Origin of the sequence: Salinimicrobium maris, assembly GCF_049680855.1 — a bacterium.
Taxonomy (GTDB): Bacteria; Bacteroidota; Bacteroidia; order Flavobacteriales; family Flavobacteriaceae; genus Salinimicrobium.
This window is the reverse complement of sequence record NZ_JBMPGS010000004.1, coordinates 172,713-288,055: the sequence shown is the minus strand read 5'-3', so window position 1 is coordinate 288,055 and position 115,343 is coordinate 172,713. Positions and strand designations below refer to the sequence as shown.

The 115,343-nt window shown below is 40.1% G+C and carries 91 protein-coding genes and 2 tRNA genes (1 of these 93 only partly in view); 43 read left to right on the top strand and 50 right to left on the bottom strand.

The window, feature by feature from the left end; translation table 11 throughout:
- Positions 1-45: 45 nt before the first annotated feature.
- Entirely contained in the window at positions 46-1,596 is a 1,551-nt protein-coding gene (locus ACOV1Q_RS13555) for a protein adenylyltransferase SelO (protein WP_424494941.1), read from the bottom strand.
- A gap of 316 nt (positions 1,597-1,912) precedes the next feature.
- On the opposite strand from ACOV1Q_RS13555, the gene ACOV1Q_RS13550 reads away from it, so the two are divergent.
- Both ACOV1Q_RS13550 and ACOV1Q_RS13545 read left to right on the top strand, forming a co-directional pair.
- Positions 1,913-2,275 (top strand): hypothetical protein, encoded by a 363-nt coding sequence (locus ACOV1Q_RS13550; RefSeq protein ID WP_424494940.1) that lies wholly within the window; start codon positions 1,913-1,915, stop codon positions 2,273-2,275.
- Positions 2,276-2,418: 143 nt separating this feature from the next.
- Positions 2,419-4,551: a Tex family protein gene (locus tag ACOV1Q_RS13545; RefSeq protein WP_424494939.1), complete on the top strand. Its 2,133-nt coding sequence runs from the start codon at positions 2,419-2,421 to the stop codon at positions 4,549-4,551.
- A gap of 113 nt (positions 4,552-4,664) precedes the next feature.
- Here ACOV1Q_RS13545 and ACOV1Q_RS13540 read toward each other — a convergent pair whose 3' ends face one another.
- The 9 genes from ACOV1Q_RS13540 to tamL form a co-directional block, all read right to left on the bottom strand.
- The gene (locus ACOV1Q_RS13540) at positions 4,665-5,645 is read right to left on the bottom strand and encodes a YpdA family putative bacillithiol disulfide reductase (protein ID WP_424494938.1); all 981 of its coding nucleotides are present in this window, start codon (positions 5,643-5,645) and stop codon (positions 4,665-4,667) included.
- Complete coding sequence (rpe, locus tag ACOV1Q_RS13535) at positions 5,632-6,294, bottom strand: ribulose-phosphate 3-epimerase (protein ID WP_424494937.1); 663 nt, start codon at positions 6,292-6,294, stop codon at positions 5,632-5,634. Before rpe ends, ACOV1Q_RS13540 begins: the two co-directional genes overlap by 14 nt.
- A gap of 392 nt (positions 6,295-6,686) precedes the next feature.
- A complete protein-coding gene (locus ACOV1Q_RS13530; protein ID WP_424494936.1) occupies positions 6,687-7,091 on the bottom strand; it encodes a BLUF domain-containing protein in 405 nt (134 codons plus the stop codon).
- 212 nt (positions 7,092-7,303) lie between these two features.
- Positions 7,304-8,167, bottom strand: coding sequence for a sigma-70 family RNA polymerase sigma factor (locus tag ACOV1Q_RS13525; RefSeq protein WP_011708302.1), 864 nt, complete (start codon positions 8,165-8,167; stop codon positions 7,304-7,306).
- Between the two features lie 221 nt (positions 8,168-8,388).
- Positions 8,389-10,623 carry a polyribonucleotide nucleotidyltransferase gene (locus tag ACOV1Q_RS13520; protein ID WP_424494935.1) on the bottom strand — a complete coding sequence of 745 codons (2,235 nt, stop codon included), beginning with the start codon at positions 10,621-10,623 and terminating at the stop codon, positions 8,389-8,391.
- Between the two features lie 424 nt (positions 10,624-11,047).
- A complete protein-coding gene (gene rpsO / locus ACOV1Q_RS13515; protein WP_424494934.1) occupies positions 11,048-11,317 on the bottom strand; it encodes a 30S ribosomal protein S15 in 270 nt (89 codons plus the stop codon).
- A 124-nt stretch (positions 11,318-11,441) separates the two neighbouring features.
- Positions 11,442-12,299, bottom strand: a complete 858-nt coding sequence (accD, locus tag ACOV1Q_RS13510) for an acetyl-CoA carboxylase, carboxyltransferase subunit beta (RefSeq protein ID WP_424494933.1) — start codon at positions 12,297-12,299, stop codon at positions 11,442-11,444.
- Between the two features lie 111 nt (positions 12,300-12,410).
- Positions 12,411-13,478, bottom strand: coding sequence for a class II fructose-bisphosphate aldolase (gene fbaA, locus ACOV1Q_RS13505; RefSeq protein ID WP_424494932.1), 1,068 nt, complete (start codon positions 13,476-13,478; stop codon positions 12,411-12,413).
- A 41-nt stretch (positions 13,479-13,519) separates the two neighbouring features.
- Entirely contained in the window at positions 13,520-16,084 is a 2,565-nt protein-coding gene (gene tamL / locus ACOV1Q_RS13500; RefSeq protein WP_424494931.1) for a translocation and assembly module lipoprotein TamL, read from the bottom strand.
- 37 nt (positions 16,085-16,121) lie between these two features.
- Between tamL and ACOV1Q_RS13495 the strand changes: the two genes are divergently transcribed.
- Positions 16,122-16,868: a TrmH family RNA methyltransferase gene (locus ACOV1Q_RS13495; protein WP_424494930.1), complete on the top strand. Its 747-nt coding sequence runs from the start codon at positions 16,122-16,124 to the stop codon at positions 16,866-16,868.
- On the opposite strand, the gene porT is transcribed toward ACOV1Q_RS13495, so the two are convergent.
- Entirely contained in the window at positions 16,855-17,562 is a 708-nt protein-coding gene (gene porT, locus ACOV1Q_RS13490; RefSeq protein ID WP_424494929.1) for a type IX secretion/gliding motility protein PorT/SprT, read from the bottom strand. The two genes, ACOV1Q_RS13495 and porT, sit on opposite strands and share 14 nt — an antisense overlap.
- Positions 17,563-17,566: 4 nt before the next feature.
- Positions 17,567-18,295 carry a bifunctional demethylmenaquinone methyltransferase/2-methoxy-6-polyprenyl-1,4-benzoquinol methylase UbiE gene (ubiE, locus tag ACOV1Q_RS13485; RefSeq protein ID WP_424494928.1) on the bottom strand — a complete coding sequence of 243 codons (729 nt, stop codon included), beginning with the start codon at positions 18,293-18,295 and terminating at the stop codon, positions 17,567-17,569.
- 129 nt (positions 18,296-18,424) lie between these two features.
- Here ubiE and trkA point away from each other — a divergent pair, with 129 nt between their 5' ends.
- Together trkA and ACOV1Q_RS13475 are read left to right on the top strand one after the other, a co-directional pair.
- Positions 18,425-19,774: a Trk system potassium transporter TrkA gene (gene trkA / locus ACOV1Q_RS13480; protein ID WP_424494927.1), complete on the top strand. Its 1,350-nt coding sequence runs from the start codon at positions 18,425-18,427 to the stop codon at positions 19,772-19,774.
- A complete protein-coding gene (locus ACOV1Q_RS13475; RefSeq protein ID WP_424494926.1) occupies positions 19,774-21,270 on the top strand; it encodes a TrkH family potassium uptake protein in 1,497 nt (498 codons plus the stop codon). Before trkA ends, ACOV1Q_RS13475 begins: the two co-directional genes overlap by 1 nt.
- A 351-nt stretch (positions 21,271-21,621) precedes the next feature.
- Here ACOV1Q_RS13475 and ACOV1Q_RS13470 read toward each other — a convergent pair whose 3' ends face one another.
- The gene (locus ACOV1Q_RS13470; protein ID WP_424494925.1) at positions 21,622-22,776 is read right to left on the bottom strand and encodes a pyridoxal phosphate-dependent aminotransferase; all 1,155 of its coding nucleotides are present in this window, start codon (positions 22,774-22,776) and stop codon (positions 21,622-21,624) included.
- Between the two features lie 48 nt (positions 22,777-22,824).
- Positions 22,825-23,925 (bottom strand): fatty acid desaturase family protein, encoded by a 1,101-nt coding sequence (locus ACOV1Q_RS13465; protein ID WP_424494924.1) that lies wholly within the window; start codon positions 23,923-23,925, stop codon positions 22,825-22,827.
- A 112-nt stretch (positions 23,926-24,037) separates the two neighbouring features.
- On the opposite strand from ACOV1Q_RS13465, the gene rsmG reads away from it, so the two are divergent.
- Positions 24,038-24,667: a 16S rRNA (guanine(527)-N(7))-methyltransferase RsmG gene (gene rsmG, locus ACOV1Q_RS13460; RefSeq protein WP_424494923.1), complete on the top strand. Its 630-nt coding sequence runs from the start codon at positions 24,038-24,040 to the stop codon at positions 24,665-24,667.
- Between the two features lie 28 nt (positions 24,668-24,695).
- On the opposite strand, the gene ACOV1Q_RS13455 is transcribed toward rsmG, so the two are convergent.
- From ACOV1Q_RS13455 to pruA, 4 genes are all read right to left on the bottom strand, one after another.
- Positions 24,696-31,928 (bottom strand): DUF8693 domain-containing protein, encoded by a 7,233-nt coding sequence (locus ACOV1Q_RS13455; RefSeq protein WP_424494922.1) that lies wholly within the window; start codon positions 31,926-31,928, stop codon positions 24,696-24,698.
- 353 nt (positions 31,929-32,281) lie between these two features.
- The gene (locus tag ACOV1Q_RS13450; protein WP_424494921.1) at positions 32,282-41,737 is read right to left on the bottom strand and encodes a DUF8693 domain-containing protein; all 9,456 of its coding nucleotides are present in this window, start codon (positions 41,735-41,737) and stop codon (positions 32,282-32,284) included.
- 272 nt (positions 41,738-42,009) lie between these two features.
- Positions 42,010-44,445, bottom strand: a complete 2,436-nt coding sequence (locus tag ACOV1Q_RS13445) for a hypothetical protein (RefSeq protein ID WP_424494920.1) — start codon at positions 44,443-44,445, stop codon at positions 42,010-42,012.
- Positions 44,446-44,744: 299 nt separating this feature from the next.
- Positions 44,745-46,373 carry an L-glutamate gamma-semialdehyde dehydrogenase gene (gene pruA / locus ACOV1Q_RS13440; RefSeq protein WP_424494919.1) on the bottom strand — a complete coding sequence of 543 codons (1,629 nt, stop codon included), beginning with the start codon at positions 46,371-46,373 and terminating at the stop codon, positions 44,745-44,747.
- Between the two features lie 139 nt (positions 46,374-46,512).
- Here pruA and ACOV1Q_RS13435 point away from each other — a divergent pair, with 139 nt between their 5' ends.
- Positions 46,513-47,226, top strand: coding sequence for an NRDE family protein (locus ACOV1Q_RS13435; RefSeq protein WP_424494918.1), 714 nt, complete (start codon positions 46,513-46,515; stop codon positions 47,224-47,226).
- Between the two features lie 172 nt (positions 47,227-47,398).
- On the opposite strand, the gene ACOV1Q_RS13430 is transcribed toward ACOV1Q_RS13435, so the two are convergent.
- The 4 genes from ACOV1Q_RS13430 to ACOV1Q_RS13415 form a co-directional block, all read right to left on the bottom strand.
- Positions 47,399-49,279, bottom strand: coding sequence for a ScyD/ScyE family protein (locus ACOV1Q_RS13430; protein ID WP_424494917.1), 1,881 nt, complete (start codon positions 49,277-49,279; stop codon positions 47,399-47,401).
- A 426-nt stretch (positions 49,280-49,705) separates the two neighbouring features.
- Positions 49,706-50,092, bottom strand: coding sequence for a Co2+/Mg2+ efflux protein ApaG (gene apaG, locus ACOV1Q_RS13425; protein WP_424494916.1), 387 nt, complete (start codon positions 50,090-50,092; stop codon positions 49,706-49,708).
- A 2-nt stretch (positions 50,093-50,094) separates the two neighbouring features.
- Complete coding sequence (locus ACOV1Q_RS13420; protein WP_424494915.1) at positions 50,095-51,153, bottom strand: DUF3667 domain-containing protein; 1,059 nt, start codon at positions 51,151-51,153, stop codon at positions 50,095-50,097.
- 31 nt (positions 51,154-51,184) lie between these two features.
- Complete coding sequence (locus ACOV1Q_RS13415; protein ID WP_424494914.1) at positions 51,185-52,441, bottom strand: type IX secretion system plug protein; 1,257 nt, start codon at positions 52,439-52,441, stop codon at positions 51,185-51,187.
- A 162-nt stretch (positions 52,442-52,603) separates the two neighbouring features.
- On the opposite strand from ACOV1Q_RS13415, the gene ACOV1Q_RS13410 reads away from it, so the two are divergent.
- The 8 genes from ACOV1Q_RS13410 to ACOV1Q_RS13375 all read left to right on the top strand — a co-directional run bounded on the left by ACOV1Q_RS13410 (position 52,604) and on the right by ACOV1Q_RS13375 (position 60,110).
- Positions 52,604-53,947, top strand: coding sequence for a Na(+)-translocating NADH-quinone reductase subunit A (locus tag ACOV1Q_RS13410; RefSeq protein ID WP_424494913.1), 1,344 nt, complete (start codon positions 52,604-52,606; stop codon positions 53,945-53,947).
- A 10-nt stretch (positions 53,948-53,957) separates the two neighbouring features.
- Positions 53,958-55,139, top strand: a complete 1,182-nt coding sequence (locus tag ACOV1Q_RS13405) for an NADH:ubiquinone reductase (Na(+)-transporting) subunit B (protein ID WP_424494912.1) — start codon at positions 53,958-53,960, stop codon at positions 55,137-55,139.
- 2 nt (positions 55,140-55,141) lie between these two features.
- The gene (locus ACOV1Q_RS13400; protein WP_424494911.1) at positions 55,142-55,882 is read left to right on the top strand and encodes a Na(+)-translocating NADH-quinone reductase subunit C; all 741 of its coding nucleotides are present in this window, start codon (positions 55,142-55,144) and stop codon (positions 55,880-55,882) included.
- Between the two features lie 4 nt (positions 55,883-55,886).
- A complete protein-coding gene (locus ACOV1Q_RS13395) occupies positions 55,887-56,654 on the top strand; it encodes an NADH:ubiquinone reductase (Na(+)-transporting) subunit D (protein ID WP_424494910.1) in 768 nt (255 codons plus the stop codon).
- A gap of 24 nt (positions 56,655-56,678) precedes the next feature.
- Complete coding sequence (gene nqrE, locus ACOV1Q_RS13390; RefSeq protein WP_424494909.1) at positions 56,679-57,293, top strand: NADH:ubiquinone reductase (Na(+)-transporting) subunit E; 615 nt, start codon at positions 56,679-56,681, stop codon at positions 57,291-57,293.
- A gap of 9 nt (positions 57,294-57,302) precedes the next feature.
- Entirely contained in the window at positions 57,303-58,592 is a 1,290-nt protein-coding gene (gene nqrF / locus ACOV1Q_RS13385; RefSeq protein WP_424494908.1) for an NADH:ubiquinone reductase (Na(+)-transporting) subunit F, read from the top strand.
- A gap of 144 nt (positions 58,593-58,736) precedes the next feature.
- Complete coding sequence (locus ACOV1Q_RS13380) at positions 58,737-59,096, top strand: DUF8840 domain-containing protein (RefSeq protein WP_424494907.1); 360 nt, start codon at positions 58,737-58,739, stop codon at positions 59,094-59,096.
- Between the two features lie 3 nt (positions 59,097-59,099).
- Positions 59,100-60,110, top strand: coding sequence for an FAD:protein FMN transferase (locus ACOV1Q_RS13375; protein WP_424494906.1), 1,011 nt, complete (start codon positions 59,100-59,102; stop codon positions 60,108-60,110).
- Here the strand turns inward: ACOV1Q_RS13375 and ACOV1Q_RS13370 are convergent, their stop codons facing one another.
- The 6 genes from ACOV1Q_RS13370 to gpmI all read right to left on the bottom strand — a co-directional run bounded on the left by ACOV1Q_RS13370 (position 60,111) and on the right by gpmI (position 64,829).
- Positions 60,111-60,875, bottom strand: coding sequence for a class I SAM-dependent methyltransferase (locus ACOV1Q_RS13370; protein WP_424494952.1), 765 nt, complete (start codon positions 60,873-60,875; stop codon positions 60,111-60,113).
- Positions 60,875-61,438 carry an HNH endonuclease signature motif containing protein gene (locus tag ACOV1Q_RS13365; RefSeq protein ID WP_424494905.1) on the bottom strand — a complete coding sequence of 188 codons (564 nt, stop codon included), beginning with the start codon at positions 61,436-61,438 and terminating at the stop codon, positions 60,875-60,877. The genes ACOV1Q_RS13370 and ACOV1Q_RS13365 overlap by 1 nt, the downstream gene beginning before the upstream one ends.
- Complete coding sequence (gene map / locus ACOV1Q_RS13360; RefSeq protein WP_424494904.1) at positions 61,431-62,255, bottom strand: type I methionyl aminopeptidase; 825 nt, start codon at positions 62,253-62,255, stop codon at positions 61,431-61,433. Before map ends, ACOV1Q_RS13365 begins: the two co-directional genes overlap by 8 nt.
- A 1-nt stretch (position 62,256) precedes the next feature.
- The gene (locus ACOV1Q_RS13355) at positions 62,257-62,667 is read right to left on the bottom strand and encodes a BT0820 family HAD-type phosphatase (protein WP_424494903.1); all 411 of its coding nucleotides are present in this window, start codon (positions 62,665-62,667) and stop codon (positions 62,257-62,259) included.
- Between the two features lie 75 nt (positions 62,668-62,742).
- A complete protein-coding gene (locus ACOV1Q_RS13350; RefSeq protein WP_424494902.1) occupies positions 62,743-63,309 on the bottom strand; it encodes a YbbN family protein in 567 nt (188 codons plus the stop codon).
- A gap of 2 nt (positions 63,310-63,311) precedes the next feature.
- A complete protein-coding gene (gene gpmI, locus ACOV1Q_RS13345; RefSeq protein WP_424494901.1) occupies positions 63,312-64,829 on the bottom strand; it encodes a 2,3-bisphosphoglycerate-independent phosphoglycerate mutase in 1,518 nt (505 codons plus the stop codon).
- Positions 64,830-65,104: 275 nt separating this feature from the next.
- Here gpmI and ACOV1Q_RS13340 point away from each other — a divergent pair, with 275 nt between their 5' ends.
- Positions 65,105-65,860, top strand: a complete 756-nt coding sequence (locus ACOV1Q_RS13340) for a murein L,D-transpeptidase catalytic domain family protein (protein ID WP_424494900.1) — start codon at positions 65,105-65,107, stop codon at positions 65,858-65,860.
- Here ACOV1Q_RS13340 and ACOV1Q_RS13335 read toward each other — a convergent pair.
- The 3 genes from ACOV1Q_RS13335 to ACOV1Q_RS13325 all read right to left on the bottom strand — a co-directional run bounded on the left by ACOV1Q_RS13335 (position 65,857) and on the right by ACOV1Q_RS13325 (position 68,790).
- The gene (locus ACOV1Q_RS13335) at positions 65,857-67,533 is read right to left on the bottom strand and encodes a L,D-transpeptidase family protein (protein ID WP_424494899.1); all 1,677 of its coding nucleotides are present in this window, start codon (positions 67,531-67,533) and stop codon (positions 65,857-65,859) included. The genes ACOV1Q_RS13340 and ACOV1Q_RS13335 overlap by 4 nt on opposite strands.
- 401 nt (positions 67,534-67,934) lie before the next feature.
- Positions 67,935-68,234 (bottom strand): GNAT family N-acetyltransferase, encoded by a 300-nt coding sequence (locus ACOV1Q_RS13330; RefSeq protein ID WP_424494898.1) that lies wholly within the window; start codon positions 68,232-68,234, stop codon positions 67,935-67,937.
- Positions 68,227-68,790 carry a ClpP family protease gene (locus ACOV1Q_RS13325; RefSeq protein ID WP_424494897.1) on the bottom strand — a complete coding sequence of 188 codons (564 nt, stop codon included), beginning with the start codon at positions 68,788-68,790 and terminating at the stop codon, positions 68,227-68,229. The genes ACOV1Q_RS13330 and ACOV1Q_RS13325 overlap by 8 nt, the downstream gene beginning before the upstream one ends.
- Before the next feature lie 40 nt (positions 68,791-68,830).
- On the opposite strand from ACOV1Q_RS13325, the gene ACOV1Q_RS13320 reads away from it, so the two are divergent.
- Both ACOV1Q_RS13320 and ACOV1Q_RS13315 read left to right on the top strand, forming a co-directional pair.
- The gene (locus tag ACOV1Q_RS13320; RefSeq protein WP_424494896.1) at positions 68,831-69,283 is read left to right on the top strand and encodes a GNAT family N-acetyltransferase; all 453 of its coding nucleotides are present in this window, start codon (positions 68,831-68,833) and stop codon (positions 69,281-69,283) included.
- Between the two features lie 48 nt (positions 69,284-69,331).
- Positions 69,332-69,404 (top strand) — tRNA-Gly (locus ACOV1Q_RS13315).
- A gap of 186 nt (positions 69,405-69,590) precedes the next feature.
- On the opposite strand, the gene rho is transcribed toward ACOV1Q_RS13315, so the two are convergent.
- Positions 69,591-71,306, bottom strand: a complete 1,716-nt coding sequence (rho, locus tag ACOV1Q_RS13310; protein ID WP_424494895.1) for a transcription termination factor Rho — start codon at positions 71,304-71,306, stop codon at positions 69,591-69,593.
- Positions 71,307-71,499: 193 nt separating this feature from the next.
- On the opposite strand from rho, the gene ACOV1Q_RS13305 reads away from it, so the two are divergent.
- Positions 71,500-71,910 carry a DUF4293 domain-containing protein gene (locus ACOV1Q_RS13305; RefSeq protein WP_424494894.1) on the top strand — a complete coding sequence of 137 codons (411 nt, stop codon included), beginning with the start codon at positions 71,500-71,502 and terminating at the stop codon, positions 71,908-71,910.
- A 160-nt stretch (positions 71,911-72,070) separates the two neighbouring features.
- Here ACOV1Q_RS13305 and ACOV1Q_RS13300 read toward each other — a convergent pair whose 3' ends face one another.
- Positions 72,071-72,565: a metallophosphoesterase family protein gene (locus tag ACOV1Q_RS13300; RefSeq protein WP_424494893.1), complete on the bottom strand. Its 495-nt coding sequence runs from the start codon at positions 72,563-72,565 to the stop codon at positions 72,071-72,073.
- Between the two features lie 105 nt (positions 72,566-72,670).
- Between ACOV1Q_RS13300 and truA the strand changes: the two genes are divergently transcribed.
- A complete protein-coding gene (gene truA / locus ACOV1Q_RS13295; RefSeq protein ID WP_424494892.1) occupies positions 72,671-73,411 on the top strand; it encodes a tRNA pseudouridine(38-40) synthase TruA in 741 nt (246 codons plus the stop codon).
- Positions 73,411-75,180 (top strand): ABC transporter ATP-binding protein, encoded by a 1,770-nt coding sequence (locus ACOV1Q_RS13290; RefSeq protein WP_424494891.1) that lies wholly within the window; start codon positions 73,411-73,413, stop codon positions 75,178-75,180. The genes truA and ACOV1Q_RS13290 overlap by 1 nt, the downstream gene beginning before the upstream one ends.
- A gap of 3 nt (positions 75,181-75,183) precedes the next feature.
- On the opposite strand, the gene cdaA is transcribed toward ACOV1Q_RS13290, so the two are convergent.
- Both cdaA and folP read right to left on the bottom strand, forming a co-directional pair.
- On the bottom strand, positions 75,184-75,957 hold the full coding sequence (gene cdaA / locus ACOV1Q_RS13285; RefSeq protein ID WP_424494890.1) for a diadenylate cyclase CdaA: 774 nt from the start codon (positions 75,955-75,957) through the stop codon (positions 75,184-75,186).
- A 36-nt stretch (positions 75,958-75,993) separates the two neighbouring features.
- A complete protein-coding gene (gene folP, locus ACOV1Q_RS13280; RefSeq protein ID WP_424494889.1) occupies positions 75,994-76,818 on the bottom strand; it encodes a dihydropteroate synthase in 825 nt (274 codons plus the stop codon).
- An 84-nt stretch (positions 76,819-76,902) separates the two neighbouring features.
- Between folP and ACOV1Q_RS13275 the strand changes: the two genes are divergently transcribed.
- The 5 genes from ACOV1Q_RS13275 (at position 76,903) to ACOV1Q_RS13255 (ending at position 80,670) form a co-directional block, all read left to right on the top strand.
- Entirely contained in the window at positions 76,903-77,463 is a 561-nt protein-coding gene (locus ACOV1Q_RS13275; RefSeq protein ID WP_424494888.1) for a DUF1599 domain-containing protein, read from the top strand.
- Positions 77,464-77,472: 9 nt separating this feature from the next.
- Positions 77,473-78,567 carry a BT_3928 family protein gene (locus tag ACOV1Q_RS13270; RefSeq protein ID WP_424494887.1) on the top strand — a complete coding sequence of 365 codons (1,095 nt, stop codon included), beginning with the start codon at positions 77,473-77,475 and terminating at the stop codon, positions 78,565-78,567.
- Between the two features lie 185 nt (positions 78,568-78,752).
- On the top strand, positions 78,753-79,505 hold the full coding sequence (gene tpiA / locus ACOV1Q_RS13265; RefSeq protein ID WP_424494886.1) for a triose-phosphate isomerase: 753 nt from the start codon (positions 78,753-78,755) through the stop codon (positions 79,503-79,505).
- A gap of 9 nt (positions 79,506-79,514) precedes the next feature.
- Positions 79,515-80,345, top strand: coding sequence for a 50S ribosomal protein L11 methyltransferase (prmA, locus tag ACOV1Q_RS13260; RefSeq protein ID WP_424494885.1), 831 nt, complete (start codon positions 79,515-79,517; stop codon positions 80,343-80,345).
- Between the two features lie 49 nt (positions 80,346-80,394).
- A complete protein-coding gene (locus ACOV1Q_RS13255; RefSeq protein ID WP_424494884.1) occupies positions 80,395-80,670 on the top strand; it encodes an ATP-dependent Clp protease adaptor ClpS in 276 nt (91 codons plus the stop codon).
- 96 nt (positions 80,671-80,766) lie between these two features.
- Here the strand turns inward: ACOV1Q_RS13255 and ACOV1Q_RS13250 are convergent, their stop codons facing one another.
- Positions 80,767-81,210 (bottom strand): hypothetical protein, encoded by a 444-nt coding sequence (locus ACOV1Q_RS13250; protein ID WP_424494883.1) that lies wholly within the window; start codon positions 81,208-81,210, stop codon positions 80,767-80,769.
- Positions 81,211-81,227: 17 nt separating this feature from the next.
- A complete protein-coding gene (locus tag ACOV1Q_RS13245; protein WP_424494882.1) occupies positions 81,228-81,377 on the bottom strand; it encodes a hypothetical protein in 150 nt (49 codons plus the stop codon).
- A gap of 109 nt (positions 81,378-81,486) precedes the next feature.
- Here ACOV1Q_RS13245 and ACOV1Q_RS13240 point away from each other — a divergent pair, with 109 nt between their 5' ends.
- Entirely contained in the window at positions 81,487-81,861 is a 375-nt protein-coding gene (locus tag ACOV1Q_RS13240; RefSeq protein ID WP_424494881.1) for a YegP family protein, read from the top strand.
- Between the two features lie 114 nt (positions 81,862-81,975).
- Here ACOV1Q_RS13240 and ACOV1Q_RS13235 read toward each other — a convergent pair whose 3' ends face one another.
- Positions 81,976-82,851, bottom strand: coding sequence for an RluA family pseudouridine synthase (locus tag ACOV1Q_RS13235; RefSeq protein WP_424494880.1), 876 nt, complete (start codon positions 82,849-82,851; stop codon positions 81,976-81,978).
- Between the two features lie 297 nt (positions 82,852-83,148).
- On the opposite strand from ACOV1Q_RS13235, the gene ACOV1Q_RS13230 reads away from it, so the two are divergent.
- The 9 genes from ACOV1Q_RS13230 to ACOV1Q_RS13190 all read left to right on the top strand — a co-directional run bounded on the left by ACOV1Q_RS13230 (position 83,149) and on the right by ACOV1Q_RS13190 (position 94,875).
- Positions 83,149-86,721 carry a PAS domain-containing hybrid sensor histidine kinase/response regulator gene (locus ACOV1Q_RS13230; protein WP_424494879.1) on the top strand — a complete coding sequence of 1,191 codons (3,573 nt, stop codon included), beginning with the start codon at positions 83,149-83,151 and terminating at the stop codon, positions 86,719-86,721.
- A gap of 139 nt (positions 86,722-86,860) precedes the next feature.
- Entirely contained in the window at positions 86,861-87,592 is a 732-nt protein-coding gene (locus tag ACOV1Q_RS13225; protein WP_424494878.1) for a hypothetical protein, read from the top strand.
- Complete coding sequence (locus ACOV1Q_RS13220; RefSeq protein ID WP_424494877.1) at positions 87,564-87,929, top strand: response regulator transcription factor; 366 nt, start codon at positions 87,564-87,566, stop codon at positions 87,927-87,929. Before ACOV1Q_RS13225 ends, ACOV1Q_RS13220 begins: the two co-directional genes overlap by 29 nt.
- Before the next feature lie 28 nt (positions 87,930-87,957).
- Entirely contained in the window at positions 87,958-88,968 is a 1,011-nt protein-coding gene (locus tag ACOV1Q_RS13215) for a hypothetical protein (protein WP_424494876.1), read from the top strand.
- A gap of 53 nt (positions 88,969-89,021) precedes the next feature.
- Entirely contained in the window at positions 89,022-90,419 is a 1,398-nt protein-coding gene (locus ACOV1Q_RS13210; protein ID WP_424494875.1) for a glycosyltransferase family 2 protein, read from the top strand.
- A 146-nt stretch (positions 90,420-90,565) separates the two neighbouring features.
- Positions 90,566-91,288: a LytR/AlgR family response regulator transcription factor gene (locus ACOV1Q_RS13205; protein WP_424494874.1), complete on the top strand. Its 723-nt coding sequence runs from the start codon at positions 90,566-90,568 to the stop codon at positions 91,286-91,288.
- 185 nt (positions 91,289-91,473) lie between these two features.
- Positions 91,474-91,761 carry an STAS domain-containing protein gene (locus ACOV1Q_RS13200; protein WP_424494873.1) on the top strand — a complete coding sequence of 96 codons (288 nt, stop codon included), beginning with the start codon at positions 91,474-91,476 and terminating at the stop codon, positions 91,759-91,761.
- A gap of 423 nt (positions 91,762-92,184) precedes the next feature.
- Positions 92,185-92,982: a sulfite exporter TauE/SafE family protein gene (locus ACOV1Q_RS13195; protein ID WP_424494872.1), complete on the top strand. Its 798-nt coding sequence runs from the start codon at positions 92,185-92,187 to the stop codon at positions 92,980-92,982.
- Between the two features lie 555 nt (positions 92,983-93,537).
- A complete protein-coding gene (locus ACOV1Q_RS13190) occupies positions 93,538-94,875 on the top strand; it encodes an MBL fold metallo-hydrolase (protein WP_424494871.1) in 1,338 nt (445 codons plus the stop codon).
- A 229-nt stretch (positions 94,876-95,104) separates the two neighbouring features.
- Here the strand turns inward: ACOV1Q_RS13190 and ACOV1Q_RS13185 are convergent, their stop codons facing one another.
- Positions 95,105-95,482, bottom strand: coding sequence for a hypothetical protein (locus ACOV1Q_RS13185; protein WP_424494870.1), 378 nt, complete (start codon positions 95,480-95,482; stop codon positions 95,105-95,107).
- 224 nt (positions 95,483-95,706) lie between these two features.
- Between ACOV1Q_RS13185 and ACOV1Q_RS13180 the strand changes: the two genes are divergently transcribed.
- A complete protein-coding gene (locus ACOV1Q_RS13180; protein ID WP_424494869.1) occupies positions 95,707-96,471 on the top strand; it encodes an OBAP family protein in 765 nt (254 codons plus the stop codon).
- Positions 96,472-96,774: 303 nt separating this feature from the next.
- Here ACOV1Q_RS13180 and ACOV1Q_RS13175 read toward each other — a convergent pair whose 3' ends face one another.
- Both ACOV1Q_RS13175 and ACOV1Q_RS13170 read right to left on the bottom strand, forming a co-directional pair.
- Entirely contained in the window at positions 96,775-97,059 is a 285-nt protein-coding gene (locus ACOV1Q_RS13175) for a rhodanese-like domain-containing protein (protein ID WP_424494868.1), read from the bottom strand.
- 303 nt (positions 97,060-97,362) lie between these two features.
- On the bottom strand, positions 97,363-98,052 hold the full coding sequence (locus ACOV1Q_RS13170; protein ID WP_424494867.1) for an aspartate/glutamate racemase family protein: 690 nt from the start codon (positions 98,050-98,052) through the stop codon (positions 97,363-97,365).
- A gap of 207 nt (positions 98,053-98,259) precedes the next feature.
- Between ACOV1Q_RS13170 and ACOV1Q_RS13165 the strand changes: the two genes are divergently transcribed.
- The gene (locus ACOV1Q_RS13165) at positions 98,260-98,820 is read left to right on the top strand and encodes a YeeE/YedE family protein (RefSeq protein ID WP_424494866.1); all 561 of its coding nucleotides are present in this window, start codon (positions 98,260-98,262) and stop codon (positions 98,818-98,820) included.
- Between the two features lie 3 nt (positions 98,821-98,823).
- The gene (locus tag ACOV1Q_RS13160; RefSeq protein WP_424494865.1) at positions 98,824-99,237 is read left to right on the top strand and encodes a DUF6691 family protein; all 414 of its coding nucleotides are present in this window, start codon (positions 98,824-98,826) and stop codon (positions 99,235-99,237) included.
- Between the two features lie 114 nt (positions 99,238-99,351).
- Here the strand turns inward: ACOV1Q_RS13160 and ACOV1Q_RS13155 are convergent.
- The 6 genes from ACOV1Q_RS13155 to ACOV1Q_RS13130 form a co-directional block, all read right to left on the bottom strand.
- Positions 99,352-99,425, bottom strand: a tRNA-Arg gene (locus tag ACOV1Q_RS13155).
- Positions 99,426-99,548: 123 nt separating this feature from the next.
- Positions 99,549-100,010 (bottom strand): hypothetical protein, encoded by a 462-nt coding sequence (locus ACOV1Q_RS13150; RefSeq protein WP_424494864.1) that lies wholly within the window; start codon positions 100,008-100,010, stop codon positions 99,549-99,551.
- A gap of 83 nt (positions 100,011-100,093) precedes the next feature.
- A complete protein-coding gene (locus ACOV1Q_RS13145) occupies positions 100,094-101,164 on the bottom strand; it encodes a PorP/SprF family type IX secretion system membrane protein (protein WP_424494863.1) in 1,071 nt (356 codons plus the stop codon).
- A 44-nt stretch (positions 101,165-101,208) separates the two neighbouring features.
- Positions 101,209-105,264: a T9SS type B sorting domain-containing protein gene (locus ACOV1Q_RS13140; protein ID WP_424494862.1), complete on the bottom strand. Its 4,056-nt coding sequence runs from the start codon at positions 105,262-105,264 to the stop codon at positions 101,209-101,211.
- Between the two features lie 458 nt (positions 105,265-105,722).
- Positions 105,723-108,278: an ABC transporter permease gene (locus tag ACOV1Q_RS13135; protein ID WP_424494861.1), complete on the bottom strand. Its 2,556-nt coding sequence runs from the start codon at positions 108,276-108,278 to the stop codon at positions 105,723-105,725.
- Entirely contained in the window at positions 108,275-108,961 is a 687-nt protein-coding gene (locus ACOV1Q_RS13130) for an ABC transporter ATP-binding protein (RefSeq protein WP_424494860.1), read from the bottom strand. Before ACOV1Q_RS13130 ends, ACOV1Q_RS13135 begins: the two co-directional genes overlap by 4 nt.
- 69 nt (positions 108,962-109,030) lie before the next feature.
- Here ACOV1Q_RS13130 and ACOV1Q_RS13125 point away from each other — a divergent pair, with 69 nt between their 5' ends.
- Positions 109,031-109,720: an arylesterase gene (locus tag ACOV1Q_RS13125; RefSeq protein WP_424494859.1), complete on the top strand. Its 690-nt coding sequence runs from the start codon at positions 109,031-109,033 to the stop codon at positions 109,718-109,720.
- Between the two features lie 176 nt (positions 109,721-109,896).
- Positions 109,897-111,381: an aminopeptidase P N-terminal domain-containing protein gene (locus tag ACOV1Q_RS13120; RefSeq protein WP_424494858.1), complete on the top strand. Its 1,485-nt coding sequence runs from the start codon at positions 109,897-109,899 to the stop codon at positions 111,379-111,381.
- A gap of 183 nt (positions 111,382-111,564) precedes the next feature.
- On the opposite strand, the gene ACOV1Q_RS13115 is transcribed toward ACOV1Q_RS13120, so the two are convergent.
- Positions 111,565-111,708: a hypothetical protein gene (locus ACOV1Q_RS13115; protein ID WP_424494857.1), complete on the bottom strand. Its 144-nt coding sequence runs from the start codon at positions 111,706-111,708 to the stop codon at positions 111,565-111,567.
- A 209-nt stretch (positions 111,709-111,917) separates the two neighbouring features.
- Here ACOV1Q_RS13115 and ACOV1Q_RS13110 point away from each other — a divergent pair, with 209 nt between their 5' ends.
- Positions 111,918-112,103, top strand: a complete 186-nt coding sequence (locus tag ACOV1Q_RS13110; protein ID WP_424494856.1) for a hypothetical protein — start codon at positions 111,918-111,920, stop codon at positions 112,101-112,103.
- 404 nt (positions 112,104-112,507) lie between these two features.
- Here ACOV1Q_RS13110 and ACOV1Q_RS13105 read toward each other — a convergent pair whose 3' ends face one another.
- On the bottom strand, positions 112,508-112,642 hold the full coding sequence (locus tag ACOV1Q_RS13105) for a hypothetical protein (RefSeq protein WP_424494855.1): 135 nt from the start codon (positions 112,640-112,642) through the stop codon (positions 112,508-112,510).
- 192 nt (positions 112,643-112,834) lie between these two features.
- Positions 112,835-114,133 carry a Kelch repeat-containing protein gene (locus ACOV1Q_RS13100; protein WP_424494854.1) on the bottom strand — a complete coding sequence of 433 codons (1,299 nt, stop codon included), beginning with the start codon at positions 114,131-114,133 and terminating at the stop codon, positions 112,835-112,837.
- Positions 114,134-114,258: 125 nt separating this feature from the next.
- On the opposite strand from ACOV1Q_RS13100, the gene ACOV1Q_RS13095 reads away from it, so the two are divergent.
- Positions 114,259-115,343 carry the 5' portion of an alanine/glycine:cation symporter family protein gene (locus ACOV1Q_RS13095; protein WP_424494853.1) on the top strand. The gene runs 295 nt beyond the window's last position, so the window shows 1,085 of its 1,380 coding nt (coding positions 1-1,085); the start codon lies at positions 114,259-114,261; its stop codon lies beyond the right edge, outside the window.

Genomic DNA, 115,343 nt, shown 5'->3' with positions numbered 1-115,343 from the left:
GTAAGAGTAGGAGGACGGTTTTTTTATTGACTGAATATGGCATTTCTAAGAACTGCAGGATAGCATAGAGCAGCCTGCTTTTTGGGTCGCCCAGTCTGGCCTCTTTTTGAAGAATTCCTGATGCGCATCTGCATAAGGATTTTTCATTGCTGCCTGCAACTTTTCGAATAATTGATTATCTCCTTTTTCAAGTTCTTCAATGGCCTGGTGGAGCATATAATTCCTTATAATGAACTTTGGGTTTGCTTTTTCCATTAATTCCTTTCTTTCAGCTTGTGAAATTTGATTGCTCCTTATTCTTTCCGCATATTCCTGAATAAGGTCCAAAAATGCCATTTTTGAATTGCCTTCAGGCTTTGTATAAAAGGAAGGTGCAAAGAGATTCAGTATTTCCTCTTTCTGCATTTCCGGAGTTACCTTTATAAGTAGGCGATAAAAAATGGTCATATCTGGCTTGACAGTACCCAGCACTTCTTCAAAGCGACCAATCATTTTTTTATCGGTTTCCGTCACTTTATCCAGCCCAAGTTTACGGCCCATCATTGCATAGTAGTGTTGCCAAAAAATGTTTTCATAACTGCTAAGTGCTTCTTCCAACTCGTCTGTTTCGTCAAAGAAGTGTAATAGTGCACTGGCGAGTCTTCCCAGGTTCCAGTAACCTATGGACGGTTGGTTACCAAATGCGTAGCGCCTTCCGGGGAGATCTGTAGTGTTTGGAGTGAAATTTGGATCGTAGTCATCCAGGAAAGAAAATGGCCCGTAATCAATCGTTAGGCCAAGGATAGACATGTTATCGGTATTCATTACTCCGTGAACGAATCCTACACGCTGCCATTCGGTCATAAGAAAAGCTGTTTTTTCCACCACTTCCTTAAACCACTCCAGAACTTTATTTTCTCCCGAAATATGTGGATAATAGTTGTCGATAGTCCAGTGAACCAGTTTCTCCAGATTATCAATTTCTTTACCTGCAGCAAGAATTTCAAAACTGCCGAATCTCAAAAAACTGGGGGCGGTCCTTAGAACGATGGCGCCAGGTTCAAAAGCTGCATTTCCATCATAGAACATGTCACGCAAAATATCCTCTCCGGTTGAAACAAGACTTAGTGCACGTGTTGTAGGAATTCCCAGGTGATGCATTGCTTCGCTCATAAGATATTCCCGCACTGAAGATCGTAAAACCGCACGCCCATCGGCACGACGGGAATAGGCTGTAGGACCTGCTCCCTTTAATTGTAATTCCCATTTCTGCTTTTCACTTTCCCATTCTCCTAAAGTAATTGCACGGCCGTCACCAAGTTGTCCTGCCCAGTTTCCAAATTGATGTCCGGCATAACGTGCTGCATAGGGATACATTGATGCGGTGATCTTGTTTCCCGAGAGTACTTCAATGTCTTCTTTTGTAGGCATAGCTATTTTTAATTGGGCTGCAAGATCCTGTGACCAGGCCAGCAGTTTTGGCTGCTTGACTGGCGTGGGAATTGCTTTGCTGTATAAAACGCCGGGAGTTTGTCTGGGCGAAAGATCACCGCTTTCATCACCTTTAAAATTGTTGACAAAGCTATTTCGAAAATCTTTATGAACCAGGTTTTGCATCTTTTTCCATTTTAAAGAATAATATACCAATTAGTTTTTGGGGAAGAAATTTTTATTCCAATTTTCATATGCATGTGCTTATTGGCAAATTTCTTTTAGCACATTTTTAAAAAGAATGAATTTAAGGTGTTTATAATTAGTATTTTACACTATAAATGGAAGAGATTGAATGGTATAGGAACTAAAAAAGAGGAAATTTTTAGGTTTTTTAACTTCGGTTTAAATGATTGAGACTTTTATAGTTAAAGCTGAATTAAATTGTTTCTCCCTTTGTAGAAGAACACTAATTTTATTCCAAACAAAAAACAAAACTGTTATGACTTCATATCAAAGCCGAAATCAAATCCAGACAAAACTAGCGGAAATGGTGCCAGACCAGGTGGCGGAATGTAAGCAATGCGATGAACTGCCCCCGCAACTCGAAGAATTAATTCTTCACAATTTTCAGGCAAAATTCGTTTGCTACAATAAAGAAAAGAATGCCGTTGAGGTAGGAATAGAAGAAAACGAATCGCCTACAAGCTATCCGAGAATTAAAACCCGTACTTTTCCATTAGAGGAAACGGTTTCCTGGATCACTAAAACCTTTAAATCTGACGAGCAGGATCTAAAATTTTATGGAAGAATGATTGCTGCCCATGGTCACGTAAATCACGTAGATGAGGTAGTGCTGGTGTAAGACTTATAAACTTCAGGCTTTTTATAAAAAAACCTTCTGAAAATGTCATTTTCAGAAGGTTTTTCTTTTATAACCTAAAGGAGAAAGGATACAGCGTACCAGAAGTTTTATCTTTGGGTTTTAAAATAGAAAACTTAGCTAAATTGGATAAAGTTGAATATATAGTAAGGGAAACAGGCTTAAGTAAAAAGAATATTGCCAGTACGTTGACACTCTTGGAAGAAGATGCGACCATTCCCTTTATTTCGAGATATCGTAAAGAAGTTACGGGTAATCTGGATGAGGTGGAAATCGCTAATATTTTGAAGTTTAAAACAGCTTTTGAAGAACTTGAAAAGCGAAAAGAGGCAATTCTCAAAGCCATTTCGGCCCAGGAACAGTTAAACCCTGAACTTGAGCAGAAAATAAAATCCACTTATGAAATGGCCCGGCTTGAAGATCTTTACCTTCCGTTTAAGAAAAAGCGAAAAACGAAGGCAGATGTTGCGCGGGAATTAGGTTTGGAGCCACTTGCAAAGATGCTTATGGCACAAAATTCGAATAATATAGAAGCTGCGGCAGTGCGTTTCAAAGGAAAAGAGGTGCCTTCTGTTTCTGAAGCGCTGGCAGGAGCAAAAGATATCGTGGCCGAATGGATCAATGAAAATGAATTTATAAGAAAAAAACTTCGGAATATATTTCGGCATTCCGCAGAAATTTTCACAAAGAAAATCCGGAAGAAGAAGCCCGAAGAGGAACAGGCTGCTCAGAAGTTTAAACAATATTTTGAATGGTCAGAACCTCTAAAGAGTATTCCTTCTCACCGGCTGTTGGCCATCTTAAGGGCAGAAAATGAAAAATTTATTAGAGTAAAAGTAGGAGTAGACGAGGAGGAGGCGCTAGAGGCTGTAAGAGATGTGGTACTCAAAAAGGCTGAAAATTCCTGTACACCATATATCGATGCTGCTTTACAAGATTCTTACAAGCGCCTGCTTGAACCGGCACTCTCAAATGAAGCGCTTTCCCTGGCCAAAGAAAGAGCAGATGACGCCGCGATCAATGTTTTTGCAGATAATTTAAAGCAGCTTTTGCTGGCGCCGCCGTTGGGTGGAAAGCGAATCCTGGCGATTGATCCTGGTTTCAGGTCGGGCTGCAAATTAGTATGCCTGGACGAAAAAGGTGATTTGCTGCACAATGAGAACATTTATCCGCATGCACCACAGAAGGAGACGACCATGGCGATGAAAAAGGTGAAATCCCTGGTTAATGCCTACCAGATTGAAGCAATTTCAATAGGTAACGGAACAGCTTCGCGTGAAACAGAATTCTTTGTCAAAAAGATACAGTTTGATCGTAATGTGCAGGTCTTTGTGGTAAATGAAGCAGGCGCTTCCGTTTACTCGGCATCAAAGATTGCGCGTAGTGAGTTTCCTGAGTATGATGTGACGGTGCGTGGTGCTGTTTCCATAGGTCGTCGCCTTGCAGATCCCCTGGCAGAACTGGTGAAAATTGATCCTAAGGCGATTGGAGTGGGACAATACCAACACGACGTTGATGAAACGAAACTTAAAAATGAACTCGATAGGGTAGTGGAGAGTTGTGTAAATGGCATTGGCGTCAATGTAAATACCGCCAGCGCGCCACTTTTGTCCTATGTTTCAGGGATTGGACCTTCCCTGGCAGACAATATTGTTACCTATAGAAGCAAGACCGGAAAGCTTCATTCCAGAAAGGAGTTATTGAAAGTTCCAAGACTGGGTGAAAAAGCTTTTGAACAAGCTGCTGCTTTTCTTAGAATAAGCGATCCTGAGCATCCTTTAGATAACTCCTCTGTCCATCCTGAAAGTTATAAGATCGTAGAAAAAATGGCTTCAGATCTCAATGTGAGTTTGAAGCAGTTAATCGGAAATAAAGAATTACTTCAAAGAATAAAACCTCAGGATTATGTCAATGAGAAAGCAGGTTTGTCTACCATTGAAGATATTTTATCTGAACTTGAAAAGCCAGGTGTTGATCCTCGTAAGGCTGCTAAAGTTTTTGAATTTGATCCAAATGTGCGTAGCATTAAAGACCTTAAAACCGGAATGAACCTTCCGGGAATTGTTAACAATATTACGAACTTTGGGTGTTTTGTAGATGTTGGAATCAAAGAAAGCGGACTAGTTCATATATCTAAGCTGGCAAGCGAATTTGTGAGTGATGTGAACAGCGTTGTAAAACTGCATCAACATGTACAGGTCAAGGTCTTGGAGATAGATGAAGAAAGGAAAAGGATCCAGCTTTCTATGATAGATTAAAAAAGAAGAGAATTTTGCTTTAAGGGTAATTCCAGGGCGAATTTCAAAACCTGAATAAGAAACAGGAAAAAGACATAAACCAGAAGCACTTTTTACTTCGTGCTTCTGATTTTTTATGATGTAATATCTTTCATGATCATACCAGCGTGCACACGGGAATTCTCGATGAACCATTTATGTGTTTCTGTGCCGCCGCAAATTACCCCGGCAAGATATATTCCCTTCACATTGGTCTCCATAGTTTCAGGATCGTACTCTGGAATTTTTCTGCCGTCTTCAGATAATTTGATGCCTATATTTTTAAGGAATTCAAAATTAGGACGGTAGCCTGTTAGAAGTAATACAAAATCATTTTCTAAAACCTGTTCTCCTTCTTCGGAAGTAATAATAATTTCATCTTCCCTTATTTCCTTAAGACGAGCATTAAAAACCGCCTTTATGCTGCCTTCGTCAATACGGTTATCAATATCTGGTTTTACCCAATATTTTACTCTTTCCCCAATTGCAGGTTTCCGAACGATCATTGTCACGTCCCCCCCTTTACGGTAAATCTCAAGCGCTGCATCTACCGCGGAATTACTTGCGCCTACCACAACCGTCTTTTGTGTGGCATAAAAATGAGGATCTCCATAATAATGAGAAACCTTAGGAAGATTTTCCCCTGGAATATTCAAATAATTCGGAATATCGTAAAAACCAGTGGCTATAACCACATTATTGGAGGTGTAGCGGCCCTTGGTCGTCTTAACCTCGTGAAGATCTTCTTTGGAAGGACTAACTTTTTCGACTTTTTCAAATAACCTGATATTAAGATGGTTTGAGGTCGTAATCCTGCGATAATACTCCAATGCTTCTGCTTTTCGCGGCTTCGGATTATTGCTAATGAAGGGAATATTATCCAGTTCCAGTTTTTCTGAAGTAGAAAAAAAGGTCATATTCACCGGATAGTTGTACAAGGAATTTACAAGACAACCTTTTTCCAGAATCACATAAGAAAGTCCCTTTTTTGAGGCTTCCAGTCCGGAAGCAATGCCAATGGGACCGCCGCCTATTATTACAACATCGTATATTTCTTCAGTCTTAGGAATTTGCAATGGATCTTAGGTTTTTAATGGTTTCTGTTGGGTTTTCAGCTTTAAAGACAAAACTTCCTGCGACCAGCACGTCGGCCCCGGCATCAATAAGTTTTTTTGCATTTTCTGAAGTCACACCGCCATCAACTTCAATCAAAGTTTTAGCATTGTTTCTCTCAATCATTTCCTTTAGCTGTTTCACCTTTTTATAAGTATTTTGAATGAAACTTTGACCGCCAAAGCCAGGGTTCACACTCATCATACATACGAGATCAATGTCATCAATTACATCTTCAAGCAGGTTCACAGAAGTGTGAGGGTTCAAGGCAACACCGGATTTCATACCGGCTGCTTTAATGGCCTGCAGCGTCCTGTGGAGATGTGTGCAGGCTTCGTAATGAACGGTAAGATTAGTTGCGCCCAATGCAGCGAATTCTTTAATATACCTATCCGGGTCCACGATCATTAAGTGAACATCTATTGTTTTCTTAGCGTGTTTAGAAATGGCTTGTAAAACCGGCATTCCGTAGGAAATGTTGGGAACAAAAACGCCGTCCATAATGTCAATATGAAACCAGTCGGCTTCACTGTGGTTGATCATTTCTACGTCGCGTTGAAGATTTCCGAAGTCTGCGGCCAGTATCGAAGGGGCTATAAGTTTAGTCGTCATAAAAATTGTGTCGTGAAAGTTTCCCAAAAATAACAAGAATTAATGGAAACCTTATGCTTAGAAAGACAGACTTTGTAAGTATTCTCAAATCATAAGTTTGTGTAAAACCGGTTGATTTAGCTTGTTGAAAATGCTATATTTAATGCAATGCATTCAAAATTGAGAATTAAAAACTCTAAATTAACCAGTAGAATCTAAAAAATGGAGGCAGAAAGAGAACCTAAAAAAGAAACAAATTATGGTAAGGCAGGTTGCTTTATAGCAGTCCTTATTTTTGTGATTGTAGTGATACTAATTGCTACGGGCTTGATTAACTTCCCGAATATAACTTAAGAAAACGGGAACTTGTTTTAGATAGAAGCTTAATATCCAAAATGTTTACTGTTTTACTATTATTTCCCTATAAATGTTTGCAGTATGTATTTTACGGAATTACGTACTGACGGATTTAAATTATCAACCTCGGCAAGATAAGATTTCACTTCTGTAGATTTATTGGTAGCATTTGCAGCCGAGAAACTGCAGATGTAAGATTCAAATTGTGGCTCCTCTACTTCTTTTTGGAGAATTTTCAGGAGAGAATGATGTCGCTTGTCCTGGCGTATTACCTCATAAAGCTGATCCAAAACCTCCTTATCTCCTTCCAAAACCTGAAAAAAATTCCCTTCTGAAAAGAGTAAAATTCCCGTAATATTTTTCAGGTTATTATTCCTTTCACTCACATCCAGGATCTCCTGGATTTGATTTATGTCTAAACCTGGTACTGCTGTGCTTACATAGCAAATCGCGTGGCGCATGAAGTAGGAATTGTAATTTTATGAAATATAGTTAGTTCTTCCTAGTTTCACAATATTATGATCTAAAAATGTCTCTCGGATAAAAAAGGTAGAGGAAATGGCATTTTCGGAAAAAAAACCCCGGGAATCACTCCGGGGTTCTTTCATCAATCAAAAAACGAACAGTTATGTACACCCCGGTCATCACTCCGCGGCTAAAACTGTTGTCATCTTTATCCCAGGTAAGTTTTAAGAATCTTACTTCTGGAGGTATGCTTTAATCTTCTAATTGCTTTTTCTTTAATTTGGCGTACGCGTTCTCTGGTAAGATCAAAAGTCTCGCCAATTTCTTCTAACGTCATTGGGTGTTGATCTCCCAAACCAAAATATAAACGAATTACATCGGCCTCACGTGGCGTAAGAGTTTCTAAAGCTCTTTCAATTTCTGTTCGCAAAGATTCGTGAAGTAATTCTTTATCTGGGTTCGGTGATTCTCCAGACCTCAAAACATCGTAAAGGTTGGAATCTTCCCCTTCAACCAAAGGCGCATCCATAGATACGTGGCGCCCGGAATTCTTCATGGATTCCTTTACGTCGTTAATGGTCATATCCAATTCTTTTGCGATCTCTTCGGCACTTGGTGGACGCTCATGTGACTGCTCAAGAAAAGCAAAAGTTTTATTGATCTTGTTAATAGAACCAATTTTGTTCAACGGCAAACGTACAATACGGGATTGTTCTGCCAGTGCCTGTAGGATTGACTGGCGAATCCACCATACCGCATAAGATATAAATTTAAATCCACGGGTTTCGTCAAAACGCTTCGCAGCTTTAATTAATCCTAAATTTCCTTCGTTAATAAGATCGGGAAGAGTTAATCCCTGGTTTTGATATTGTTTCGCTACAGATACCACAAAACGTAAATTTGCTTTAGTGAGTTTCTCTAAAGCACGGTCATCACCCGCCTTAATTCTTTGTGCTAATTCTACCTCTTCATCAGCGGTAATTAAATCAACTTTACCAATTTCTTGCAAATACTTATCCAGCGAAGCAGTTTCACGATTTGTTACCTGCTTCGTAATTTTAAGTTGTCTCATCTATCGTCTCCTTGGATTTTTAATTGTGAATGACTCTTGTAATAAGTTATACGTGCAGAGTCGGAAAAATGTTACAAAAATAACAGAAAAATAAATCCGTTTTAAAAACGGCAATTGCCAAGAGTGCTATTTACCTCAAAGGGAAACGTATTTATATGTAATTTATGAAAAAAAAGCCCCGAATAAATCGGGGCTCTTGTATTAAAGAAGAAAGAAGATAATTAATCCTTTCTATTGTCTCTGGAACCTCTATTGTCGCGACTGCGGTTGTCTCTTGAACCTCCACGATTATCACGACCTCCACCATCACGGTTGTTATCCCGTGGTGGCCTTGCCTGGTATCCCTCAGGTTTTTCTAAAAGTGCTTTTCGAGATACTTTTTCCTTTCTGGTTTTTGGATCTACTCCAAAATATTTCACGTCAATAATATCTCCAACATTTACAACATCGGTAACATTATCTGTACGTTCCCAGGCTAGTTCAGAAATGTGAAGTAGTACTTCATTTCCAGGGGCATCAACGTATTCTACTACTGCGCCAAAGTCAAGAACCTTGATCACTTTTACTTCGTAAACACTTCCTTTTTCAGGTTTGAAAAGGAGAGAATCTATCTTAGCAAGAACTTTATCAATTCCTTCCTGGTTTGTACCAAGGATTTCTACCACCCCTTGTTCGTCAACCTCATTGATCACGATTTCGGTTCCTGTAGTTTTCTGTAATTCCTGAATTACTTTTCCACCAGGGCCAATAAGTGCGCCAATGAATTCTCCAGGAATTGTTCTGGTGATGATCTTTGGAGCGTGTGCTTTTACATTTTCACTAGGTTCAGAAATAGTTTCTGCAATTTTATCAAGAATATGCAACCTTCCTTCTCTGGCCTGTTTTAATGCCTTTACGAGGATCTCGTAAGAAAGCCCTTTCACTTTGATGTCCATCTGACAAGCGGTTATACCATCTGCCGTTCCGGTAACTTTAAAGTCCATATCACCCAAAGCATCTTCATCTCCCAGGATATCTGAAAGAACAGCGAAATCTTCACCTTGAGAAATTAATCCCATTGCGATTCCTGAAACAGGTTTCTTTAATTGAATCCCTGCATCCATTAATGCCATGGTACCCGCACATACAGTTGCCATAGAGGAAGATCCATTAGATTCAAGTACTTCAGAAACTACACGTACCGTATAAGGACAATCTGCAGGAATCATATTTTTTAAAGCACGTTGTGCCAGGTTTCCATGTCCAATCTCACGTCTTGAAGTTCCTCTTAATGGATAAGCTTCTCCGGTTGAGAAAGGAGGGAAGTTATAATGAAGATAGAAAGTTTCTTCTCCCTGGTAAGTTGGCAGGTCTACCTGGTTAGCTTCTCTTGAAGTCCCCAAAGTCACGGTTGCCAATGCTTGAGTTTCACCTCTTGTAAAAAGTGCCGAACCATGCGTTGCTGGTAAGTAAGCTACTTCGGACCAAATTGGGCGAATTTCATTCGTTTTTCTACCATCAAGACGTACACCTTCTTTTAAGGTAAGGTCTCTAATTGCTGCTTTTTGTGTTTCCTTGAAATACCTAGAGATCATTGCGCCATTCTCTTCCAGTTCTTCTTCAGAAAATAGGCTTTTTACTTCCTCTTTTATTTCAGAAAAAGCTGCGCTTCTATCATGCTTTGCTTTAGCAGCTTTAGCGGTATCATAGATTTTTTGATATGCAGCTTCACGAATTTTTTGCCTGATGCTGTCATCATCTTTTGCAGTTTCATACTCACGAGGTTCTTTCTTTCCGAAAGCTTCTGCAAGACGAACCTGCGCATCAATTTGAATTTTGATGGCTTCATGAGCGAATTTAATAGCCTCGGCCATTTCTTCTTCGCTGCATTCCATCATTTCACCTTCTACCATCATCACAGAGTCGGCAGAAGCACCAATGATCATATCAATATCAGATTCTGCCAGTTGAGAACGGCTTGGATTGATCACAAACTCTCCGTTGATACGAGCGACACGCGCTTCAGAAATTGGAGTCTCGAAAGGAATGTCAGAAAGCTGGATCGCAGCAGAGGCGGCAAGACCGGCCAATGCATCTGGCATGACTTCTTCGTCATGAGACATCAACTGGATCATTACCTGCGTTTCAAATTTGTAATCTGAAGGGAATAAAGGTCTTAACACCCTGTCCACCAATCTCATTACAAGAATTTCTTCGGTACTTGGTCTTGCTTCTCTTTTGAAGAATCCGCCCGGGTAACGACCTGCAGCCGCAAATTTTTCACGGTAATCCAAGGTCAACGGAAAGAAATCCATTGTAGTTGGTGTGTGGGAAGAGACAACGGTACAAAGCATTACTGCATCGCCCATTCTTAGCTCTACAGATCCATGTGCCTGTTTTGCCAATTTTCCGGTTTCAAGGGAAATGGTTCTGCCATCTCCTAGCTCGATAACCTCTTTAAATGTTTTTGGAATCATAAATTTTTAAATCTTACCTGCTCTGGGCAGGTTTGTTAAACAATGGTCTCCCATCATACAGGATGGGACTGGTTGTTGTGTTGTGTGTTGTTGTAAGACCAATGAAAAACCGCCTTTTTCAGCCTCTAATCGTAAATTACTGGCTTTGGGGAGACATTTATTTTTAAAAGCTTTTGAAAAATAACAGGATAGGAATTTACACAGATTTCTTCAGGTAAAAGCAAAAACCAATANCCGCCTTTTTCAGCCTCTAATCGTAAATTACTGGCTTTGGGGAGACATTTATTTTTAAAAGCTTTTGAAAAATAACAGGATAGGAATTTACACAGATTTCTTCAGGTAAAAGCAAAAACCAATAAATTTTTCAAAAGAGAGAATTTTCTAAAAAAAGAGTAAAAAAAAAGGGGCGCAAAGCCCCTCAATATTATTTTCTTAATCCTAATTCTTTAACGATGGCACGATACCTTAAGATATCTTTCTTCATTAAATAGTCAAGAAGGCTTCTTCTTTTACCTACTAGTTTTACTAGCGAACGCTCAGTATTGAAATCCTGGCGATTGTTCTTAAGGTGTTGTGTAAGGTGCTCGATCCTGTGAGTGAACAAAGCGATTTGTCCTTCTGCAGATCCTGTATCGTTCTTATCTTTACCGTGTTTTGCAAAAAGTTCTTCTTTTGCTTCTTTAGTTAAATACATTCCAATATTAATTTTAATGATTTTTATGTATTGGCAGCTTTTCTGCCAAGCGGCAAATATAATACTTTCCTGAATATATTTCTTCCTGAAGCGTTTTTTATTTTAAAAACCGGAATAAAATATGTTAGGCTCTTACCGGTTGATTTTGAATAAGATCAATGTAAAGATTTACCTTATTTTTTAGTTCAGATCTTTTGGTGATAAAATCAAGAAAACCATGTTCTTTTAAAAATTCTGAAGTTTGGAAATCCTCCGGTAGATCTTTTCCGGTTGTATCTTTAACTACTCGTGGACCGGCGAAGCCTATAAGTGCACCGGGTTCTGCAATATTAATATCACCAAGCATCGCGAAAGATGCTGTAGTTCCACCGGTTGTTGGATCTGTACAAAGGGAAATGTAAGGAATTTTTGCATCTGCCAGTTGTGCTAGTTTTGCTGATGTTTTGGCGAGCTGCATTAAAGACAATGCTGCTTCCATCATTCTGGCTCCTCCAGACTTTGAAATAACCATTAGTGGAAGTTTGTGCTCCAAAGCATAATCTGCCGCGCGTGAAATTTTTTCACCTACGACAGATCCCATGGAACCTCCAATAAATTTAAAGTCCATACAGGCGATCACAAGTTCCCTGCCCTTAGATTTTCCAACTGCTGTGCGAACTGCATCTTTTAATCCTGTTTGAGATTGTGCAGCTTCCAGCCGGTCGGTATATTTTTTCGTGTCTTCAAAATTCAAAGGATCTTTGGAGGTAAGATTTTTGTCAAGTTCTGTAAATTCATTGTTGTCAAACAGGATCTTGAAATACTCATTACTTCCAATTCTCACGTGGTAGCCATCTTCGGGACTCACATAAAAATTCTTCTCCAATTGATCTGCATCAACAATCTTCCCCGTAGGAGATTTATACCACAAACCTTTAGGGACATCTTTTTTGTCTTCAGTTGCAGTTTGTATACCTTTTTGTGTTCTTCTAAACCAGGCCATGTTTCTAATATTTTCTATTTAAGATCGGGACATTTTAAAATGAAATTTCCAGACCTTCTTCTGAAAAAAATCAGACTAAAGCTTTAGCTTCAGCCTGATTTACTATTTATATTATAAAGTATTTACGTTATTAAGGTCTTCAAAAGCCTTTTTAAGTCTTGCTTTAAAAGTGAGTTCCCCTTCTCTAAGCCATTTTCTTGGATCGTAATGTTTTTTGTTAGGAACTTCTTCTCCTTCAGGATTACCAATTTGGGCTGCAAGATAATCGGTTTTTTCAGCCATATAATCACGAATTCCTTCAAGGTAAGCGTACTGAAGATCTGTGTCGATATTCATTTTGATAGCTCCATATCCTATAGCTTCACGAATTTCTTCAACAGTAGAACCGCTTCCTCCGTGGAAAACGAAATCTATAGAATTCTCTCCCAAACCATACTTTTTGGATACATAATCCTGTGAATTTTTAAGGATCTTTGGAGTCAATTTCACATTCCCTGGCTTGTATACCCCGTGAACATTACCAAAAGCAGCTGCAATGGTGAATTGATCGCTTACTTTGCTTAGCTCCTCATAAGCATAAGCTACTTCCTCTGGCTGCGTATATAATTTTGAAGAATCTATATCTGTGTTGTCTACGCCATCTTCTTCACCTCCTGTAACACCAAGTTCAATTTCTAAAGTCATCCCCATCTTGCTCATGCGCTCAAGGTATTTCTTGCAGATCTCTATATTTTCTTCCAGGCTTTCTTCTGAAAGATCGATCATGTGAGAACTGTAAAGAGGTTTTCCTGTTTCTTTGAAATACGCTTCACCGGCATCCAGCATACCGTCTATCCACGGAAGTAATTTTTTAGCGGCATGATCTGTATGTAAAATCACACTTACTCCATATGCTTCAGCTAAGGCATGAACATGTTTTGCACCTGCAACGGCTCCTGCAATAGCAGCTCTTTGGTTCTCGTTAGAAAGACCTTTTCCTGCATTAAAATGCGCACCTCCGTTTGAAAATTGTATAATAACAGGAGAATTAAGCTCGGCCGCAGTTTCCAGAACAGCATTAATGCTGCTGCTTCCTATAACGTTTACCGCCGGAAGAGCGAAGTTCTTGCTCTTGGCATATTTGAAAATTTCCTGTACTTCTTTTCCAGTGGCTACACCGGGTTTGATGTTGTGAGTCATAACTAAGATTTAGATTAACAAAAATAAGAAAATAAGTTGGCTTAAAAAGGATAATTGATTCCTACATTAAATACAGCTTTCGAAAGGTTCCAGTCTTTGAACCATCGGTTTCCCATTTCCCTGGCCGGATTGTACGTCTTGAATCCAACGTCAAATCGCAGTACAAAAAAATCAAAATCGTATCGCAAACCAACACCCGATCCTACTGCAATATCCTCTAAATTTGAAAGTGAAGTAAACGTTGAGGCTTCTTCTTCCACCACATCCAGCACATTCCAAATGTTACCCACATCAATAAATACTGCACTTTTTAAATCTCCTATTAATTGGTAGCGATACTCCGCATTAAAGGCTAATTTGAAATTAGCTTCATTAAATTCGTTTCGACCGCCGCTGCTGCCCGGCCCCAGGTCGTAAGGCTGCCATGCCCGGTTGTCGTTTGGTCCGCCGGCAAAAAAACTTCTTATAAAAGGTATGCTGTTAGAATTTCCATACGGAATTGCGATTCCTCCAAAAGAGCGTATAGCAAAGACATTTTCACTACCCAGATCCCAGTGCTTGATGTAATCAATTTCAGTCTTAATGTATTGGGAAAATCGTACACCAAACAGGCTGTAGCGACCATCTTCCGACTGTTCGAGATTTGTGAGTTTTGCTAAACCGGAAAGTAAATTTCCTGCACTTTCCAGTTTTACGCGCAATCTTGAAAAATCTTCGTCATATATATCTTCTTTTTTATTCAGGATGTACGAAAAATTGGTCGAATAGATAAGATTGTCTTCTGTAAGACGATTTTTTCGTTCTCTTAGATCGCTTAAGTTCTCTTCCTGCAAATTGGTGAGATTAAAGCCGCCCTGGCGGGTGTCATTGAGAAACTGATTGGCGCCTTCAGGAATAATTAGCCGACGATTAGCGGGATCATTATATTCTGTAAAATAATCGTCATAAATAATGACATTTTCCGCAGTCGCTATATTGTTTAATTCCTCATAAGAATTGCGATAGATATTGAAGTAATTTGCGGTATTGAGATTGCGAACATATTGAATGTTAAGTAGATCTAACTGGTGGGAGAGAATGTCTGAGGGAGACCAGCGATAGCTCATAATAGCCGTTAAACTTTGTTTGTCCAGGCCAATATTGTGTTGCGTATTTGCTCCAAGGCTAAAGGAGGTAAAAGGGTACATGTATTTGGGAATGAACTTCTCTGTAGACACCGGGAAAAATATTCGGGGAAGCGTAAGTTTTATATCCGTTCCTACTTCGGTGATGTCAAAGAACCTGTCGTTTGTTGAGGAGATGTCTTTAGAAGATCCTATGCTTCCGCGTCCTGAAATCTCCAGGATTTCGGCGCGTTTAAAGATATTCCGGATCAGCAATGAGCCCCCAAATCCAATCCCGAATTTTTGAATATTGCTTTGTGAAAGATCAAATTCAAATCCCAAAGAGTACTTGGCACGAGGGGTGAGAAAAATATTGGCAATAAGGTTGGTTCCCGTAGTATCTGCAGGGTCGGGCATGTATTGTATATTTGGATATCTAAAAATACCCAATTGATTGATACGGTTGTAGGTTAGGCTGCGGTCATTATCGGCATAGGTGCTTCCGGGATTTATAAAGATAGCATCGGTTAACGCCTGCGGACGATAATCCAGTTTATCAAAGCTATAAATGTGGTAACCTTCATAAGATGCAGTGTCGGTTACTGGTTCATTTCTTTTGTCGAAATTATAATCTGGGAAAACGTTGACTTCACTAACTTTATGGACTTTGAACGGGATGCGTGTGCTCGCGCCGTCTATAGTTGTTTCGCGATTCTGAATGAGAACACTGGAGTTTACCTTTTTCTGTGTATTGATGGTATCTGCTTCAAAAGCAATATATTCCTGTTCAAAATGAAAAAGGCCATTGTTCCTAAAAAGTGTGGTGAGCCGATCTCTCTCCGCACTAAAGTCTGATGTTTTGTAGCGCGTCCCGGGAATAATCAGAGAATTTTCCTTATAAACGCTGTAAATAGAATCTGCAACTGGAGATAGTATTCTTGTAGTGACAGAATCTATAAAATACGGTTGTTTTGGATTTACATAATATGCTACTTCGGCTTTCTTTTTCTTCCCCGGAATAATTTCATAGGAGGTTTCGGCATCAAACCAGCCTTGATTCCAATACCAGGTCCTGAGTCTTTCAGCAGACCTTTCAGTTCTGCTCTCCTTTACAAGTGCAGGTGCTTCCCCCACTTCCTGAAGCCATTGATTGAAGTTGACATAGGAAATGCCAAGGCGTTTTACCTGTTTTTCAGACAGAAGGCGCGAAAGCCGTTCTTCACGTCCTGGTTTCTTTTGAAGCCAGTTCTGGAAAGTGGAATCGGGATTTAGATCTGCCAGGTTATAGGTGTAGAGCTGCAGTGGGATACCTAAAAAAGATTGATTGGGAGCCTGATATAATTGATTGTATAATCTTGCTTCTGAAGTCTTTTCGCCATCTACAAAAATAGTGTTATCAGTAAGTAAATATTCATCACTGCCAACTCTTTTAACTGCATTACAGGAGGAAAATAGAATAAGGATTAAAAGAATTAATGATATTTTTGCCGAAATGCTTTTCAAATAAGTGATTTAAAGTGTTCAAAAATACGATTTTGGAATGTTTAGTAAAAGCCAAATTAAATTTATAAATAGTCTAGTTCAAAAAAAGTATCGAGAGAAACACGGGCTGTTTTTAGCCGAAGGAAAAAAGACCATTCAGGAGTTGCTAAATTCCTCGCTTTCTTTGCATTCTCTTTATACAACCGAAAACATTTTTGAGGCAGACAATGAGAAAACATTTCTTATAAATCACGCGGAATTAAAAAAAATCAGCCAGCTTTCTACTGCACAAACAGCTTTGGCAGTTTTTCGATATCCAGAGGTTTCAAAAATGGCATATTCGGGATTGATTTTGGCACTTGACGGTATTCGTGATCCCGGTAATTTGGGAACAATTATCAGGTTATGTGATTGGTTTGGGATCGAGCAATTGATCTGTTCAAATGATACGGTAGATTGCTATAATCCCAAGGTTGTACAGGCTACCATGGGTTCTATCGCAAGAGTAAATGTTATTTATATAGATATAAATGAATTCCTGGAAGCGGGAAATGCATTAAATTTCCCAATTTATGGTGCTTCTATGGAAGGAGCTAATGTTTATGAGCAAAAAATTCCTTCGGAAGGGATTCTGGTTCTGGGAAATGAGGCAAACGGCATTCGACCTCAAACTGAAGCACACATAAAGAGAAAATTAAGTATCCCGCAGTTTGGTAATTCAAAAGAGACTGAAAGCCTTAATGTAGCCACTGCAACAGCTGTGTTGTTAAGTGAATTCCGAAGAAGTGTTTTTACTGAAAGGTAAAGTTTATAAATACAGCCCGAGATGACATTTTTGCCACATTACCAGTGTAGATACTGTTTGGGTTTTCATCTCTAATCAATTCATCATTAATGGCAAAAACGCCTCTTATGGACGGGGTGAATTTGAAATAGTAGAGATAAAAGTCTATCCCAAAACCAAGTTCATAGTAATAGGAATTTGTAGTCATTCGGAACTGTCCGTCCCTGTTGTCTTCCGGGTTATTTTCGTTACTGGAGAGATTTAGGGAAGTAGATAGCCCGCCAACCACAAAGGGCTTGAAATTGTTGAGACGCTGTGCAGAAAACTTCAGTAAAAGAGGAATATGCACATAGGTGGAATTGATTTCCCGAAAGGTATCGGGATCTGCTTTGGTCACCTGGAAATTTATGCGGTTAAAAGCAACTCCAGGTTCCAGCCGCAAGTCTAAATGATTTGTAAGTCTCAGGTTACCTACCAGGCCAACATTAAAGCCTATTGTTCGATCAACCACAAAATCCTTCCGAAGAAACTTGTTGCCAGGAATTTCTTTATAATCAAAGTTCAAATCATAGGTGTTAAACCCCAAGAAATATCCCCAGGACCAGCGCTGCAGGTCAATATTCTCATTATTTAGAACATTCTCACCGGTAAATAATTGCGCTCTTAAAGGTTGCACGCAGACTAAAAGCAGTGCAATCAAAAAAAATTTCTTCATAATTCTATTTTGAAGCCGTATAGATTGTAGCAACTCCCATTGTCTGGGGTTTGTTTTCTACATTAGTAAACCCAATTTTGCGCAAAATATTGTTCAGTTTTTCTCCGTGTGGAAATGCGGCTGCACTTTCACTAAGGTATGAATAAGCATCCTTGTCTTTTGAAAAGAGTTTGCCTATAAGTGGAAGAAGGTTTTTGGTGTAGAAATTATATCCCTGTTTGTAAGGAAATTTTGTGGGGACAGATGTCTCTAAAATGACAAAAACACCGCCAGGTTTCAAGACTCTGAGGATTTCTTGCAGCCCTTTTTCTAAATCTTCAAAATTCCGAACGCCAAAGGCAACAGTAATTGCGTCAAAGGAATTATCTTCAAAAGGTAAGTCCTCAGAATCCCCCTGAACCATTTGAATTTTTGCCGATAAGTTCTTTTCGGCAATTTTCTTTCTTCCAACAGCAAGCATGCCTTCAGAAAGATCTAATCCTACAACTTCTGAAGCTCCGGTTTTCACCAGATTTATTGCAAGGTCTCCTGTACCTGTCGCAATGTCCAGCACTTGTCGGGGATTAGAAGCTTTTACAATGGCAACTACTTTCTTTCTCCATTTCACATCAATTCCAAAAGAGATTACGCGGTTTAAACCATCATAATTGGTAGAAATGGTGTCAAACATTTTCTCTACCTGCTGCTTCTTGTTAAGATGAGATTCTTTATAAGGCTTTATCTTTTTGCTCATTTGCAAATTTTTGCCCAAAGATACAAGTTATCATCTAATAGCCTTCTTTTGAATTCCTTTTTATAAAATGGTAGTTTGTTTTGGTTCAATGAAATATCATACCTTTGTTATTCTTGATTTATAATTCCTATGAAGATAATAATTGCCGGTGCCGGTGAGGTTGGGTTTCATTTAGCAAAATTGCTCTCTTATGAATCCCAGGATATAACCTTGATCGACAACAGTAAAGATCACCTGATGTATGCTGATACCCATTTGGATATTAGGACAATAAAGGGAGATGCAACGTCAATTAATGTATTGAAAGATGCACACGTAAAGAACGTAGATCTTTTGATAGCAGTTACTTCTAGCGAAACAACTAATATTACCACCTGTGTCCTGGCGAAACAACTTGGAGCCAAACGTACTATTGCAAGGATTGCTAATACCGAATTTCTTGAAAATAAAGAGGAAATAGGTTTCGTAAGGTTCGGAATTGATGAGCTAATTTCCCCTGAAGCGCTTGCCGCTCGGGAGATCGAACTTTTGCTTAACCAGTCTGCCTTTAATGATAGCTATGAGTTTGAAGATGGCGCCCTTACCATGGTGGGATTGAATTTATCCAGGACTGCAGCTTTTGTTGGAAAAACAGTGAAGGAAGCAGCGAAAATCTTTCCGGGACTGCATTTCATGCCTATCGCGATCCAGCGTTTTGGAACGCAGTACACATTGATCCCTAGAGGAGATACACAATTTAAGGAAGGAGACCAGGTTTATTTTGTGACCACCAGAGGTGGTGTGGATGAGCTATACAAGCTTACGGGAAAAGTAAAACAGGATATCAAAAATGTTATGATCCTGGGAGGTAGTAAAATCGGGAAGAAAACGACTAGAGATCTTTGCCAGAACAATTTCAGGGTGAAACTTATTGAAAATAATAAAAATAAAGCCTTTGACCTGGCAGATGAACTTCCGAAGGCACTTGTAATTCATGGTGACGGAAGGAATGTGGAGCTTTTAGATGAAGAGAATATTCAGGATATGGATGCCTTTATCGCGGTAACAGGAAATTCTGAAACAAACATTATGACCTGCCTTGTCGCAAAATCCAAAAGCGTTAAAAGAACGATCGCGTTGGTAGAGAATATGGATTACTTTCAGTTAAGCCATTCTATAGGGATCGATACTCTTATTAATAAAAAATTACTGGCGGCAAATAATATTTTTAGATATATAAGAAAGGGAGAGGTTGTGGCGATGACAAAGCTGAACAACATGAATGCAGAACTACTCGAATTCATTGTTAAACCTACTTCCAAAGCCAGCGACAAAAAGATTAAGGATCTTGACTTTCCGCGCTCTGCAATTATTGGAGGCGTGATAAGAGAAGGAGAAGGGCAAATTGCTCTGGGAGATTTTCGTATTCAGCCCGGGGATCGGGTGGTTGTTTGTTCATTACCACGCTCTATTAGTAAAGTGGAAAAAATGTTTCTTTAATGCCACGTCTTAACTACCAGATAATTTTTCATATCATGGGGCTGCTGTTGCTGTGCAACGGCGGATTCATGTTAACAGCCGCACTTGTAAGCTGGTATTATGAAGACGGGGTTACCATGCAAATTTCTGCAGCATCCTTGATCACACTGCTTTCCGGCATGTTCTTGATGTACAATACTCGCGGGCACCGTAAGGAAATTAAGAAGCGCGAAGGTTACATTGTAGTTTCCTTCGGATGGATCTTTATGGCCTTAAGCGGAACACTTCCTTATGTTATTTCTGAAAGTATTCCTTCCTTCACAAATGCCTTTTTTGAGACCATGAGTGGTTATACGACCACAGGTGCTTCAATTTTAAATGATATTGAATCAATTCCTGAAGGCGTTTTGTTCTGGAGGAGTTTAACCCACTGGATAGGCGGTATGGGAATCATCGTACTGGCCATTGCTATTTTGCCATTGCTGGGAATAGGTGGAATGCAGCTTTTTAGTGCTGAAGCTCCCGGCCCCAGTGCAGATAAATTAAAGCCCAGGATTACTGATACCGCAAAAAGATTGTGGTTCATTTACGTGGGACTCACGGTGGCCGAAGCTATTTTGCTTAAGGTAGCAGGAATGAACATGTTTGATGCCGTAAATCATGCGCTGAGTACCTTATCTACCGGCGGATTTTCAACCAAAAATGCAAGCGTTGCTTATTGGAATGATAACCCGATGATACAGTACATCATCATTTTTTTTATGTTCATAGCCGGAACAAATTTCGTGATCAACTATTTCGCCTTCAAGGGAAAAGTGCAGCGAGTTTTGCATGATGAAGAATTTAAGTGGTACGGTATTTTTATTGCTACATTCACTATTATTTCCTCTGTGGTAATCTATTTTAGTGCAGATTTGGGATTATCTTCCATTGATCATCCTATGGTGCTTGGTAGGGCAGAAAGTGGCTTTCGTCACTCCCTGTTCCAGGTGCTGGCAATCGTTACCACTACAGGATTTGTTACTGCAGATTATACCTTGTGGACCACATTTTTGACCGTTCTTTTCTTCGGATTATTTTTTCTAGGAGGTTCCGCCGGTTCCACTGCGGGTGGTGTAAAGGTGATGCGGCACGTGATCATGATCAAAAACGGACTCGCAGAATTTAAAAGAACCCTTCATCCCAGCGCTATTTTACCGGTAAGATTCAATGGAAAAGCCATCGGGAATGAAATTGTTTTTAATGTCCTTGGGTTTTTCATCCTATATATGCTTTCCTTTATTATTGGAGCTGTCGTGCTGGCTGCTCTAGGGCTAGACCTGGAAACTGCCATAGGCGGCGCAGCTTCTTCCCTGGGAAATATTGGTCCAGCCTTTGGAAGCCTGGGTCCTGTAAATAACTTTGATGTACTTCCCGCCGCGGGAAAATGGTGGTGTGCTTTTCTAATGCTTATCGGGAGGCTTGAATTATTTACTGTGCTTATCCTGCTTACCCCATTCTTCTGGAGAAACAGATAATGATAAAAAACATATTCAAAAATGGTATTTTAAGCGGACTTTCTGCAAATTCTTCTTCTAAAGCTAATTGACTGCCAGTTATCTTTAATGAATAGCACTTTTTTAAGAATACTTGTTCCTGCCCATTCAAAAATGGTGTTTTTATACAAGATTATGTAGATAAACAGCTTCGGAAAGGTGCTTTTTATATCTTTTTTCTATTCAGAATATTTTCTGAAGATATTGTAACTTCTGAAGTGTAATTTTTGGCACTTTTTCTTCTGAAGAATCGGCTTTTTGATGCAAAAAAAATCCCCTCACTTTCAGGAAAGGGGATTTTTTGAATCCTAATATTCGACAAAATTAATTTGCTTAAGAAAGGGCATTTTTGATGCGCTGCATAGCTTCTTTTATTTGAGCTTCGCTGGCTGCATAAGAAAACCGAATACAATTCGGACTTCCAAAGGCATCTCCTGTTACGGTCGCAACTAAAGCTTCTTCCAAAAGGAACATGGAAAAATCTGTAGCGTCGTTTATTTTGTGCCCTTTGATCGTTTTTCCGAAGAAATGAGAGATATCTGGGAACACGTAAAAAGCACCTTCGGGTTCTGTAATTACAAATCCCTCAATCTCTGTCATGAGATCAATGATAAGCTTTCTTCGTTCTTTGAACTTATCGATCATAAATTGAATGTTGGATACTGGTGCTTCCAATGCGGTTATAACGGCTCTTTGAGCGATACAGTTGGCGCCGCTGGTAATTTGGCCCTGCATTTTATTACAGGCACGGGCAATTTCGGCAGGCGCACCAATGTATCCAATCCTCCAGCCGGTCATGGCGAAGGCTTTTGAAACTCCGTTGACTGTTACCACGCGATCATACATGTCTTCAAACTGTGCCATAGAAGCATGTTTTCCCACGAAGTTAATATGTTCGTAGATCTCATCGCTTACCACCACAATATCAGGATGTTTCGCTAAAACATCTGCCAGGCCTCGCAATTCTTCTTTGCTGTAAACCATCCCGCTGGGATTGGAAGGAGAACTGTACCACAACATTTTTGTCTTTGGTGTGATCGCTTCTTCCAGTTGCTGCGGTGTCATCTTGAAATTACTTTCAACCCCGGTCCTGACTTCTACCGGGACACCTTCGGCTAATTTCACTATTTCGGCATAACTCACCCAATAAGGGCAGGGCAGAATCACCTCGTCTCCGGGATTAAGCATCACCATGGCGATATTGGCTAAAGATTGTTTAGCGCCGGTTGAAACTACGATCTGGGAACGATCATACGTAAGGTTATTATCCCGTTTGAATTTGGTGATGATCGCGTCTTTAAGCTCTACATAACCATCTACAGGAGTGTAGGAATTATAATTTTCATTAATTGCTTTAACGGCTGCTTCTTTAATAAAATCGGGTGTGTTAAAGTCGGGTTCTCCTAAACTAAGGCCGATGATGTCTTTTCCTTCTGCACGTAACTCGCGAGACTTTGCTGCCATCGCCAAAGTTTGGGACGTGGACATGTTGTTAATTCTGTCAGATAAATGCATTTGTTGGTTGGTTTTTTTCTGTTAAGCTGAAATTGCAGGTTTGGCTCCCATTTCTTTCAAATGTTTAAAATGAGCTATAATTGCTGCGCGGGTAGTTTTATATTCGTTGTAAGGCAACTGGCATTCTTTTGCTGTTTCCTTCACAATTTCAGAGATTTTATTGTAGTGAATGTGACTAATGTTCGGGAAAATATGATGTTCTACCTGATGGTTTAATCCGCCGGTAAACCAGTTTACAATTCGGTTATTGGTAGAAAAATTCACAGTGGTGAATAGCTGGTGAATGGCCCAGGTATTTTTCATGGAACCGGTATCGTCTGGTAAAGGCATATCAGTTTGCTTTACTACGTGTGCCAACTGGAAAACAATGCTTAAGATGAGTCCGGCAGTATAGTGCATAATAAAAAATCCAATCAGGATTTTCCACCAGGCAATGGAAAGAATAAGCATTGGGATAACAATCCAGATACTTATATAAAGCAATTTGGTAATAGCTACTATGCTCCATTGTGCCACAGGATTTGGCATTTTTCCGTAGGAAAGTTTTTTGGCTAAATATCTTTTTGTCTGTTTAAAATCAGTGGTAATGGCCCAGTTAAAGGTTAACAATCCATAAAGGAAAACAGAATAATACTGCTGAAACCTATGGAATTTATGCCATTTTGCATGCTTAGAAAACCTGATGATCCTACCGGCATCGAGGTCTTCATCATGCCCGTGAATGTTGGTGTACGTATGGTGAAGAACGTTGTGTTGTACCTGCCAGTTGTAAACATTTCCTGCAAGGACATAGATGGTGCCGCCCATAAATTTATTCACCCATTTTTTGGAAGAGTAGGAGCCATGGTTGCCGTCATGCATGATGTTCATGCCTACGCCAGCCATTCCTACACCCATGACAATGGTTAGTAAAAGCATCCACCACTGGGAAATATCCAGAGTTAGAATAAGGAAGTATGGAGTGAGAAAAAGTGAAAACATAACCACCGCTTTAAGGTGTAGTTTCCAGTTTCCGGTTTTTGAAATATTGTTTTCTTTAAAATAGGAGTTTACCCTCTTATTCAAAGTTTTAAAGAATTTAGCCGAATCTGTTCGGGAAAAACGTATGCTTGTTTGATTCATTTATAAGTATGTAGTTAAAAGACAAAGGTAAAACATAAAATTCCTTTCGTGGAAGGAAAGCCTGAAATTAACTTCGCTGATTTTCTTTACTTTTGCTATAAAAATAAAAACATTGGAGTTAATTCGAGCGTATTTTCCTGAAATTTCTGAAGACCAAAGATTAAAATTTGAAGCGTTACAAGATCTGTACCAGGACTGGAATCTTAAAATAAATGTAGTGTCCAGAAAGGATATTGATGAATTGTACCTTCGTCATGTATTGCATTCTTTGGGAATTGCAAAGGTTCAAAAATTCCGGCCGGGGGCTTCGATTCTGGACGTGGGAACGGGCGGTGGCTTTCCGGGAATTCCTTTAGCCATTCTTTTTCCTGAAACTAATTTCCATCTGGTGGATAGCATCGGCAAAAAAATAAAAGTGGTGAACGAAGTTTCCGAAGGACTTAAACTGAAAAATGTTCATACTACAAATGCACGTGTGGAAGAAATTCCTGGGCACTTTGATTTTATTGTAAGCAGGGCAGTGGCCGTTATGCCTACTTTTGTGCACTGGGTGAAAGGGAAAATTGCCAAAGAAAGTAAACATGAGCTAAAAAACGGCATTTTATATCTTAAAGGCGGCGATCTCACTGAAGAGCTGGAAAATTATCCGAAAGCAAGCGTTTATGATCTTCAGGATTACTTTAAAGAGGATTTTTTTGAAACAAAAAAAGTTGTGCATCTACCGCTAAAATATAAAGGCTAGGAAGTGCTTCCAAAAGCACATTTTTAGATCATTCTTTAATTAGTTTTATGGATTTGGTTCCCTGTTCCAGTTGCAGGCTTATAATATAAACGCCTCTCGGATTTTGTTGTACCTTTAGTTTTGCAACTTCTTTAGACGGAATTTGATGAAAATCCTGAACTTTCTGTCCTGAAACGGTATATAAGGTTCCTGAATAGATAGGAATCAGGTATGGATTAAGAATGGTGATTTCGTTGTCTTCACCGGAGAAGAACAATTCAAGATAATCTCCTTTAGGAGTATTATTTTCGTCATCTTCTCCATTTTCCTTATCACCGGTGTCATCATCATTTTCATCGTCGTCACTTTCATCATTTTCGTCTTCTCCTTCATCCACATCGGCCACCGGTTCCTGGAAAACGAGATCATACCTGTCTCCATAGTATCCCGGAGCTATGGTATCTCTAAAACGTCCTTTTCTAAGATCATGGTAAGTGCTGTCAGAATTATTACGAATGAATATTTGCACGTCATCAGGCATGTTTTCCAGTCGGTCAATTTCTATGCTGAATTCTTTTTCTTCAGCAATTACAAGCCCAATTGGAAGAACTCGTTCTACATTGAAATCGGGTACGGCCTGTATTACATATTCCTCCCCATCAATTATCCAGAACATATCTTCTTTGTCTTTGTCCAGAATTGGTGCGTCATAGCCGTAATCAAACCCGGCGGAAGTAGAAACATCTGCAGTGACACCAATCTGTCTCCAGTAACCTTGAGGAGAGTTGAGGTTGAGCAGAATTTTGTATCGGTTATCTTCAGTATAAGATGCCTGTTTTTCCGGTTTGGACTCAGGCTTCAAAAATTGAGAATCTCTTTTATTTTCTTCTGAAACAAAAAGGCGCATTTCATTCGTAAATTTAATCTGGCCGCTTTGAGGGTTTGGATTGGTGGCAACATCTCCACTTTTTGAAGTGTTTACAAAAAATCCCTGGGCGACGGGTACATATCTTCCCGGCACCTTTTGGCCGCTTCTGTTAGGATCTGAATTGTCTATTCTTGAATCTACAGATTTTGCCGGAAGGCTGAGGGCTTTGTTGTAAACTGCGTAACCGCCTACATACTGTTCAAGGTAATGAGATTTTCCTGCGAAATGATGCCAGTAATAAATAGCACCGTTTATATACGGCTCATTCTCGTCTATAAAAAGGTGAGAATCAATGGCAGAAGGATAAGGGTTTCCCGTTAGGTAATTTTGATTTGGATAGGAAGTTCTTAAATATACATCTCCATTATTAGGGAATCCTTTAAATGTATAATTCTGGAAGATTCCCTGTCTTTCAGAATCCTCAACAGCAATGTTCATTGATCCTTTCATGGTAAAGCCTTCTCCTGATTTCAGCATTTTAGCAGGATCTGTGGGATTGCTTCCTAACTGTTTCCAGGCACTGTATTTATTTGCGTTTTCCTCACGGTCATCTGGGAAAAAACCATTGATCCAGTAATTGCTAATGAGAATATGATTAGGATCGGAATTGTGTTCTACATAAAACGGACCATCCCCAAATTTAACAGGTACAGTTTTGCCATTTTTATTTCCTTCAGCAAGAACATCTGCTACTCTATAAGTTGTATTTCCTGCTTCTTTTATTACAGGAGAACTCCAATAGTTGTAGTTATAGCTGCTGGCAGTTCCCTGCTGGTCGCGCTCGACATGACCATTTCCTTCAGCAATACTTTTTTCGAATTGTACAAGTTGAGATTCGCCGTTTAAATCAATAGTACCATCAAGTCCCAAATAATGAGAGACCGAAAGCGCATTTCCGGAAGTTTGAGAAACAGAACCTTCAACAAGTAGCGTTTCATCATCTGCCACCAGTAATCCCAACACTTCTGCATTTTGCTCTGTATAGACATCTGTGGAAATTCTTACAATGTTCCATTTGATCTTATCATTGTTTACACCTGCGCTATATGGCGCGTCCCAGGTGCCTTCCCCATAAATCCAGGGGGTGGAAGATAGATTCGTATCCCACCAGTTACCATTACTTTTAGTGTCATAGGGTAAGGGTGCCGAATGCTCCTGAATGGTGGTAATATTTCTTAGTTTTCCATCTATGGAAGTTGTAGTTTCTCCAATTGCAAATCCATTCTGAACCTTTTCAAGGTGGTAGTAGCCCTGAAGATTATTCCAGGATAAATTTCCGGGAACATTTATAGGGATTATGGCTCCACGGACAAGACCATTGTTGCTGACCAGTTTCTGGTTCATCATGAACCTGATTTGTTCTATATTTAATTCAGTACTCCAGATTCTTACTTCCTCGATCCACCCGTGGAAGAGATTGGCCGAAGTGAATGGAGCAGAACTATCAAAGAGTCCTCCAAGCAAGAATGCGTTTGCAGCTGTGGCAGGAGTGGCCTGAGAGCCCGTTGCAACTTCTATTCCGTCGATGTAAAGAATGGTTCCGTCACTTCCGGAAGTGACTGCCAAATGATACCATCTACTAGTGTCTATGGCATGAGGAGAATCTACAGAATTACCGTTCCATCGAAATTTGGGAAGACCATTGTCCACAACCAGATCATATCCACCGTTGCTGAGGTTCGAAAAATCACGTTTTGAAAGCACGGTTTTGATTCCGGTGACAGATTTTAATTTAATCCAGGCTTCCAGTGAAAACTCACCAGTCATCTTATAATTATCTCCAAATTCAATGTAATCGTTTTCTCCATCAAAATCTATGGTACTACAGTCACTGATAGTAATTTTTACATCATCTCTTGAGCCGCAGGATTCAGTCCACCTTAAGGTGTAGGTACCAATATTTCCTTTAAAAACGGTTTGTGCAGAATTAGCATCTTCCAGGGACCATCCAGAAGGTCCATTTACTACTTCCCAATGGCCGGTTTCGTCTTCAGGAATATCCTTACCAATTTTAGTTGTAGTGACGCCACATGTGAGAGTTTGATCTGTACCGGCATTTGCCTGGGTCTGCTCGGGTTGTTCTATGGTAACATATTCGGTGACTTCACAACCATTCGCATCAAGGATTGTTACTGAATGCTCTCCAGCCGCCAAACCTGTGGCGGTTGCAGTAGTTTGTGAATTGGACCATACAAAAATGTAAGGTTCCCCAGTTGAAAATGGAGTTCCTCCAGAAACTTCAACTGTGGCCGTTCCATCACTACCACCGTAGCAGGTAACGCTAGTTTTTACCATGGGTTTTGTGACAGTTAAAGGGTTTTGCGGTTCAGAAATGATAAGTTCCTGGGTGGTGTAGGTATCAAGCTCCTCATCACGCACAGTAGCGGTATAGGTGCCTGCACCCAGTTCCCTAAAGGTCTTTTCAGTTTGCCAGTCTCTTACAACCGCCCCGTCTTTGCTTAGTCTAAATTCTCTTGCTCCAATTCCTCCTGCTGCAGTTACGGTAATGACACCGCTGGTATCGCCATAACACAGTAAATTATTACTTGTTGCACTTGCATAAAGTGGGAAATAAATTTCATCATTTTCGTTTGTCGATACACACATCATTCTTCGAACATCTCCACACTTCTTTTTACTATTGTTTGTCCATGACATATAAAAATTTTCAATTCTTATTGAATAACCACAAGACCAATTGGGGATCTCTCCAACCCTGAAAATTTCTGGGATCTTCCCATCGCCTCCAACATCTATACAACCGGTAATTTCCTGTACATCTACAACACTTCCTCCGTCATTCAAATCTGTTATGGTGTAAATGAATTCAACGTTAGGGTTATATGCATTAGAGTTTTTGGCTACCTTTAGGTAAATATATTTTTTACCCGTATATGTAGAACATTCAGATCCGGAAAGGGGAGTTTGATCCTCTTTTCCCACGTAAAAGGTTTCAAGGTCAAAATCCAGGTTTTGAGTTTCACCGCAGGCTTCAAAACATTCGCCTACATAATGCTGAAATGTCTCTTCATAAGTTAAGCCATTTTTATCTTTGACGGTGAGGGTGATCACCTTGTTCCCGGTTGAGGTGTAATCGACTACATGGACTCCTGATCCCTTTGTGCCATCGGGCAAGGACGCACCTTCTCCAAATGTCCAGGAGTAGGTGTAAGGAGCAGTTCCACCGCGCACAAATTCAGTTTCAAAAGTTGAGGTGCGTATGCCTCCTTCTTCGTCTAAACACATTGAAGTAGGGAGTATTGCAGACTCCAAAGGATCTACAATGGAAAATTCCTCGGAGTATGAGCAGCCATTTGCATCGGTAACGGTGACACTGTAATTTCCGGCTGCGAGATTCCGTATGATCTGGCCGGTTGCACCATTAGACCAGGTGAAAGTATAAGGTGCTGTTCCTCCCCTAACATTAGCTGTAGCTGTGCCTGTTGCGGTACCAAAAGAGTTTGTTTGAGTAGTAGAAATAATAGGTATTGTAAGTTCTTCAGGAGCCGTGATATTTACTTCTTTTGCTGCTTCACATCCGTTTTCATCTGTAACCGTAACACTGTAATTTCCGGAGGAAAGGCCCTCTGCCGTCTGTCCTGTTTGGCCATCACTCCAGAGGTATGTGTAGTTTCCTGTCCCACCTGTTACCTGTACGGTAGCCGTGGCATTGCTTTCCATATAACAACCCGAAATGAAAGAGATTTCTGTTATTTCCAGAAAGGAGTCTGGTTCAGTAATTACTACTTCAAGAGGTGTGCTTTCACAACCCTGTGAATCTGAAATTACGACGGAATATGTACCGGCGGAAAGGTTTTCTTTGGTTGCCCCCATACCAAGCCTAGCCCAGGTATAGGTGTAAGGAGCATTTCCACCTGAACCTGAAACCGTCACTTTGCCGGTAGAAAAGCCGTTGCAAAGCACATTTTCAACAGAGAGGATTTCTCCTTTAACAGGATCTATGGTTACCTCCTGCGGTACATTTACTACATTTCCATTGTTGTCATCAAAACTCCAGTTCACGGTATAGGTTCCGGGAGTGGAATAAGTTAGAGGATCTGTTGTGGTTCCCGTGATGCTGCCCGCACAATTATCTGAAGTAGTTGGTGCCGAAATTGTTACTTCACACCCAGATAAAATATCTTCTAAAACAGGTATTTTTGGAGGTTCAGAATCGGTGACCATCACTTTTTGCTTAACCTGGGCTGCAGGATTCCCGGCGTCATCTACTACACTCCATGTAAGGGTTGTAGTGCCCACCGGATATTTGGCAGAAAGATTTTTTCCATCACTCCTCGTGGCAGTTGGAGAACCCACTGAGCAATTATCTGTCGTGGTGGCGGCAGGAACATTCACTGAAGCGCTGCATGTTCCCGGCTCATTTTCAACATTTAAATCTGCCCCAACTGTTATGACAGGGGCTTCGTCATCTGTTACGGTGACGAGCTGCGTATCGGTTTTTGTGTTTCCAGCATCATCGGTCACAGTCCAGGTCACGGTGGTGTTCCCCAGGGGGAAAGAAGCAGGCGCATCGTGGGATACCGTCTGCACTCCGCAATTATCATTTGCTGTTTCTGAACCTAAACTGACATTGGTTGCACTGCAACTTCCTGCATCTGCTGAAACAGAAATATCGGCGGGAGCAGTGATGGTTGGCTTTTCATCATCTGTTACGGTGACGAGCTGCGTATCGGTTTTTATGTTTCCAGCATCATCGGTCACAGTCCAGGTCACGGTGGTGTTCCCCAGGGGGAAAGAAGCAGGCGCATCGTGTGATACCGTCTGAATTCCGCAGTTGTCATTTGCTGTTTCTGAACCTAAACTGATATTTGTTGCATTGCAACTTCCTGCATCTGCTGAAACAGAAATATCAGCGGGAGCCGCAATTGTTGGCTTTTCATCATCTGTTACGGTGACGAGCTGCGTATCGGTTTGAGTATTTCCTGCATCATCGGTCACTGTCCAGGTCACGGTGGTGTTTCCGAGAGGGAAAGAAGCAGGAGCATCATGCGATACCGTCTGCACTCCGCAGTTATCATTTGCTGTTTCTGAACCTAAACTGACATTTGTTGCATTGCAACTTCCTGCATCTGCTGAAACGGCAATATCAGCAGGAGCGGTAATTGTTGGCTTTTCATCATCTGTTACGGTGACGAGCTGCGTGTCATTTTGTGTGTTTCCTGCATCATCGGTCACAGTCCAGGTCACGGTGGTGTTTCCGAGAGGGAAAGAAGTAGGAGCATCGTGTGATACCGTCTGAATTCCGCAATTGTCATTTGCTGTTTCAGAACCTAAACTGACATTGGTTGCACTGCAACTTCCTGCATCTGCTGAAACAGAAATATCGGCGGGAGCAGTGATGGTTGGCTTTTCATCATCAGTTACGGTAACGAGCTGCGTATCGGTTTGTGTGTTTCCTGCATCATCAATCACTGTCCAGGTCACGGTGGTGTTTCCAAGGGGGAAGGAAGCAGGCGCATCATGGGAAACCGTCTGCACTTCGCAATTGTCATTTGCTGTTTCTGAACCTAAACTGACATTTGTTGCACTGCAACTTCCTGCATCTGCTGAAACAGAAATATCAACGGGAGCAGTGATGGTTGGCTTTTCATCGTCAGTTATGGTGACGAGCTGCGTGTCATTTTGTGTGTTTCCAGCATCATCGGTCACAGTCCAGGTCACAATGGTGTTCCCCAGGGGGAAAGAAGTAGGAGCATCGTGTGATACCGTCTGCACTCCGCAATTGTCATTTGCTGTTTCTGATCCTAAACTGACATTGGTTGCACTGCAATTTCCTGCATCTGCGGAAACAGAAATATCGGCGGGAGCAGTGATGGTTGGCTTTTCATCATCTGTTATGATAATAAGCTGAGTGTCTGTGGTAGAGTTTCCGAATGCATCCTTTGCAGTCCAGGTGACGATAGTTTCTCCGACAGGAAAAACCATGGGAGCATCATTCTGTATACTCGTAACACTACAATTATCGCTCATTTGGGGGCTTCCAAGAGAAACAGTGGAGTTGGTGCATTTTCCTGCATCTGCAGAAAAAGTTTTTTGTGCGGGAGCATTTAGAACCGGTGCTTCAAGATCCTCTTGTATAACAGTAAATTCCGCAGTCCTCGAGAGCGGGGTAGGAGTGGTTTGGTCGGTGACCTTAAGCCTGTAAGTGCCTGGCGCGAGATTGCTTAAATCCTGGGAAGAACTGGCGAAGTTCTCTGGACCTGTCCAGGAGTAACTTAAAGAACCAGTACCTCCAGAAACACTTACCGAAATGCTGCCTGTTTTTCCATTTGGGCAAAGGACGTTTGTAAGATTATCTAAAGAAATAGTAATTTCACTACTCTGAAATGCCATTAGGAACATAAGGCATCCTGAAAGCAAACTGAAAAGACAAAGTTTGAAGCGCGTAGTTTTTTTACCCATATGTTCCTGCGTAAGAAATATTGCAAAATAGGGAAAAATTATCTCATTTTACCGATAAAATGCCTATATAGATCGATGAAATGTCAAATTTAATCTATTTCGTAAGTTAAATGGAAGAATTGAAATGAAATTCCTTATATAATCTGCCTATCTTCCTATTTTTCAAAAGTTTGGGTGAAATTTTTATCTCATTCCCTGTAGTAAATTAAAAGAACCTTGAAAATGCCATTTTTAAAACTTTAGCTACTGATACTTTTTAAGAAACCCTCGATAAATCGTTATTATTAATACTTCACAAATTTTAATGTGATCACTTTATTTTCCAGCTGTAGTTTCAAAACATATACACCCACGGGATTTTGTTTAACAGGAAGTTTGATTACTTTCTCTTTTGGAAGATTTGTGTATACCTGAATCTCCTGACCTGATAGACTGCTCAACCGGCCCCATTTTATGGAAGTAAGATCAGGGTTTTCAATTGTTATCTCTTTATCTTCATTTGAATAATAAACGTGGAAATTTTCGTATGAATCTCCTTCTTCACCATTTATTGGTGTATCGTTTTCGTCATCATCTCCACCGTCATTTCCATCATCACCATCATCGTCGCCAGTATCATCTTCACCTCCGCCATCATTATCTTCTTCTCCACCGGGATCTTCATCACCGGGATCTTCTCCTTCATCTACATCTTCAGAAATGGGCTCCTGAAATACAAGAGCATATCGCTCCAGGTAATTTCCTGGCGGAATGCTGTCAGTAAAAGCACCTTTTCGAAGATCGTGGTAAGTACTGTCCACCTTGTTACGAATGTAAATATTGAGGTCATCTGGCACGTTTTCCAGGGAATCAATTTCAATTCTGAATTCCTTTTCTGCGGCAATTTCGATTCCCAGAGGTAGTACCCGTTCAGGGTTGAAGTCTGGAACCGCCTGAATGACATATTCTTCCCCATCGATCATCCAGAACATATCTTCTTTGTCCTTATCTAATATTGGAGCATCATAACCGTAATCAAAACCTTCAGAAGTTGTGGCATCTGCAACAACACCTATTTGGCGCCAGTAGCCCTGGGGAGAATTTAGGTTAAGCCTAATTTTATAGCGATTATCTTCGGTATAAGTTACCTGTTTGCCTGGCTTCGTTTCGGGTATAGCTATAAGGAATTGAGAGTCTCTGTTCGATTTTTCAGTAACGAACAGGCGCATCTCATTTGTAAACTTTATTTGTCCGCTTTGAGGGTTTGAATTTGTTGCATTACTTCCTCCTTTTGAGGTGTTTACGAAGAACCCCTGTGCAACAGGTACGTACCTACCGGGCACTTTTTTACCACTTCGGTTAGGATTTGAATTGTTTATTCGGGCGTCTACAGATTTGGCGGGTAAGCTAAGAGATTTGTTATAAACTGCATAGCCACCAATGTAATCTTGCAGGTAGTGAGACTTTCCGGCGAAATGATGCCAATAATATACGGCGCCATTTATGTATGGTTCGTTCTCATCTATAAATTTATTGGCATCAATTGCAGAAGGGTAGGGGTTTCCAACCAAATAATTTTGATTAGGATAGGAAGTTCTAAGGAGGATATCTCCATTATTTGGAAAACCTTTAAACGTATAGCTTTGATAGAAACCACTATTTTCTGCCTTTACAACATCAACATTTTCAGAACCTTTCATGGTAAAGCCTTCGCCTGGTTTTAGAAATTTTGCAGGATCTGATGGGTTACTTCCCAATTGTTTCCAGGCACTGTACTTGTTGGCATTTTCCTCCCGGTCATCAGGGAAAAATCCATTGATCCAGTAATTGCTAATAAGAATATGATTGGGATCAGAATTATGTTCTACATAGAAAGGACCATCTCCAAACTTGACAGGCACAGTTTTTCCATTTTTATTACCGGGTGCCGATACATTCTCCAGTTTAAAACCTTCTTTCAGTACTTCACCGACCTTATATGAAGTCTTACCAGAACTTTTTACTACCGGTGAACTCCAGTAGTTGTAGTTATAGCTGCTGACCGTACCTTGCTGGTCACGTGTTATGTAACCTTCACCTTCCGCAACACTGCCTTCGGTTTGGATGAGCTGAGATTCCCCATTAAGATCTATGCTGCCATCCAGTTTTAAGTAACGGCTTATGGTAAGCCCATTTCCGGCCTTTCCTGTTTCTGAACCTATCATGTCCAGGCTACTGCCTTCTTTTAACAGTAATCCCAGAAGTTCGATATCTTGCATTTCGGAAGAGATATTATTTGATAATCGTACAATGTTCCAGCTTATTTTATCTCCATTTATGCCTGTGGCAAAAGGGGAATCCCACCGTCCTTCGCTATGTTTCCAAGGGCTTGTGGTGGTACTTAGATCCCACCAATTACCATTTTTTACAGTTTCATATGGAAGTGGTGCACTATTTTCCTGGTTCTCTTCAATATTCCGCAGGTTTCCGGGTACTTTATTGGCTGATAAATCTGGTGTTGTACCATTTTGTACTCCATACTTGCCATCTTCATCATTAGGGTCATATTGCTGGGCAATTAGCCTGTAATATCCCGCTAAATCGTCCCACTTTAGAGCAGTATTGTCATTTCCGACAGCTTCAAAAGGTACATCTATGGGTAGAACATCCCCCCTGAGTGGAGAACTACCTGGTATTACTCTTTGATTCATTAAAAACTGAATCTGCTTGCCAGCTAAAGCTTCGGTCCAGATCCTTACTTCTTCAATCCAACCCTGGAAATGCTCTTTACTGTTCGTTGCCGAAGAAGGATCAAATGCAGCGCCAATTAAAAATGGCGTGGTCATCTTTCCACTTCCTCCGGGAACATTACCATTTGTCTGGATTAAGATCCCATCTACATAGATTTTCATTTCATTTCCAGCAGAAAATACACCGGCTAAATGGTACCACCTGTCTGTTCTTAGTTTGAAATTAGTAACCACAGTTCTGTTTTTAACTCTAAAGGCCGGCGAACCATTATTAAGGATTAAATCATAGCCCAGATTCGTTTCATTTGGATCACGTTTCGAAAGTATGGTGCGCATGCCATTTAAGGTACCCTCAGGTTTCACCCAGGCTTCCAGAGTGAAAGACGAAGCTCCCATATCGTAACTATTTTCTATGGTTATATGATCATCTACACCATCAAAATTTAATTTGCTGCATTCTGTAGGGAACGTAAAAATCCTGGAGTCTTTAATAGGAGCACAATCGGTGACAGGAGTTAATGTCCAGCTTACTTCATATTCTTTATTGGCCTCACCGTAAAAAGTAGTGGTTGCGGAAGAAGGATCTAAAAAGTTTCCAGCGCCGCCATTTGGTGATGTATAAGACCATTGGCCGGTTGCGATTGCAGGATCTACAGGAGTTGCACTTAAATTTATTGATTTGATGCCGCATTCCGTAGGGGAAGTAACATTTCCTGCATTTGCAATTAATTCATCAGGTTGAGTAATAGTCAGGTTACGGGTGAGACTGGCACAATTTTCTCCGGCACTTACCAGGAAAGTATAATTCCCTGCACTCAATTCTGAAGCTGTAAATGAATTTGAGGATAAATTTTCTCCGGAAGCAACTTCCAAACCTTCACTATTCAATAGTTGAAAATTATATACGGGTTCATTTTTATCAATAAATCCTCCTTGTACCTCAATAGTTGCGGTACCATCTTGACCCCCAAAGCACGTAGGTTCTGTAAACCCGGCAGAAGTAATTTCGAGAGGAGTAGGTTCTAAAATCGTAATGTTTTCTGAGGTGATGGAACAGCCTTTAGCATCAGTTACAGTCACATTATACAATCCTTTTGCAAGGCCGGTGGCATTTTTGCCGCTTTTTCCAATAGGATTGTTCGTTCCATTTTCGACACGATTCCATATATAGGTAAATGATGCTGTCCCTGTGCCTTCCTTGATTTCGGCCATTATTTCACCATTGTCTGCCTCAAAACAGGAAATATTCACTGGAGTAACTTCTACCTGAGGACTCACATTGAAGCGTACTGTAATTGTATCGCTCACCTTTTCACAAATCGCACCTGCATCCTGGGTAGCGTGTAAAACCAATTGTATTTCCCCGGCATTAACTTCAGTTTCATTGGGATTATAAATCGTATTGATCTCGTTAGGATTCTCAAAACGAGAATTATTACCATCTAAAGTTGTCCAGAAACCGGTGGCCAGAGATGGATGGTTTATAAAAGCATCAACCAAAGTGATAGCTGCATTGCTTGAACATACTTCTAAATCGTCTCCCGCGAATACTTCTGCTTTTTGTAATATCTCAACGTTGGTGCTTTTAGTTTCGAGATTACAACCGTAGAAGTCTGTGATCTTTAGGCGGTACTCTCCAGACATTTCAGCAGTAGCGCCAGTAATTTGTATTGTATCTGCCTCTACACGTTCACTTTCTTTTGTAATCGTTTTTGAGCGGTTAAAGCCTTCTGGTCCCGTCCACTCATAAGTAATAGGTAGACGTCCCCCATCGAGATTTGCAGATAAATGGATTGTTTGTTCCTCACATATGGGGCCATTGTTTTCAGGAGTAAATTCAAAATCAAAAGATCTAAAAGCCGCAAAGGAAATGTCATCAATGCCAAAATCATTCCCTCCGGGATCTGGATTCTCATTAATAATTCTTAAAACTGCCTCAGTATTATTGCCAGAATTCCACAGTTCAGGATTATAGAAGTTGATCCACTTCCCTACTGGTTCGTTTGTCAAATCTCCTAAGGTACTTTCTTTAACAACAGTCCCATTAATCGATACTTGTATCCTTAAACGGGCGGGACTTGCGGGGTTAACGTTTGAAGTCCAGGCACTAAAATAATAATCGGTATCGGGAATGATTTCCAGCGTATTAGATTGCCAGACAACGTTACCTATTGAACGATCTCCATTGACGATCATGAAATTGCCTCTTCCTCCATGTCCTAGACCACTAAAGTTATTGTGATAATCATAAGCATTTTCACCCACAGCGTAGGTTCCTTCGGGATACATTTCTCCACGGGAGTTGGGGTCATTGTTAACATATCTATAGGCAGTATTAAAATCACTTGTATTTCCCTGTTCGAAATCGCCGTTGATAATTAGATTTTCATTTGGAGTAATGGAAGCTGAAGCTTCACATCCATTTTTGGTCACATATAAAGTATAGGTTTGAGCTAAACTCACTTCCAAAGATGTTTCAGTAGAAATAGTTCGTCCGGAAGCTACCCATCTATAGGAGTCATACGAAGCATCTACAGATAATAGTACCTGATTTGTTTGGTCGAGAGAGCAGTAGTTCGCAATAATTTCCGGTTGTAATGGATCTTTCACCTTTACTTCCACAGCACCAACTCCCGGACATTCAACATCGGGATCAGTATAAGTAGCAGTAAAAATCGTGGTTCTTGAAACAGAAATATTTGTAGGATTGGGATCATTCGATGTCCATTCGGGGTTTGTTGAGGAAGTCCATGTAACATCGGGAATAGTAGAGCCTTCTCCAGTTAATTTAATGTTGTCAATAGCCCACCAATACCCCCAATTTGCCATATATTTAAAACGAATATATAAGTTTTCTTTCCCGGTCCATCCATCTAAATTAAAGGAAACCATTCCTTTGCTATTGTTGTTTGGAGTAGAATATACACGTTCCCAGTCTTGGTTGTTTGTTGAAACTTCTACTACACCAATGCTTGAATAGTGGATATAGTCTTGCCAAAATGTAAGATCCAGGCTGGTGTAACCTGTAGTATTGATACTCTTATTGTACTGAAAAATAGTTTCTGTGTAAGTGTTCTCCCCCTGTGCATCACTGTTTGATAAAAAGAATTGGCTTCCGTCGTTAGATCTGATGTTATAGTTGTAATTGGGAGTATAGTTATTTGGTCTTAATCTCCATCTGGGAGCATTACTATTACCGCGGTGAGAATTATTATAGGTAGTCCAATTAGTGGCCGAGCCATTCAAATTTTCTTCAAAAAGTATTGGTTCCACAGATTGCTGTTCTCCTTCAAAAGTGGAAAACAGGTCTATATATTCACCGGCACAAATTTCATTGTCGGATACTGTGGCTGTTACCTTTGGGCCAGATAGTAAAGAGAAACTAATACTTTCTTCAACTGCACACCCTTTTGCTGAAGTGATGGTGATGAAATAAGTAACTCCTATTTCTATTCCGGAGTCATTATAAAGAACTTCATCTATAGCTCCGGAACCTGAAGAAGCAGGATTTCCTTCAAATGCATTTCTGCGCCATGTAACGGTTGAATTGCTAAGAGAACTTTTTGGATTATAGTTTATACTGCTACCATTACAAATGTCATCTATTGGCTCCTCAATCAATTGTGGTGCTGGTAAAATCTCTACTTCAACTGGGAAAGTGCTGGTGCAGCCATTATTTTCTAATGAAAAAATATAAGTGGCCGTTAATGCTGCTCCTGAGGTATTTACCAAAGATTCGTTGGGATTCACATTACTTCTCTCTGAAGATGTAGTTGCAGAGTTTTCTCCAACCGCTGCTCTGGACCAGCTAATACTTGTGTCTTCCAGATTGCTTTCCGGTAAAAAGTTGAAAACTTCACCACTACAAATTTCCGCGGGTGCTTCTTCAATATTTATCAATTGGGGTTGTATTTGATCTACTACAACTTCTTTTATCAACGAGCAGCCCGCAGCAGAAGTTCCTTTAATATAATAAGTTCCCAATCCTACTGCTGCTGGATTATTTATACTTGATGTAGCTGCAGCATCATTCCAATAGCTGTAAGTTAAACCAGTAGTAGAACCATCTTTTATTTCGGGTGCAGTCAAATCTACTGACGGACTACATGACGGAATTGTAAAATTTAATTCAGGAGTAGGGTGTACCGTCACCGCTACGGTAATAGGCGTTCCCGAACATTCATTGGCTAAAGGGGTAACCTTGTATTTTACCGTCGCCGGACTACTGGTGCTATTTGTTAAGGTTTGTTCTATTTTGTTCCCGTTTCCATTTGCGGCACCAGAAACACTGCCGGCAGGAGAAATTTCTGAAACGGTCCAGTTAAATGTACTTCCGTCAATTCCGCCTGATAACGAGAGATTGGTGGTTTCTCCTGAACAAAGTTGCTGACTGGAAGGAGAAATACTAACATTTGGTGTAGGATTTACAACGACCGAAAAATTTACAGGTTCACCCATACAGCCATTCGCTGTTGGGGTAATTGTAATGCTGGTAGAAACAGGATTCGAAGTATTATTTACAGGAGTGAATGAAGGAATTTCTGTAACTCCTGTTTTATTCGATAAACCTATACTTGCACCGCCCGTGATATTATATTTTACACCTGTAGGAGAACCGTCTAATGTAATTGCTTTTGTGTTAACCCCATTACAATACACCTGGTCTTCAGGAGCAGTAACGGTAGGTTTAGGTTTTACTTCGATTTGAAAGGTTTCTGATATTCCAGTGCAGTTATTTGCAGTTGGGGTTACGGTAATTGTTGCGAATATGCTTTGGTTTGTATCATTTGAAGCAGTGAAAGAGACAATTTTGCCCCGGCCGCTTTCAGCCAGTCCAATTACAGTGTTGTCATTTGTCCAATCCCTTCTGCTTCCGGAAACAGAAACTCCTGGAAATTTTATTTCAGGAACAATTTCTCCATCGCAAACTACAATGTCGGCAGGTTTGGTAATTGTGGGGGTTGGGTTTATAGTAATTGAGAACCGTTGAGGACTACCTTCGCAATCATTCCCAAAAGGAATTACTGTAAATTCTGCAGTAATGGGTTCATTGGTGATATTTTTTGCAGTAAAGGCCGCAATATTTCCTGTGCCACTTGAGGGAATTCCAATATCAATGCTGTTGTTATTTGCATCTTTATAGGACCATTCATAATGTTTATTTTCTAATCCATTACCTGTAAAGGTAATAGCTGGAATAGATTCTGTATTACAGAATGCAGTACCGTCAATTGCCGGTACGTCAACAGTAGGTTCAGGAACTATGATCACCTGTTCGGCAGTTGATGTATTCTTCCTGTTTGAAATATCGGTAAAAGTCCAGGTGATTATATACTCCCCCGGACTGTCGAAAACTACTTTTTCTGTGACCCCTTCAATTTCTCCGGAACAATTATCCTGAGCAACAGGAGTGGGTATTGTTTTTCCACAGCTCCAGTCAGTTATTGGAGAAAGAACTGGTGGTACAGGCGCTTCATTATCTTCAACAACTACATCAAGAGACCCTGTCGTAGTATTGTTTGCTGCATCGGTCACTGTATACGTGATGGTGGTAGTTCCGATATTGAAGGTTTTGGTGCCAACCTGCCCGTTTCCATTTCCGGTGGTAGCCCCTGACATTACCCACTTTAAAGTTTCCCCTGAACAATTATCACTAAAGCTCGCATCAGGAATATTTATTGATGCCGTACATTGTCCTGTATCTGTACTCTCGGAAATATCGTTTCCAAGGGTAATTTTTGGATCTTCATTATCTTCAACAACTACATAAAGAGACCCTGTCGTAGTATTGTTTGCTGCATCGGTAACGGTGTAGTTGATGGTAGTAGTTCCAATGTTGAAGACTTTATTGCCTACCTGTCCGTTTCCATTTCCGGTGGTAGCCCCTGACATTGCCCACTTTAAAGTTTCCCCGGAACAATTATCGCTGAAGCTCGCATCAGGAACATTTATTGATGCCGTACATTGTCCTGTATCTGTAGTTTCGGAAATGTCATTTCCAAGGGTGATTTTTGGATCTTCATTATCTTCAATAACTACATCAAGAGATCCTGTCGTAGTATTGTTTGCTGCATCGGTAACAGTGTAGTTGATGGTTGTTGTTCCGATATTGAAGGTTTTGGTGCCAACCTGTCCGTTTCCATTTTCAGTGGTAGCCCCTGACATTACCCACTTTAAATTTTCCCCGGAACAATTATCACTGAAGCTTGCATCAGGAATATTTATTGATGCCGTACATTTCCCTGTATCTGTACTCTCGGAAATATCGTTTCCAAGGGTAATTTTTGGATCTTCATTATCTTCAACAACTACATAAAGAGACCCTGTCGTAGTATTGTTTGCTGCATCGGTAACGGTGTAGTTGATGGTAGTAGTTCCAATGTTGAAGACTTTATTGCCAACCTGTCCGTTTCCATTTCCGGTGGTAGCCCCTGACATTGCCCACTTTAAAGTTTCCCCTGAACAATTATCGCTGAAGCTCGCATCAGGAACATTTATTGATGCCGTACATTTCCCTGTATCTGTACTCTTGGAAATGTCATTTCCAAGAGTAATTTTTGGATCTTCATTATCTTCAACAACTACATAAAGAGACCCTGTCGTAGTATTGTTTGCTGCATCGGTAACAGTGTAGTTGATGGTGGTAGTTCCAATGTTGAAGACTTTATTGCCAACCTGTCCGTTTCCATTTCCAGTGGTAGCCCCTGACATTACCCACTTTAAAGTTTCCCCGGAACAATTGTCGCTGAAGCTCGCATCAGGAATATTTATTGATGCCGTACATTGTCCTGTATCTGTACTCTCGGAAATGTCGTTTCCAAGGGTGATTTTTGGATCTTCCGTATCATTATCACAATCTGCAACTCCCAATGCAAAAATTCCAAAGGGAGATTCGTTCCAGGAAAGTTGTTCTTGTTTGGGAGAAGGAAAAATCACAGGTTTCTCTGCTGGTTCTTCCCAATAGGAAGCCAGGGCTGAAGTCAGCATCATCAAAAAACCAATAAATAAAAGAGAGGTAGTTTTTTTCCTCATAAATTCCTGTTAAGAATTTAGAGTTCAAAAGTAGAAAAAAAAACCTTATCTCATTCATTTTAAGCTTCTTTTGATCGATTAAGTGCGTAATAATACTTTAATAGCAGTAAAATTCAGGTTTATAATTCTGAACTTTATTCTTTTTGTAAGTAGAACCTTACAATAAATTTAATGTTAAATGTGAGTTTAAGGGTAAAAAACTGCGTTGAGTGGTAAAACCTGATGTAAAATGAGATGAGTAAAGAAGGAGAAAACTTTCAGGATTTAAAACGCTAGTTCAGCATGATTTGTTTGGTCAACACTCCTTCCTCAAAATGAATGCGTACAAAATAAGAACCGGGGTTAGCGTAACGAACCGGAAGTACGATTCTTTTCATGGTGTCAATATTGAGATAAGTTTCTGTTTCCTGTCCCGCTGAATTATGCAAAAGAACCAGCTTTATTTTCCGCATTTTTGGATTATCAATAAGAATTTGCCTGTCCCGGCTAACGTATATTACTTTTAATCCTCCATTAACCTGCTCTTCAAAATTACGTTCACAAACAACATTTTCGAGTATCCTGGGCGCGCTGTTTCCGCAGGAATTCACAGCTTCTACTGTGACCGACATTGGATTTGAATACTCGTAATATTTGTCTGCAGTGATAACTACGGAGTTTGTGCCCTCACCAGCGATGACGTTCCACCCTTCAGGGAAAGTCCAGTGATATGCTGTGGCATTAGGAACCGGAGGAACAGAGAAAGTGATCTCAGCTTCGGAATTGCAGATATTAAGATCTTCAGAAAGGTTCGTGAAAATTTTGTCAGGTTGAGAAGGAACTGCATTTTCAACTTCTACTGTGAAGATGCTTCTATTGCTTTTTCCGCAGCCATTTTCTGCTACCACAGAAACCTCGCCGCCTCGTGCAGCCGGAATAACGCTTACCACATTGGTTCCCATTCCGTTGATCAATTGCCAACCTGTGGGGAAATTCCATGTGTAATTGGTAGCACTCTCAACAGCAGAAATAGAATAATAAATCTCATTTTTGCCGGAACAGACCTGTTGTGGACCCGCAATAATTCCTGAAATTACAGGTTTTCCAGGATTAATACTGAGGCTTACACTGCGGGAAAGACTGTTTCCACACTGGTCTTTAATGAGTACTTCCAAAATGTCATTTTCAGCTTCATTTCCGGCGACGATTATTATTTCATTCCCGTTTTCCTGAACGATATTCCACCCGTTGGGAATGCTCCAGTTGTAGGTTGCCCCGGAAACTCGGGAAACGGAATAAGTGGTGCTTTCTCCTGCACAAACCGAAGTGTTTCCCCTTATTTCCACGGGATTGGTAGAAATTCCCGGGGCAATGGTAACTTCCAGCTTTCTGGAGGCGCTGCTTCCGCAGTTATTTTTTGCAATGACTGCGATTTCGCCATTATTGGAGGTGGTGGTGACATCTATGCTGTTGGTGTTGCTTATGCCAGTCCAGCCCTGCGGCAGCGTCCATTCATATTCAGTGGCGCCGGGCACTTCAGGAATTGAATAGGTCCCATTAGCTCCGGCACAAATTTCATGAGGGCCGTTAATAGGTTCAGGAATTGCAGGTGTTCCGGCTTCTACCAGAACCTCCAGGCTCGAAAATTTACTCTGCCCGCAGTCATTCCCGGCCTGTACTTCTATTATACGGCTTCCCTGTGCACCCGTAGTAACCGTGATCGTATTGGTCGTGCTGCTGCCCGTCCAGTCCGGCGGCAGCTTCCAGAAATATTCCTTGGCACCGTCAACCGGTGGCACTTCATAGGTCACGGTAGTGTTAGGGCAAATTTTCACCGGTCCTTCAACTGCATTTGGCGTATTGGGTGTTCCAGTCCTGGAGGTAACTTCAAGAGATTGTGGGGCGCTGGTTCCGCAGGAGTTTTTTGCTTTTACAGTTATAGTTCCGCCGACTTTTCCAGGAGTAACCGTGATAGAGTTCGTACTGCTAATACCTGTCCAGCCGGTTGGCAGCATCCAGATATATTCGTTTGCTTCTGCCACTTCTGAAATTGTGTAGGTGACGCTGGAGCCCGGGCAAACAGATGTTCCTCCGGAAATGATTCCGGGAGTGGCCGGCGGACCTGAATTTTCAGTAATTACAATACTGTTGCTTTCAAAGGCAGGAAAACATGGAAGAGAGGGGTCTATGACAAGTTTAATTTTGTCGCCTTCCTTAAAAATATTATCAGAAAGATTGTTTGAAGTACTTACAATACTGGTTGTGCCATTCCTGGTGAGCTGCCATTTATAATTGGCATTACTACCGGGATGTGTCATGAAATCAATGCTGAAGTTTACCGTTTCCCCAGGACAAATTTTAGTGTTACCTGCTTTAATTTTTGCAATTCCTGAGATATTTGGATTTACCTGAATTCTAACCTCATCGGTTTTCAAACAACCGGGCGCATCTTTTGAACTTACCTCCACTTCGACAAGGTCCCCATCTTGCAGCGCAGGAATTGTTACCGTTTTTCCGGAGCCAGAGAACTGATTATTGACTTTCCATGAAAAAGTGAGATTCGTTCCTACGCTTGTACTGGCGCTAAATTCAACCGATTCACCCTCACAAATGACGGTTCCTGGAGTAGATTTTATAGATACCGATGTAGGGCAGGCCTGGCCAAATGAAGAGATGGGCAGGAAAAAAATAGCGAACAGCAAGTATAGAAAATGTGCTTTTCCAATCATATTCCGGTTTCAGATGAAATAGGGGTAAAGCTTTGGGGGGAGAGGCTTTAGAGCAACCAAATTACAATATAATCCGGCTGTATTTTAAGAATTTCGACCAACAGAAAATAATTTGGCTAAGCTGCTGAAAAGTTGATGTAGGAGTTTTCTTCCGAAGAAAGTTGTAGGAAAAATATTATTAAACTAAAAGTTGGAATGTGGTTCTTCTATCTAGAAGAAAACCTCTAATCCTTCAGAATAAAAAAAGCCATTCAAAAATGTCATTTTTGAATGGCTTTTCGTAATTGTGTTCAGGAAATTTATTCTCCCATGAAAGGATACCTGTAATCTGTAGCGCTTACAAAAGTTTCTTTAATGGTTCTTGGGGAGATCCATCGGTAAAGGTTGAGAATAGAACCTGCTTTATCGTTCGTACCACTACCGCGAGCACCGCCAAATGGCTGTTGTCCTACAACGGCTCCTGTTGGTTTATCATTTATATAGAAGTTTCCGGCAGCATTTTGAAGTGATTTTGTTGCTTCAGCGGCTGCATATCTGTCCTGTGAGAAAATGGCTCCCGTTAAGGCATATTCAGTAGCCTCATCAACTTCTTTTAATGTTTCTTCCCATTTATCATCTTCATATAAATAGATCGTCACCACAGGGCCAAATAGCTCTGTACACATCGTGCTGTACCTCTTGTTTGAAGTCAGGATGATCGTGGGCTCAACAAAATATCCTTTGGATTTATCATAATTTCCTCCAACGACTATTTCGGCTTCCTCATTATTTTTTGCAGCATCAATAAACTTGGCAAGTTTATCGAAAGATGCTTCGTGAATGACAGCGGTAATGAAGTTGTTCATATCTTCGGGAGATCCCATTTTAAAAGATCGAACATCCTCGGTAACAAAGTCTTTAATTTCTGGCCATAGGCTCTTAGGAAGATAAACCCTGGATGCAGCACTACATTTTTGCCCCTGGAATTCAAAAGCACCTCTGGAAATTGCGGTGGCCACTTGTTTTGGATTGGCCGAAGGATGCGCAATAATAAAGTCTTTTCCTCCTGTTTCTCCTACAATTCTTGGATATGATCTGTAATTATGGATATTTTCTCCAATTTGCTGCCACAGGTTCTTGAAGACGGTGGTGCTTCCGGTGAAATGAAGTCCGGAGAAATCGCGGCTTTCAAGTACTGTATCACTAATCATTTTTGGATCACCCATGACCATGTTGATGACACCGTCTGGCAACCCGGCTTCTTTAAATACTTCCATGATCACACGGGCAGAATATACCTGAGAATCACTTGGCTTCCAAATAGCAACATTTCCCATTAATGCGGGAGCCGAGGGAAGGTTTCCTGCAATCGCCGTAAAGTTAAATGGCGTAACGGCATACACGAATCCTTCAAGAGGACGGTACTCCAAACGGTTCCATGCTTCTGAAGAAGATTCTGGTTGCTCTTCGTAAATACGCGTCATGTATTCCACATTAAAGCGTAGGAAATCAATAAGTTCACAGGCAGAATCAATTTCAGCCTGATAAATATTCTTAGATTGTCCCAGCATCGTTGCGGCGTTGATCTTGTAGCGATATGGACCTGCAATAAGTTCTGCAGCTTTTAGGAAGACCGCTGCCCGCTGCTCCCATTCCAGATTCGCCCATTTCTCGCGTGCTTCCATTGCGCTGCTAATGGCCTTTTGCACATGTTCTTTTGAAGCTTTGTGATACACGCCCAGCTGATGCTGGTGATCGTGCGGGGGACTCATTGGAGCGGTGTCTCCTGTTTTAATTTCTTCAGAACCAATATAAAGCGGAACTTCCACTTTTGAATTGTACTGGCTCTTGTATTCCTGTAGTACCAGGTCCCTTTCAGGCGTTCCCGGCGCGTATGTTTTTACAGGCTCATTTACCGCCTGAGGAACTTGAAATACACCTTTTCCCATAATATGTTTTCGTTTTATTTGTTCTTAAAAATGCTTTGTAAATGTAAAAAAATTAAAAGAATTCTAACCGCAATAGAATTTCTTCAACTTTAAGTGAACTTTTTGTTTTTTAATGGCGGTTTCTTAGTAATTTCATAAAATGTGCACCATAACTTTTGTTCCCGTTTCTGAAAAGTCAAATCAATTCATTCTTACCTCCAGCCGGGATGAATCGGCAGGACGAAAAACCTATTTTCCAAAGCTTTATACTGAAAATGGAATAAAACTTATTTATCCTAAGGATGCTGTAGCAGGCGGAACCTGGATTGCAGTAAGTGAAAAGAAGCGGGTGATTTGTTTGATGAACGGCGGATTCGAAAAGCACGTGCGAAAGCCTTTTTACGCGAAGAGCAGGGGACTGGTGCTGAAAGATCTCCTTGTTGCGGATAATTTTCATACAGCTGCGGAAGCTTATGACCTTGCTGAAGTCGAACCTTTCACTATGGTTGTTGCCCAATGGCAAAGTGAACTTTCCTTAACCGAATTTGTGTGGGATGGAACTCATAAACACCTTAAAGAATTGCCCTTGAAGCCTTACATATGGTCGTCTAGTCCTTTATATTCTTCTGAAATGAAAAAGATGCGAGAAAAGTGGTTTCAGGAGTTTCAGAAATCGAAGGAGTTCACTCCGGAAGCATTGCTGGATTTTCATTTTTCAGCGGGAAAAGGTGACAAGAATGTTGGACTTGTTATGGACCGCGGATTTGTAAAAACAAAAAGTGTATCTCAAATTGTCATTTTTGAAGAGCAAGCAAATTTTTATTATAACGACCTAGAAAAAGATGAAGAAACTCAATCCAATTTGAAAATTTGAAGACCTGAAGGTTTGGCGGTGGGAAAAATAGCTTTGCAGGTCAGTTTTTAGAGAGTGAAATTTCGTAAAAAGAATAGTCCGGCTCTGGGAGATCCGGACTATATTATAAATTGCATGATCAATATCCTTCAGTTCATTTGTCAAAAATGAGTAATCAGAACGGCATTTTTGACTATAGAGGAACCTTAACTACTTCGGCCATTCCGGGGACAAGGGAATTCCTGGTAGCCCAGAGTTCACCATTCTCATCAATGGTAATTGCAGTCAACATGGGAATACCGCTGGCGATCACATCACAGTCAAGCGTTTGTGGATCGCAGGCCTGGATCCTTCCTCCTTCGCCCTGGCCAACTTCCATAGCAAACCAGCTTCTGGAGTCCATTTCAGCGACATAGAGCAATCCATCTTCCCCAAATTTCATGTCTATTATGGAGGTGAAACCGCCGTCAAATGCCTTCACACAATCGGGGCTTGATCCGCAGGTGGCGTTTAAGGCACCGGGCGCGATCCTCCAGATATTTGACGCACCTGTGGGGGCAGGAAATCCTTTTAATTCACCTACATAATAATACCCGTCAGGGCCAATTACAATGGAGGTTGGTACGGCCTGTGCAGGCATCATGGGTGGTAAATCACAAAGATCATCTGCCGAGCCGGGGCAGCCGACTATACTTTTAATATTTTCTGTAGATACCACTTCCGAAGGAAAAATCGCCGCGATGTCAATATTACCCTCATTATCAATGCGAAGAAGATCATTCGCGCCGGCATCTATCACCAGGGCTAGATTTTCGGATAATGCTTGAACATCAAAAGGATTGGAATTCACGTCTTCGCCATCAGGATTATAAGTTGCTTCAAATTCAAAAAGATTGGCAACCATTACGGCATTGTTATTAATTATGCGGTATAACCTCTGGTTCACATCCATGGTTGTTTCAGCAGGTGGACCTGTGGTAGCCCATATCGTTTCTATTCCTGCCTGGCTTAGAGCGTTCACTCCGGGAAGGTTCACCAGGAGACTTCCGGAAAGATTCTTTATTCCTGCCGAGGCATCTGCGACCAAAATATCACCGGTTGATAAAATTTCAAGATCAAATAAAGGGCCACTAAACTGGGCAGGATTCTCTACTTCACAACCAAATCTTATGTGCTCATAATTAACAGATCCATCCTCTTCAAAATTCGCCTGAATGTCTTCTCTGCTTAAAGTACCTGTAATCACTTCGTTCTCTATATTTCCATAAACTCCTTCCCAGTCCAGGAGGGTGATCTCGAAATAAATATAATCTTCGCTATCGGCAAATTCAGAAAGATTTGGTAAAGCGAAACATAATGGTTGGGCCGATGGGTCTTCGCCCTGGGTTGAAGTACTGTTTACTGAATTAGAATAAATTGGAGTACCGCTATTGTCTGTGCCGAGCCAGATATCTACGCTGAAGGCTGCGGGATAATGCCGGCCTGATTCATTACAGTAATTGGCAAAGAGGCAAAACTCCATGGCTTCTGAAGTTTCAAGATCAAAGAACAAATAGCCGTACTCATTGACGAATCTGTTATCGAAACACATGACAGCTACTTCTACATATTTTTTGACACCGGCACCAAGTTCAATGTTTATAGGCATTGGATCATCAAAGTAGCTGGAAAACATTCCGTCATTGGGCGCAATCCAGATCAAATCGCCTGCACCATTATGTACGGCAAAATAATCCAGAGAATATTGCCCCGGACTAAGCTGAAGCTCGGGGGCTTCAACCGTGAAATCCTGATTTGGGGCAAGATTTACCCTGAAAGGTGCTCCTTCTGTGCCAACAACATCTGTTCCGTCCTGGGAAAGAATGATCATGACATAGGAAGGCTCATCATTTGTACACTCAGGCAGATTATCCAGAGATTGTTTTAGCCCTGCCTTGTTTGTATGATCTATTAATTCAGGTCCAAAGGAAAGGGTGGCCTTCTCAAGTTCAGCGCTATTAAGAACGTTGTCATCCTTACTACAAGAGGTCGCAATTAGCATCATGATTGTACTTGCAACTAGGTAAAATTTCATTCTTTTCATAATATTAAAACTTAACTGGTTAATAGTGTCGCTCGAAAATCCTATTGCAGAATTTCTGAATGGCATAGTTGTGAAAATCTTGCGGACTATAATTTTGAGGGGGAGCAAATCTTTTTATAGATTTTATAAAGATAATCAATTTAATGATCTGGTAAATAGGTGTTTACACCCATAAGAAGTGGTGATTATAAGCAGAGAATAAAAAGGAATTTCAAATTTTGTAGCCCAGTGTTTAATTATAATTTGTGTTTACAGCGGTTACCATAGTTTTTGACTGGAAAAATGTAACTAATAATTATTTTAAGAATCTATAGAGCCTTATTCAAAGGTAGAGGTGTTAAAAAAGGTATTTGAGCACCTGCTTCTGGAAGAATTTGAGCTTTTGATAACCTTCAGAAATTTTGGATTGCTGAAAAATTAATTCAATGCAAAGGGGGCACTTAACTGAAAAGTGGGAATGGCTACTTTGAATTTACGAGTAGAGGTGAAATTCACCATGTTGTAGAAACCGCCCATGGAGCCGAAAGGGGAAGTGAGTAGGCTGCCGCTCTTATAAGTGTGAATCTCTCCAGGTTTTAAAACCGGCTTTTGACCAATAACTCCTTCGCCTTCTACTATCTCGGTATTGTTCAAAGAATCCTTGATCCGCCAGAAACGGGAGGTGAGTTGTACAGAATCTTTACTCTGGTTTTCTATGGTTATGCGGTACCCGAAGGCAAAATGTACTTTGTAGTTTCTAAAGAAGGTGCCTTCAAAACTAGTTTCAATAGATATCTTGATTCCTCTTGTAACTTGCTGTACCATAGTTAGTAAACTGCGAATGAGGCCACCAGTGAAAAAAGTGCAGCCACAAAGGCTAAAATAAAGAATATTCCATTTATAATGATAAACTTTAGAATGGTTTTAACTCTCCCCTGTTTATAAAATTTTCTCATTGCTTTGTAGAGATAGAAAAGGAAAAGTAGGGTGCCTACGGTTTCTGCCCAGCTGGTCTCGAAGGAGTAGTCGGTAAGAATTGCGATGCTAAAAAGTACAAACCACAGCGTTTGGTTGTGAAAAGTAAAAATAAGATGCTCCATATATGTGAAGGGTCTGCGAGCATAAACCAGCCAAATGAAAAGGGCAAATACGGGTAAATAAAAGAAGATTATGAAGGGGAGTTTATTCAGGAAATAATTAAGGAATAAGCCCGAATTAGAAGAAAGGAGGTGTAGATCTACTGCTTTCTTATAAAGCCATTTATTAAAAGAAGTGGGCGGATAGTTTAGTTTTTCCAGCGCTTTTACAGAACTGGCTATTTTTGTGTCATTGTAGTGTTTTAGAAAGATATCAAGCTTTTTTCTTGTCCTGCGAAATGCACTCATAGTATCCAGCTCTTTCTGAGAAATATAGGATTCTTCGAAGGACCTGCTATTGAATAGATTTGATATTCCAGAATCATTCTGAGTGTTGCTCGCGTTGGCAATGATAGAATCGACTTCGGTCGAAATTTCCTGAATCTCTTCTGTTGAGTTGGTATCACTAAAGTTATCGTAATCATGTGTTAGTCCCCAAATAATGAAAAACACAATAGATGCGCTAAGGTAAAACCTGTAGGGGTTAGCGTAGCGTTGTCTTTTGCCTTCTATATAATCTTTAGAAATCTTTCCCGGGTTGAAAAGCAGAGCTTTAACGGTTCTGTAAATCCTGGAGTCGTAAGCGAAAATACCTGCAAAGAATTCATTAAAGAAGTCATTGAAGGAAAGCTTTTTGGTGCTGTTTAATTGTCCGCAGTAGTGACAATATTTTTCACTCCTGTCAAGCGGCTGGAAACAGTTGAGGCATTCTCTTCCCCTGTATTTTAAAAGCTTACGTTGAGATTCCATTCCGTGATAAAAACCTTATCAAATATATATTTTAATTTGATAAGTTAATGGAATTGGCGTTTCCGGCTCCTATAATTCGGTCATATCGTCCACCAAGCGGGCGGTAATAGATAAGTACGGTATAGAGATTCTCGGTTTTGGAAAAATTTCCGCTGATAAAACCTTCGTCTAGAATTCCATCGTTTCGAACAAAAACATACTTATAATTGTAGAATCCCTGCTTGAATAGGCGGGCGGTTTCGTACATTCCTGTTCGTGAATTATAGGACAGGCGGGTGGTTTCATCTAAAACGAAATTGTTAAATGCGCCATAGAGATGAATTTCTCCCCCTTCGAGGGGTTCAAAAGTCTCTAAAGAAAAATGTGTCCAGACGTATTCAGCTTCTATATCGGGTTCCTGACCTTGCAAAGTTCGAATAAGAAAGCTTCCGTTAATATCGGGATTGTAAGTATAGGGTTCAAATGCACGAACTTTATCACGGTAAAGGAAATGATGATAAAGATCGCGCACTTCTATTCTTCCAATGCTTGCATTTGCGGCTCTAAGATCTTTACTGTCAAAATCCAGGTATTCATTCCCTGCCCAGAATGAGGTGAGTTTATCATACCTGTAAATCAATTCATTTCCCAGATTGTACTGGGGCTTGATGTTGTATATCCCCGTTTTGAGGTTGTAGTTTTGCAGAACAACTGCAGTGACAGTTTCTTCAGGGTTCTTCAGGATAAAATCTGGGGATTCTACTTTGAAATTGACTACCTGCTGTGAATGAATAAGCTTTACATCTCTGGGTCTTCTTATTTCTACTTCAACTTGTGCCAGAGGTTCAAAAATCATAAACTTCCTGGAGAAAACGAGTTCGCGATTTTCATTAAATACGCTTAAGAGATAGTTCCCGCTAACTCTTAGGCCCTGCGTATCTGCGTTGGGAATTCTTAGCGAGTAATGAGAATATAACTGCAGCGTGTTATAGGAATTTCTATAGTTGTCGATGCGCAGATTATCAAAACCTTCAAGATATTCGGTTTTCACCAATTGTGACGGAGTCCAGTCATAGTTAAAATGTTCTATGGTGTAATAATAATTGGCTTCATCTCCAATAATGTCATCAAATTCCAGCTGTATATTTTCACCGAGCCTTATAACTGGCGTGCCGCTTATAAATTCGTCACCACCAAAAACGATCGTTCTTATGTAGGAAGGTGGTAGCACTTCCTTGGCTAATGTCTGTGACTGTATAGCCGGAATAGTAATGAAGAGCAGGGAAAGTAAGATGAGGAAATTCTTCATGCGCTCAAATATAATTGAAAAATTCTTAAAATCTTGTAACTGTCATTATCCTTGCATTTTTAACACCGATCTACAGGAATTAATTGAGTTTTATTTGGGAAGTGTTCCTTTAAAATGTGTAAATTTGCCACGATTTTAAACGAAATTTTAACACTCCATCCTATGTCAAACGACATTAGAATTAAACGAGGGCATACACTACGCTTAAAAGGGGAGGCTGAAAAAACTTTGATCGACGCCCCGCGATCGAAAACTTTTGCAATAAAGCCGCCAGATTTTCATTCAGTTGTTCCAAAAATGGTATTAAAAGAAGGAGCTCAGGTCCAGGCGGGTGATGAGATCTTCTATTCCAAATACACGGGAGAAGTGAAATTCACTGCTCCGGTAAGTGGTACGCTAAAGGAAATTAAGCGTGGGGAAAAAAGAAGAATAATGGAGGTGATCATTGAGGCAGACTCTACCGATACTTATCGGGAGTTTGGTACAATGGATCCTCTTTCTGCAGATTCTGCAGATGTGAAGAACAGGATACTGGAAAGTGGTTGCTGGGCATTTATAAACCAAAGACCGTATGATATTGTTGCAGATCCCAAGGATTCTCCTAAAGCTATTTTTGTTTCGGGTATGAACACAGCCCCTCTTTCTGCAGATGTAGAATTTATGCTGCAGGATAGAATGGAGGCTTTCCAGGTAGGGCTTAACGCATTGAATAAGCTTACCCGTGGAAAAGTTCATCTTTCGGTAGCGAAGCAAAAATCTTCAGCATTGAAGAAAATGCAAAACGTGGAGCTACATGAAGTGACAGGGCCACATCCCGCTGCAAATGTGGGGGTTCAAATAGCACATGTTGACCCAATTAATATGGGGGAACGTGTTTGGACGGTACGTCCTGAAGATGTTGCTATAATTGGGGAGTTGTTCCTTACCGGAAAATACAATGCTGTTCGTACAGTTGCCGTTGCAGGAACTGAAGCTGAAAACAGAAAATACTTCCGAACAAAGATAGGCGCCAATGTTGCTGATCTTGTTGGGACTGTTAGCGATGATGTAAGGATCATATCCGGAGATGTTTTGACCGGACAAAAATTAACCAACGGGCAGTATATTGGTTTCTTCCCAAACCTTGTCACTCTTATTCCTGAAGGAAATAAATACAGGATGCTTGGTTGGCTTCCTTTTACTTATAATGACATTCCTTCAAAATCACGTACCAACCTGTCGTGGTTATTTCCAAAGAAAAAATACACCGTTGATACCAATCTTCATGGAGAAGTAAGAGCCCTTGTGGTTACAGGTGAAATGGAAGAGGTAGTGCCAATGGACGTTTTTCCAATGCAGTTGATCAAGGCTTGTATGGCCGGTGATATTGAGAAAATGGAAAGTTTAGGTATTTATGAAGTAGCTCCTGAAGATTTTGCACTTGTTGATTATGTCAACACTTCAAAAATTGAAGCGCAGGAAATTATACGATTAGGTTTGGATTTAATGATTACCGAAGTAGGTTAAACAGTTCACTATGGAATGGATTAGAAAAAAATTAGATAAATTAAGAGAACCTTTTAATCAGGGGAAAAAATACGAAAAGTTTGCGCCGGCTATAAATGCCTTTGATACGCTGCTTTTTACCCCAAATCATACTACCAGCAAAGGAGCTCATGTGAGAGATGCGGTAGATTTGAAAAGGGTGATGATTACAGTAGTGCTGGCTTTGATTCCGGTGCTTCTGTTTAGTATGTGGAATACAGGTTACCAGTACCTTATCCAGGTGCAGCCTGAAGTTGGTGTTTGGGAGGCTTTTAGCCTTGGGGCTTTAGAAATCCTGCCAATGATCGTGGTTTCTTATGCAGTGGGGCTTGGAATTGAGTTCGCATTTGCCATTTTTCGAGGTCATGAAGTCAATGAAGGGTATCTGGTTACAGGTTTATTGATCCCTATGATCATGCCAGTTGGACTTCCTTTGTGGATGCTGGCAATTTCTGTAGTATTTGCAGTATTAGTTGGTAAAGAAGCCTTTGGTGGAACTGGAATGAATATTCTTAACCCTGCATTAACGGCTCGAGCTTTTGCTTTCTTTGCATATCCTACTTTTATGTCGGGTAACAGTGTTTGGGTAATGAACGCATCAAACATGGATGGCGTTTCAGGAGAGACTATTTTAGGGTCTCTTGCCGCAGGACAGGAAGTAACTTATGAAGCCAGCGATATGTTCATGGGGATAATCCCGGGATCTGTTTCTGAAACTTCAGCAGCTTTGATCCTGTTAGGAGCTTTATTATTGATCATCACCAAAGTTGGAAGCTGGAGGATTATGTTAAGTGCGGTAATTGGAGCTTCTATTATGGGATTGATCTTTAACGCGCTTCCATCAATGGGAGTGGAAGGAAATGAACTTACTAATTTTGAATGGTACAAGCATTTGCTTGTTGGAGGTTTAATGTTTGGTATTGTTTATATGGCAACAGATCCCGTTTCTGGGGCACAAACAACAAAAGGTAAATGGATCTACGGATTCTTAATTGGATTCTTCTCCGTAATGATTCGGGTGTTTAACCCGGCCTATCCTGAAGGAGTAATGCTTGCTATTCTTTTGATGAACGTGTTCGCGCCAACCATTGATCATTACGTGATCCAGGGAAGTGTAAAGCGTAGAAACAAGAGAAAAGGAGATATAAATCCACAAATTAACACAGCAGTTTAATTATGGAAGAAAAATCAGTAAATAAGACGAATACCAACGCTTACACTTTTACTTTTGCAATTATAATGGTAGTGGTAGTTGGAAGTATTCTTGCATTTGCGGCAACATCGCTGCAACCTATGCAGTATGAGAATATGCGAATTGATAAAATGCAGAGCATTTTAATGACCGTAGGAGTAGATGCAGATCCTTCGGAAGCACAGGAACTTTATGCACAGTACATCACCGAAGAGATCGTACTTGATAGTGAGGGTAAAAAGAAGGAAGGAGTTGATGCCTTCAACGTAGATTTAGCTAAAGAATTAAAAACATCTGCTGCAGATCAAAATTTCCCTCTTTACATTGCAAATGTGGATGGGGAGAAGTATTACATTGTACCATTGAGAGGAAGTGGTCTTTGGAATGCCATTTTTGGATACATTTCTCTTCAGAATGATATTAACACCATCAAAGGTGCAACTTTTGACCACCTTGGAGAAACTCCCGGTCTTGGTGCAGAAATTACGCAAGAGTGGTTTAGAGAGCGATTTGCAGGTGAAAAGATCTTTGATGATACTGGAAATCTTGTTGGGGTTTCTGTAGTAAAGGGAAATTCAAGTGCTTCTAAAGATGATAACAAGGTAGATGCTATTTCAGGAGCGACTATTACGGGAGATGGGGTTTCAGACATGATTTCTGAAAGACTGCAGCATTACCTGCCTTATTTCAAAAGCGAAACAGATCTAAACGTTGCAAATAATTAATATTATGGCACAGGAAATAAAAAATAAACCTGAGCAAAATGCTGAGGTGACAAATGAAGAAAAGGAAGCAAAAAAGAAAGCGATGGTTCTCTTTCTGTCAGATTCTGAAGAAAAAGAACATTTCTTATCAAAAAGAAACCGAAAGCTTCTCAGCGATCCTTTAGATGATAATAACCCAATTACTGTGCAGGTTTTAGGGATCTGTTCGGCACTTGCAATTACAGTGCAAATGGAGCCGGCTATTGTAATGGCAATTGCGGTTACAGCTGTAATGGCTTTTAGTAATATGATCATTTCTGCATTGCGTAACTTAATTCCAAGCCGAATCAGGATTATCGTTCAGCTGGTAGTAGTAGCCTCTCTTGTGGCTTTGGTAGACCAAATCCTTAGAGCGTATGCTTATGACGTGAGCAGGCAGTTATCGGTTTTCATTGGTCTTATTATTACAAACTGTATTGTAATGGGGCGTTTGGAAGCCTTTGCTCTTGGAAACGGAATTTACAGATCTTTCCTGGATGGGGTAGGAAATGCGGCCGGTTACGGTTTAATTCTTATTATCGTTGCTTTCTTTAGGGAACTTTTAGGTTCAGGAAAATTATTTGGATATGAGGTTCTTGGGCACAACGGGGTTACTATTGAAGAATCTACAGGATTATATGCTCTGGGTTATGAGAATAATGGTTTGATGCTGTTATCACCAATGGCTTTGATTGTAGTTGGATTGCTTATTTGGGTACAAAGAGCCAGAAACAGAAAATTAATTGAAGCCTAATCAGGAACATCTAAAAAACAGACTATGGATTATATAAATTTATTTGTTCGAAGTATTTTCATCGAGAACATGATTTTCGCTTACTTCCTTGGAATGTGTTCCTACCTGGCGGTTTCGAAAACAGTAAAGACAGCGGTTGGTCTTGGGGCGGCAGTAATTTTCGTTCTTACCATTACCGTTCCTATCAACTATCTACTTGATAATTATCTTCTAAGACCTGGTGCTTTATCCTGGTTGGGAGAAGAATATGCAGCTATAGACCTCAGTTTCCTTAGTTTTATCATGTTTATTGCGGTAATTGCAGCCATGGTTCAACTTGTGGAAATGATCGTTGAGAAATTTGCACCTGCATTGTATGGAGCTCTTGGTATTTTCCTTCCTTTAATCGCAGTAAACTGTGCTATTTTAGGTGGGGCGCTTTTCATGCAGCAAAAAGATTTTCCGGGTATAGATTACGCTGTAACCTATGGCTTTGGAAGTGGAATTGGATGGTTCCTTGCAATTCTTGGAATTGCCGCCATTCGTGAGAAAATTACCTACTCAAATGTGCCTGCACCTTTAAAAGGTCTTGGGATAACTTTTATTATCACAGGATTAATGGCCCTTGGGTTTATGAGTTTTATGGGAATCAAATTATAGAAAGAAGTTATGACAGTTATTATAGCAAGTGTAATTGTATTTTTAGTATTGATCTTGATCTTGGTGAGCATTCTTTTGGGTGCTAAAGCCAAACTGGTTCCTTCGGGCCCAGTGAAGATCAACGTCAATGGAGAAAAAGATATTGAGGTTGGTTCCGGTGGAACGCTTCTTTCAACATTGGGAGAAAACAAGTTGTTTCTTCCTTCTGCCTGTGGTGGTGGTGGAACATGCGTTCAGTGTAAATGTATTGTTTCTGAAGGTGGTGGAACCATTCTTCCTACTGAAGAACCTCATTTTACCCGTAAAGAGATTGCAGACGGATGGAGACTGGGTTGCCAGGTAAAGGTAAAGCAGGACATGAAGATCCAGATTCCCGAAGAAGTTTTCGGTATCAAGAAATGGACGGCTACAGTAGTAAGTAACTATAACGTGGCTTCCTTTATCAAGGAATTCGTAGTGGAGATTCCTGAAGATATGGATTACAAAGCGGGTGGATATATCCAGATAGAGATTCCTAAATGTGAGGTGAAATATGAAGATATGGACATCACAGCGCATCCTGAAGAACACCCAGGAGAGCCTGATAAGTTCAAAATGGAGTGGGATAAATTCGGACTATGGCCACTTGTAATGAAAAATGTGGAAACTGTTGAGCGCGCCTATTCCATGGCTTCTTACCCAGCAGAAGGAAGAAGGATCATGCTAAACGTTCGTGTTGCAACTCCGCCATGGGATCGTGCAAAAGATGGTTGGGCAGATGTGAATCCTGGAATCGCTTCCTCATATATCTTTAATCAAAAAGAAGGTGATAAAGTAGTTATTTCTGGACCTTACGGAGAATTCTTTATCAACCACAGTGAAGCCGAAATGCTTTACGTGGGTGGTGGTGCCGGTATGGCTCCAATGCGCTCTCACCTGTACCACTTATTCAGAACCCTTAAAACAGGTAGAAAAGTGACTTACTGGTATGGTGGTCGTTCCAAGCGTGAATTGTTCTATACAGAGCATTTCCGTGCGCTGGAAAGAGATTTTCCTAACTTTAAGTTCTATATTGCCCTTTCTGAACCTCTTCCTGAGGATAACTGGAAAGAAAAAGACGGAATCGATGGAGAAGGAGATGGTTTCGTAGGATTTATCCACCAGGTGGTGATTGATAATTACCTGAACCATCATGATGAGCCTGAAGATATCGAGTTCTACTTCTGTGGACCTCCTTTGATGAACAAGGCAGTTGAGAAGATGACCGAAGACTTTGGTGTACCTTCAGAAAATGTGAGATTTGATGACTTCGGAGGATAATAAGATTCTTCTGAAATTTATAATAAGGAACAGCTGCCATTTGGCAGCTGTTTTTTTATGCTTCATTTTCAGAAGCTGAGATTAGCACAATTTGTTTCCGCGGAAATTTAAAAAACCTTCGAATAATCGTATTTTTGAAACCTTATGAAAAAGAACCTTTCGAAACAGGAATTGCATAACCTCGCCATGAATATTGTAGGCAAAGATCTCGAAGACCAGGGCTTTGAATTTCTTGGAGTGAACAGTAAACTGAAGAGTGATCCTCAATTTGTAGCGCTCAAGAACAAAAAACTGCATTTTGTGGTGGTTAGGGCGGTGGAATATCCTCAGGATCCTAAGCAAATTGATCTGGTCTTCATGGAATCCATAAAACAACATGCTTTGAAGTTCGAAGCCCGCACTTTTTTCGCGGGAGTTGGCCTCGCGCATGCAGATAATTATGAACTCCCGGTGAACGATACCGAAAATTATGTCGTCAATTACAACGGACTTCAGGAAATATAATTCATGAAAAAAATACTCTTTTTGACAGGTATACTTGCTGTTCTTTCAGGATGTAATAACACCGGTAATGAGCAGCAAAATGTTTCGGGAGAAGCTTTAGGGACCACTTATAGTATAAATTATTTTTCTGAAGAAGATATCGCTCTGGAAGAAGCTCTTGATTCCATTTTTCGAGTGGTGAATAAATCAATGAGCACCTATTTGCCCGAATCGGATATTTCCAGGATCAATCGTGGGGATTCATTAGTAAAGGTGGATACTTTGTTCAGGAATGTCTTTAACCTTTCTCAGCAGGTGAATACTGAAAGCGGTGGCTATTTTGATCCTACGGTAGGTGATTTGGTGAACATATATGGTTTCGGGCCCGAAAAAAACCTGAAAGTGGTTGACAGTGCAGCCGTAGATTCTCTTATGCTATTTGTTGGATTGAACAAAATTTCTATTTCTCCAGAAGGACAGGTGAAAAAGGCATTTCCGGAAGTTTATTTAGATTTTAACGCAATTGCAAAAGGTTATACTATAGATCTTATTGGTCATTACCTGAACTCAAGAAATGTGGATAATTTCCTTGTAGAACTGGGGGGGGAACTGCTGGCAAAGGGTGAAAATCTTCGGAAGAATTCGGCCTGGACCGTAGGTATAGATGATCCTAACCAGGAGGAAGGAGTAAGGACGCTTACTGCCGGCGTTCAGTTGGTGAATCGTGCCATGGCCACTTCGGGAAATTATCGCAAATTCCGAAGAGATCCTGAGACGGGAACTGTTTATGTGCATACTATCAATCCGCTCACCGGGTATCCCGAAAAGAGCAATTTGCTGAGCGTTTCTGTATTGGCTGAAAACTGTGCCCTTGCCGATGCCTATGCCACGGCATTTATGGCCCTTGGCATGGAGCGAAGCGTGGAAGTTCTTGAAACGCTAGAAAATGTGGATGTTTACCTGATTTTTGACGAGCAGGGTACAACTAAAAAGTTCGCTTCTGAAGGTTTTCGCGAAGTGCTGGTAGACCTGTAGCTACTTAAAGCAAACCGGGATAATTTCTCCCTTTGCTAACCGGTACTTTTCCACTTCTTCTGAAGAAAGTTGTGAAGTGTAGTCTACTTCTTCCACCCTGAAACCCATTTTCCGAAGCTTGTCAAAGAAGTCGCGCCCATAAATTCTTACATGATCGTATTGGCCAAAGATTCTTGCCCGCTCTTTAGGATCGGTAATGCTGTCGTCTTCAAAAGTGTGTTTTCGGCTTAGATCCTGGGGAATCTGCAGAATAGCAGTGCCACCGGGCTTCACTACCCTGTAAATTTCCCGCATGGCCTTCTCATCGTCTGGAATATGTTCGAGAACATGGTTACAAAGTATAAAATCGTACGTACTATCTTTAAAAGGTAAGTTGCAAATATCTGCCTTGACATCGGCAAGCGGAGAGTGAAGATCTGTGGTGGTGTAATCCAGGTTTTTTAATTTTCTGAAACGCTTATAAAATGCCTGTTCCGGAGCAAAATGTAAAACCTTTAAAGGTTCTTTGAAAAATGCCGTTTCCTGCTTTAAATAAAGCCATAGGAGCCTGTGTCGTTCCAGGGATAGGGTGGAAGGGCTTAAAACATTTTCACGCTGCTGTTCGTAGCCGTAAGGAAGGAATTTTGAGAAGCTTTTGCCGTCAATGGGATCGGTCACTTTGTTGCCGCGCAGGGAAAGTTCCAAAAAAGGTCTGGCAACATAACTGAATTTAATAAGTAAAGGTCTGGGAATGGAGTTGAGAACCAGTTTAAAAGCCTTCTTGATCATACCTTGATTTCGCCCCAGTTTTCGCCCGATTTGATCCTGTAAAGTTGCATTTCGGAAACGCCAAATTGTTTCGCCAGCACACGAATACGTGTCTTACGGTTAGGATCGAGTAATTTTTTCTTAAGAATGGTGGCTTGTGCGTAAGTAAGCTTAGAATAACATTTTATAGTACCTACTTTTCGCTTGATCTTGTTCTCCTTCACCTGCGGATTTCCTTGTTGGTGGGCAGTCCATTCATCCTTGGTAACCCAGGCCAGGTTGTTAACCCGGTTGTCAGTTTTTATGTAATTCTTGTGGATCACGAATTTATCACCTTCTTTTTTCTTCAGGAATAATTCTGCCACCACCCGGTGAATGTAACAGGCTTGCTTTTTGCCGGTTTTGAGATTGGCTACAAAAGTGAGAAAGCCTTGCGATTTTCCACCGCCTATCAATTCTCCTTTTGGATTTTTAACAAAACTAATTACTCTTCCGTAGTTGGAAATGGAATAACGAAAACGTTCCTGCCAGGTTTCTTTGTGGTAGGGTTTCCATATTTCCTGTCGAAATTTTTTAACCATTTAGCTGCAGTTTGGCGGCCCGAAATTCATCTTCTTCGTCGCTCTCAATTCCAAGAGCCTGATAAATATACTGAAAAGTTGAAAGCAGTTCAGGTTTTCCTTCAATTAATGCAACATCATGTTCAAAATGAGCACTGGGCTTATTGTCTGCAGTCAAAATGGTCCAGCCGTCCTTAAGCTGGTGAATGTTTTTAGTACCGGCGTTGATCATGGGTTCTATGGCAACTACCATTCCCTCAATAAACTTCTTGCCGCGGCCTCTTCTTCCATAGTTAGGCATTTCGGGATCTTCATGCATTTTCGCGCCAAGGCCATGACCTACAAGTTCTCTTACCACTCCAAAATTGTTCTTTTCGGCGTGTTGTTGTATTGCAAATCCCACATCTCCTACGCGGTTTCCGGCTTTAAATTCCCGAATCCCGACATATAGAGATTCTTTGGTGACCTGCAACAGCCTTTTTGTTTCGGGATCTATTTCTCCCACGGGAAAAGTGTATGCATGATCTCCGTAAAAGCCATTTTTGAATGCTCCGCAGTCAATAGAAATGATATCGCCCTCCTTCAGCGGAGTATCATTTGGAATTCCATGCACCACCTGTGCGTTTGGACTCATGCAAAGCGTATTTGGAAAATCGTACATTCCCAGGAAACCCGGTTCGGCCCCGTGGTCACGAATAAATTTTTCAGCTAATTTGTCCAGGTGTAGTGTAGTCACTCCCGGTTTGATTTCTGGCGCTAATATTCCAAGGGTTTTGGAAACAATTAGGGCACTTTCTCTTAGAAGTTCAATTTCTTCTCGTGACTTAGGAATGATCATATTACTTTTTTATAAATTTCAATAGTCCCTTTTTTTTCTTCTTCACTTGGGGAACTTCTGGTTTTGTTTTGGTTAACTGGTGGTATATTTCGCCCCAGGGCGGTAGACCGTTAATGTTTCTGTCATCAATAAAAATATCTGCCAGGATTTTTCTGCTAATATCTTCTCCATATTCTTCTTCAGGATAGCTCTTATTGACGGCGTAAAAAGAAATTCCTTTTTGTCTACAGAAATCTACTGCTTCCTCTAATTTTTCACCACTCCTGTAGGTCCACAAAATGATCTGGTGACCTTCCTGCTGAAGTTTTTTCAGGCTTTCAAAGGCAAACATGATCGGTTTTCCTATCTCAGGATATTTGTTTTCAACAAGCGTTCCGTCAAAGTCTACAGCTATGGTTAACAAATGAGGCATTTCACAAAATTAAAAAAGAATAAGCGAAATTAAAGGCGGGATTCTTTAAATTTAAAGAACCTTATTTGTTTCCCTTTAATCCGAATAAGGATTGGAATAGTCCTTATTAGTCACAATTTTAGCAATATCTTGCTCAAAGCTTCCTATAGAATATTCTACAAACCGGTTTACTTCTTTTCCATCCTTATAAAAGATCACAGTAGGAACCATTTCTATGCTAGCAGAATTTTCAACACCTTCAGGAATGTTTTTGCTACGGTCTACAGCCACTAGCCGCATTTTGTCCAAATCATAACCGGCTTCCTCAAGTAACTTGAACAGCTTTGGGATTTCGTGACGGCTGTCGACACACCACGTGCCCATATAAGCTTCTATTGTATAACCATTTATATTTTCTTTGATGACCTGCAATTCTTCATCTGATGGTTTATAGGCTTCGTAAGAAGAAGTAAACCAGCTGCTGTAAGGTGCTTCCTTTAAGTCTTTTTTGGTGATCACACCGGTCAACATAGTTTCCTGGTTTTCGGCGGTTTCCGAAGAAGCAATTTCTGCAACAGGTTCCTTCTTTTCTGAATTATTTTTATTCGTATTACCACAACCTATGGCCGCAGCAATCATTAATGCAATTGTAAATGTCTTCATGTTTAAAAAAGTGGATTTTGAGTCATTACCTGGGGTTTTTCGATCCCCATGAGTTTTAGAATAGTCGGGGCGATATCCCCAAGCTTACCATCTTTGACTTCTTTTACGTCTTTATCAATCAGGATAAATGGTACGGGATTGGTGGTGTGTGCTGTATTTGCACTTCCGTCTGGATTGATCATCATATCAGAATTCCCGTGATCGGCAATTACGAGAACAGAATAATCATTCGCAATTGCAGCTTCTATGACTCCTTTTGCGCATTCATCTACCGTTTCACAGGCTTTTACAGCTGCTTCAAATACGCCGGTATGGCCAACCATATCGGGATTTGCGAAATTAAGACATATAAAATCGGCCGATTTACTGTTGATCTCGGGCACGATCTTATCCCTTATTTCATAGGCGCTCATTTCGGGCTGAAGGTCATAGGTGGCAACTTTAGGAGAGGCTGCCATGATCCTTTTTTCGCCCTTAAAAGGAGCTTCTCTTCCTCCTGAAAAGAAGAAAGTAACATGCGGGTATTTTTCTGTCTCGGCGATTCTTATTTGCGATTTTCCCGTGCGTTCCAATACTTCTCCAAGAGTTGCTTCAATATTGTCTTTACTGTAAACAACATGAATATTCTTAAAATCCTTGTTGTACATGGTCATCGTGACGTAGTACAAAGGCATTTTCTTCATTCCGTAATCGGGGAAATCTTCCTGGGAAAGCGCCTGTGTGAGCTGCCGACCTCTGTCAGTTCTAAAGTTGAAGAAGATCACCACATCTTCGTCTCGTAGGGTGGCAACAGGGTTCCCGGTATCGTCGGTAAGCACGATTGGCTTTATGAATTCATCGGTTATTTCATCATCATAACTTTTCTGAATAGCTTCCAAAGCATTGGTGGTTTTTTCACCTTTTCCGCGCACGATAAGATCATAGGCCTGCTGTACTCTTTCCCAGCGTTTGTCACGATCCATCGCATAATATCTGCCAATAACAGAAGCAAGTTTGCCATTGGTCTTTTCAAGATGTTCTTCAATTTCTTTAATAAAACCCTTACCAGAAAATGGATCTACATCTCTACCGTCTGTAAAAGCGTGCAGGTATTTTTCTTCGATTCCAAATTCCTCTGCAGCACTTAAAAGGCCTTTCAAATGATTGATGTGGCTATGAACACCACCATCACTCAAAAGTCCCATAAAATGTACAGGTTTTTTATTGGTTTTGGCGTAATTAAAAGCCGCTTCCAAAACGGGTTCTTTAATTAAAGAATTATTTTCCACTGCAAGATTGATCTTCGCAAGATCCTGGTAAACAATTCGTCCTGCACCCAGGTTCATATGGCCTACTTCGCTGTTTCCCATTTGACCCTCGGGCAAGCCAACGTTCATACCATCGGTACGAAGCTGCGAAGTGGGGTATTTTTTTATTAAAGAATCAATATACGGGGTATTTGCCTGGGCAATGGCAGAAGTTTTAGGATCTTGAGAGATTCCCCAGCCGTCCAGGATCATTAAAATTACTTTCTTATCCATCAAAAAAAATATTTCCGTAAAGATAGGAAACAAATCGCTTTATGGAAGGGAAGGGCTATTTAAGGTTTTCTAAAAGTAGGGCCGGGGGTGCTAAAAATGATATTTTCTGCTCCATTCTCTTGAAGTTAGTGTGCTGGTGCAATAAAAAAGGTTTTTTGGAGTTTTAAGTAGGTGTTGGAATGTTAAATATTTAATTTGCAGCGAGTTAATTTTTTATGATACATTTATGGTATCATTGTTGGAACATTATAATGCGTAACCAAAAAAATCAATGTATGCGAAACAAAATTCTTTTACTGGCCGCTTTTATAACAGTATCTTTTGCGTTCACCGCAACTTACGAAACTTCAGCATCTTCTAAAGAAAACACAGAAATTTCCGTCTCAAAAACTTCAGATGAAACAACAGCTCCTCTCTCTGCAGAAGAGGAAAGAAAGGAATTATATAAGCTGTTTTCGAAAAACAATATCAGCATGCCTTCTCAAGAGTCTTTTATAAAAGCTTTAACAGGTTATGCTAAATTAGTGGATGAAGGAAAGATCAAAAATGAAATTTTGACCATTATTGATTTCAGTCTTTCTTCCGCTGAAAAAAGAATGTGGGTACTTGATATGACTACAAATAAAGTGCTTTATAATACGCTTGTAGCTCATGGAAAAAATACCGGCCTTAAAATGGCCAAGAAATTCTCGAATAAGAACAGCTCTTTCCAAAGTTCTCTTGGTTTTTACGTTACAGCAGAAACCTACTATGGTAAGAACGGACTTTCTCTTTTCATTGACGGAATGGAAGAAGAGTTTAACAGCAATGCCCGCAGCCGGTATGTTGTGATGCACGGTGCAGCTTACGCCAATCCCGACTTCGTAAAAAGAACCGGAAGACTTGGCCGTAGCCTTGGATGCCCTGCAATTCCCCAGGCACTTACAAAAAAGGTTATTAATTTAATTAAAGGTAATTCTGCTTTGTTTATTTACCATACAGATCAAAATTACCTGAATAATTCAACCTATCTTAACGAGACGAGCGCTTAATCCTGTAAAAGGGCAGTATAAACTTCCCGGTCAAGATCATAAACATCCTCGGTAAAAACAGTTTTCCCATTGTCCCTCCAGGCAGTCCAGTAAAAATGGTGCACCTGGATGCGACTTTTTATTTTAACCTGGGTAGTTTTCCCGGTATGAATGGTTTGATTGATTTTCTCCAGGTCCCATTCCTGGTCTTCAACGACATAAGCAGCAAGATCTATGGTATTTTCGACACGCACGCAACCTGAACTTTCTGCCCGGTAATTTTGCTGAAACAACGCTTTTGCAGGCGTATCATGTAAATAGATCAAATAATCATTGGGGTAGATGATTTTCACCCGCCCCAAAGGATTTGACGGACCCGATTCCTGTACAAAGTTATAATTCATTACGTTATCATTGTTCCAGTCAATAGCAGCAGGATCTACCTGCTCGCCGTCGTTTGAATAGATTGAAATATTGTTGTTTTCAAGATACGACAGGTCTGCAGAAGCCGACGGGATTACATCCTGCTCTTTTATCGTTGGAGGAATGGTCCACTCGGGGTTGATTACAATGTACTGTAAAGTATCACTGAAAACAGGCGTTGGTCGCGCTTTGGCACCTGCAATCACGTCGTGGTTTCTAACAGTATCGCCATCCTGTACTACTGCCAGTTCAAATGCCGGAATATTTACCAGAATATAATGTTCTCCCAAATCACGAGGATACCATCGCCAGCGCTCAAGATTTGCTAAAATTTGATTGTAGCGATCTTCGGGAGTCATATTCAGTTCGCGTATCGTGGAATTTCCAAGAATGCCATCTACCTGTAACCCCTTTTTTTTCTGAAAATTCTTTACCGCCTCCTGTAAGCTGCTATCGTAGGTGCTGTCTTGTGAGGTATATGAATTTTCCAGAACTTCCAGTTCCTTTAACCGCTGCACTAATGCAGGAATTCTAACGTTTTTTTCTCCCGACTTTATAACCGGTCCTTTTTCTATTTTGGTAATTCCAGCCTCTTCTTTGTTCTTGATGTCTCGATATTGCTCCAGTGATTTTTTAAGGTCTTTGTAGACCTGTTGATTAGGTTTCAGGTTGGCTAAAGATTCCTGGATTTCCCCATTTTTAAGTGCTGTGGCTAAAATTGGTTCGAAATCTTTATCTTGCCGGTTTACGCCCCAATGTTTATACATCCTGGCAGGATTGAGTTTCCCGTAAAACAGGTGAGATGCATATTCGAAAAAAGCATCTGAAAGAAGAATTTCAAGATTCGCTTGCACTTCTATAGAAAGATTTGCAGGATCTTGCATGAGTGCATCCAACTTTTGCCCGTGGTAGTCATTATATTCCAGCCCTTCATTCTGCGCTTTTTTTAATTCATCAAAAAAAGCAGATCTATCTTCAGAATTATTCCAGGCGGCCGCATTAGACCGATTTTTATAAAATTCTAAAACTTTTTCCCTCTGGTGAAGTTGCAATTGATCACTTTCAAGTACTGCAGCGATTCCTTCGGAAGTAACATTAAGGTCTTTGGAGGTGTCACGGCTAAAAACTCCATCAAAAAATGAATTTTCAGAAGATGTTTCACTTTCAGCGGACTTAGGATCTTCATTGCATGAACTAAGCAGTATACCACAAAATGTGAAAAGCATCAGGTTTTTTAATAAGTTGCTTTCGAAAGTCAATTTCTTTTTCATGATTATTTTATAGAGGTGCCGGTGAAGTTTCTTTGGTGGGAATTTTTAGAGAAAGTACTCATTATCACCCATTTTTAAAGACTTTGTTGCTGTGTGTTCTTGCGATGTTTCTTTGCCGGAGTTCAGGGTTTTGCGGCGCAAAAGTAATTGAAATCTTTTGTTCTTCAGAGGAAAAAATGAGGACTCAAAAGCACATTTTTGACAGCTAACATTTTCAATTATTTCCGATAAAGTTAATTATTTATTAGCTTGGGAGCCATGGGAAGGCACCCACTGGTATTGGAATAAATTGGCGAGCCGAAGAAGCTTTTATCTTCAGAAGCTGTGCCGAACTTTCTAAATCAAAGAGCGGCACATTTTCCAAAATTGATTTTTAAAATAAATCTTTCCTGAAGAGGTAGTTAATTTTCTTCTTGTACTCTTACGTCCTGGTAATCTTCGTGACGCTCAAATTGTTTTGCAGCATAGGCGCATAAAGGATCTATTTTAAGATTATTTTCCCGGGCAAATTCCACACTGTGTTTTACTAGTGCACTCGCCAGCCCTTTCCCTTCCATGTCCGGTTCGGTTTCGGTGTGATCAAGGGTGATCACGCCGTTGTCCATCTTTTTGTAGGTAAGTTCGGCTACAATATCGCCATCTTTTTCTATGTAGAACATTCCGTTGCCGTCCTGTTCCTTCTGCTGAATATTTTTATCCATTTTCTTTTCCTTTTTTAATTGCGTCCACGATTCCATACTCCAGCGATTCTGAAGCATCCATCCAGTAATCTCTGTTGAAATCCTTCAAGATCTTTTCGTAATCCTGTCCGCAGTTCTCTGCCAGGATTCTGGCGCTTTGTTCTTTGATTTTCAATATTTCGGCAGCCTGAATTTCTATATTAGATGCCTGTCCCTGCGCACCACCACTAGGTTGATGTATCATTACCTTGGCATGTGGCTGTACGAAACGTCTTCCTTTAGTACCTGCAGAAAGAAGGATAGAGGCCATTGAGGCAGCCAGTCCTGAGCAAATAGTTGAAACAGGGGAATTAAGTGACAGCATGGTGTCATAAATAGCAAATCCTGAAGTCACGTAACCACCGGGGCTGCTTATATAGAACTCAATCTCATCATTACTTTGGGCGTCAAGGAAAAGCATTCTCTCAATGACATGTTTCGCGCTCTTTTCATCTACCTGTCCCCACAGAAAAACCTTTCTGGTGTCGAGTAAAGTATTGTCTATTAAATCTTGCGTTTTGCTGCGTTTATCTTTCATTTCTTTGCTTTAAAGCTTATTTCAATTAATAGCTAAAAATATGACTATTTTTGCAGAAAAACAGGGAATGGAACTCGCATTTAACAAGATTTTAAAGGAGGAAATACCACTAATTCTGCCGTTTGCACAGGCGCTTATGGGAAATCAGTTTACAGATGAAATTCTAATAGAACGATTTTCTGAAATGTTCAACCAGAATTATGAATGCCACGGAATTTTTCTAGACGGGGAGCTGGTAGGCATTTTTGGTCTTTGGTTTATGACCAGGCATTATGCAGGACGATCTTGTGAACCCGACCATATCTACATTGATGAAAAACACAGGAACAAAGGAATTGGTAAAAAGTTGTTCGAATTCATTCATGAATATGCAGAAAGGAGAGGCTGTGAAACTGCAGAATTAAATAGTTACGTGAGCAACTACCGTTCGCATAAATTTTATCTCAATGAGGGCTTTGAAATAAAAGGATATCATTTTCTGAAAAAGCTATAAAAAAGTTTGGAAGAATAAATTTTTGTGGGTTATATTTGCAGGGCTAATGCGGGAGTAGCTCAGTTGGTAGAGCGTCAGCCTTCCAAGCTGAATGTCGCCGGTTCGAACCCGGTCTCCCGCTCAAAGAAGTCTGAAACCTCATCAAATCGATGAGGTTTTTTCATTTTGCAGGTTTTTCTAAAGCAAGATCTCACATCAAATCCTCTCCTCTGAAATCTTTGCCGTGTTCCGCAGCAAATCTATTTCTTCAAAAAGCATAAAAAAACCGGACATTTCTGCCCGGTTTTAAATATCAAGATAGATTCTTTTATCCGTTCATGGAAATAAGGAACTCCTCGTTGTTTTTTGTTTGTTTAATCCTGTCATTAATGAATTCCATTGCTTCCACAGGGTTCATATCGGCAAGATATTTTCTCATTACCCACATGCGTTGCAAAGTGTTTTCATCAAGTAAGATGTCATCGCGACGTGTACTTGAGGATGTAAGATCAATAGCAGGGAAAATGCGACGGTTGGCGATCTTCCTGTCTAATTGAAGTTCCATATTACCGGTACCCTTAAATTCCTCAAAAATCACTTCATCCATTTTAGATCCTGTTTCTGTAAGTGCTGTGGCAATAATAGAAAGAGATCCGCCGCCTTCAATATTTCGGGCAGCACCAAAGAAACGCTTTGGTTTATGTAAGGCGTTTGCATCAACACCTCCACTTAACACTTTTCCGCTGGCAGGTTGTACCGTGTTATAAGCACGCGCCAGTCTCGTAATGGAATCAAGCAGGATCACTACGTCGTGTCCGCATTCAACCATTCTTTTGGCTTTTTCAAGTACAATATTTGCAACCCTTACATGCTCGTGTGCTTCCTTGTCAAAGGTAGAAGCTACAACTTCTCCTTTTACGTTTCGCTGCATGTCTGTAACCTCTTCAGGGCGTTCATCGATCAATAGAATGATTTGATAAACTTCTGGATGATTGGCTGCAATTGCATTGGCAATGTCCTTAAGTAGCATTGTTTTTCCCGTTTTTGGCTGGGAAACAATCATTCCCCGCTGTCCTTTTCCAATTGGAGAGAACATATCCATAATTCTTGTGGAAACGGTACTTTGTCTTTCTGCTATATTAAATTTTTCCTGAGGGAATAAGGGCGTTAAATGTTCAAAAGAAACGCGATCCCTTACCACCTGTGGGGCCAGACCGTTGATCTTATTGATCTTGATAAGCGGAAAGTATTTCTCTCCTTCTTTAGGAGGGCGAACCTGTCCTAAAACGGTGTCTCCGGTTTTTAGTCCGAATAATCTTATCTGAGATTGAGAAACATAAATATCATCAGGTGAAGAAAGATACATGTAATCTGAAGATCTAAGGAAGCCATAGCCGTCCTGCATGATATCCAAAACTCCTTCACTCTCAATTATAGCATCAAACTCATAATCAGGTTCCTTGTAGCGGTTGCGGTTGTCTCTGTTACCACTGTCACGATTCCCGTTATTCTTCTGGTTGTTATTGCCAGAATTCTGATTGTCCTTCTGGCGGTTGTTATCTTTTCTGGAATCTCTTTGATTATTTCTCTTGGAATCATCCTTTTTTCCTGGAGAAGATTGATCCTTATCTTTTGAAGAGGGACGATCTTTAGATTTTGCTGAAGATTCCTGCTTTGGGTTTGAATCCTGCTTAGGACTTTTCTTCTGGTGGGAAGTGCTATTCTCCTTACCTGAAGGCTTTTGCTCCTTGGCCTCTTCCTTTTTTTCTGGTTCCTTAGTGGTGTCTGAAGTAGGAGGGGTTTTACTGTCGCTTTCTTTTTTCATGCGAGGTTTACGCTGTCTTTTTTCAGGCTTTTTGTCCTCTTTTTTATCATCATCTGTCAAAACTTCCTGCACTTTTTGAGGATTGGAAGCCTGGTAATCCAGGATTTGGTACACCAAATCCAGTTTTTTTTGACTGCGGTATTTAGGAACGTTTAAAGTTTTGGCTATTTCCTGCAGCTCAGGCAGCTTTTTAGCTTTTAATTCTGAAATTTCAAACATGAATGTTGTTGAATAAAATTTGTCTTTGGTTTACTTAACCTTCTCGAGGAAGAATCGAAAAATAATTTGGAGTCTTAAGTAACCTGTGTTGAAATGGTTACGAAATGATACTGCAATTATACAACTTTATTTTTTATTTTAAATATGGTTTCTAAAAAGAATCTTTTATTTTTGTGCCACCATTGAGCGATTTATGTTACAACGAATTCAAACTATTTACCTTTTATTGGCTGCCCTTACGAGCGGTGGATTGATATTTGTTTTTAACTTGTGGGAGAACACAGCAGGAGAACCTGTTTATGCTCAGGATGATTACAGCGTGATGTTGTTTTTCCTGATTTCTGCCTTACTTTCGCTGGTAACGATTTTTTTATTTAAGAACCGAAAGCTTCAGTTTGTGCTGGGGCGAGTCAATATCTTATTAAACTTAATTTTACTAGGATTATTTGTCTATTGGTCCCTAATGGTACCTGGAGAGAGTAATATCTCAGAGAAAGGTATTGGGATGCTGATTCCAGTTATTTCTATCGTTTTTTTAGTGCTGGCCAATAAGGCCATCAAAAAGGATGAGGATCTTGTAAAATCTGTGGACCGACTGCGATAAACCTTTCATCTTAGTAGTATTAGTGCGTAAAAACCCGGAGTGAAAACTTCGGGTTTTTTTGTGGAAAAATGTTTCGAAAATGACATTTTTGAGACATTTTATTTCTAGAATCTTTTAGTTCTATTATAGTTTCTGAAAACTGCCCACTGGACGCGGTATACTACTTCTTCCCTAGCTCTATTACTTCAAGATCCTTAATATCTTTTCCATCTATAGTAAACCGAAGCATGGTTCGCATTTGATGAAAACCCTGTTTTCCTACAGCACCCGGATTCATATGTAGAAGTCCCAGTTTTTTGTCGTTCATTACTTTGAGGATGTGAGAATGACCGCTTATAAAAATTTTGGGAGGATTGCTTCTTATTTCTTCTCGTATGGCCGGGGAATACTTTCCGGGGTAGCCGCCAATATGGGTGATCCATACATCTACTTCTTCGCACATAAATCTTTGGTGCAGTGGGAATTCCTTTCGAATTTCTGCGCCGTCTATATTACCATAAACCGCTTTTAGGGGTTTTACTTCTTTTAATCGGTCGCTAACAGCAGTAGTGCCAATATCTCCTGCATGCCATATTTCATTGGCTTGAGCTGCATAAGATAGTAAACGTTCATCCATATAACCGTGTGTGTCGCTAAGCAACAATATTTTCTTCATCAGTTAATTTTTATATGAATATACAAATCTATGACAGGAAAGCCATTTTAGGTTGGCTATTATGGCTTATCTTTGTTTTTTCAATTGTTAAAATAGCGAGATAGCTTGAGATATTTTTTGGAGCTTGCGTACCAGGGAAAGGCTTATCACGGCTGGCAACGGCAACCAAATGCCATTTCGGTGCAGGAGGTGGTTGAAAATAAGCTTTTTACCCTTTTTCAGGAGCACAAAGAAATTGTAGGGGCCGGACGAACAGATGCCGGGGTGCATGCCAAACAGCTTTTTGCACACTTTGATGCCCGGGAAGGGCTTAATGAAGATTTGGTGTTCAAGCTCAATTCCCTGCTTCCAAATGATATTGCGGTACAAGCTTTGTTGCCTGTTTTACCGGGAGCTCATGCTCGTTTTGATGCGGTTAGCAGAAGTTATGAATATCATGTGATTCAGGAAAAAGATCCTTTTGCACATGATTCTGCACATCTTGTGAAAAGAAACCTGGACGTGGATTCTATGAATGCTGCAGCCAAGATACTTCTGGAATATTCAAACTTTAAATGTTTTTCTCGTTCCAGAACAGATGTCTTTACCTATAACTGCAAAATTGAATATGCCTTATGGGTCCAGAAGAAGGATAGGCTTGTTTTTCATATTAAAGCAGACAGGTTTCTCCGTAATATGGTTCGTGCTATTGTTGGAACTATGTTGGAGATAGGGCTTGAAAAAATGGAAGTTAAAAAAATGCATGATATAATCCGTAGCGAAGACAGGGGTGAGGCAGGGGCATCTGTACCGGCAAAAGGATTGTATTTAACACAGGTAGATTACCCTAAAACAATTTTTATTTAATGGCGGCATCATCGGGAAATGCGTTTGATTTTAAATTATTCAAAAGACTGCTTGAATATACCAAAGCCTATAAATGGACATTTTATTTTGTAGGGATCGCGGCTATATTGCTATCTTTTTTCGCCGTACTGCGGCCATACCTTTTACAGGTCATCATTGACAGTGCCATTGTTCCCGAAGATAGAGGGGAACTGGTTTTTTATGTTGGCTTAATGGCTGGTGCTTTGATCCTGGAAGTCGTTTTCCAGTTTTGCTTTATCTACTTTGCCAATCTTTTGGGGCAGGATGTGATTAGGGATCTAAGGGTAGATCTTTTTGAACACATGCTTCAGTTTAAAATGAAATATTTCGACCAGTCGGCTGTAGGAAGACTGGTAACCCGGGCAGTGAGTGATATTGAAACTATTGCAAGTATTTTTAGTCAGGGGCTTTTTATGATCATTAGTGACCTGCTTAAAATGCTTACTGTTTTAGGTTTTATGTTCTACCAAAGCTGGAGGTTGACTTTGCTTGTGCTTATTATCATGCCATTCATCCTTTACGCTACGAGGGTTTTTCAGAAAAAAATGAAAGCTGCTTTTGAGGTGGTGCGTACAGAAGTTGCCAATCTAAATTCCTTTGTTCAGGAGCGTATTACCGGAATGAAGATCGTGCAGCTGTTTACCCGTGAGGAAACAGAATACAATAAATTCAAGGACATTAACGACAAACACCGCAAAGGCTGGATTAAGACAGTTTGGTATAACTCAATTTTCTTTCCTATCGCTGAAATGTCTACCTCTATTACCATTGGTCTCATAGTCTGGTACGGCGGTTTACGGGTTATGGCAGGAAGCGAGGCGATCACGCTGGGTGCCATCATCATGTTTATTGAACTTACGCAAATGCTGTTCCGGCCATTGCGACAAATTGCAGATAAATTCAATACGCTTCAAATGGGAATGGTAGCTGCAAATAGAGTTTTTGGCATTCTGGATACGAAAGCTTCTATTGCAGATGAAGGAAAAATTGAGATTGATCATTTGCGTGGAGAGATCGAATTTGATAATGTACGATTTGGATATGTGGAAGGTGAAGATGTTTTGAAAGGTGTTTCTTTTAAAGCGAACATTGGAGAAACTGTGGCAATTGTAGGAGCGACCGGAGCCGGAAAATCAACGGTGATTAATCTTTTGAACCGTTCTTACGAAATCCAGGGCGGAAGGATTCTTGTTGATGGAATTGATGTTAAAGACATTACTCTTAAATCCTTACGGTCTCAAATTGCCATCGTTCTGCAGGATGTTTTTCTTTTTGCAGATACTATTAAGAACAATATTACTTTAAATCATCCAGAAATTTCCAGGGAAGAAGTCGTGCAGGCAGCTAAAGATATTGGCGTGCATAAATTTATAGACACTCTGCCCGGTGGATACGATTATAACGTGAAAGAAAGAGGTGTGATGTTATCTTCAGGACAAAGGCAGCTAATCGCTTTTTTGAGGGCTTATGTAAGCAATCCCAGTATATTGGTGCTTGATGAAGCCACCTCCTCTGTAGATTCCCATAGTGAACATCTTATCCAGGATGCAACCGATAAAATTACAAAAGGAAGAACTTCTATTGTTATAGCCCACCGACTGGCGACCATTAAAAAGGCAGACAGGATCCTGGTAATGGATGCCGGTGAAATTGTAGAAACCGGAACGCATCATGAACTACTTCAAAAGGAGAACGGGTATTATAAAAATCTTTATGAAGTGCAATTTATGGAGGAAGAAGCGATCTAGGTTTTACACCAAATCTGCCTTCAGTTTGCTAACGAGCTCATCTCTTCCTTCATACATCACGAATTCGCCGTCTCTTATGTAGGATATTTGCCCGGTTTCTTCACTAACCACCAGCGCCAGGGCATCTGTTTTCTCGGTAATTCCTACTGCAGCTCTGTGTCTTAGCCCAAAGCGGAGCGGAATTGTACGATCATTTGAAACTGGTAATACCACCCGCGTGGCTGTAATAAAATTATCTTCTATTACAATGGCACCGTCGTGCAGGGTACTGTTCTTATAAAATACCGATTCTAAAATAGGCTGATTGATCAAAATTTTCATTTTGTCTCCGGAATTTTTCACAAAGTCCAGGCTAGTATTCCGCTGAATAACAATTAAAGCTCCCGTATTAGTCCTGCCCATATTTTCACAGGCGCTTACAATAGCTTCAATGTCATTAGGTGTTTCAAGGTCGTCTTTTATCAGTTTTAAAGTCTGAAGAAATTTTCTCCTTCTGGCAAAATTCGTCGAACCAATCATAAGAAGAAATTTCCTGATCTCCTGCTGAAAAACGACGATTAGAGCGAACATTCCCACCCCGATGAATTCCCCTAAAACGCTGCTAAGCATCTCCATTTGAAGAAATTGCGTAAGTTTTCCCACGAGGTAAATGATCGCGATCCCAATGAAGATGTTTACCGCTACCGTTCCTTTTACCAGCTTATAAAGATAGTAGAGTAGGGCTGCGATGAGAAGGATGTCTACTATGTCGAGAATGCGGAGGTCTAAAAAATCCAAAGTGGTCGCTTTTCGGTAAATGTAAAAAATATAAGTTTAGTTCCTAAGTCGCGTTGTCAATTTCACGCATTCCACGGCTTCTTTTACATCATGAACCCGCAGGATATGTGCTCCGTTCAAAAGTGATACTGTGTTGAGAACCGTTGTTCCATTAAGAGCTTCATCAACCGAGATATCAAGCGTTTTATAAATAAGAGATTTTCTGGAAATACCTGAAAGAATGGGTAATCCCAGATTTCGAAAAAGCTGCAGCTTGGCAAGCAGTTCGAAATTTTGTGAGATGTTCTTTGAAAAACCGAAACCGGGATCAATAATGAGGTCGTTTATTCCCATTTTTCGGGCTTCAGCAATTCTTTCTGAAAAATAGAAGAGAATATCCTTAACCAAATCATCGTACTGGTTGAGGTCTTTCATATTTTTCGGGGTGCCGCGCATGTGCATGAGGATATACGGCACCTGAAGTTCTGCCACGGTTTTGAACATATTCTCATCAAGATTCCCTCCGGAAATATCATTTATGATCGCTGCTCCATGCTTTACCGCCTGGCGCGCAACTTCACTTCTAAAAGTGTCAATACTTAAAAGAACTTCAGGAAATTCCTTCAGCAGCATTTTCACCACCGGGATCATTCTGCTCAATTCTTCCTCTTCGGAAATATCTGCAGCGCCCGGCCTGCTGCTATAGGCTCCTACATCAATAAAATCGGCTCCTGCTGTGAGCATTTTTTTAGTATGTAGAAGTATGTCTTTTTCAGAATTATTTTGTCCGCCGTCATAGAAGGAATCTGGCGTTAAATTTAATATCCCCATTACTTTGGGTGTCGTAAAATCTATTAAATTGCCTTTACAGTTGATCGTCATTAAAAAAGCTGGTTATTTGGATGGAAAAATTAACTTTGACAAATCGAATTATTTCAGCGAAATTTACGCAAATTACCGGTTTATATGAAGGATACTTCTAAACAATACGATGCGGTGGTACACGAAACCCGCAGCTTGTTTATTAATAAAATGAAAGATTACGGCTGTGCCTGGAGAATTCTCAGGCTGCCATCCCTAACCGACCAAATTTACATTAAGGCACAGCGTATTCGTGGTCTTCAGGAAAATGAAGTGAGAAAAGTAGATGAAGGGGAAGTGCCGGAATTTATTGGTATCATTAACTATTCGGTAATGGCGCTTATCCAACTGGAAAAAGGCGTGGCAGAACAACCCGATCTTTCTACCGAAGAAGTGAGTGCACTGTATGATCGCGTCGTGAAAGAAACGAAAGAGCTCATGGAGAACAAGAACCATGACTATGGAGAAGCCTGGCGTGATATGCGCGTAAGTTCTCTTACAGATCTAATTTTGCAGAAACTTTTACGCATTAAACAAATAGAAGATAACCAGGGCAAAACGATTGTAAGCGAAGGCATTGGAGCAAATTATCAGGATATGATCAATTATGCTGTTTTTGCGCTTATTCTGATTGGAGAAGCCGAGGAAGAAAATGTCCACATTTAAAATTTTAGAATGAAAATAGCAGTAGGTATCGCCAGATTATTAGTCGGAATTCTCTTTATTTTTTCCGGATTTGTAAAACTCAACGATCCTATTGGTTTCAGTTTTAAACTCGAAGAATATTTTAGTCCGGCGGTTCTTGATCTTGAATTTTTAGCGCCTTTTGCACTGGTTATAGCTATACTGCTGGTAGTTTTTGAACTCGTGCTGGGAATCATGCTGCTTATTGGCTATTTGCCAAAATTCACCACCTGGGCTTTGCTGCTCATGATCTTATTTTTCACCTTTCTTACGTTCTATTCTGCATACTTCAATAAAGTGACCGATTGTGGTTGCTTTGGTGACGCAATTCCGCTTACGCCATGGCAGTCATTTATCAAGGATGTAATCCTGCTGGTCTTGATCGTATTCCTGTTCGTTAAGAGGAAATTCATCAAGCCGGTTTTTGCAAAAGCATCTCATCGCTGGATTGTCTTCCTGTCTTTTATGCTCTGTTTTACCTTTGCATATTACGTGTTGATGCACCTGCCATTGATAGATTTTCGGGCATATAAAGTTGGCAATAACATCACTGAAAAAATGACCATTCCCGAAGGTGCTCCCGAAGCCGTGTATGATTATCATTGGAAGTTTAGAGAAAATGGTGAGGAGAAAATCGTCACTACACAAGGATCTTATCCGCAGGTAACGGGCGAATTTATAGATGTAGAGACAGAACTGGTTCAGGAAGGTTACGAAGCTCCAATTCATGATTTTTCTATGGAAAAGGACGGCGAGAATTTCACTTCAGAAATTTTACAGGAAGAAAAACTTATCTTGATCGTTGCCTATAGTTTGCGACGGAGTGAGGAGCCGGGGCTTCAGAAAATGAACGCTGTGGCTAAGGCTGCCGAGGCAGAAGGTTACAGGGTGATAGGTCTATCTGCTTCCGGGGAAGAATTGAAAGCGGAAGTAAAGGAAAAATATGATCTTGATTTTCCATTTTATTTTAGTGATGAAACTGCTTTAAAAACCATTATCAGGAGCAATCCTGGCATTGTGAAGTTGCACAAAGGTACGATCTTACAAAAGCTGCACTGGAACGATGCAGAACAGTTGGAGCTCTAGCATACCTTTCAAAAATGTGCATTTTGAAGAAGTTTTCCAGCTTTTTCCGTTTCCAAAAAGGGCGCTTTTCTCCATACTTATCAATATATTTGTAGAGATTCCTTCCGGAGGAAAATATTTATCAACCAAGACAGCAGTGCGGATAGTTCTTCAAAAAGGCCGTTCTGTGATTAAAATCTACCAATATGAGAAAAAACATAGTTGCAGGAAACTGGAAAATGAATAACGATCTTTCAGAAACTGAAGATCTTTTGGCACAATTGAAACAGCATTTGGAAGAAACACCCGATGCAAAAGTCATCGTGGCACCTTCTTTTACGAATCTTTACCACGTTTTTCAATCTTTGGCAGATACTCCAATTGAAGTAGCAGCTCAAAACATGCATCAAAGTGAGAATGGTGCCTTTACAGGAGAAGTTTCTGGCAAAATGCTTAGCAGCGTTGGTGTAAAACATGTGATTTTAGGGCACAGCGAACGTCGCGCGATCTTCAATGAAACCGACGCTCTTTTAGCCGAAAAAGTAGATGCAGCTTTGAAAAATGACCTGCAGGTGATCTTTTGTTGTGGGGAAGAACTGGAAGAAAGAAAAAATGACAATCATTTTGAGGTAGTCAAAAAGCAGCTTTCAGAAGGTCTTTTTCATATCTCTAAAGAGAATTGGAAAGATGTTGTGATTGCATACGAGCCGGTTTGGGCGATTGGAACAGGAGAAACCGCTTCTCCCGAGCAGGCGCAGGAAATGCATGCATTCATTAGAAAAACCATTTCTGAAAAGTTTGGAAGTGAGATTGCTGCTGAGATTTCCATCTTATACGGCGGAAGCGTTAAACCCGCGAATGCCAAAGAAATCTTTGCAAAAGAAGACGTTGACGGCGGACTCATTGGTGGCGCCAGCTTAAAAGCCGAAGATTTCCTTGCGATCGTTCACTCCTTTTAAAATATATAAATGGATTACCTCGAATTTAAATTTACCATTGAACCTGTGCAGCCTGCTTCCGAAATTCTCATCGCAGAGCTGGGTTTGGCCGGCTTTGAGAGTTTTGTTGAAAATGAGGACGGCGTGACGGCGTATATTCCGAAGGAAGAATTTGAGGAAGAAGCCTTGTCGGGAGTACACGTTCTACAGTCGGAAGAGTTCGAGATCACTTATACTTCCAAAGAAATCGCGCAGGTGAACTGGAACGAAGAATGGGAGAAAAATTTTCACCCCATTCTGGTGGATGACATTTGTAGTGTGAGAGCGCCTTTTCACCCCGAAGTAAATGTGAAATACGACATCGTCATTGAGCCAAAAATGTCATTTGGTACAGGCCATCACGCTACAACTCACATGATGATCCAGTTTTTACTGAAAAATGACCTGCAGGATAAAAAAGTGCTGGACATGGGTTGCGGTACCGGAGTTTTGGCTATTGTAGCCGAAAAAAGAGGTGCTCAAGCTGTAGACGCCATAGATATTGATAACTGGTGCTATCTCAACACACAGGAAAATGTGGAGCGCAATAAGTGTGAGAAAATTTCGGTATTCGAAGGAACGGCAGAATTATTGGGCGGGAAACAATACGATACCATTATCGCTAATATTAATAGGAACATCCTTTTGCAGGATATGACTACCTACAGCAAGTGCCTTAAAAAGGGTGGAGAACTCTATCTCAGCGGATTTTACGAAGCAGATATTCCCGTGATAAAAGAAGAATGCGAGAAGCAGGGACTTCAATACCACGAGGGGTTAGAAAAGGATGAATGGGTAGCATTGAAATTCTTGAAAAGGTAAATTTCAAGGATTTTTATTATCTTTAAGCGCTATTGAAAAACGAGAGATTATGAGCACGAAGGAAGAAGTTTTAGAAGAAGTACAGGTCCAGACGAAAGAAGATAAATTACATGAGATCATTTTATATAATGATGATTATAATACTTTTGATCATGTGATAAATACTTTAATTGCGGTTTGCGAGCATACAGCCGAGCAGGCAGAACAATGTTCGCTACTGGTACATTACAAAGGCAAATGTGCCGTCAAAACCGGAACCTACAAAGAATTGGAACCGCGGTGCAGCAAGTTGCTAGATGCCGATTTAAGTGCTGAAATTATTTAGTGAAAGAATGTTCCAAAGAATATAAATTAAAACCTGCAGTTTCCCTGCAGGTTTTTTGTTTTAAAAAAAATGAATTTAAAATGCCATTTTTGGATCTTAACTAGCCGCCATATAGAGCAATGAGAAGATCACCAGTACAATAAGAATAGAGATAAGGATTGGCTTGATCCAGCTTTTCTTGCGATACGCTGTGTCGCGACCAATGTATTTATTCCAGAAATATTCATTAAGTATGGCAGCACCAATCACATTAGCTATAAAAGTTAGGCTGGTGTCAAGATTGAGTAGCTGTAAAACAGCCGCAGTTGCAAATAAGTAGCCTATGCCAAAGAGCATCACCCATTGTGCAGCTTTTCTCTTACCTAAATTTCGAAGATTTATGACCAGCAAGGTAGCCGAAAAAATTGGTGAAAATAAGATAGCAAAGATCAGGATGAGATTTTTTGAGTACAACTCGGGCGTTTCTTCCTGCGGATTTCCCGGAAAAATATGATCAGTTTTTTCTTGTTCTTCCTCAGTATCTTTTGGGTAATGGGACATTGTTATAGCTGAATGATTTACGCATTTCTAATTTTTTTCCGAAGAAAATTCCGGAATGCAAAAGTATTAAAAAGCTTCTGAAAAACAGCAGCGTTAAAGGCGTCAAAAAGGCTGTTTTTCGAGCCATTTTCTGAAGTAGGAATTAATAAATTTTCGTCTGTAGTCATACTTTCAGGAACTAAGTGTTCTTAATAACTTTTTCAAGAGTTCTTGTGCAATGGAGAAAATGGAATCGTACTTTTTTTAGATTTGCTTTTCTAATTTCTGAAGCATATTATGAGCGCATTTGTTATAAGTAAACGACCGGGAGGAGATTATAAATTTACATTCGCGTCCAGAAAGGGAAAAACCATTTTTACCAGTATTGCATGTAAACAAAAATCTGATTGTGAAGTAATGATCAATGCGATACAGGAGGATACCACGAATTTCACCTTTTCCAAAAAACGGACGGGAGGTGGAAAATATTTTTTCAGGATCTCCAGAAACGGACTCGTGCTTGCTACCAGCAGGAAGTTCACTACAGAACTTATGCTGCAAAAGGGAATTGACCAGATCCTGAAATACGTTCCCGTGGCCGAAACTCTTGATTTTTCTGAATCTGAAGATATTTTTGCAGAGGCAGATTCACCAGCCGAAGTGCAGATGTAATAATTGAAAGAGCCAATTAAGATCAGAAGCAAAACTGGAAGTCCCCTTTAAAGGAGATCCAAAATTGACATTTTTGAGGGAAATTATCGAAATGAAATAGAAAAGGAGAAGAAATTACGATTCTTCTTTTCGCGAAAATATTTTGCTGAATTTTTTAGGTAGCCCGTCTTCAATTTTAACTTTTTCACCCGTAAAAGGATGTTCGAATTCAAGGGAAAAAGCGTGCAGGTATAAGCCTTTGCCGTTTAGAATTAAGCCTTCAGTGCCATATTTTTTATCTCCCAAAATGGGATTTCCAATACCTGAAAGGTGTTTGCGGAGTTGATGTCTTCTGCCGGTTTTGGGCTTCAGCTGCACCAGGTTAAGACGAGTGAAACGTTCTGAAGGAACAGAATTGCAAACAGAATAAATGGTTTCTGAAGGTTTCCCACCTATCTCAGAATTTATTTTTCCGAAATCATTCATTTCTCCAATGCTTACCGCATAGTAAATTTTCTGGATCTTTTTTTCTTCAAACATGCCGTTTAAAAGTCGAATGCTGCTACGGGTTTTCCCAATCATTAGGATTCCTGTGGTAGCATAATCCAGCCGGTGGACAGGCTGTGGCCTGGTGGCGTCAAAAAGGTTGCTTTGTTTCAGTTTTTGGGGTAGTGCATTTGCAATGGTTTTGAAACGATTACCATTCACCAGGATTCCGGCAGGTTTATGAATCAAAGCCAGGTGTTCATCTTCAAAAAGTACCTGCAAAGGAAAGATTAGTTTTTTCAGGGTTTTTTGCTCTTCCGGAATGTAAAGGCTAATTTTTTCGCCTCCATCTATAATTGTTGCTGAAGTTGCAATTTTTCCATTTACTTGAATATGCTGTCTCTTTAAAGCTTTTTTTAATGCAGATTTTGTGGAGCAGGCGTCAAAAATACCCACGCCGTATTCCTGCAGCCGGATGGGAGAAATTTCGTTCGGGACTTTATGTGTTTCAGTGAAAAATGTCATCTCTTGCAAGATATATAAAAGAAGTTTGCTGCAGTTTAGTGTAAGAAGGTTAAGGGGAAGCAATTTGGAAATCTGTTTTTTTTGATGACATAATTTCTAATGGGCTAATCAGCCCGTTTAATTAATATGAAGGCCTGCTTGGATATGATTTGAATACCAACTATTCTCAAAATTAAGTTTGCTGCTGAAAATTTTATGATTCTGCTTCCTTTTGTATTGCAATGCAGCCTTCTTAAATAAAAAATAGGTTCTTATGTTTTAAATTATCTTATTTTCGGGAAATCTAATCCTCCAACAATGTCTCAACATATGTTACTTCCTACCGCCGAAGGCGAAAAAATTATTTCTGAAAATCCGGAATTGCTTAACGAACTCACCTCTATACCTGTTTGTGGGATTTGGATTCAACCCTCTATAGCGAAAAAAGAAATTTGGATTAGTTTCTCATTTTGGAAATTTCTCGGTTTGGTAAATGAAAATCCGGACTTAGGTAGAGATAATTTAACAAATGAAATTTCATCTGTAATTAAGGATGCAGAAGGCAATTTGGAGAAAGAAAAGTATGAGGTAAAAAAGTCATTTTTCACAGGTAAAGGGGAAAACTTGCTTGTGAAAATTTTAGTGCAGAAGGTAGCGTTAAAATCGGGAGTTGGTATTTTGTATAAAATTCAACGTTATGAAATTCAGAGCAAGAATTATGACGATAAAAATTCATTTAAAGACATTATTAAGATTTTCAATGAGACGAATGAACTGGCACGTGTTGGAGGTTGGGAGCTGGATTTGATTAAAAAAAGAATGTCCTGGACGCGCATTACCAGAGAAATTCATGAGGTGCCAGAAGATTACGAGCCAAATCTTGATGAAGGAATTCAATTTTACAAAGAGGGTTGGAGTAGAGATAAGGTTTCCAAGTTGGTCGAGGCCGCTATTGAAAACGGTGTTGCATGGGACACCGAATTAAAATTGATCACAGCCAAAAATAGGGAAATTTGGGTGCGGGCACTTGGGAAACCGGAATTTAAAGAGGGTAAGTGTGTGCGGCTTTATGGAGCGTTTCAGGATATTAGCAAACGAAAAGAAGCTGAACTGCAGCACAAGGCCACGAGGGAGCGATTTGAAATGATCTTTCAAAATTCTTCCCTGGGAATTCTTTTGGTTCATATTCAAGGTCATTTAATTTTAGCAAATCCGGCTAGCCTTAGAATTTTTGGATATGAGGGAAATGAGTTTAGTGAAACTATGAATCTCACATTTAGAAATGTGATTCACCCATCTTTCCTTCCAGAAGCGATAAAAAACCGGGAGAGACTAATCGCTGGCGAAATAGATAGCTACCAAATGGAAGCTAAGTTCTATAAAAAAACAGGGGTGAAAATATGGTGTAGGCTTACCTCTTCCTTAATAAAAGGGGGCGCTGGGGTAGAAGATCTTATCATTAGTCAGGTAGAAGATATTACAGAGCAAATGCATTTGCAAATGAAGGCAAGTGAGAATGCAAAAAGATTTATGAGTGCCTTTGAGTATTCCCCAAATGGTATGGGGGTAGTGAGTATGCAGGGTGAATGGTTGATGGTAAATCAAAATCTGGCGAACATGTTTGGCTACACCAAAGAGGAATTTCTTCAAAAACGCTCCAGGGACCTCATTCACCCTAAAGACCTCAAAAAGGATACGCTAGAACTCAAAGAACTTCTTAACCTGGAAAGGGATACCTATAGTGTAGAAAAAAGATTTTTGAGCAAATCTGGAAAGATAATCTATGGAATGCTATATGTTTCGGTCATTGTAGATGACGAAGGAAAACCTTTGTACTTAATTGGTCAAATTAGTGACCTTACAAAACGAATAACTTCAGAAAGAGCCTTACAAAAAAGTTTGAACGAGCTTCAGGGGCTTATGGATGCTACAACCCAGGTTTCTATCATTGAGACGGATAAAAAGGGAATCGTACAGAAATTCAATAAGGGAGCGGAAAATCTTTTGGGCTTTACTTCAGAAGAGGTAATAGGAAAGATGAACGTTGTGCAGTTACATTCAAAAGAAGAAATAGCTGCACGAGCAACGTTGTTAGCAGAGGAATACGGCGAACGTCCTGAAGGTTTTAACGTTTTTACTTTTAAGCCGAAAAAAGGAGAATATGATGATGCGGAATGGACTTACAAACGAAAAGACAGCTCCACTTTCAAGGTTAAGCTAGTAGTCACAGCCATTAAGAATCATCAGGGAACCATTTCGGGATATCTTGGTGTAGCTACAGATATTTCAAAGCTGAAAGAGATGGAATATTCCCTGGTAACGGCCAAAAGAAAAGCAGAAGAGGCAAATAAGGCTAAATCAGAATTCCTGGCAAACATGAGTCATGAAATTCGCACCCCTCTCAATGGAATTGTTGGTTTTACTGACCTGCTCATGCAAACCGACCTAAATTCTTCACAGAGGAAGTACATGAAGACGGTTTATAATTCTGCAAATACATTAATGGACCTTATTAATGATGTGCTGGATTTTTCTAAAATTGAAGCGGGTAAACTGGAACTAAACGAAGAGCGAACAGATTTAATTCAGTTGTGTAGCCAAACCATTGACATGATCAAGCACCAGGCACACCAGAAAGGTCTCGAGATATTGCTGCAAATCTCTCCTGATATCCGAAGATATGTATATGTAGATGGCGTACGTTTAAGGCAAATTTTAATGAATTTGCTTGGGAATGCAGTGAAATTCACTCAGAAGGGAGAAGTGGAATTGAGCGTAATCTCCAATAACATTAGTGACGATGGAGGCGAGGTAGTGTTCAAATTTGAAATTCGGGATACAGGTGTAGGTATTGCTAAGAAAAATCTGCAAAAAATATTTAATGCCTTTGATCAGGAAGACGCTTCCACTACCAGAAAATATGGAGGAAGCGGGTTAGGATTAACTATAAGTAATCGTTTACTGAATTTGATGCATAGCAGGCTCGAAGTAAAAAGCACCTTAAATGAAGGAAGTACTTTTTATTTCAGTATTAGAATGAAAACTGAGAAGGAAGTAAATTACAGTTCACGACCTGTAAGGAATATTCGCAAAGTCCTGGTGGTAGATGATAATAAAAACAACTGCGAGATTCTTAAACAAATGCTGGCGGTGAATAAAATTGAAACCGTTTTGTGTAGGAATGGAATTGAAGCTCTTACCAGTTTAAAGGAACATGATGATTTTGACCTGGCAATTATTGATTTTAATATGCCTTATTTAACAGGAATCCAGTTAATTGAGCAAATACGCAATGATTACAAACTAACTGCCGAAAAATTGCCGGTGATATTGCTGCATAGTTCTACAGAAGATGAAATGATTCAGAAATCCTGCAAAGCACTTGACATCGCCTTTAATATTACTAAACCCATTCAAATCACCCAGCTTTACGACTTGTTGGACAACATTGAAAAACCAGAAGGTGTAAGTGTGGGACAGCCTGTGAAGGAATTCACAGAAACCTCCAGGACTTTTAATATTATGGTGGTGGAAGATAATCCCGTAAATCGTTTTCTTGCCAACACCATTATTCAAAAAGTGGCGCCAAACGTAAGCATTATTTCTGCGGAAAATGGAGAGGAAGCTGTTGAGAAATATCAGGAAAATGAGGTGGATCTTATTTTTATGGATATCCAAATGCCAATTCTTAGTGGTCTGGAAGCGACGGAGGAAATAAGGCGAATAGAAGAAGATAAAAATGTTCCAATTGTTGCACTCACCGCACGAGCTATCAAGGATGAGCGTGAAAAATACCTGGCGTGTGGAATGAATGATTATCTTACAAAACCTGTCATTCTAGAAGATGTACGAAAAATAATTTTCAAATATTTAATCGAGGAAACAGTTTAAAGTTGATTGAAAATCAATGTTTTGCTTCCTTTTTGCGTACAAATTTCATTAATTTGCACTAAATTTAAAAGACAATAATTAATCTCATTTCAAATAAATATATGTCAGTATTATCCCCCAATTCTTTGAATATTGATCTATGAGTAAAGATTTACCAATTTCTTTGCTTTATATAAGTCCGGTTGACCAAGGCACCGATTTATTTAATAAACTGCACGAAGTGAATGCTCAGGTCGTACACTATGCCAATAGTATAGAGGCAATTCAGTTTCTGCAAAACAACCGTGTTTCTGCTATATTAATTGAGCATCCTGTAGCTCCTGTAAAAACAGAGGATACGCTCTCGTTTCTTCGTGGGGAGTTAGGTTTAAAGGTTCCAGTTTACATCTATCGTTACAATGGAGCTCAAGATCAACTTCCGGAATATTCGAGTTATGATATCATTCTGCCAGATGATTTTGTCATTGAAAAAATTATGGATCATATGGAGGAATCTGAGGTTGTTGCTCAACCAAAAATTTATTCTTTGGATTATTTGAAAGAGATTTCAGGTGATAATGAAGAATTTATAATGCAATCCATACAAATCTTTATCGACTCGGTAAAGGCAAACCTTGAAATGGCAAAAGAAGCCTATGATAGGGGGGAATATGAAGAAATAGGTCAAATTGCTCATGCAATTAAACCCTCCTATGAAATGCTAAAAAACAAAGAAGCCCCGCCTATTTGCGATGAACTTACCTATAGCAGGGTGGATGAGAAAATTTCTTCTCAACTTTCAGAATTAGATAGAATTTATGAAAATATAAGCTTTCAATTAAATGAGCTTTTAGAAAAGAACTATGAGAAAAATTTTGGTGGTAGAAGATAATCCAATGATTGTGAAGTCTCTTGAATTTAAGCTGCGGCAGGAAGGCTATAATGTTCTGGTGGCAATAGATGGGCGTGCCGGACTTGAAATGATGGAAAATAATGATCTTGATTTATTACTCACAGATTTGATGTTGCCTTTTATCAACGGGATCCAGTTAATTGAACAAACCCGAAAAAAAAAACCAGAACTTCCTATTATCGTTCTTTCAACCTCTAAGCAGGAAGACATCATAATTGATGCATTTAAGCTTGGAATAGAAGATTTTATAACCAAACCTTTTAACCCAAATGAACTTTCTTTACGAGTGAAAAGATCTTTAAGAAGCGCAGATTAAAAATTTCCCCAAATTAAAATAACCTGCTTTGAATGACATTTTAGACACCCTATCCAATTGGGAGCTCATCTTACGTGTGAATCTCCTGCTCTTCGCATTGTTTACAACTGTAAGCGCCTTACTTGTAAGCAATATTCTCTTTATGCGTCTTGCAGATATTAAGGAAAATCAAAAGATACAAAAGGAACGGGAAAAACTGGGGGATTTTTTGATGCAGTACTTATTTGAGAATTCAGATGACAAGGAGATAATAAGACGTCTTAAGCCGCAGACCAATTTACAGTTAAGAACCTCAGTAGAAGTAATTCTTGAATTTATAGATAATTTTAAAGGGGAGAGCCTGGAACTTCTAAGAAGGCTTTTTTACCAATGGAATCTTCAACATTATGTAAAAGGCAAATTGAAGAGCCCTTTGTGGTATGATGTTGCACAGGCGATTTATATCGCCTCTGAATTGAAGATTGAAGAGATGAGGTTTCAAGTGGAGCAGTATACAAATTCTTCCAGAAAAGAAATTCGCCAGCAAGCTATATTTTATCTAGTGAGTATGTCGAACGATGAGCCCCTCGCTTTCCTACACATGGTAAACGAACCTTTGACCATATTCGAGCAGGTTTATATTAAAGATTGTCTGGATAATCATTATTCTGGAGAGATTCCTCAATTTAGTCAATTTCTAGGTCATTCGTTGTTAAGTGTGCAGGTTTTTGGAATTAAAATGATTGCAGAATATAATCAATTTGACGCCACAGATGATATCCTGCCGTTTTTGGAAAGCGAAGAAGAAGAACTTCGCATTGAAGCTATTTGTAGCCTTTCCAAATTGGAATATCCAGAACTAAAAGAAATAATTTTAAAAAGCATAGCTTCTGAAAATGGGAAAGTCAGAAGTCAATTTTTAAAGGAGCTTAAAAGGAAATGCACTATTAGTGAATTCCAAAAAGTACATGAGAACATCCCGGAAAACGATTATAAGAACAGGGTTCTCCATTTTAAACTGGCAAATACTTTAAAAAAGGAGATGGAACTATATGTTTAAACTTAAGAATAGTAGAAAGCGTAAATACAGCTGATTTGGAATTAAATGAGATAATGGAAATAGCTAATTGGCTATTTTTAGGTTTTGGAATTATCCTAAGCCTGGGTTATACCCTCGTGGCTTTTTTTTCTTTTCGAGAAATTCGGGATTATAAAAGGAGAATTCGTTTTCAAACTGAAATGCCACTATTACAATCAGCAGGTTTACCATCAATTTCTATTCTGGCTCCCGCGTATAATGAAGAAGCCAATGTGACCGAAAATGTCAGTTCTCTTTTAAATTTAAACTATCCCAATTTCGAAATTGTCATCATAAACGATGGAAGTAAAGATAAAACGCTAGAGAGACTTATTGAAAAATTTGAACTGGAACAGGATCATTATTATTACCATGAATTCGTTCCTACCAAGGAAGTAAAGGGGATTTATAGATCTAAAAGTAAATCATTCAGAAATATTACAGTAATTGATAAGGTCAATGGTGGAAAAGCGGATGCGCTTAATGTTGGTATTAATTGTGCAGATCATGAAATAATTTGCTGCATAGATGTGGATTGTGTTTTGCAGCAGGATGCTTTGCTAAAATTAATAAAACCTTTTCTTGATAGTGAGGAAAAAGTGATTGCTTCCGGCGGCATTATTAGGGTGGCTAATAATTGTGTAATTGAAAATGGCCGTATTATAAGTATTCATCTTCCCAATACTTTTTTGGCACGGGCACAGATTATTGAATATTTTAGAGCGTTCTTAATGGGAAGAATGGCCTGGTCGCATTTGGATGGTTTGCTTCTTATTTCCGGAGCTTTTGGCATGTTTGATAAAGAAACAGTTATTGAGGCTGGTGGTTATGATCCAAAGACCGTAGGCGAAGATATGGAGCTTTTGGTGCGAATGCGACGTATGATGCAAGAGCAGAAAAGGAAGTATAAAGTGGGATTTGTTCCAGATCCTTTGTGTTGGACCGAGGTGCCTCAAAGATGGGGCGTATTGCATAGGCAACGAAATCGCTGGGCGAGAGGAACTGTAGAGACTTTGGCCATTCACAAAAAAATGTTGTTCAATAGGAAGTATAAGGTATTGGGGATGTTAAGCATGCCTTACTGGATATTCTTTGAATGGCTGGCACCACTCATAGAATTTGCAGGGATTCTTTATGTGCTGCTAATGATCATTTTTAGCAATATAGACCCCATAGTATATTTTATTTTCTTTTTTACAGTATATTCTTTGGCCGTACTGTTTTCTATTACAGCTCTATTTTTTGAGGAGTACTCTTTTCAGCAATATAAAAAGCCCAAGTATATCATCAAATTAATAGCAACTATCCTGGTAGAACCATTGATTTTTCATCCATTTGTAATGTTTGCTGCAGTGAAGGGAAATGTTGACCTCATTCGCGGCAAAAAAAATTGGGGAGAAATGAATAGAACTGGTTTTACACGAAAAAAGTAAGGAAGAAAATAATTTTATCTTAATCCAGTAAGAATTCCTATCTCTTTTTATAAATTAGGAAGGTATACAAAATAATCAATGATAGTAGGGAATCATTCGGATTATATGATGGCCGGGATATCCTGTATCTGAATCGAGGTAATAATATGAAATGCATTCTTATTGATGATGAAGAACTGCCACGGGTTATCCTTAAACAATTAATAGGAGAGGTGCCCAAATTAGAACTGGTTGAATCTTTTCAACGCCCAGAAGATGCGTTGAGATATTTAAATCATCATGAGGATATTGCCCTAATCTTTTTAGATGTCAGCATGCCAGGGTTCAACGGTTTTGAATTTATCCAAACTCTTAAAACAGTTCCCGCTATTATTCTGGTCACAGCCCATAAAGATCATGCAGTTACAGCTTTTGAATATGATAACGTAGTTGATTATCTTCTAAAGCCAGTAACTGGTGAACGCTTAAGGAAGGCAGTGGAGAAAGCATCAAGGCATTACCGGGATAACCAGATATCCCAGAATGAGCTTGGCAGAAAACAGAATGAATATACCGAAGGTCAGGATTTATATATACAGAATGATAAAAAACTTGTAAAAATAGATATTCGCGATATACTGCTAATCGAAGCAAAGGGGAACTATATACTGATTAAAACCTCTTCAGGAAATTATATAACCTATTCCAGTTTAAAAAATATTGAGAGCAAACTACCTTCAAATATCTTTATAAGAATTCATAGATCTTTTTTAATTAACTTCTCCAAAATAGTTGATATACAGGATAATAGTGTGTTGATTAATAAGGAGGTAGTTCCCGTCAGCCGAAGGTACAAACCAAGTCTATTAAAGCGACTGAACAAATTATAATTTTCCATTTAAACGGAGAATTATACCGTCAATCATTGCATTACAGCCAGTTACATAATTTTACCGAATCCAATCGGGAAATCTTCATTTATTTGTAATGCATACGACAAAGCAGAATTATATCTGTAGATTAAGGAGTCCCCCTACCTCTTTAATGTCGTATGCTTTTTCAAAATTTATTGGCAATGGAGATAGTAAAGAAAGGTTTAATCATCAATCTTGTAGGTGCTCTTGATTCAGAAAATGTATCTGAAATAGAACTCCATATAAGCGATCAATTAAACCAAACCGATCATCTTATTATAAATGTAGATCATCTATCGTGTATAGAATCCTCTGGTTTTTACATGCTTTACCTGATAAAACAAAAAGCGGAACGTCTTGGTAAAACAGTTTCCTTCCAGGGCTCTGAAAATTCCATTTACAAAAGAAAAATTCATAAATATTCTTTTGCAGCCTTGCTAAATAGTTGAATTCCCGAACTTTTAATGACTTTCCCAGTAATAAAATTGATTTTTACTCTCTTTTCTGAAAGAATCTCTCCTGTCCCAAATCCTATTACCCTTGTTCTCAATGATGGATTTATTCAACTAGTGAAAAAATAAGTGAAAAATGACATTTTTGACTATGTTTTAATACAATTTAATCTCATCATAGATTAAGAAACCGTCATTATGAAACAGGGCTTTCAGACTTAATACTAACCAAATGAGTATAGCCATTAAGAAATAGATGGCTAATTAAAAAGCAATTAAAAGCTCGACATAATAGAGAAACGGGCATTTACACTCCGGTCAGATAGCTATTCAGGAATTGAAAAAACAGGTGTGTAACTTTTGTTACTGCTTATACGGAAATCTAAAGTTACTTTTGCTCTAAACAATAAGACAAAAACTTTGGAAATAATTGACATTTTAGGATATTTTGGTGCGCTTTTAATAGGAGTGACGCTTGGTCTTATAGGTGGAGGAGGTTCTATTTTAACCGTACCCGTGCTGGTTTACCTGCTGTCCATAAATCCGGTTACTGCCACGGCTTACTCTCTTTTTGTGGTAGGCTCGTCTTCCCTGATTGGAGCAATAAATAATATGAAGAAGAAGCTGGTAGATTTTCGTACTGCCATCGTCTTTGCCATTCCGGCGTTTATTGCCGTCTATGGCACGAGAAAATATCTTGTACCGGCTATTCCAGAACATATTTTTACCATTTCGGGCTTTGAAGTGACCAAACATATTGGGATCATGTTATTTTTTGCCCTAATTATGGTGGTGGCTTCTATTTCCATGATTAAAGGAAACGGTAAACAAGAAACGCAAGAAGATAAGGTTAAATATAACTATCCCTTAATTATTATTGAAGGTATTGTAGTAGGTATTCTCACAGGTATTGTAGGTGCAGGTGGTGGATTTTTAATTATTCCGGCGCTCGTGCTGCTAGCCAAATTACCTATGAAAAAAGCGGTGGCCACTTCCCTGCTCATCATTGCGGTGAAATCTTTGATAGGTTTTATTGGAGATGTGGAGAACCAGGAAATAGACTGGATGTTCCTATCAATCTTCACCGGGCTGTCTATTGCGGGCATCTTTTTGGGAGGCTATTTGAATAAATTCATCGATGGTGGAAAGCTTAAAAAGGGATTTGGCTGGTTTGTGCTGGTGATGGGAATCTACATTATTGGAAAAGAACTGCTCTAAACAGCATTTTGACAGCTCAAAATAGTTGAAGCAACCATTTTATATTCCACAGGGCCAATACATTTGGCTGAAAAAACTTACTTGAACTAAAATGGATTTTTGCCATTCCCATTCCGTGTTTACTCGTTTATGCTTATGATCGAAATTGGGTCATCGCGGCCAACGTTATTCTGAGGGTCAACCAGAGTATGTCTTGGTCCAGCAGCGTGATTATGAAAACTCCAGTGGTAGGGGAAAAGCAGCGTAAATTTAAGTGGGCTTCAGAATTTGTTCCGGAATTTTATTTCCTGATGAAACTGAAAAACATGAGAAGTGCCGGTATAAAAAAATTTGGCCTGGTGAATATTTTTGAGCTATCCAAAACTAAACAAGCTTGGAAAATGACTGGCAGATTCGACAAAATGAGGTAATTTTGATGTTATGATATGCTGTTGGATAACCTTTCTTTGTAACAAATGTTACTGCTTATGGGCTTAAATGAGAGTACTTTTGTATTATCAAAATAAGATAAAAAAAGGTTGAAAATCCTAAAGTTGAATTAAACGTAGTGAACAAATGAAAATAGAACAATTTAAAGACGACCCGTTAGCACATTATTCATACGCTATAGTAAGTGATGGTGAAATGGCTTTAGTGGATCCAAGTCGCAATCCTAAACAATATTATAAGTTTGCTGAAGAGCACAATGCAAAGATTATAGCGGTTTTTGAAACGCACCCTCACGCAGATTTTGTAAGCGGACATTTACAGATTCATAAGGAAACAGGCGCCACTATTTATGTGAGCGAAAAAGTGGGAGTAAATTACCCTCATGAACCCTTTGATGAAGGTCAATCTGTTAAAATTGGTGAAATAAATGTTCGGTCCTTACATACACCCGGGCACTCGCCAGATAGTTTAACTTTTGTGGCTGAAGAAAACGGTGAAACAGCTTTATTTACAGGAGATACATTATTTATAGGCAACGTGGGCCGTCCTGATCTTCGTGAGAAAGCCGGAAATATGAAAGCAAAGCGCGTGGAACTTGCAAAGGCCATGTACCGCACTATGCAAACCAAATTTAATGATCTGCCTGATGATGCTCTTGTTTATCCCGCTCACGGTGCAGGATCCCTATGTGGTAAGAATATGAGCGCTTCTCCTTCAAGCACTCTTGGAGACGAGCGCATGAGCAACTGGGCGTTTAAAGACCAAACTGAAGAAGAATTTGTAAAAGAGATATTGAAGGATCAACCATTTATTCCTTCTTATTTTGGATTCAATGTCGATATTAACCGAAATGGAGCAGGAAACGTTCAGCAGGAAAAATACGGTGTAGCATTGCACATTGGAGTTTCTGAAGTTGAAGAAGGAACAACAGTCGTAGATGTTAGAGGTGGTGATGCTTATAAAGCAGGTCACCTGCCAAACAGCATTAACATCATGTCCAGGACAGAAGGTGATAAATTTGAAACCTGGTTAGGAGCCATTATTGAACCCAATGAACCTTTCTATCTGGTAATAAATTCAGTAGAAGACGTTGATGAGCTACTGGAAAGAACGGCCAAGATTGGTTATGAAAAGCAAATGAAGGGGGTGATCACTTTAAGTGAAGAGGTGTCGAAAAAGTCTGATGCCTTTAACCTTGATAACTTTAAGAGCAATAAAGACAGTTATACGATTGTAGATATAAGAAATGAAAGTGAGCTTGCAGAAGGTAAGATATTTGAAAATGCCATTGGAATCCCATTAAATGAATTACGTGATCGTGCAAATGAGCTTCCAAAGGAAAAACCATTTGTAGTGCACTGCGCAGGCGGATACCGTTCTGCGGCTGGAAGTAGTATTCTGGAGAACAAGTTTAAAGACCAGAAAGTATTTGACCTTAGTGAAGCAATCCAGGATTTTAAATAGTTTTCAAATTAGATAGTTTTGAATTGAGGTTGTCCATTTATGGGCAGCCTCAATTTTTTATGATGATATGGGGTGTCACATTAATATGCACCTTAAGCTATATTTTCGCTCTGAATGCCTTCTCTGTTAAGTAAGCCCATTTAATTTTTTGTTGTTGCCTTGTAGATTTTTTCAGCATTTAAAGGATCTCCCGGTTTTGGAACCTCATCAAAATCTCCTTTTAATACTTTTAATGTATATTTCTCTCTGTCCAGTTCTGCCCTGGTTTTTTTCCCATAGATCTAAATATTGGTAGGGGAGGACACCATCCCTGCAAGGCGTGCTGTAAAAAAAAGGAAAGCACAATGATGGGGAGAATGATCCAATATTCGTGTACAAAAATAGTAAGTGCGATCCCAATTAATGCTAAGCTCGACATATTGGTTTCCAGCAATCGCTCAATATCCCATTCTTTCTCCAGTGCTTCGATTCTCTTCTCAATTTCTGCAGGACTTTTATGTTCATATTTCTTTATGTTCTCAATGGTTTCCCGATCAATCTTCTGGTTCTTTTCAGATGACGAAGAGCTGCGTACTCTTTCCTCATGCTGTTGATGTTGCTCTTCCATAGTTTTCTCCTTTGTGGCTTCCCTTTAAATTTAAGGAATTAGAAAAATATCATCTGCACATTTAGAATAGAATTAATATGTTGTATAAAATTTTCAGAATACACGCTGAATGAGGTCAGCATCTTCTTGCCTACAAGAAAGGTTAAGTTTTACTTAATTCCGAAGTGTCTGTTTTATAAAGAGTTAGGAATATGTAAATTGAATAGACTTTTAAAATCAAAGGAATGAGAACAATTAACCACTTTGTAGCTGTATTTATTAGTGCAGTAATGATCACTTCCTGTGGAGAGGATCGAAAATCTGATACCGAAGTACCGGGAAGGGATGAAAGTACAAAAACCAATGTGCTGGAAACAGGATCTAACCTCATCCAGACTAAAGCTCCTTTTGATCCTATGGAGGTTTATTTGGTCGGCTTCCACCCCATGAAAGAAGATCCAGGCCATCAAATGGAAGCACATCACTTTTGTACTCAGGTAAACGAAGATTTTGCACAATGTGCTTTATTCGATGGTAACACTGAAGACGCCAAACTTACGGGAATAGAATATATTATTTCTGAAAAATTATTTGAGAGTCTGCCTGAAGAAGAAAAGCAGTACTGGCACCCGCACAATTATGAGATCCTTTCAGGGCAGTTAGTCGCTCCCGGACTGCCCGATGTAGCCGAAATGGAACTGATGGACAGCAAGATGAATAGCTACGGCAAAACCTGGCATGTCTGGAGTTCAGACAAAGATGATTTGCCTTTGGGTGATCCTATGCTAGCCTGGTCTTTCAATAGAGATGGAGAAGTTCAACCCAGGCTTGTGGAGAAGAGGGATGAGGCTATGGACATTGAAACCCAAGATAAACGCGAAGAACGAAAAGAGCTAATCTCCAGGGCAAATCCACAGGAGGGAGTGGATGCTATAAAAGATAAATTTCCGGGGCCCACAAAATTAATTCCTGGCGTAAAGAATAAGAATTCAAAGGATACAATGCAGTAATAAAGGAGAAGACGCAAAATCGGGAGACTTTGCTAAGCCTTTTCTGAGCTCTGCGCCTTACCGGGCACAAATAAAAACCCCGGATTCCTTTAAAGGAAAGCCGGGGTTTGAATTAATTTTTAAAACTACTTACGAAATCTGATAAACTGAAATTATAACCTCATATGTCATTCAGAGATTTTGGAGGAAATTTTACAGGCTCTTTACCCTTAATCAAAACCTTTCCCTATCAATCTCATTCGGTAGGGTGTAGATCGGGTGCAGGGGGAAAAACCCAAAATTTGCTCTATGTTATGAAAAGTATCAGGCTTCCTGAGAGGTTAAAAAATTCACTTCTAGCCATGATCCACCGTTCATACAGTCAACTCCCTGCTGGTTGACAAACCTGGTTGCTTGTCCGCTTCGGTTTCCTGTGGCACAGCAAAAGATCACAGGAGCATCCATCTCCTTAAGTTCTTCCAGACGTTGTGGAACTTCATTTAAGGGAATGTTTACTGCTCCCGATACACTTCCTCCACTAAATTCCCCGGGAGTACGAACATCTACAATAATACCTTCGTTATTTCTGATTATTTCTTCTATATTCATTACTGATATTTTTTATTAACTGAATAATTTATGCTTTCAAATTTAGAACTAAAAACCAGGCCTTACAGTTACTTTTGTTACATAAGAGACTGAAAAGTAGCAATAAAAAGAAGAAACAGGCAATTTTAAGAAACGCATTTCAGGCTACTGAAAATCCAGCATCAGCAAAGATGCTGCGGAAGATTAAACTTCAGGAGTAATAGAAAAGACTTCGGTAAATGACATTTTTGACTATTACTGACATTTTTTAGAGAAGAGAAATTTCGTTTTTAATCTTCTGTTTCAATAGGATTGCAGCAAATTTTATTGCCCTTCAGAAAGGATAAAATCGGCAGCCATTTGCGCATGCAGATTGGTGGTAGCAAGGAGGGGAAGATCAAAATCTTTTTGCTCAAGAAGCATAGGAAGCTCTGTACAGCCCAAAATTATACCATCTGCACCCCTGGAACGAAGCAACCTCATTTGCTCCAGATAGAATTTTTTTGCCTCTTCACTAAAAACACCTTTTGTAAGTTCCTGCGAAATATATTCATGGTTTTTATCTATATATTCACTTTCCGGAATGATTGTTTCTATACCGTACTTCTCCTTTAACGGAGCAGAAATAAAATCTCCCGTCATAGTAGAACGAGTGCCTAATAGCCCGAGTTTTTTCAGGCCCTTGTTTTTGCCTGAAATCCCTATAGCATCTGCAATATGCAGTATTGGGATATTGATTTTGGGTTGAACAAAATTGTATACCATGTGCGGCGTATTCGCGCAAATAACCACAGCTTTAACACCTGCAGTCTGCAGCGTTTGTGCTATTTCCAGGTATTTATTGTTGATCTTTTCAACATTGTGCTCCCGCATCAACTCCACATTAAGACTGTAAATAAGTAACTCAGGATTTGCCTGATTTCCAATTTTCTCGCCCACCATTTCATTGATGAAACGGTAATAAACTATCGTGGAGTGCCAGGAAGTGCCTCCAATTAATCCTATCTTTTTCATGTTGTAAACTTTTTGAGTTCCTTAAAGGTAAAACAAAAGTTGGGTAATGAATGTAACTTGTATCTCAAAGAAAGGATGTTCTGCTTTTCAAATTTTATCTAAATAGGTGTAGTTATTGAAATAATCTAATCATAGTTCACATTGTAACAATTGTTACTGTAAAATGATCTTTATCTGCTTTTCTTTGCAGCCTTAAAAATGACAAATATGGAATGGATTTTAGAACCCTGGCCCTGGTATGTTGCCGGGCCACTTATAGCAGGAATTATGTTTCTGCTGCTCTTAGGAGGTAGAACTTTTGGAATGTCTTCAAACCTGCGTACTATGTGCACAATTGGAGGAGCCGGAAAAAAAGCAGAATTTTTCAATTTCGACTGGAAGAGTCAGCGGTGGAACCTTGTAGTGGTAGCCGGTGCAATTATTGGCGGCTTTATAGCAGCTAATTTGTTAAGCACAAATACTGCAGTAAATATTAATCCTGATACCGTGACAACCCTAGAGAACCTTGGAATCACCAGTGCTGGAGAGGCTTATCTCCCAGATGAACTTTTTGCCACAGATGCTTTAGCAAATCCTAAGTCTCTGGTAATTTTACTAATTGGCGGACTTTTAATAGGTTTTGGTGCTAGGTACGCCGGTGGATGTACTTCGGGACATGCCATTTCGGGATTGAGTAATTTACAATTACCATCCTTAATTGCAGTCATTGGATTTTTTATTGGTGGACTGGTTATGGTTCACCTGTTATTCCCTTTAATATTTTATTGAGTTATGAAACATTTAAAATTTTTAATCATAGGTATTATTTTCGGAATTGTAATGTTTAAAAGTGAAGCCGCATCCTGGTTTCGCATTTACGAAATGTTCCAGTTTCAGTCCTTTCATATGTATGGAATTATAGGTTCTGCCCTTACACTTGGTATCTTGGGAACCTGGCTTATTAAAAAATACAAAGTCAAATCCATAGATAGCGAACCAATCGTTTTCACCCCGAAGAACAAAAGTTTTAGCCGGTATATGTATGGCGGGATAATTTTTGGATTAGGTTGGGCACTTGCAGGTTCCTGTCCGGGGCCCATTTACACGCTTATTGGAGCGGGATATATATCCATACTTGTTGTCCTGCTGGGTGCACTCCTCGGAACTTTTCTCTACGGACTTATACGCGATAAGTTGCCGCACTAGTAGCTAGAGATTGAATTCCTGTAGGAATTCCAAAATCTTGATCAACATCCAATATCTTTAAAAAATAAAAAACCCTGTAAAATAATTATTTACAGGGTTTTTAAATATTTGAAGTGACCTCGCCAGGATTCAAACCTGGAACCTTCTGAGCCGTAATCAGATGCGCTATTCAGTTGCGCCACGAGGCCGTTTTGCGGGTGCAAATATATGTTTTATTGTAAAAAGGAAAAACAAAAACATGAAAAATATTTGATCCTGGATCATCCTTTTTAAAATTACTCTCCAAAACATCATTTTTCACTTCCCTAATTTTACTTTTCTTCCAGAATTTTTACAGGAATCTCCACTTCTGTAAAATGATACTTACCTTCCGCATTCAGGCCGTTATAAAAGTAGAACATGTATGGCTGTGCTTGGTCAATGCGCATGTAAAAGCTCTCGGTTATTTCTGAAGCAACTTTTCCGTTCTCACTACAAGTTGCTTCAGAATTCTTTCTGGCGATTCCAGTAACAAAAACGTTCCGCAGACCTTCCGCGGTGTTTCCTTTTCTTTCAATGCCGAGACCAATTGGCCTATAGCAGGAGGAGGGGAGCATGTATACTACCTCAATCGTATAATTATGATTAAATTCAAAATAAGCTGGCATATCTAAAGCTCTTGCCTTAGTAAACTCGGGTGCCGGTAGATCTAGTGGTTCTTCTTTTCCGCAGCTAATGGTGAAAATACTTAGAAGCAGGAAAATTAAAGGGGAGCTAAAAAGGTGCTTTTTCATATTTTTTTTTGAGTCCAATTCCGGGCTGCTAATCTGCAGTTTAATAATGAATGAATAACTCCATAATTTGGTGATCCACCAGGTTAGCGACGTCTTCTTTTTTGGTTCACTCCGGGGCAATAGCATTCATAACGACCACGATTTTCGCCAAAGTTCCAGCCCAGGGTGATTTGGTGAAATCCTGCATTACTCATTAAAATGCTATTGAACTGCTGACTGTAAGTGTAGGCGAAAAGAAAATTACGGTGCTCAAAACCGGCAAACGGAGTTAAATATTGCAGTTGCTGGTTTAGAATTCTTTCGTTGCTGTTGGTATATTCTGCACCTTCAAAGTTCTTTCTGTACGAAAGTCCGCCAAAAAGACTTCCCGAATCCATTTCCCGGTACACCTTTAAGTTGATATCCAGGAGTTTTTCGCCTGAAAATTCTTTCCATTGAAACAATACCGAGGGTTCATAGCTCCAGTACCTTTGAGGAGTTTCTATAACATAACCTGTTGAGAAAAGGTATTTTCTCTGATTTTTTGAGTCTGCAGGGGAGTAGAAGAATTCACGCTCAATACTCAAAATATTTTTTGCAGTAAGGTGGGTAAAGAAATTATAGTAATAATATGAAGCGCCTATATCCATATTTCCGTAAAAATCTGAAGTATAGCCGTTGCCGGCCAGCGGGTCAAAACTCGTAAACCCCCGTTGATCCAGGGAATGCTGAATGAATCCTGCGCTAACTCCAAATGAAAGTTGGTTGAGGTCGAGTTCGCTACGGGAGAACATTAAATGATAGGCAAAAGTTCCATAAAGTCCGCGCCTTGAAAAATTCCCGTTATGATCATTAAAAGCAATGCCACCCAGTCCAATCTTTTTTCCCGTCCTGGCGTGAATGCTCAGTGTCTGCAAACCCGGTGCGTTTTCCACATCAAACCACTGTTGTCTTGCAGTAAGCCTCACTTTATTCATATTCGAAGCGCCGGCCATAGAAGGATGCAGTAAATAGAGATTATCTGTAAGATAATCTGAATAGGTAGGAATGATCTCCTGGGAATATCCTCTTCCGAAGAAAAGAAGTGTCAAAAATGAGAAATAAAGAAGCTTTCCTACTTTAACTTTTTGCGTAAATAATTCTCTTATCGTCATATGCTGCCTGTAAAATGCCATAAAAGCACAATATTATTGGGACCATTTTGGAGGAATGATTTCCTTTAACGCATTAGTGTAAAATGTGATTTAAAATCGTGAGCCACGCCATCATGTTCAAAGCTTACTCTAAACCAGTAATCGTCAGAAGGCATGTTTCTGCCATTAAAAGTTCCGTCCCAGCTTTGGGTGGGAGGGAAGACCTTTAAAAGCTGCCCATAACGGTCAAATAAGGAAATTCTTGCTTCCGGATGGTTCAGGAGATCTGGGATGGTCCAGGTTTCGTTAAAACCATCCTCATTTGGAGTAAAAAATTCCGGAAATTTTAATACCACCACTTCCAGTCTGGTCATGCCGCAATTGCCCGTCAGGCCGCGTACCCTAATCTCATGAACTCCCGATGCTACATCATAAAATTCGTTGTCTAACTGGAATTCTCCGCCATCCAGGCTGTATTCATATTCTCCAAAACCTTTATCAATTTTCACATTAATAACTGCAATTTCTTCAAAAGGAGCGGTGACATCTGCTGTGATGATAGGCTGTGCCGATTCCCATACCTTTACAGTGGCCGGAGAATAGTTACACAAAGCTCCTTTTTCGGGCTGTAGCTTTGTGGTTTTTACCGTATACTCGCCAGCTTCGGAAGCTGCGTAATCTGCACCGGTGTGCACCGGCTTTCCATTAAAATACCAGGTCACCTCAAATTCATTAGGAGCAAGACCAGAGCTTAAGAGAGCTTTCGATTCCACTTCTCCGGTTTCAGGATTTCTACATAAAGTTGCTTCCGGAATGGCAAGCTCCAAAAGTGGATATACGGTAATATTTATTTCCCGTTCATTGATACATTCCTGGTTGTTTTTGGCGGTGGCATAAACGTAAACCGTGTAATTTCCAGGTTCTGAAAATGTCATTTCCGAAGCAGAAATCCTGCTCTTGCCGTCACGCTGCCTATAGTAATGCACATTGTATTCAGCATTTGATAGGGCCGGCAGTGTATAGCTTCCGCAGCTTTCTACATCTGGAAATACAGGAAGATCTGGCGTTTTTGAAACTGTTACTTCAAAGCTGTTCTCGTCCTCACAAATAAACCGCGTGCCGTTGCTGGAATAAACATAAATACGGGATGTTTCGGTGATTTTGTCACCGGCTTTTAACTTTGTGCCTTTCCCGCCGGGTTTTGTAAAATAATTCCCTCCGGAAAGCTTTGGCAGCACATACGCATCACAAACTTTTACATCTTCAAAATCGCCCACGTCAATTCCTTCCACGTAGATCGTAAAGGCATTTTCGGCCGTACAGGATTGCAAATCTTCCCAGGAATTATAAACATATAAGGTGCGGGTGCTGTCAATTATTTCACCGCCTTGCAGCTGAATTCCCTTGCCGCCAGGCTTCGTAAAATATTTTCCGTGTTTAAGCTGCGGAAGTTCATACGTCGAACAGGTGTAGATATCTGTAAAATTCTCTACTGTTGGAAAAGGCCTAATTTCTACTTCAAAACTGCTTTCAATAGAACAGGTGTTTTTAAAATTGTTGATGTAAATAGTTGCTGAAGAATCTATCACCGCACCTGCAAGTAATTTCTCTCCAGTCCTGCCGGGTTGGGTAAAATATTCCCCGTTGGTAATCTCGGGAAGTACAAAAATTTCCTCTTCGCATAACAAAACATCTTCAAGACTGCTAACTTCTGGAATAGGTAGGATCTTCACTTCAAAAGAGCTGTTTCCAGAACATTCTGAAGTAGTGGTTTTTACATAATAATGGATCTCCTGGGTTTCAGAAATGACAGTTCCGGGAGGAATTTCTTTTCCGAGGCCATTGGCTGCGGTGTAGAATCCGCCGACATCAACTTGTGGAATTTCATAACTTCCGCAGATTTCTACATCTGTAAAGGCCGGGGTGATGGTAATATCAAACTCATGTTGGTTAGTGCAGATAGTATTTTTGCTAAACACATACAAGGTAGTGGAAGCTGAAATTCTTTCTCCTGCCTGCAGTTTCTTCCCTTTCCCGTTCGGCTGCGTAAAATAATCTCCATGCGTAAGGGCCGGTAAAACATAGCTGTTGCAAGTCACTACGTGGGCCGGTTGGTCTACCGGCGGCAGTTCAAGAATAACAATATTGAAAGCCTCATCCCGGCAAAGCTGTTCATTCACCTCTGCGTAATAATATATTTGCTGATCATTGAAAAGAAGCGTTCCCGGCAATAGTTCTGTTCCATTGCCTTCGGGGCCGCCGGGTTGCGTATAAAAAGCACCTTCGGGCGGAGTGGGAACAGCAAACTGTCCACAATATTTTTCGGCAATTCCATATGATTCAATGATGGTGACCTTAAAATTTGAATCATTGGTACAGCCATTATCATCGGGCCCATTAAAAATGTAGTAAACTCCGGTTTCGGTGATCACATCTCCTGCGAATAAGGCTTTTCCACTTCCGCCGGCGCCGGTAAAATAATTTCCGTGTGTGATTTCAGGAAGAATGTATTTTACGCATTCCACGACGTCCTCCAGTTCGTCCACCGGTGGCGGATCGTTCAATACCACATCAAAAGAAACCGTCGCGAAACATTGGGGCATGTTGAGGTCGTCTACGCGTGCCCATAAAGTCTTTCTTTTTTCCCCTTTTTGGAGCCTGTATTCCCACGGCTTTTGTAGCGCATGAATTCCTTGTGCTGCATCTTCCGCTGAACTGAAATACCGGACTTCATATGCAGCAGGATCCTGGTTCCCGAGAATGGCGGTTTCGGTTTGAGTAAGATCAACTTCCGAAGTGCGGTTGGGGACGAAACAGGCTGCGACAGGTTCGGGTTTTAAAGCCTGCACGGCTTCGTTCACGAGCAGTTTGAAACTGTACTCTGCCGCACAGGTGTTGCCGCTCGCAATGTTTGTGAGTTTAAAGTAGATCTGCTCGTCGCCGGCGCTTTCATATTCGGTTAACCGAAAATCCTTAATGGGGCGATCCATCCTCATGTTGGTGAAGGACGCGTAGTAGGTAATTTGGTATTCCCACGGATTTAATCCCAAAGATTGCGTATTATTTGTTGTAAGATCATATACATTTTCACCGGCACACACGATGAGGTCTTTTGGCTGATTTAGCATAAGATCATTAAAAACGACTTCATCTGTAGCGAGGCAGCTGGTGGAATTCTGCGTTACTTTCACCCCGTAGGTTCCGGCCTCTGTAACTGTAAGAGAATTGGTGGTTTCCCCTAAAATTTCTTTTCCGTTTAAAGTCCAGGCGTGGGCATAGAGCTGCGTATCGAGTCCCGTGCTGATCACATCTGAATCTCCAAAACAAAAATCACGATCCTCTCCAAGATCTACATTTGCGCTAAAACTCCCGGCCTCCAGGAAAATGGCTGAATCGTATTTTCCGTCGTTCGAATCTCCAATGACCAGCCGAATTCTATAAGGCTTTCCCGGATTAATTTCTGCGGAAGCATTCAGCAACTTCGTGTAACCTCGCATGTTGATCGCTGAGCCCGAAGGGTCATCTACGTGATAGCTGGAAAACAATTCTGGAAAATCAGATTCACAAGAAGCGTTAAATGTATTGTCTTTAATATTTCTTACAGAAACAGGCGTATCTGTCCCCGGAACAACTGCCAGGTTTGTGGTTTGTCCGGTGGTAAGATCGGTAAGCAGGAAAGCAAAAACATCACTTGATACACATTGCCACTCGCCGTATTCGTTAGAGGCAAAAAGGAAATTAAAGCTAAAGTCGCTGGAAAGCGGAACAAAATCAAACTCCAGAAATGCCACATCTGTGATTTGCGGTGACTGGCCAGAACGGCTGTTAAGTTGCTCAAGAGCTGCATCGGTATTAGAATTTATCTGGCTGCTCAAATTTGCACCAGTATAACTTCCTTCGGAATATTTAGCTTTTCCACTTCGAATGATAACTCCTTCTGAAATAGGAAAATTCCCGCCCTCATCTTTGAATAAAGCCACAGATTCTTCTGAAGATATACTGCTATTGGAAACCTGGACGCAGGCATTGTCCAGTAGTTCGTTAACAAAATCTGATGGCTCATTCCCGGTGTCATCAATTTTCACCTGTTGGCCAAACGTGATTGTACAAACAAAAAAAAGCAAGTACTTAATCCACTTCATAAACTATAAACCTTAAAATTTTTAATAGTTCTTTCCTTCTTCTGCCAAGCCTAGAGGTTTTGGCGATGTAAAATTACAACTGAAAACGGATAAAGAGCGTATTTATTCGATGAAATACACTACAAATGCTAAATTTATGTTAATGAAAAAGAGAGTTTTAAAAACTAAAGCGAATGTTAATTTTTTATCTAATTTTTTGATGAAGTGCCAAAAATTTTGAACTGATTAACAGATTGAAAATGGTGAAAATGAAGATGAAATGAAGTTTTAACTTCTCATTATGAGGATATTACTTCCTAAAAAAGTCATTTCATGAAGATTAGAGATGTGCAATCAGAAACTTCGGGAGTTTGAGATGTTACAAAATCCCTGAACTTCAAATGTGAAGAACAATAGCTTCGGAAAAGTTTTATGAAACGATGAGTAGTATTATGATAGATGCTTTAAAAATGGCATTTTTAACGCTCTTCCTTCCGCAGTACTTCCAGAGGTGGGCGGGAGATGACACTTCTGCTGTTTCCAAGACCTATAATTAGAACCAGCAAAGTAATTCCCGGGAAAAGTACCAGAAATGGGAAGAGCGAAGGAACAAAAGCAGATTCAAAAACGAGCCAGGCGAGTAACTGGCTGCTTATTAAGGATAAAAGAATACCTGAAAGTCCGCCGAGCACGCCCAGGTAAATATATTCCAGCGCCTGAATTTTAAGAATTTGTTTGCTGCGAGCGCCTAAGGTTCTCAAAAGCACACTTTCCTTAATGCGCTGATATTTACTGGTTCTTACCGCGCCCAAAAGAACAATGATCCCAGTGAGAATGCTAAAAAATGCCATAAAGTTGATGATCCAGGAGATCTTGTTCAAAATATTTTCAATGACACTTAGAACCTGGCGCAGGTCAATAATGGAAACGTTAGGAAATTTTTGTACGAGCTCCTGTTGAAGTGCTGCAGAAGCAGTTTCATTGGGAACTTTTGTGGTTAAGACATGAAACTGAGGCGCCTGTTCTAAAACCCCTTTTGGAAAAACAAGTGAAAAATTAAGCTGCATTCTTGCCCAGTCTACAGCCCTGATGCTTTGCACAACGGTTTCAAGAAGTACGCCCTGTACATTAAAAGTAATTTGATCACCTACACCAACTTCGGCATCTTCGGCAAAATCTCTGCTCACCGAAATTGGAACCGGCTTTGCACCGGTAGCTTCCCCAACCCATTCTCCTTCCTCCAGCGCTTCCGAAGCAATAAGAGAATCGCGATAGGTCACCCTGAACTCATGATGAAGAATCCATCCGTTTATGCTGGAGGTAGAATCCTCCCTAATTTCATTTGCGGGCCTTCCTTTTAAATTTTCCACCCGCATGGTAACTATAGGTATGGCATCTACCAGCGGAAGATCGTTTTGTTGTATGGCTTGTGCAACTTCTTCCCTTTGTTCAGTCTGTACGTCAAGCAGGATCATATTCGGGCTTTCTGAGCCTGTTTCAAGAGAAGCCTGTGATAAAAGAAGATCTTTACTGAAATATAAAGTGCTGATTAAAAAAGTTCCCACACCAATGGCCAGAACCAGCGTGAGCGTTTGGTTTTGTGGCCTGAAAAGATTTAACAGACTTTGACGGGCGGTAAATCCCCATTTTGAAGGAAAATTTTTCCTGATGGTCTGCATGAATAAATGTGCAATTCCGGCCAAGATTGAAAAAGTGACAAGAATTCCTGCGACAAAAGAGAGGGAATAGCGCCAGTCTTCCAATAACCAGAAGGAGAAAAGGAAAATAAATATAAAGATTCCAAAAATGACAATAATTCCTGCTTTTCTAGATTTGCTCCGCTCTGAAGTGACCACGCGAAGCGCCTGTAAAGGAGAGACATATAATGTTCCTATTAATGGATATAATGCAAAAAGAACAGACATGAAAATTCCAAGCAGGATACCAACAAGCACGATTTGAGGTGCAAAACTAATTTTAACATCTAGGGGAAGAAGGTCTTCCAGAAAAAGGGGAAATAATTGTTGCAAAATAAGTCCCAGCCCTGTACCAATAAGTCCGCCGATGAAACCCATAATTCCCACCTGAATGAGGTATATTAGGAAAGTCTGCCGGCGGGTAGCCCCAATACATTTCAGAACTGCTACTGCGCGCAATTTATCTTTAATATAGATATTTATGGCGCTTGCGATGCCCACACAACCAAGAAGTAAAGCTATAAATGCCACCAGGTTAATAAATTTTCCGAAGTTCTCATATCGGCGGCCGAGCCTTTCACTGGTAGAGGTATGGGTGTCTAAGTCAGCATCCTCGGCATCGAGCATAGGATCCAGGCTTTCATCAAGCCTTTCCATGTCTGTGCCTGCAGGAGCAACAAAATAATAGTCGTAACCAACGCGGCTTCCTCTCTGGATTAAGCCGGTTTCACTTATAATATCGTAAGGAACAATTAAAGGTGGGGCTACAGAACTAAAAAGTGAATTACTGCCGGGGATTGAATTCAAAGCACCTGCTATGGGTAAAGTGACATTTCCAATTTTTACACTGTCGCCCGGTGCAAGATCATACTGTAGCATGATAGTTGCATCTACAAGAGCTGCATTTTTCGCCTGATAATTTTGCGCAGCCGAAGCAGGAGAAGTTTCCAGAGTACCATAAAAAGGGAATCCTCCTTCAATTCCTCTTACCCGCATAAGCTTTGTGGCCTCTTTACCGGGAAATGCTGCCATAGAGGCAAAACTTATTTCCTGGGCATCTGCACCGCCCAGGGAATCTATGATAGTATTTACACGTTCATTAACGGGCTTGTCACTGTCAATAATGAAATCGGCGCCCATCAAGGATTTGGACTGTAATGCAATATTATCTTTCAGGTTTTCACCAAATGACTGGATAGAAACGACCGCTGCAATTCCCAGTACAATGGAAGCCATGAACAGACTTAATTTTCTTGCACTGGCTTTTCCGTCACGCCAGGCCATTTTGAAAAGCCAGTTAAAACCGGCTTTTTGAGAGGGAGATTGGCGATTCTTCATGATAGCGATAACTCGTTGGAAATGATTTCACCTCCTTTAAGTTTTAAGATCCTGTCGGTTTTTTGAGCCAGTTCGATGTCATGGGTGACTATCACCAGGGTTGTGCCCGCGTCTTTATTCAAGTCAAAAAGCAGCTGTACCACTTTCTCCCCGGTTTCTGCATCGAGATTTCCGGTGGGTTCATCGGCAAATAAAATGGAAGGCCTGTTGGAAAAAGCCCTTGCCAGCGCTACACGCTGTTGCTCACCTCCTGAAAGTTGAGAAGGATAATGGTGAATTCGATTTTTAAGGCCTACTTTTTCCAAAAGTTCCTTTCCGGTTTTTGAAGCATTTTTTGAACCCCTTAATTCCAGGGGTACCGCAACATTTTCAAGTGCGGTAAGAGTGGGTAACAATTGGAAATTTTGAAAGACAAATCCCACTTTCTCATTCCGCAGTAAAGCACGTTTGTCTTCAGATAAATGACTCATTTCTGTATTGCACAATTCAATTCCACCGCCATCGGGCTGGTCGAGACCTGCGCAAAGGCCCAGTAGCGTTGTTTTTCCACTTCCTGAAGGTCCCACAATGGCAAAGGTTTCCCGTTCTTCCACACTAAAACTGATATCCCGCAGCACGGTAAGTTTTTTGGATCCGCTGGAATAGCTTTTCTCCAGGTTATGAACGTTTAATATCTTTGGCATGCCAAATGTTTTTATTTTGTACTCTTGAAGTGACAAAATAAAGAAATGATTTGGTTAATCCCACCTGTTATGAGAAACTTACTATTTTACGCTGTATTTTTTATACCTTTTTTAATGGCTTCCTGTGGAGAGTCCAATAATAATAAGGCTGAAGAACCGGAAGCGGTAGAAAATGTCGAAGCAGCTTCTGTTGAGGAAGAAGATGCCGGGATCATCCTTTTCTTTGGAAACAGCCTTACTGCGGGAATGGGACTGGAGCAGGATGAATCTTTCCCTGCCGTGATCCAGGAGAAAATCGATTCTCTTGATTTGCCTTACAAAGTTGTAAATGCGGGATTAAGCGGGGAAACAACGGCAAGTGGAAAGAACAGAATAAACTGGGTAATTAATCAAAATGTAGATGTGTTTGTCCTGGAATTGGGTGCAAATGATGGCCTTCGCGGAATTCCTGTAGAGGAGACACGGGAAAATTTACAGGCAATTATAGACATGGTTCGGGAGGAAAATCCGGGTGTGAAGATCATTCTTGCAGGAATGCAGATTCCGCCCAATATGGGGAAAGCCTATACTTCAGATTTTAAAGAAATATTTCCTGAGCTGGCCAGGGAAAATGACATCGCTCTCATTCCGTTTTTATTGGAAGATGTGGCGGGCAACCCAGAATTAAATCAACAGGACGGAATTCATCCTACTGCCAAAGGACAGGAAATTGTGGCCGATAACGTGTGGGAGGTTTTATACCCTCTACTTTCCGAATAAAAGGTCCTGAAAAATGGCATTTTTGACTACTTTTCCGGCTTTTGCGAACTCCTAGTGAACGCCCCTTTTAATTGTTTAACAAAACCCAAAAGGGGGAGTGGTTTTAAACCTGTAATTACATTTTTCAGAAATAAGATATTTTATTCTTATTTTACGACTTCTAAAAAGATGTAATAATGAAATTCACCTTCACAACAATTTGTCTGCTTTTTATTTTCGGTTTTTCCTTTGCTCAGAAAGGGCTTCCGACAGATTATTTACCGGCAGATTTCCATAAAGAAAGAAGAGAAGCTTTACGAGCAAAAATGCCCGAAAATTCGGTAGCTGTTTTCTTTGCAAATGCCGTTCGCAATCGCGCCAATGATGTAGATTATATTTATCATCAGGATCCAGATTTTTACTACCTCACGGGTTATAAGGAACCGCACGCTGTCCTGCTTATTTTTTCTGAAGAGCAAAAATCGGCAAATGGTTCCAATTTTAATGAGGTTCTATATGTTCAGGAAAAAAATGAAAGAGCAGAGCAGTGGACGGGCTACAGACTGGGAGTAGAAGGTGCTAAAGAAAAACTGGGATTTAAAAATGCCTTTAACGGTTCAGATTTTGAAACCGCTGAAATTGATTACACTTCATTTGACAAAGTTTTTTATAAAGAATTTGAAGATGATTACCGGGATAATGAGAGGAACCCTGCAGATCTTGCTAGTCTTATAGAAACTTTTAAAGTCAAAACAGGTTATTATCTGGAGGAAAATGAAGCAGAAAATCCAGGAACAAATAATGAATTGCCTGTGGAAAATTCGATTTCGGTAAAACGAGCAAATCTCGACTCCGAAGAGCTTCGAATATTTATGGCTGGTCTGCGTCAAATTAAAACTCCGGAAGAAATGGAATTGCTCACCAAAGCGGTTCGAATTTCGGCTATGGGACAACGCGAAATTATGAAAGCCATGCATCCGGGAATGTCTGAAACAGAAGTTCAGGGAATTCACGAATATGTTTACAAAAAGTACGGGAGCGAGTATGAGGGATATCCCAGCATTGTTGGAGCAGGAAGCAATGGCTGCGTGTTGCATTATATTGAAAACAACAAGACAAAACTTGAGAATGAACTGGTGCTTATGGATTTGGGAGCCGAATATCACGGGTACACTGCTGATGTTACGCGTACCATTCCCGCCAACGGTAAATTTACTTCTGAACAAAAAGCCATTTATGATATTGTTTATGAGGCGCAGGAGGCAGGAATCAAGGCTTCGGTCGTGGGCAATGAGTTTCGGGCGCCCGATGCGGCAGCGCGAAAGGTGGTTTACGACGGACTCATAAAGCTGGGGATCGCGAAAGATGAAAAAGAGGCGCGGCAGTACTTCCCGCACGGTACATCCCACTACTTAGGTTTAGATGTACATGATGCAGGTTTGGGTGGCGCTTTTAAAGAAAATATGGTGATCACGGTGGAACCGGGAATTTACATACCTGAAGGAAGTAATTGTGATCCAAAATGGCATGGTATCGCCGTCAGGATTGAAGATGATATTCTAATAACTTCGGGTGGTCCCGTAAATCTTTCTGCGGAAGCACCGCGTAAATCTTCTGAAATTGAAAAACTCATGAAAGAAAGCAGTGCTTTAGACGATTTTCATCTCCCAAAATTGAATTAGTAGTAGCTCATATTTTCTAAATCTAAAGGCTCACGGCAAGATGAGTATCAATAAAATTCCTTACCTGCGATTGCAGGTTACCTTTGGAACTGCTTTGTCAATTGCCATGGCCGCCCATATAAACTGAAAGCTGGTTAATAATACCCGCCGCGTCGAGTTTTTCTTTCAGCAAATGGCCGTTCGTTAAAGGTGCCAAAGGATCATTCTTTCCATAAAAGAGAATTGTGGGGCTGTTTTGGAAGTCACCAGGAGCGTGGGGCTTATGGCAGTGGAAATATCTGTGAAACCAGAATAGGTGGCTTCATCAACCAAAAATTCAAGCGTCATGGTGCAATCTTTGTTTTCTGTAAAATGAGAGAGATTATTGCCAGCTTATTGATAGTCATCTTTATCTGCGAATTTTTCATAACTAAAGAAAATAATTGAGATAAAAAGTCCCTGCATAATTGTTGTAGTTGCAGCACGCGAATTCCCCAATATTTTTAGGTCTTCCCTCCTAATTTTCTTATTTTTTATTAAACGGGTTTCCCTGTAGAATGGGTGGAATTCTTGAAATTGATGTGCGGCATGTTCTTGATGAAATTTTTCAGATAATTGGCCGAATTGTGGAAAACCGTAAAGGGCATATCAAATATTACAATAATTTAGCACCAGCTCCTTCCGTGGAAGGTTGTACTACTCAAGGAAGTAAAAGGAGTGAAGAAATGTGCCGGTTCTTGTGAAGCAAATTGAGTAGGGTCAATTTGTGGAGTAGGAAGTCGGCATTCTATACTAGAAAAAGCTGCTCAGAAAATGACATTTTCCAGGTAGTTTCTGAAAATCAGAAAATGGGAAGAAATGTGGATGAGACTAATTGGAAAATGCAGTCCAAACTAATCATCTTTATCTTTTTTCCATGGAAAAACCTGGTACCAGATAACAGCAGTCACAATAATCAAGGACATGAGACCAAAGACTACGTATAAAACTCCGTACAGCATCGCGTACACTTTAAGGTTGCACAATAGTTTACCTGAAAAAACAGGAAGAGATCATTCCGGTTTATTAAAAAGAGGAAATTGCTAATTCTGGTGAAATAATTCCTAAAAAAGCATTTCGCTCTCTAATTTTGAGAAGCTGGGGATTTTTAAGATCTTACCAGATAACCAAGTAATACCAGAAAAATAAAAAATGCAAAGATTAACAACTGGTTAGTTCTTACATCAACTTTGTCTATTGAATTCTCCTCGCGTTCGCTGTACTCTTTTTCCTTATTGCTCATCATAAATGGATTTTGAATTAACTTCTTCTTACGGAGCAATTTTTATTTTAAAGAAAATAAATATTTATATTTTCACCAATTTTATGCTGTTAAAATTTAAAATTAACCATTTGATTATGCGTATGTTAGGAATCTGCTATTCTTTGTAAACTAAGGCAGTTCAAGCTGGAGAGTAAAGATGATGGCCAGATTTTATTGAGTAATTAATTCGATCTCTAAAGGGGCTTGTGCTCCTGCCGGTTTTATGAATAGAACCGCATTTTTCCGCAGGAGGGTGTCAGCTTTTTCTGTAATCTGTATATCTATGGAGGTGCCCGGGGCTAGAATGAGTGGGAGACGACCTGGAGTTTCTACTTTAAAATTTTCGGGGCGGTTGGTTTGCAGGTAAGTGATGGGAATAGCTAGGTTCTTACTACTATTTTTTAAAGTGAAATATTGTGTGTCTCCGGTCTTTAAAAAATTCAATTTCTGAAGTGACGGAACAATCTCTCCAACTTGGAGAGAATCTGATTGTAAGACTGGATTTTTTTCAGCAGAATAGATTTCGAAGGATGTCAGTTCAGGTCCGCCGCCACGATTTTCACTTCCGGCGCCAATAAGGATGTTGTTTTGGATTGTTACTGCCTGTGTTCCATGTCTACCGGTACCCAGAATTGGAAGGTTTTTCCAATTTTTAGAAGATGGATCATATAATTCTATTTCCCCGTGTGCCTTTTCCTGAAGATCACTTTCACCACCAAGAATGATGAGTTTATCGTTTAAAACTGCTGTTGTAGCACCGGCTCTGGGTGTTGGGATGTTAGGCAGAATTTCCCATTTTTGGGAATTAAAATCGTAGACGTTTGTTTCACTTACTGTGCCGGCGAAGCCATTGCCTTCTACACTTCCGGAGCGTCTTCCACCTGCAACATACAGTTTTTTATTTATGACGGCGGCATGAAAATGATCGCGAGCCACCGGTGCATTCGGAAGAATTTTCCACTCACCCGTATATGGATCAAATTCGTCCAGCCAGTTCACCCAACCTGAAGTATGCCCATTTATAATGCCGTTTACAAGGTAGATTTTGTCCTCAAACACGGCAACACCGGCCGCACCACGTCTTCGGTTTTCGGGGATTTCGGGTCCTGTTATCCAAATATCATTGGAGATATCGTAAATAAAAACGTGGGATAAAGGAGTTTCAAATGGCCAGCCGCCGGTAAACGCGCCAAGCACGTAGATAAGGCCATCCAAAGAAACAGCTTGTAAATGATGAATTTCAAAAGGAGGTTGAGCTCCGTTGGTCCACTCATTCGTTTCAAGATCTAGAATATTGAGCGGTTTATTTCCGCGGCCGCCAATGAGCACAATTTTGTTTCCTACTTTCGCCATTGCATTCTCATGGCGTGCCAGCACTTCACCTTCTGTAGAATAATTTTTCCATGAACCGGTTTGGGCGAAATTAACTGCTGAACAAAAACAACACAGCGCAAAAATGTACTTTTTCATAATTAAGGATTGGTTGGATTTTTAAATGTACTGCTTTTTAGAATTAACCTGAAGAATAACATTTTTGAAGAGGCTGCATGAAAAGATTTTTGGGAATTAAATGGTGCTTCACCTATATTTGTTTCATGGCTAAAATAGACGAGTTCATAGCGGAGTTCGCATCATTTGTATGGGGACTCCCGCTTTTAGTGCTGCTTACCGGCGGCGGATTATATCTCTTAATCTTTTCAAGATTTCTTCCTTTTCGATATCTGGGTCATTCGATCAAGGTACTCCGTGGTAAATATGACGACCCGAATGACCCCGGGGAAATAAATCATTTTAGGGCGCTGGCTACTGCTTTGTCCTCTACCATTGGAATGGGAAACATTGCCGGTGTGGCTGTAGCTATTGCTATTGGTGGCCCCGGAGCTATGTTCTGGCTTTGGATGAGTGCCATTATAGGTATGGCTACAAAATTTTTCACCAATACCCTGGCCGTGATGTATCGTGGCAAAGATTCTGAAGGAAAACTCCAGGGAGGCCCTATGTATTTCATCACCGAAGGTCTTGGAAAAAAATGGTGGGCCATGGCGGCATTTTTTAGCTTCGCAGGACTTGTGGGGGCTTTGCCTGTTTTCAACGTGAATCAATTAACACAGGCTATCAATGATATTTTGCTGGCGCCTAATGGTGTGCCGGTGGGATTTACAACAAATCTGGTGATAGGCCTCCTGCTTGTTGCCATTACTGCCGTTGTAATTTTTGGAGGAATTGAAAGAATAAGTAAAACCGTAGGTAAAATGGTACCTGTTATGGTAGCGCTTTATTTCCTTTCTGTCCTAATCATACTCATTGTGAATTTTGACATGGTTCCATACTACTTCAAACTTATTTTCACAGACGCGTTTTCCGCAGAATTTTACACGGGAGAGCCATTTTTGGGTGGTATTGTAGGCGGATTGATCATCCTGGGAATAAGAAGAGGTGCGTTTTCGAATGAAGCAGGAATTGGTACGGCGCCTATGGCACACGGTGCAGCTAAGACAAAGGAACCGGTGCGAGAAGGTTTGGTTGCGATGTTAGGACCGGCCATTGATACGCTGGTAGTATGCTCTCTCACCGGAATGGCTATTTTGGTTACCGATGTTTGGCAAACTACAGATGCTAACGGAGTTACATTAACGGCCGCGGCATTTGATGCTTCCATCCCGGTATTTGGAAATTACCT

Excerpts from the sequence above, each read along its gene's own strand:
- ACOV1Q_RS13555 (WP_424494941.1), bottom strand. The coding sequence starts at position 1,596 with ATGCAAAACCTGGTTCATAAAGATTTTCGAAATAGCTTTGTCAACAAT.
- ACOV1Q_RS13550 (WP_424494940.1), top strand. The coding sequence starts at position 1,913 with ATGACTTCATATCAAAGCCGAAATCAAATCCAGACAAAACTAGCGGAA.
- rpe (WP_424494937.1), bottom strand. The coding sequence starts at position 6,294 with ATGACGACTAAACTTATAGCCCCTTCGATACTGGCCGCAGACTTCGGA.
- ACOV1Q_RS13530 (WP_424494936.1), bottom strand. The coding sequence starts at position 7,091 with ATGCGCCACGCGATTTGCTATGTAAGCACAGCAGTACCAGGTTTAGAC.
- ACOV1Q_RS13525 (WP_011708302.1), bottom strand. The coding sequence starts at position 8,167 with ATGAGACAACTTAAAATTACGAAGCAGGTAACAAATCGTGAAACTGCT.
- ACOV1Q_RS13520 (WP_424494935.1), bottom strand. The coding sequence starts at position 10,623 with ATGATTCCAAAAACATTTAAAGAGGTTATCGAGCTAGGAGATGGCAGA.
- rpsO (WP_424494934.1), bottom strand. The coding sequence starts at position 11,317 with ATGTATTTAACTAAAGAAGCAAAAGAAGAACTTTTTGCAAAACACGGT.
- accD (WP_424494933.1), bottom strand. The coding sequence starts at position 12,299 with ATGGCCTGGTTTAGAAGAACACAAAAAGGTATACAAACTGCAACTGAA.
- fbaA (WP_424494932.1), bottom strand. The coding sequence starts at position 13,478 with ATGACTCACAACATCAAACCCGGTGTAGCCACTGGAAAAGAAGTACAG.
- ACOV1Q_RS13495 (WP_424494930.1), top strand. The coding sequence starts at position 16,122 with ATGTTTAGTAAAAGCCAAATTAAATTTATAAATAGTCTAGTTCAAAAA.
- porT (WP_424494929.1), bottom strand. The coding sequence starts at position 17,562 with ATGAAGAAATTTTTTTTGATTGCACTGCTTTTAGTCTGCGTGCAACCT.
- ubiE (WP_424494928.1), bottom strand. The coding sequence starts at position 18,295 with ATGAGCAAAAAGATAAAGCCTTATAAAGAATCTCATCTTAACAAGAAG.
- trkA (WP_424494927.1), top strand. The coding sequence starts at position 18,425 with ATGAAGATAATAATTGCCGGTGCCGGTGAGGTTGGGTTTCATTTAGCA.
- ACOV1Q_RS13475 (WP_424494926.1), top strand. The coding sequence starts at position 19,774 with ATGCCACGTCTTAACTACCAGATAATTTTTCATATCATGGGGCTGCTG.
- ACOV1Q_RS13470 (WP_424494925.1), bottom strand. The coding sequence starts at position 22,776 with ATGTCCACGTCCCAAACTTTGGCGATGGCAGCAAAGTCTCGCGAGTTA.
- ACOV1Q_RS13465 (WP_424494924.1), bottom strand. The coding sequence starts at position 23,925 with ATGAATCAAACAAGCATACGTTTTTCCCGAACAGATTCGGCTAAATTC.
- ACOV1Q_RS13455 (WP_424494922.1), bottom strand. The coding sequence starts at position 31,928 with ATGGCATTTCAGAGTAGTGAAATTACTATTTCTTTAGATAATCTTACA.
- ACOV1Q_RS13450 (WP_424494921.1), bottom strand. The coding sequence starts at position 41,737 with ATGAGGAAAAAAACTACCTCTCTTTTATTTATTGGTTTTTTGATGATG.
- ACOV1Q_RS13445 (WP_424494920.1), bottom strand. The coding sequence starts at position 44,445 with ATGATTGGAAAAGCACATTTTCTATACTTGCTGTTCGCTATTTTTTTC.
- pruA (WP_424494919.1), bottom strand. The coding sequence starts at position 46,373 with ATGGGAAAAGGTGTATTTCAAGTTCCTCAGGCGGTAAATGAGCCTGTA.
- ACOV1Q_RS13435 (WP_424494918.1), top strand. The coding sequence starts at position 46,513 with ATGTGCACCATAACTTTTGTTCCCGTTTCTGAAAAGTCAAATCAATTC.
- ACOV1Q_RS13430 (WP_424494917.1), bottom strand. The coding sequence starts at position 49,279 with ATGAAATTTTACCTAGTTGCAAGTACAATCATGATGCTAATTGCGACC.
- apaG (WP_424494916.1), bottom strand. The coding sequence starts at position 50,092 with ATGGTACAGCAAGTTACAAGAGGAATCAAGATATCTATTGAAACTAGT.
- ACOV1Q_RS13420 (WP_424494915.1), bottom strand. The coding sequence starts at position 51,153 with ATGGAATCTCAACGTAAGCTTTTAAAATACAGGGGAAGAGAATGCCTC.
- ACOV1Q_RS13415 (WP_424494914.1), bottom strand. The coding sequence starts at position 52,441 with ATGAAGAATTTCCTCATCTTACTTTCCCTGCTCTTCATTACTATTCCG.
- ACOV1Q_RS13410 (WP_424494913.1), top strand. The coding sequence starts at position 52,604 with ATGTCAAACGACATTAGAATTAAACGAGGGCATACACTACGCTTAAAA.
- ACOV1Q_RS13405 (WP_424494912.1), top strand. The coding sequence starts at position 53,958 with ATGGAATGGATTAGAAAAAAATTAGATAAATTAAGAGAACCTTTTAAT.
- ACOV1Q_RS13400 (WP_424494911.1), top strand. The coding sequence starts at position 55,142 with ATGGAAGAAAAATCAGTAAATAAGACGAATACCAACGCTTACACTTTT.
- ACOV1Q_RS13395 (WP_424494910.1), top strand. The coding sequence starts at position 55,887 with ATGGCACAGGAAATAAAAAATAAACCTGAGCAAAATGCTGAGGTGACA.
- nqrE (WP_424494909.1), top strand. The coding sequence starts at position 56,679 with ATGGATTATATAAATTTATTTGTTCGAAGTATTTTCATCGAGAACATG.
- nqrF (WP_424494908.1), top strand. The coding sequence starts at position 57,303 with ATGACAGTTATTATAGCAAGTGTAATTGTATTTTTAGTATTGATCTTG.
- ACOV1Q_RS13380 (WP_424494907.1), top strand. The coding sequence starts at position 58,737 with ATGAAAAAGAACCTTTCGAAACAGGAATTGCATAACCTCGCCATGAAT.
- ACOV1Q_RS13375 (WP_424494906.1), top strand. The coding sequence starts at position 59,100 with ATGAAAAAAATACTCTTTTTGACAGGTATACTTGCTGTTCTTTCAGGA.
- ACOV1Q_RS13365 (WP_424494905.1), bottom strand. The coding sequence starts at position 61,438 with ATGGTTAAAAAATTTCGACAGGAAATATGGAAACCCTACCACAAAGAA.
- map (WP_424494904.1), bottom strand. The coding sequence starts at position 62,255 with ATGATCATTCCTAAGTCACGAGAAGAAATTGAACTTCTAAGAGAAAGT.
- ACOV1Q_RS13355 (WP_424494903.1), bottom strand. The coding sequence starts at position 62,667 with ATGCCTCATTTGTTAACCATAGCTGTAGACTTTGACGGAACGCTTGTT.
- ACOV1Q_RS13350 (WP_424494902.1), bottom strand. The coding sequence starts at position 63,309 with ATGAAGACATTTACAATTGCATTAATGATTGCTGCGGCCATAGGTTGT.
- gpmI (WP_424494901.1), bottom strand. The coding sequence starts at position 64,829 with ATGGATAAGAAAGTAATTTTAATGATCCTGGACGGCTGGGGAATCTCT.
- ACOV1Q_RS13340 (WP_424494900.1), top strand. The coding sequence starts at position 65,105 with ATGCGAAACAAAATTCTTTTACTGGCCGCTTTTATAACAGTATCTTTT.
- ACOV1Q_RS13335 (WP_424494899.1), bottom strand. The coding sequence starts at position 67,533 with ATGAAAAAGAAATTGACTTTCGAAAGCAACTTATTAAAAAACCTGATG.
- ACOV1Q_RS13330 (WP_424494898.1), bottom strand. The coding sequence starts at position 68,234 with ATGGATAAAAATATTCAGCAGAAGGAACAGGACGGCAACGGAATGTTC.
- ACOV1Q_RS13325 (WP_424494897.1), bottom strand. The coding sequence starts at position 68,790 with ATGAAAGATAAACGCAGCAAAACGCAAGATTTAATAGACAATACTTTA.
- ACOV1Q_RS13320 (WP_424494896.1), top strand. The coding sequence starts at position 68,831 with ATGACTATTTTTGCAGAAAAACAGGGAATGGAACTCGCATTTAACAAG.
- rho (WP_424494895.1), bottom strand. The coding sequence starts at position 71,306 with ATGTTTGAAATTTCAGAATTAAAAGCTAAAAAGCTGCCTGAGCTGCAG.
- ACOV1Q_RS13305 (WP_424494894.1), top strand. The coding sequence starts at position 71,500 with ATGTTACAACGAATTCAAACTATTTACCTTTTATTGGCTGCCCTTACG.
- ACOV1Q_RS13300 (WP_424494893.1), bottom strand. The coding sequence starts at position 72,565 with ATGAAGAAAATATTGTTGCTTAGCGACACACACGGTTATATGGATGAA.
- ACOV1Q_RS13290 (WP_424494891.1), top strand. The coding sequence starts at position 73,411 with ATGGCGGCATCATCGGGAAATGCGTTTGATTTTAAATTATTCAAAAGA.
- folP (WP_424494889.1), bottom strand. The coding sequence starts at position 76,818 with ATGACGATCAACTGTAAAGGCAATTTAATAGATTTTACGACACCCAAA.
- ACOV1Q_RS13275 (WP_424494888.1), top strand. The coding sequence starts at position 76,903 with ATGAAGGATACTTCTAAACAATACGATGCGGTGGTACACGAAACCCGC.
- ACOV1Q_RS13270 (WP_424494887.1), top strand. The coding sequence starts at position 77,473 with ATGAAAATAGCAGTAGGTATCGCCAGATTATTAGTCGGAATTCTCTTT.
- tpiA (WP_424494886.1), top strand. The coding sequence starts at position 78,753 with ATGAGAAAAAACATAGTTGCAGGAAACTGGAAAATGAATAACGATCTT.
- prmA (WP_424494885.1), top strand. The coding sequence starts at position 79,515 with ATGGATTACCTCGAATTTAAATTTACCATTGAACCTGTGCAGCCTGCT.
- ACOV1Q_RS13255 (WP_424494884.1), top strand. The coding sequence starts at position 80,395 with ATGAGCACGAAGGAAGAAGTTTTAGAAGAAGTACAGGTCCAGACGAAA.
- ACOV1Q_RS13250 (WP_424494883.1), bottom strand. The coding sequence starts at position 81,210 with ATGTCCCATTACCCAAAAGATACTGAGGAAGAACAAGAAAAAACTGAT.
- ACOV1Q_RS13245 (WP_424494882.1), bottom strand. The coding sequence starts at position 81,377 with ATGACTACAGACGAAAATTTATTAATTCCTACTTCAGAAAATGGCTCG.
- ACOV1Q_RS13240 (WP_424494881.1), top strand. The coding sequence starts at position 81,487 with ATGAGCGCATTTGTTATAAGTAAACGACCGGGAGGAGATTATAAATTT.
- ACOV1Q_RS13235 (WP_424494880.1), bottom strand. The coding sequence starts at position 82,851 with ATGACATTTTTCACTGAAACACATAAAGTCCCGAACGAAATTTCTCCC.
- ACOV1Q_RS13230 (WP_424494879.1), top strand. The coding sequence starts at position 83,149 with ATGTCTCAACATATGTTACTTCCTACCGCCGAAGGCGAAAAAATTATT.
- ACOV1Q_RS13225 (WP_424494878.1), top strand. The coding sequence starts at position 86,861 with ATGAGTAAAGATTTACCAATTTCTTTGCTTTATATAAGTCCGGTTGAC.
- ACOV1Q_RS13220 (WP_424494877.1), top strand. The coding sequence starts at position 87,564 with ATGAGAAAAATTTTGGTGGTAGAAGATAATCCAATGATTGTGAAGTCT.
- ACOV1Q_RS13210 (WP_424494875.1), top strand. The coding sequence starts at position 89,022 with ATGGAAATAGCTAATTGGCTATTTTTAGGTTTTGGAATTATCCTAAGC.
- ACOV1Q_RS13205 (WP_424494874.1), top strand. The coding sequence starts at position 90,566 with ATGAAATGCATTCTTATTGATGATGAAGAACTGCCACGGGTTATCCTT.
- ACOV1Q_RS13200 (WP_424494873.1), top strand. The coding sequence starts at position 91,474 with ATGGAGATAGTAAAGAAAGGTTTAATCATCAATCTTGTAGGTGCTCTT.
- ACOV1Q_RS13190 (WP_424494871.1), top strand. The coding sequence starts at position 93,538 with ATGAAAATAGAACAATTTAAAGACGACCCGTTAGCACATTATTCATAC.
- ACOV1Q_RS13185 (WP_424494870.1), bottom strand. The coding sequence starts at position 95,482 with ATGGAAGAGCAACATCAACAGCATGAGGAAAGAGTACGCAGCTCTTCG.
- ACOV1Q_RS13180 (WP_424494869.1), top strand. The coding sequence starts at position 95,707 with ATGAGAACAATTAACCACTTTGTAGCTGTATTTATTAGTGCAGTAATG.
- ACOV1Q_RS13175 (WP_424494868.1), bottom strand. The coding sequence starts at position 97,059 with ATGAATATAGAAGAAATAATCAGAAATAACGAAGGTATTATTGTAGAT.
- ACOV1Q_RS13170 (WP_424494867.1), bottom strand. The coding sequence starts at position 98,052 with ATGAAAAAGATAGGATTAATTGGAGGCACTTCCTGGCACTCCACGATA.
- ACOV1Q_RS13165 (WP_424494866.1), top strand. The coding sequence starts at position 98,260 with ATGGAATGGATTTTAGAACCCTGGCCCTGGTATGTTGCCGGGCCACTT.
- ACOV1Q_RS13160 (WP_424494865.1), top strand. The coding sequence starts at position 98,824 with ATGAAACATTTAAAATTTTTAATCATAGGTATTATTTTCGGAATTGTA.
- ACOV1Q_RS13150 (WP_424494864.1), bottom strand. The coding sequence starts at position 100,010 with ATGAAAAAGCACCTTTTTAGCTCCCCTTTAATTTTCCTGCTTCTAAGT.
- ACOV1Q_RS13145 (WP_424494863.1), bottom strand. The coding sequence starts at position 101,164 with ATGGCATTTTACAGGCAGCATATGACGATAAGAGAATTATTTACGCAA.
- ACOV1Q_RS13140 (WP_424494862.1), bottom strand. The coding sequence starts at position 105,264 with ATGAAGTGGATTAAGTACTTGCTTTTTTTTGTTTGTACAATCACGTTT.
- ACOV1Q_RS13135 (WP_424494861.1), bottom strand. The coding sequence starts at position 108,278 with ATGAAGAATCGCCAATCTCCCTCTCAAAAAGCCGGTTTTAACTGGCTT.
- ACOV1Q_RS13130 (WP_424494860.1), bottom strand. The coding sequence starts at position 108,961 with ATGCCAAAGATATTAAACGTTCATAACCTGGAGAAAAGCTATTCCAGC.
- ACOV1Q_RS13125 (WP_424494859.1), top strand. The coding sequence starts at position 109,031 with ATGAGAAACTTACTATTTTACGCTGTATTTTTTATACCTTTTTTAATG.
- ACOV1Q_RS13120 (WP_424494858.1), top strand. The coding sequence starts at position 109,897 with ATGAAATTCACCTTCACAACAATTTGTCTGCTTTTTATTTTCGGTTTT.
- ACOV1Q_RS13115 (WP_424494857.1), bottom strand. The coding sequence starts at position 111,708 with ATGACGCTTGAATTTTTGGTTGATGAAGCCACCTATTCTGGTTTCACA.
- ACOV1Q_RS13110 (WP_424494856.1), top strand. The coding sequence starts at position 111,918 with ATGGGTGGAATTCTTGAAATTGATGTGCGGCATGTTCTTGATGAAATT.
- ACOV1Q_RS13105 (WP_424494855.1), bottom strand. The coding sequence starts at position 112,642 with ATGAGCAATAAGGAAAAAGAGTACAGCGAACGCGAGGAGAATTCAATA.
- ACOV1Q_RS13100 (WP_424494854.1), bottom strand. The coding sequence starts at position 114,133 with ATGAAAAAGTACATTTTTGCGCTGTGTTGTTTTTGTTCAGCAGTTAAT.